The following is a 115,343-nucleotide window of genomic DNA, read 5'->3' on the forward strand; positions in this document are numbered from 1 at the left end:
TTTATCTTCAATACCGAATAAGTCGATGGCGGCTAAAGTGTCACCACCGCCGGCAATCGAGAACGCATCGCTGTCAGCGATCGCCTGAGCAATCACTTCGGTACCTTTACGGAAGTTAGGGAATTCAAACACGCCTACCGGACCGTTCCATAGAATGGTTTTCGCATTTCTTAAGATCGCCGCCAACTCTTCGGCAGAATCGTCGCCTAAGTCCAGAACCTGCTCACCGTCTTTGATATCAGCAACAGATTTCAGGGTTGCAGGCGCAGTTTCAGAAAACTCAGTGGCTACGCGAACATCGGTAGGAACCGGAATATGACAGGTTTCCATCAGTCTTTTTGCTTCAGGAATCAAATCGGCTTCGTACAGCGATTTACCAACGTTATGGCCCTGCGCCGCAATAAAGGTATTCGCAATACCGCCGCCAACTACCAGCTGGTCAGCAATTTTAGATAATGAAGCCAATACGGTTAGCTTAGTTGAAACTTTAGAACCACCAACGATAGCAACCATTGGGCGAGCCGGATTACCCAGCGCTTTGCCTAACGCTTCTAATTCAGCAGACAGCAACGGACCAGCACAGGCGATAGGGGCAAATTTACCTACGCCATGAGTTGAAGCCTGAGCGCGGTGGGCGGTACCGAATGCATCCATAACGAACACATCACATAAAGCGGCATATTTTTTAGATAACGTCTCTTCGTCTTTTTTCTCGCCTTTATTGAAGCGAACGTTTTCTAAAACAACTAACTCACCCTGCGCGATATCAACACCGTCTAAATAGTCTTTAGCTAAGCGCACGGGGGATTTGATAGCATCTTTCAGATAGTTAACAACTGGTAATAAAGAAAACTCTTCGTTGTACTCACCCTCAGTTGGACGACCTAAGTGTGAAGTTACCATCACGCGAGCGCCTTGCTTTAAGGCCAATTCGATGGTTGGAAGAGAGGCACGGATACGCGCATCAGAAGTTACTTTGCCATCTTTTACGGGCACATTGAGATCCGCACGGATCAATACACGTTTACCGGCTAAATCTAAATCGGACATCTTAATTACAGACATTGTGAATCCTCTTGTTAATTCTCTCAAAATTACCGGAACAGCCATGAGACACAAGGCGAGCGGCTTAGGTAGCGCAGCCCATGTGTTCCAACTAAATCCGGCTAAATCTTATAAAATGCGGCTACTGCTTAACAAAAATCACTTTCTGCGCACGGCGTAAGTCAAAGCTAAAACTCAACCTGACACCATCGTTTAAAATATTTAACAACCGGATAAAACTATGTGATGAATGATAACACGAAAAGTATAGTTGAGATTATCTGCCCTATGCTAAACGTTATCCATAAGCCGGTCTGTGATATCCCTATCGATTCATCAGGCTGCCCTCTTTCCGGTATTGGCCTGATAGTTTCACTCTGTGCGCAACAAACACTGAAACGCTTCAGCATGAGATTAAAGATTACGGAAATATTCAGAATATTACTACTGATAATATGCCGTTCAATTAAAAAAGCCCCGACGGTATGAACCGCCGGGGCTTTTCAGTCTTTCCGACTTACGGCTTACTTCAACAGCGCTCGTGCGTGCGTCAGTACGTTATCTACCGTAAAGCCAAACTCTTCAAACAGCTGTTCTGCCGGAGCCGATTCACCGAAACTGTGCATACCGACGATACGGCCGTTCAGACCAACGTACTTGAACCAGAAATCGGCAATACCGGCTTCAATCGCTACGCGGGCCTGAATGCCTGACGGCAGAACGGATTCGCGATAGCTCTGGTCCTGACGGTCAAAGGTTTCAGTCGATGGCATTGATACCACCCGAACCTTGCGGCCTTCAGCGGTCAGTTTGTCTGCGGCATCGACCGCTAAGCCCACTTCTGAACCGGTGGCAATCAGAATTAGCTCCGGTGTGCCTGCGCTGTCTTTCAACACATAACCACCGCGGGCGATGTTAGCCAGTTGCTCTGGCGTACGCGGCTGCTGGGTCAGGTTTTGACGGGAGAAGATTAACGCACAAGGACCGTCATTACGCTCAATGGCATGCTTCCACGCTACCGCAGATTCAACCTGATCGCACGGACGCCAGGTACTCATATTCGGGGTCAGGCGCAGACTGGCAATTTGCTCTACCGGCTGGTGCGTCGGGCCGTCTTCGCCCAAACCGATGGAGTCATGGGTATAAACAAACACGTTGCGGATTTTCATCAGCGCAGCCATGCGTACGGCGTTGCGGGCATACTCCATAAACATCAGGAAGGTGGCTCCGTACGGCAGGAACCCGCCGTGCAGCGCAATACCGTTCATAATCGCCGACATGCCGAACTCGCGCACGCCGTAGTGAATGTAGTTACCGGCTAAGTCATCCACAATCGATTTAGAGCCGGACCAGATAGTTAGGTTACTCGGCGCTAAGTCCGCTGAACCGCCAAGGAATTCAGGCAGGCATTTACCAAAGGCTTCCAACGCATTTTGTGATGCCTTACGGCTAGCGATATTCGCCGGATTGGCCTGCAGGTTCTCAATAAACTTCTGCGATTCAAAGCCCCAGTCAGCCGGTAATTCACCGTTGACCCGGCGCTTAAGCTCAGCGGCCAATTCAGGATAAGCGGCCTGATAGGCAGCGAACTGGGCATTCCACGCCTGTTCTTTCGCCTGACCGGCGACTTTGGCATCCCACGCGGCATAGATATCCTGCGGAATAACAAAAGGCTCATATTTCCAGCCCAGCGCTTCACGGGTGGCGGCAATTTCAGCATCGCCTAACGGCGCACCGTGGCTCTCATGGCTGCCGGCTTTGTTCGGCGAACCGAAGCCGATAACGGTTTTGCACATCAACAGAGAAGGTTTGCCGGTCTCTTTTTTAGCCTGTTCAACCGCCGCGCGGATAGCGTCAGAATTATGGCCGTCAATAGCAGGAATAACGTGCCAGCCGTAGGCTTCAAAGCGCTTAGCGGTGTCATCATTAAACCAGCCTTCAACGTGACCGTCGATGGAGATACCGTTGTCATCATAAAAAGCAATCAGTTTACCCAGCTTCAGAGTACCGGCCAGCGAGCAGGCTTCGTGAGAAACCCCTTCCATCATGCAGCCGTCGCCCATAAAGGTGTAGGTGAAGTGGTCAACAATGTCATGATCTTTGCGGTTGAACTGGGCAGCCAGCGTGCGCTCGGCAATCGCCATGCCCACGGCGTTACAGATGCCCTGCCCCAGCGGACCGGTAGTGGTTTCTACGCCCGGTGCATAGCCGTATTCCGGGTGGCCCGGTGTGCGAGAATGTAACTGGCGGAACTGTTTTAAGTCATCGATAGACAAGTCATAACCGGTAAGATGCAGCAAGCTATAAATCAGCATAGAACCATGGCCGTTCGAGAGAACAAAACGGTCACGGTTAGCCCAGTGCGGGTTAGTCGGGCTGTGGTTGAGGAAATCCCGCCACAGGACTTCAGCAATGTCAGCCATGCCCATCGGGGCTCCGGGATGGCCGGACTTGGCCTTTTGCACCGCATCCATACTTAGCGCACGGATAGCGTTCGCGAGTTCTTTATGAGAGGGCATTCTTAACTCCATTGTAGGGTAAAGTTGGGTTATCAACTTGAAACAAAACTACCGTATCTTCTCAAGCCAGCATCAAAACAGCAACCCTGATATAACATTATGATCTGAGCAACAAAATGTGATTACACGTACGTGAGCATAATCACATTTTATCAGGTACTCTCAGTGATTTGCCTATGACAAATTAAGTCTTTATTGGTATGATCCTAGCACTGGACAGGACCAGTCTCGACGATTTATATATCACAATCATAGGAAGATAGTTTTATGAAAATTCGCTCTACTTTAATTGCGTTAACCGTTGCATCTGCAGCAATGTTAGCAGGCTGTCAAAACGGAAGTATTGGTGATTCGCTGCTATCCGCTGTAACCGTTAGTGATGCAGACATGAAATCTCTGACAGATCAATCATGTAAAGAGATGGATGCGACTAATAAGATCGCAGGAAAAAACAGTAAATATACTAAACGCCTGAACAAAATCTCTAAAGCGTTAGGTAATAACATTAACGGAACTCCTCTTAACTATAAAGTCTACCTGACTGATGATATCAACGCATGGGCAATGGCTAACGGCTGTATCCGTGTGTATAGCGGTCTGATGGATCTGATGACTGATAACGAAGTTGAAGGCGTTCTGGGCCACGAAATTGGTCACGTAGAATTAGGCCACACTAAGAAAGCATTCCAAGTGGCTTATGCAGCAGAATTTGCAACTCAAGCAGCACTTCAATACGGCGGTAAAACTGCAGCCGTGCTGAACGATACTCAGGTTCTAGGTTTCGCAAATCAACTGGTTAACGCTCAATTCTCTCAATCTCAAGAATCTGAAGCGGATAACTATTCTTTCGATTACCTGACTAAGAAAAAAATCAACACGGCCGGTCTGGCAACTGCATTTGATAAATTTGCTAAGTTAGACGGCGGTGCAGGTAGTTCTCTGCTGGGTTCACACCCAGGCTCAAAAGAGCGTGCTGATGCAATCAGAACTCGTATCGCAACGGGTAAATAATTACCGCTGAAGATACGGTGAAATATGAATTAGTCATTCATATTTAATGCCAACAAATTAAAATCCGAGGCGATTAACTCCCTCGGATTTTTTTATTGCTGTAAAAACAGTAGCAAGATACCCGCCACAGAATACCCATTAGAATTAAGCTAGCCCGATCGGGCTAACTATTCTGCTTTATCAATTAATGCTGGCTCGCTTTGTCAACATGATGATTCTCAACTATCGTTTAGCTGTCTGCTTTAAAAAATTCACAGCAACGGTAAAACGCTTAGATTCCAATCAGGTCATTACTCTATTGAATAAACAATCAATTACGCTAAGGAGCTAATCTTATGAGTCAAGTAAAGCACGTGGCAGTATTAGTCGGAAGCCTACGCAAAGAGTCAATTAACCGTAAGATAGCGTTGGCGCTGGCCAATCTTGCCCCTCCTTCAATCAAACTAGAGATTGTAGAGATTGGTGATTTACCGCTTTACAGTGAAGATATTGACGTAACGCCTCCGGCCGCCTACCAAACGTTTCGTGAAAAAATTAAAGCCTCTGACGCCGTACTGTTTATTACGCCTGAATATAACCGCTCAGTGCCTGCAGCGCTGAAAAATGCCCTCGACGTTGGTTCTCGCCCTTATGGCCAAAGCGCGTGGTCAGGCAAACCCGGAGCCGTAGTCAGTGCATCGCCCGGCGCTATCGGAGGGTTCGGTGCTAACCACCATTTACGTCAATCGTTGGTATTTCTGAACGTTCCTTGCATGCAGCAGCCTGAAACCTATATTAGCAATGCAGGAACCATTTTTGATGACGGTGGAAAACTGACTGAGAAGACACAATCGTTTATGCAAACGGTGATTAATGCCTATGCCGACTGGGTTTTGCTTCAGTCCCGGACTCAAAAATAGCTTCATCCGTTAATTCAATTGAATAACAGATACAAAAATGCCGGTCAGGCAAACCTGACCGGCATTTTACATGGTTAACCATAGGCTCAAATTACTTCTTGGCAGCCTGCATATACAGCATATCCAGCGCAACGCTGGCCGCAGCAAGCGCGGTAATCTCTGCATGATCGTAAGACGGAGCCACTTCAACCACGTCCATACCAACAATATTCAACGGCTGCAAACCGCGCAGAATTTTCATCGCCCGATCGGAGGTTAAACCGCCGCATACCGGCGTTCCCGTTCCCGGCGCAAACGCAGGATCCAGACAGTCAATATCAAAGGTCAGGTATACCGGCATATCACCGACGATGTTCTTAATCTGGGCTAATACATCATCAACGCTGCGATCGTTAACCTGACCCGCATCTAACACGGTGAAACCGTTATCCGTATCGTGCTCAGTGCGAATACCAATTTGTACTGAACGCTCAGGGTCAATTAGACCTTCATTTGGCGCATGGAAGAACATAGTGCCATGGTCAAATTTGCTGCCATTACCGTAAGTATCCGTATGGGCATCAAAATGAACCAGCGCCATTTTGCCAAAATGTTTCGCGTGAGCCCGCAATAATGGCAGAGTAACAAAGTGGTCACCGCCAAAAGTTAGCATACGTTTACCGGCGGCCAGAACCCGTTCAGCGTGAGCCTGAAGCTGCTCACTCATATCCTGAGCGTCACCAAAGTTGAATACCACGTCGCCGCAGTCAACAACCTTCAGTTTATCGCGCAGCTTAAAATTCCACGGCCAACGGCTTGATTCCCAAGCCAGATTGGTAGAAACCTGACGAATAGCGGCTGGCCCATGGCGGGCGCCTGAACGACCGGAGGTTGCCATATCAAAAGGAACACCGGTAATTACCCACTCTGCGTCACCGTTATACGGTTGAAAATCAAGCGGGAAACGTAAGAAACCAAAAGCATTGGAGACCAGTGAATTATCAGGCTTATTGCCAAGCGAGCTAATCATAGCATTCCTCAAAATGTCGGCGTTAAACTCCTGCTTTTAGAATTAAGCCAAGAGCCGATGAAAAAAATCTCTCCACGTCAGCATCGTGCGCCCAACGAAAAAGAGATTAGAAACTATAGCATCATATTTATCTAAAAATTAATGGATGGATACGCAGCTCAATATCCATCCACTTCGGCCTTAGTTACTCATCTTCAAGATAAGTATAGCCATATAGCCCGGCTTCAAACTCTTGCAGGAACTGCACTTCCAGTTCATCACTCAGATTAGCCGCCTTGATTTGCTCCCGATAGCGAGCCATCAGCGTTTCCGGATTCAGCTGCACATACTCCAACATTTCTGCCACTGAATTGCCTTCTTCTGACTGCTCAACCTCAACGGTACCATCGGCAAACACAAACACGTCTACCGATGCCGTATCGCCGAACAGATTGTGCATATTACCCAGAATTTCCTGATAGGCACCTACCATAAAGAAGCCTAACAGCGGCGGATTTTCTGCATCATAAGGCGGCATTGGCATGGTTGTCGCCATACCGTCGCCGTCAATATAGTGGTCAATGGTTCCGTCAGAGTCACAGGTAATATCCAACAACACGGCGCGACGCTCTGGGTCTTTATCCAGGCCGCTCAATGGCAGTACGGGAAATAGCTGATCGATACCCCATGCGTCCGGCATCGACTGGAACAAAGAGAAGTTCACGTACAGCTTATCGGCCATACGCTCATGCAGTTCATCAATAATCGGCCGGTGGGCGCGATTACTCGGGTCAAGCTGCTGCTGGATTTGGTGACAAATCGTCAGGAATAGCTGCTCTGCCGCCGCACGATGCGGTAAATCTAACATGCCGTGAGCATATTGAGTATGCACGTCATTGAGATCTAACTGACTGTCATGCAACCATTCCCGTAATGAACGACGGTTCTCTGGTTCCTGCATTTCCAGCCAGGTATCCCACAGGCTGGTCAGCGCTCTGGGAGCATCTTCTTCTGGCTGCGCAGGCTCGCTAAATTCATTACGCTCAACGCCAATCACGTTAGAAACCAGCACGGTATGGTGCGCGGTAACCGCACGACCAGACTCGGTAATCACCGTTGGGTGAGGCAGCCCGTGTTCATTACAGGCATCACCAATTCCCCAAATAACGTTATTCGCGTACTCATTCAGACCATAGTTTACTGAACAATCTGACTGAGAGCGGGTTCCTTCATAATCAACGCCCAGTCCGCCGCCGACGTCAAAGCACTGAATATTCACGCCCAGCTTATGCAGCTCAACGTAGAAGCGGGCAGATTCACGCACGCCGGTGGCAATATCGCGAATATTGGACAACTGAGAGCCTAAATGGAAATGTAATAGCTGCAGGCTATCAAGGCACTGTTCTTTACGTAAAATCTCAACCAGCGTCAGTACCTGCGTAGCCGATAAACCAAACTTGGATTTTTCGCCGCCGCTGGCCTGCCACTTGCCTGACCCCTGAGAGGCCAAACGCGCACGCACGCCAAGCCGAGGGATCACGTCAAGACGCTTAGCCTCTTCCAACACCATCTTAATTTCTGACATCTTTTCGATGACCAGATAAACCTTATGGCCCAACTTTTCGCCAATCAAAGCCAGACGAATATATTCCCGATCTTTATAGCCATTACACACGATCACTGAACGGGTAAAACAGGCGTGCCCAAGAACTGCCATTAGCTCGGCTTTAGAGCCCGCTTCCAGACCAAGGGGTTCACCGGAATTAACCAATGCTTCAATTACCCGACGGTGTTGATTAACTTTAATCGGATAAACCAAGAAATAGTTGCCCTCGTAGCCAAACGACTCACGGGCACGCTTAAACGCTGCGTTAATAGAACGCAAACGGTGCTGCAGTATTTGTGGAAAACAAAACAGTGACGGCAAACGTTGCCCTTTGCTCTGCATTCCTTCAACCAAAGTAGCCAGATCCACCCGAGCATCGGGAATATCAGGATCTGGACAAACAGTAATATGGCCTAAATCATTTACACCATAATAGCCACTGCCCCAGTGAGCGACGTTATACGTACGCATCATTTTGCTTGCGGAACCGTTTGTCATACCAACAAAACCTCTTAAATCTTAAAGCGAGATAATTCGCCCCGGGGCGACAGAACAAGTAAAACTCCCGAATTACTTAACCTTTATCTGAATTATGTCCTTCTTGGACCATAACTCTTTAGCCGAATAAGGATAGACGATAATATTGCTATTTCATATTGTTAATAACCCTATCGGCCCATCGAAGCTGATATTTTTGTATAGAAATATGTCACTCTGATAGTTTGATTATCGGATTATAAAAAACATAATTAAATCAGTAAATAAAAATCAATAACACCATTTTAAAGCCGTCTGGAAGATGCCACGATTATAATTCGGGCCAAAGGAATCTTTATTTAAGACAAAAATGCGAGGAAATCAGAAAATAAATAGTAATTAGCTGATTAATAAACTAGTTAACCCCGGACTGAATGTAAACAGCCGTTCAGGTTCACTTTCTGTTTGCGCGCTATTTTTCTGCCCGAACGGCGGCGATTGAGCACGGTAAAACGGCAAATCACGCCATTACTACACAAATTTTCCTTAAAGTACATTCACTTAGACCAAACTTCATCATTGCAAATTAAAAAACCGCTGGTAATCATCTCGGTGACTCCTTAGAATAGCCATCTAGATGTTAATCCGTCTATATCGATTAACCCACATATTCTGTGAATGGCTTTAATCTGCATGCGCGTTCTCTTTTGGTTCTATCACCGATGCTAAAAACGGTGCCGCCAGAGTGACAACGCGGCACCGTTTTTCAAACTGTCTTTAGAGGTAAAAGAAGAAATGGCCCAACACCTGTTTACTTCCGAATCCGTATCCGAAGGGCATCCTGATAAAATCGCCGATCAAATATCTGATGCAGTCCTTGATGCGATTCTAGAGCAAGATCCTAAAGCCCGCGTGGCGTGTGAAACCTATATTAAAACCGGTATGGTTTTAGTCGGTGGCGAAATTACTACCTCAGCCTGGGTTGATATTGAAGAACTAACCCGCCGTACCGTGTGTGACATCGGCTATACCCATTCCGATATGGGTTTCGATGCCAACTCGTGTGCCGTACTGAGCGCCATCGGTAAACAGTCCCGCGATATCAATCAGGGCGTTGACCGTAGCGATCCGCTGGAGCAAGGCGCTGGCGATCAGGGCATCATGTTCGGCTATGCGACTAACGAAACCGACGTATTAATGCCCGCACCGATTACCTATGCACACCGTCTAATGGAGCGTCAGGCTCTGGTGCGTAAAAACGGCACGCTGCCATGGCTGCGTCCTGATGCGAAAAGTCAGGTAACCTTTAAGTACCAAGACGGCAAAATCATCGGTATCGATGCGGTTGTGTTATCAACCCAGCATGCAGAAAGCATCGGCCAGAAAGACCTTCAGGAAGCGGTAATGGAACACATCATTAAACCGGTATTACCGGCTGAATGGTTGTCATCCGGTACCAAATACTTTATTAACCCGACCGGCCGTTTTGTTATCGGTGGGCCAATGGGTGACTGTGGTTTAACCGGGCGTAAGATTATCGTTGATACCTACGGCGGCGCAGCGCGCCACGGTGGCGGCGCATTCTCTGGCAAAGACCCGTCAAAAGTCGATCGTTCAGCGGCCTATGCTGCCCGCTACGTTGCCAAAAACATTGTGGCGGCTGGTTTAGCAGACCGCTGTGAAATTCAGGTTTCTTACGCTATCGGCATCGCGGAACCAACCTCAATCATGCTGGAAACGTTCGGCACTGAGAAAATTTCACACGACCGTCTGACCAATTTAGTTCGCGAGTTCTTTGATTTACGCCCTTACGGCCTGATTCAAATGTTAGATCTGATTAAACCGATCTACCAAGAAACCGCGGCCTATGGCCACTTTGGCCGTGAGCACTTCCCGTGGGAAAAAACCGATAAAGCGGCCCAACTGCGTGAAGCTGCCGGTCTGAAATAAAACCCATATTAGCAACATTCAACAACGGCGGTGGCTACAAGGCCCCGCCGTTTTTTATTGTTCACTTTTTATTGCTTACTTTATATTGCTCAACGATAACCACCCCGCTATGCTAGCCGCCATGACTACACTTCGTATCCCCATTGCTACTCAACAAACCGTTATGCGCTGTTTGCGCCACTATCTGGCGTTGGCTAACGCCTACCTGAAAGTCGACTATCCCGAACCTAAAGTCAGCTATCAGCAACGTGGAACCACTGCCGGAACGGCCCATCTTTCAGCCTGGGAAATTAGACTGAATGCCGTGCTTCTCACGGAAAATGGCCAACGGTTTATTGACGAAGTAGTGCCCCACGAATTAGCCCACCTGCTGGTTTATAAACAGTTTGGCCGCGTATCCCCACACGGGCAGGAATGGCAATGGATGATGGAAACGGTGCTTGGCGTTTCCCCAAGCCGTACTCACGCCTTTAGCGTAGTCTCCGTTCAGGGCAAAACCTTTACCTATCGTTGTCATTGTCAGACTCACTTACTAACCGTTCGACGCCACAACAAAATCGCCCGCCAAGAGAGCGAATACCGCTGTCGTAAGTGTCGGCAATTGCTTCAGCCAGATCCCAATCAACTCGATTAACTCGCTGTTTCCAAATATTTCTTGCCGTCAAAAGTGCCTCAGGGTTGAAGAGAAGCGACGACACGATTAAGCTTGTGAAGCTCAATTATGGTTCCACTAATCATGGTTCTCTGGCTATTCCCCATTCACTGACGCTGCGGCTAACGCATCGAGCGCGAAGGACATAACCGGCCAGAGAAACGCTTTTTTGATATATCCTGTTGGCTCAGGAAGAGACTGGAAGACTGAATAAAACTATGCGAATTCCACGCATTTATCACCCTCAACCGCTCAGCGTTCCTGACAATATCGCCCTGAGTGACGATGCGGCCAATCACGTCGGCCGGGTTCTGCGTATGCAACCGGGGAATAAAGTTTTGCTATTTGACGGCAGTAATCAGGTATTTAGCGCTGAAATTACTCTGGTTGATAAAAAGCAGGTACGGGTTCAGATCGCTGACCAACAGGTTGATGACCGGGAATCTCCGCTTAACCTTCACCTCGGGCAGGTTATTTCCCGCGGAGAAAAGATGGAATTCACCATCCAAAAATCAATCGAGCTGGGAGTCAATATTATTACGCCGCTGGTTTCAGAGCGCTGCGGCGTTAAGCTCGATCGCGAAAGGCTTGAGAAAAAAGTTCAGCAATGGCAAAAAATAGCCATTGCCGCCTGTGAACAGTGCGGGCGCAACCAAATACCGCTAATTCGCCCGGCTATCCGGCTAGAAGAGTGGTGCGCTGAGCCTGACGAAGGTTTGAAATTGAATCTACATCCCCGGGCCAGCCAGAGCATTAACACACTGTCGATGCCGATTAAAGATATTCGCCTGCTGATTGGCCCCGAAGGCGGGCTTTCACAGGAAGAAATTGATATGACGGCCCGCCATGGCTTTACCGATATCCTACTTGGCCCTAGGGTTCTTCGTACCGAAACTGCAGCGCTTACCGCAATTGCTGCCCTACAGATTCGCTTCGGCGATCTGGGATAAAGGAGATAGACATGATCAAGCTCGGCATTGTGATGGACCCGATTTCATCCATCAACATTAAGAAAGACACCAGTTTTGCTATGCTGCAGGAAGCCCAAAAACGCGGCTATGAACTGCACTATATGGAAATGAACGATCTGTATCTCCACACCGGCGAAGCCCGCGCCCGTACCCGTACTTTATCGGTGCAGGCGGATAAACAGCATTGGTATGATTTCCACGGCGAACAGGACATTGCCCTGCAGGATCTGGACGTTATCCTGATGCGCAAAGACCCGCCGTTTGATACCGAGTATATCTATGCAACCTATATTCTGGAACGCGCGGAAGTCAAAGGGACACTCATCGTTAATAAACCGCAGAGCCTGCGTGACTGTAACGAAAAGCTGTTCACCGCCTGGTTCCCTGAGTTAACGCCGTCCACTCTGGTGTCACGCAGCGCGGAGCATATTCGTAAATTCTACGCCGAACACGGCGATATTATTCTTAAGCCGCTCGATGGCATGGGTGGTTCATCCATTTTCCGCGTCAAGCCAAACGACCCGAACCTGTCGGTCATTATTGAGACCCTGACGGAGCTGGGCACCCGCTATTGCATGGTGCAAAACTTTGTTCCGCAAATTGCCGAAGGCGATAAGCGCGTGTTAGTGGTCGACGGCGAGCCGGTACCTTATTGCTTAGCCCGGATCCCTAAACAGGGAGAGACCCGAGGCAATCTGGCAGCAGGCGGGCGTGGTGAAGCCCGTCCGCTAAGCGAAAGCGACTGGAAAATTGCCCGTAGCGTGGCTCCAACTCTAAAAGAAAAAGGTTTGATCTTCGTAGGCTTGGACATCATCGGTGACAAACTGACGGAAATCAACGTAACCAGCCCGACCTGCGTGAAAGAAATCGAAGCGGCATTCCCCGACGTTTCTATCACCGGCATGCTAATGGATTCGATTGAACGTCGTCTGGCAAAATAGCCAGCGACAGTCAGTCTGGCCGTCTTACCGGCGGCCGGACCGTTTAGCGGTAGCAACCGCTCATTCCCCCGTGGGCTAATAGCTGAGCGCTACCGCGCTTATCTTGATATAATCGTCAACCATAAATTCCCCATGCCCTTAAATTTATTCAGCCAGCTGGTTTAAAACATGATGAATCTACAAAACCATTTCCTTATTGCTATGCCGTCTCTGGAAGACCCGTATTTCAGCCGTTCGGTCGTATATATCTGCGAACACAATGAAAACGGCACGATGGGCGTGGTTATCAATAAACCGCTGGAACAGCTGACGGTAGAAGAAGTTCTCGCTAAGCTCCATATTGAACCGACGCCGAAAGTATCCAATGTGCATCTGGCTCGGCCGGTATTTGACGGTGGCCCACTGGCTGAAGATCGCGGGTTTATTTTGCATACCCCGCTACAAAAATTTTCGTCCAGCATACAAATTGCTGAAAGCGTCATGATTACCACCTCTAAAGATGTATTAGAAACGTTGGGCACGGCCTCTCAGCCACCGGAAGCGCTGGTTGCATTAGGCTATTCTGGCTGGGAAGCCGGGCAGCTCGAACACGAACTATTAGAAAACAGTTGGTTAACGGTTGAGGCCGACAGCGAAATACTATTCCACACGCCAATTGTCGATCGCTGGCAGGCCGCCGCCCAAAAGCTGGGTATTGATATCCATACCATTACCACTCAGGTAGGCCACGCCTAATGGCTAATCGTACCGTGTTAGGATTTGACTTTGGTACCAAAAGCATTGGTGTCGCTATCGGTCAGGAAGTTACCGGAACCGCCCGTCCGTTGACCTCGTTCAAAGCCAAAGAGGGTAATCCCGACTGGCAACAGGTAGAGAAGCTGCTTAAAGAGTGGCTACCAGATTTGGTGGTGGTTGGCTTACCGCTCAATATGGACGGCACTGAGCAGCCGGTTACCGCACAGGCGCGTAAATTTGCTAATCGTTTACACGGCCGTTTTGGCGTTCAGATTGCGCTCCACGATGAACGATTAAGTACGGTTGAAGCTAGAGCAGACCTGTTTGACCGAGGTGGCTTTCGCGCGCTGGACAAAGGTAGCGTAGACGCGGCTTCTGCGACGATCATTTTAGAAAGCTGGTTTGAGAAACAGTTAGGGTAATGAGGAATAGTGGCATTCAGCAACCCTTCCCTGACTTATCAACTGGCGAATACTCTGCTCCATGGTTTGCATCCCTACCGCTGAACCTGTCTGTAGTATGCTTTGCAGTTGATGAGTTTTGTTTTCACGGATCATATTGCTAACTGCGGGCGTATTGATCAGTACTTCATACGCAGCCACCCGCGAACCCTGTACGTCTGGCAACAATCGTTGGCAAACCACGGCCTGAAGGGAATTGGCTAACTGGGTGCTGACAAACCGTTTTTCTTCTGCCGGAAAAACGTCAATGATACGTTCCATTAGCTGAATAGCCGAACGGGTGTGCAACGTTGCAAAAACCAGATGCCCTGTCTCAGCGGCGGTTAAAGCCAGGCGGATAGTTTCGGCATCGCGTAATTCGCCTAATAAAATGATATCTGGATCCTGTCGCAGAGCGGCCCTAAGCCCTAAAGAAAAAGACTCTGCATGCACCCCAATTTCACGCTGCTGTATGAGGCTGGTATGGCTCTGATGAATAAACTCAATCGGATCTTCGAGCGTAATAATATGCCGACTCGCCCGTTGATTAATACCGGCAATCAGCGACGCCAGCGTGGTTGATTTTCCGCTTCCAGTCGCCCCCGCAATAATAACCAGCCCGTCATCGCGGTCGCTAATATCAATAAGCGCGGTGGGAATACCTAAGGTGCTGACGTCCGGAATAACCGTTTGAATAAAGCGCAAAGCGACCGATATTCCTGAACGTTGCTGAAAGAAATTGGCCCTAAGCCGCACGCCGCCGTTTAATGTAATTGCGCAATCCAGCTGCCCTCTGGCACTAAACTGTTGCTGCTGATCGGCACTGAGCCAAAGTAAAAGCCAATCGTTTAACCACTGGCTGTCCAATTTATGGTCGCCACAGGCCCGTAAATCACCGTTAACGCGCAACATGGGTAAATGACCGGCAGAAAGGTGCAGATCGGATGCATTTTGCTTTACACTAAGGGCCACTAATTCGCACATCTTCATAACCGACTCCCTGAATAGACTCATGACAACTATCCAACAAAATCTTGATACAGTAAGGCGTCAGATTGCATTAACCGCACAACAATGCGATCGCGATCCAAAAGAGATTCAACTACTTGCAGTGAGTAAAACCAAACCTGTGATAGCCATTCAGGAAGCTATTGACGCCGGTCAGCGCCTGTTTGGCGAAAACTATGTACAGGAAGGTATAGATAAAATTCAGCACTTTGCCGATACCCCCTTTGCAGATCGGCTAGAGTGGCATTTTATTGGGCCGCTCCAGTCCAATAAAAGCCGACCGGTTGCCGAGTATTTTCACTGGATGCATACGTTAGACCGGCAAAAAATTGCCCAACGACTGAGTGACCAGCGCCCTGTCGGTATGCCAGCGTTAAACGTGCTAATTCAAATTAATATCAGCGATGAACAAAGCAAGTCAGGCATTACGCTGGCCGAATTGCCGCTGCTGGCAGAGCAAATTCACTCGTTACCGAATTTAATGCTACGAGGCCTGATGACTATTCCGGCACCGGAGTCGGATTCAGAGCGTCAGGAAGCGGTATTCCATCAGATGACGCTGGCCTATGAGCAGCTTAAATCCATTTACCCTCAGGTCGATACGTTATCAATGGGCATGACCGATGATATGAGCACCGCTATCCGGGCTGGCAGCACCATGGTTCGCATTGGTAGCGCTATTTTTGGTGCCAGAGATTACGCTTAATCAGACTACATTTATAAGGTAAGGCCCCTATGCAACATCGTAAAATTGCGTTTATCGGTGCCGGTAATATGGCTAAAGCTATCATTGCCGGATTAGTGAACGGCGGATACCCTGCCGGGCTCATCACCGCCTGTTCCCCGTCGATAAGCAAAGAAAGTGAACTACACCGCCAATATGCGGTGAACTGCAGTAACGATAACGTTGAAAGCGCCCGACAGGCGGACGTCGTGGTATTCGCGGTTAAGCCCCAAATGATGGCCGAGGTTTGCACCCCGATTAGCCAGCAGGTCGCGCTGGGCGGGAAGCTTATTCTATCTATCGCCGCCGGAATAAACGTAGAGCGTTTTTATCAGATGCTGGGGAAAGTGGATATTATCCGCATTATGCCCAATACCCCATCGCTGATCGGCTTGGGTATGAGCGGGCTCTATGCACCAGCCAACGTCACGCCGGAAGACAAAACCTTTACCGCAACTTTGATGGAATCGGTGGGTAAAATATGCTGGGTGAATGACGAAAGTGGTATAAATAGCGTTATTGCGGCTGCAGGCAGCGCTCCGGCCTATTTCTTCCTGTTTATGGAAGCCATTCAACAGGAAGCTGAACGCCTTGGCTTTAGCCCTGAAACCGCACGGTTATTGGTACAACAGGCAGCGCTGGGCGCGGCTCATATGGTTGAAGCTAACCCACAAATTGAAATCGATACTTTGCGCCAGCAGGTTACCTCTAAAGGCGGAACAACGGCCGAAGCGCTACGCGTATTTAATGAAAATGGCCTGTCAGAAACGGTGGCGTCGGCCATGCAGGCAGCGATCAAACGCGCGATTGAAATGGAAAAATCGCTTTAAAATACAGATCTGGCAATGAGTTAACGGCTTCATTGCCATTTTTCCTTGATTTACTATATGCTAGCCCCCAGATTTAATGATGAATGCATTGATCTAATGCGATCATCAAACAGACAATAGCCAAGGATTGAACATGCAATTTTTATCTTTTGTAATTTTTACCGTGCTCGATCTTTACGTATCCGTATTGCTGCTGCGGGTGTGGATGCAGTGGGTCAGGGCTGATTTCTATAATCCGTTCTCACAGTTTGTTGTCAAAGTAACCCAACCGGTGATTGGCCCGCTGCGCAGAGTAATTCCTGCCATCGGCCCAGTCGACACGTCTCCATTACTATTGGCCTATGTATTAACTTTGCTGAAGTATGTACTAACTATCGTACTCACCAACGGCCAATTCGTTTTCTTGCCTATATTTATCCCTTTAGCGCTGATAGGGCTGCTGACTGCCGCAGGGAAACTGCTGTTCTGGGTAATTATTATCCGCGCCCTGATGAGCTGGATAAGCCAAGGCCGTAATCCGGTCGATCAGCTATTAATTCAGCTAACTGAGCCACTAATGGCCCCCATTCGCCGCATTTTACCCTCCATGGGCGGTATTGACCTGTCAGCCATGATAATCATTATGATGCTGTATGCGTTGGATTATCTGAAAGCCGACGTGATGGCTCTGCTTCTGGGATGAGTGCCGTAGAGCAGTTGCCCGACGCCATGGTTTTACGCCTGTATATTCAGCCAAAAGCCAGTCGGGATCAGATTGTCGGCCTGCACGGAGAAGAGTTAAAGGTGGCCATCACCGCTCCGCCGGTCGATGGTCAGGCTAACGCTCATCTGATCAAGTTTCTCGCGAAACGGTTCAAGGTAGCCAAGGGAATGGTGGAGATTGAAAAAGGTGAGCTAGGCCGACATAAGCAGGTAAAAATACATCATCCTCAGCAAGTTCCGCCGGAAGTGGCGGCCATCATTGAACAGCAAAGCTTATCGAGTTAGCCAATATGGCAAACTCGCGAAAACGTGAATCACAGCTTGTCCGCGGTCTTCAATAAATCACACTGATAGTCCTGAATATCGCCGGTATACCCAAAATCCAACGCCAGAAGATCGAACTTATTAGCCAATAGCAGATACATCGGAACACGATTTTTGCTGGTATAGGCGACTAACGCCAGACCGTACATTCCCATCTGCTTATCTGCCCCGGGTACCTCCTGCGCTAAACGCAGGAACGGGCTCATCTGCTGAAACTGCGAGTCGGTTAAAGTCCGGGCAATATATTCATGATTATTAATACCGTATTCCACCGGCGTCCAGCGCTCACTAAACCTACCTAACTGGGCTTCCAAGTGGGCTTTTACTTCCGGCTTAATACACGAAATATGAATATGAAGCTGATCCTGACTTCGACCGTAGGATGAGTTAACGGTTAAAGAAACAATGTCTCGTGGTACCGGCTGTTCTGATTTCTGAGCGATAAAGGTGCGCTCCTGCCAGGCTTTTTGAAAATAGTCAGTGGTCGTTGCATCCAGTAAGGTATCGCTTTCAATGCCCCCGATCGGTGTCGTTGGCATCAGTAAAAAATGCAGTGGCCCCCGACGATCTTTAAATACCAAATACCCTCGTTGAGCATCAGGTGTAAGAACGACCTTTAGGCAAGAAGGGTTGGCTGGAAGCGCCTGAGGTATACATTCCTGACTCACAATATTCCACAGCCGATCGGAATGGTTACGAAACCACCCCCACAAGATAGCTAAAATAACCAACAGGATGACAAAAATACTGGCTATCCACTTCAATACCTTTATGACGCTATGTTTATTTATCATCAAACACTTTTATATTAAGAAGCATATTAGAAATCATAGCAGACATGTAACAAAGCATATCAATTCAAAAGATAATGTTTCATTCACCTCAAACTAATTGGCCAAATGAGTTTTTACAGGCACTCCTGCCGCAATTTTGGCGACAAAAAATAGCGCAATAAGCCCTTCAATGCCAGATAAACTCATCAGCCGGAAAACTTTGAGTTATGCTATGTGCCATCAGCATTACATCATCTAATTTTAATCAACCGATGGACTTCCTAACTAATGCAAAAACTTGTTCTGGCAACCGGCAACCCCGGTAAAGTTCGTGAGTTGGCAAACCTATTGGCAGATTTCGGCTTTGACGTAGTGGCTCAAACCGATCTCGGCGTAGATTCAGCCGATGAAACCGGATTAACCTTTATTGAGAATGCCATTATCAAAGCGCGTCATGCCGCGCAGGTTACCGGTTTACCGGCCATCGCGGACGACTCAGGCATTGCCGTTGACTGCTTAGGCGGTGCTCCGGGTATCTATTCCGCCCGTTATGCCGGCCTTGATGCCAGTGATAAAGACAATCTTGAGAAACTACTCGACACGCTGAAAGAGGTTCCGGAAGGAAAACGTCAGGCTCAGTTCCACTGCGTATTAGTCTATATGCGCCACGCTGACGACCCTATTCCGTTAGTGTTTCACGGTAGCTGGCACGGTGAAGTGCTGTTTAGCCCGGTCGGCGAAGGTGGGTTTGGCTATGACCCCATATTTTACATTCCTGAATTAAACTGTACCGCCGCTGAACTCAGCCGCGAGCAAAAAAGCCAGATCTCTCATCGGGGACAGGCGCTAAATATGCTGCTGGACGCGTTACGCAATGCTTAATTTACCGCCGCTGAGCCTTTATATTCATATTCCGTGGTGCGTGCAGAAATGCCCGTACTGCGACTTCAATTCCCATGCGCTGAAAGGCGGAATTCCGGATATAGAGTATGTGGATCATCTGCTGTCCGATCTGGACGCTGATGTTACCCTCACCAGCGGCAGGCCGGTTAGCACCATTTTTATCGGCGGCGGAACGCCAAGCCTGTTAAGCGCACAAGCCATGCAGCGCTTACTCGACGGCGTTCGTAGCCGGTTAACCTTGGCTATTGATGCCGAGATTACGATGGAAGCGAACCCCGGTACGGTTGAAGCTGAGCGCTTTAGCGCCTACCAAAAGGCCGGAGTCAACCGGATATCTATCGGCGTTCAGAGCTTTAGCCCCACTAAGCTGGAGCGCTTAGGAAGAATACACGGGCCTCTTGAGGCCAAACGCGCCGCTGAACTTGCTCAAAACCTGAACCTACGCAGCTTTAACCTCGACCTGATGCACGGCCTGCCTGACCAGTCACCGGACGAAGCCCTTGACGATCTGCGTCAGGCTATTGCGCTTAGTCCACCGCACCTGTCGTGGTACCAGTTAACCATTGAGCCTAATACGCTATTCGGCTCCCGGCCTCCGGTGCTGCCTGACGACGATGCACTGTGGGATATCTATCTGCGCGGCCACGCCTTACTCAGTGAAGCTGGCTATCAGCAGTATGAGACCTCGGCCTATGCTAAACCCGGCTATCAGTGCCAGCACAACCTCAACTATTGGCGATTCGGTGACTATCTGGGCATCGGCTGCGGCGCTCACGGAAAGCTCAGCTTCACCAACGGCCGAATTCTGCGCACGGTTAAAACCCGGCATCCTCGCGGCTATATGACCGGTGATTATCTGGACAAACAGTACGACGTTGACGCTGATGAACGCCCGTTTGAATTTTTTATGAACCGTTTCCGCCTGCTAGAAGCCATGCCTCGGTCAGACTTCACCCGCCTGACCGGGCTAGATGAAAGCGTGATTCGGGATAAAATTATTAGCGCACAGGAAAATGGCTATCTGTTGGAAACCGCAGAACGGTGGCAACTGACTGAAAAAGGTAAATTATTCCTGAACTCCTTGCTGGAGCTGTTTCTATAATCATTTAAGCGCGGTGACCGGGCTTTCACCAATTAATTAAGCCCTCAATTTTGAGGGCTTAATTAAAATGTAAATAACGTTGATATATTACGGCAACGCCTTGAGTAAATCAGTGCGCTGTTGTTCCAGCAGGGTAACTTTTCCACAAGCTTCGTTACCGAACCGATCAAAATCCTTCTCTTGTTTCTTCCACTCATTCTGAATATCTTGCTGTAGGCCACCCAGATTACCTAACAGAGCCTGTAGTGGATTATCAGACTTAGCGACACCGGCAAGCTGCTTAGCGCCCAGCTCATTGATGCTGTCTTGAAGAACGCCACCAAGGGTGCTGTTCAGCAGAGTACGGCCATTAGCCTCAACCTGAGTAATAGCCTGATGGTGGAAAGCTAAACCTTCTGCTCGAGGCTCCAGCACTTTTTCCATCTCTTTGGTCAAATCGCTACTGAGCGTAGTCAGGCGCTTGCGTACGTTACTCTCTGTGCCTAACTGCTTAACGATAATGCCGTCCAGTGAACTCTGTGCAACGGTCAGACGGGAGCGAACGCCATCATTAACATAAGGCAGCGTAGTACGGATATTTTCCTGATAGCTTACCGCCTGTTGACGTGCAGTAGACGATAGCGTCAGAGCTTTACCATTGCGGGTTACATCACCATTTTTAGCAATAACCAATTCACCGCTGGCACCCGCTATTTTCACGGTCTGTGGACTAATAAAAATGTCATCTTTTGGCTCTACATTACAGTTGTAAGCCGCGTTAGCCTGCATCGCCATTAGCATAGCTAAGGCTGCACCGGTTTTTCGTAACATAACTCTTCCTCAATGATTAATGCGTCGGTCGTATTTCACCAGTTATAGACACCGGCTCACTTTGAGCGTTCATTTAAATGTGGGACCAACGGCTCAAGGTCTGACATGACAAAGTAGTTTGATTTGACTGGCGTGTAAATTTCATCTGAAAACAACGCTTCGGAACAGGATGATTATCTGGCATAGCTAATACTCAAATGAACTCAATACGAACGGAATTTACGTAAAAGCCGACTGAATAAAACTAATCGAAAACAAAAACGCCCATAAAAACGGGCGTTTCTCTTTTCAGACTGAACATCACAACCGCGATTAATCGAAGTAATTAATATCCATTAATTCGCTAGATTTAACATTGTTCATTCCGTTAGATTCTAACCACTTGCTGACAACGGCGCGATGTTCTTCAGTACATTTACCGATTTTCTGCAGGCAAACAAGGCCATCCCACTGCAAATAACCACCACCTTCAAAAGACAGGTCGTGGGCTTCAAAAACTTCACTGATAAAGCGATCAATGGCTGCATCAACTTTCTCAACGGTAGTTCCTTCAGGAAACTCCCAGCTCACCATAAAGCCGATTTCCTGAAATTCATCAAGACGCATCTTTTTACGTAAACGACGACTACGTTGTTGTGCCATTATTCAATCCTCTCAAACATCAAATCCCAAACGCCGTGCCCTAAACGCTGACCGCGCAGCTCAAATTTAGTGAGCGGACGAGAATCAGGGCGCGGCACATAAGTACCATCAGCAGACAAATTACGATACGCTGCAATCGCGTTCATAACCTCCAGCATATGTTCAGCATAGTTCTGCCAGTCGGTAGCCATATGAAAAACGCCACCCACTTTTAATTTCTGTAATACCAACCCGGCAAACCGCGTTTGAAGAATACGGCGTTTATGGTGCCGAGCTTTATGCCACGGGTCAGGGAAAAATAGCTGAACCATGTCCAGAGAAGCATCAGGAATCATTTTCTCCAGAACTTCGACCGCATCGTGACACATTAGCCGTAAATTGGCTACGTTAGCCTCATGGGCAGAAGACAAACAGGCACCCACGCCCGGGCTATGAACCTCAATACCAAGAAAATTCTGCCCCGGGTTAGTTTCTGCCATTTTAACCAGAGACATTCCCATACCAAAACCAATTTCCAGCGTTACCGGTGCCTCTCGGCTAAACAGTAGCGATAAGTTTAATGGCTCAGGCTGAAATTCTACGCCCATTACTGGCCAAAAGTTGTCCAGCGCAAACTGTTGCCCTTTGGTCAAACGCCCCTGACGGCGAACAAAGCTGCGTATACGGCGCAGCGCGCGGCCGTTTTCATCAAACTCTGGCGAAATTACGTCATTCATCATAAAGGTTCTGTTTTTCTATGTAGTCGGTGTATATGGTCTATAACGATATATCGGCGGCATAATACCTTATATTGCTCCCGTACTTAAACAATCATCCCGACAAACTCGCCCAAATTCTGCCAAAGTTAATGATTCTGTGCCTTAATGACAGAAAGATAGCCTGTCAGGGCAAGTTACAGTTTACTCTGCTGCCTGTCTGTGCTGGAATCACGCCATCTTTTTATCATGCTGGAAATATCACACTTTATGATGCAAGCGCAGTCATTTGCACAGGCAGTTCTGAATTGGTATCAACAATTCGGTCGAAAAACGCTTCCCTGGCAAATTGAAAAAACGCCTTATCATGTCTGGCTGTCTGAAGTTATGTTACAACAGACACAGGTGACAACCGTGATCCCCTATTTCCAACGCTTTATCGAAAAATTCCCAACTATCTCCGATCTCGCTGCCGCACCGACCGATGAAGTGCTGCATCTCTGGACAGGGTTAGGCTACTACGCCAGAGCCCGTAACCTGCATAAAACCGCAAAGAAAATAGCGGACGAACACCAAGGCATATTCCCGACTGATTTTGAAACCGTTAACGCGCTGCCCGGCATTGGCCGATCTACCGCCGGGGCGGTGTTATCTTTATCTCAAAACCAGCATTATCCTATTCTCGATGGCAACGTGAAGCGGGTTATTTCCCGCTGTTATGCCGTTGAAGGCTGGCCGGGTAAGAAAGATGTTGAAAAACGGCTGTGGACAATCAGCACCGACGTTACCCCGGCAAAAGGCGTAGCCCAGTTTAATCAGGCAATGATGGACTTAGGGGCAATGGTCTGTACCCGTTCGCGGCCCAAATGTGAGCTATGCCCGCTGAATATGGGCTGTATCGCCTATGCAAACCAGAGCTGGGCCAGTTATCCGGGCAAGAAGCCAAAACAGCAAATACCGGTAAGAAACGCATGGTTTCTGTTATGGAAGAACAATGATAGAGTCTGGCTAGAACAACGACCGGACGCCGGGCTATGGGGTGGGCTGTATTGCTTCCCACAGTTTAGCGACACTGAATCAATGGCGCTCTGGCTGAAAAACCACGGTATGTCCCTGCGCGATCTAAAGCAGCAAATCGCGTTCCGTCATACTTTTAGTCATTTTCATCTGGACATCGTTCCGATGCTACTCGATTCGCTGCCCGCCAGCACCCTGATGGACGAAGGCAAAGGGCTTTGGTACAACCTGAGCCAGCCGCCATCAGTCGGATTAGCTACGCCGGTCGAACGATTATTAAATCAGCTTAGATATCAAAACGAGGATTAAGCATGAGCAGAACCATTTTTTGTACTTACCTGCAAAAAGAGTCCGACGGGCAGGACTTCCAGCTTTATCCCGGCGAAATAGGTAAACGTATCTTCAATGAAATATCAAAAGAAGCCTGGGCGTTATGGATGACCAAGCAGACGATGCTCATCAACGAAAAGAAATTAAATATGATGGATCCTGAGCATCGTAAACTTCTTGAGCAAGAGATGGTCAATTTCCTGTTTGAAGGGAAAGAAGTCCATATCGAAGGATATACGCCGCTAAACAACTAACCCTTATACTCTAAATAATTGAAGCTACATCATGACAGTTAACATAAAAAAACTCTGTGCGATATTATTAATCACGCCGCTCCTGTTCTCATGCGGCGGCGGAAAAAAATCGTCCGATGACAGCGATCTTTACGCTAAAGACACTAATGCGTTTGACATTCTAATGGGCCAGTTTGCCCATAACGTCGAAAACATTTGGGGCATGCATGAGGTGTTAATCGCCGGGCCCAAAGACTACGTGAAATATACCGACCAATATCGCACCCGCAGTCACATTAACTTTGACGCCGGTACGATTACTGTCGAAACCCTTGCCGCAGAAAATCCCCAGGCCAGCCTGCGTCAGGCAATCATCAATACGTTACTGATGGGTGAAGACCCGCAAACCACTGACCTCTATTCTGATGCCAATGATATCCAAATCAGCAAAGAGCCCTTCCTGTACGGGCAGGTCATGGATCAGGATGGCAATACCATCCGTTGGGAATGGCGCGCCAGCCACTTTGCCGACTACCTGCTACAGGCTAAATTGAAAAAACGCACCGCTGGCCTCAAAGTTATCTGGTCGGTTGAAATTCCGTTAGTGCCAAATCACTTAGATCGACGCGCCCACAAATATTTGCCGCTGGTGCGTAAGGCCGCGCAAAAATATAAAGTGGAAGAGTCTCTGATTCTGGCAATTATGCAAACTGAATCCAGTTTCAACCCATATGCGGTCAGCCGTTCCGACGCCATGGGCCTGATGCAGGTTATGCAGCATACTGCGGGTAAAGACGTGTTCAAATCTCAGGGGAAATCTGGCGTACCAAGCCGTAGCTATCTATTTGATGCAGAGAGTAATATTGATACCGGCACCGCTTATCTGGCAATACTGCAGAATTCTTATTTAGGCGGAATATCGAACCCTACTTCGCGGCGGTATGCGGTAATTACGGCGTACAACGGCGGAGCCGGTAGCGTACTTAAAGTCTTCTCCAGCGACAGAAATAAAGCGCCGGGCGTCATTAACGGTATGTCACCGGGCGATGTTTATGAGACGCTGACCACCAAGCATCCGTCCGGCGAGTCACGTAACTATCTGAAGAAGGTCAATACCGCTCAGAAAAGCTATCGTCGGTAACAGACTGAAGTATTAAAATCTCATACATCGGGGGCTTCAGCCCCCGATGATAAGCATAAAGTTTGACTAACAAGGATATAACCCATGGCCGGTATCAGCATTCCTCAGATTGTTACTATTGTTGCAGTAGTTGCTATCGCATTCTATTTGCACAAAAGTAAGCAACGCAAACAGGCGGCCGAAACTGAAAATAAACAGCGGCAAATTAATGCTGAAAAGCAAAATCAAACGCCACCGCAATAACCGGTTGCTAAATAACGGCATTGATACGCTATCAATGCCGCCAATTTAATCAACAGCTACGACATCAGTAAAACTAGAATTATAAAACTAAGGCAGCAAACTAATTTACCGAGAGGTTATTCTTGGGCTTGGTGAATTATTAAATGCTGATGTGTTTAATTCTATTCAAGAATGGCTTACCATAAGTGGCTTACGGTAATTAAAGCATGGTGAAGACGACGGCCACATCTAGTTTATAAAAATTAATTTTATCAACCGATGAAATCAGATATTAATCACAAAAATAAAAAATTAAATTAATTTTTTATCTGTGAAATATATCAAAAAAACTCTATTGACTTTTAAAACATTAATAAATAATGCGAGAAATTTTGTGATATCAATTCACATTTTCTCATTATTTAAAAAATCCGAGATCTCGCTCATGAAATTGAGCTTATATCCTCCTATATTGCTAATAAATAATAACCCTCCTATTCTCCCTCTCAATTATGGCGGCTGATTCAATTTAATTAATCAGTGCCCCATGTAGAAATAAAGGTGGCCATTGTTCGGCCATTGCCATGAATAGAAAAGGATTAACCATGACGACGCTTATTAATTTTTTCACTCCGGATTCCTTTTCAATTCATCAGTCAGCGTCCGATTGGCAGCATGCTATTGACCTAACAACCGAGAGCATGATCAGAAACCAATACGTTGAACCTCGTTACTCTCAGGCCATTAAAGACTCAACCAGTAACTCCGGGCCTTATTACATTTTGGCTCCCGGTATTGCCATGCCCCATGCCCGTCCTGAAGAAGGCGTAAAACAAACGGCGCTCTCCATGACGCTAATCAAAGACGGCGTGGACTTCGGTCATGACAACGAACCGGTTTACCTACTTATTGGCCTTGCCGCAAAAGACGCAGACTCTCATATCTACGCCATTCAGGCTCTGAGCGAAATGCTGTGTGAAGAAGAGTGCATAGAACAATTAATCAACGCAACCTCCGTCAGTGAATTACAAGAGATAGTAAAACGTTATTAAAACTCAAAATTATGTCTCCCAACGTGATTGAACGCAGCGGATTCAGGCACTCAGGGAATAACTACTTAAAATAACAGGACAACCGTTATGGCATCGATATCAATAAGAGCTAAAGTCCAGTCATTCGGCGGCTTTCTTACCGCCATGGTCATTCCCAACATCGGCGCGTTTATCGCATGGGGATTGATTACCGCACTGTTTATCCCTACCGGGTGGATGCCCAGTACACACTTCGGCGCGCTAGTTGGCCCGATGATCACCTATCTACTCCCGCTCATGATTGGCTATACCGGCGGTAGCTTAATCGGAGGTAAACGCGGCGGCGTAATGGGCGGAATCGGCACCATCGGCGTTATCGTCGGCGCAGATATTCCGATGTTCATCGGCGCAATGGTTATGGGTCCGTTAGGCGGCTGGATAATTAAACACATCGACCGCATGCTGGAAAAGAAGATCCCTGCCGGCTTTGAAATGGTGATCAATAACTTCTCATTGGGTATCGCCGGTATGCTGCTGTGCCTGCTGGCCTACGAAATTATTGGCCCAATGGTGCTTGAAGCCAACAAAGTAGTGAAAGTAGGCATTGAAGCGTTGGTTTCCACCGGATTTCTACCGCTTTTATCGGTTATTAATGAACCGGCCAAAGTGCTATTCCTGAACAACGCTATCGATCAGGGTATCTATTACCCATTGGGCATGCAGGAAGCCGCTCAGACCGGCAAGTCTATCTATTTTATGGTGGCATCAAACCCTGGTCCCGGACTGGGCATGCTGCTTGCCTTCACCCTGTTCGGTAAAGGGATGAGTAAGCGTTCAGCGCCGGGGGCGATGATCATCCACTTCCTTGGTGGTATCCACGAACTGTATTTCCCTTACGTTCTGATGAAACCGTTAATGATTATCGCCATGATTGCCGGTGGTATGACGGGCACCTTCGTCTTCTCTCTGCTGGATGCCGGTTTAGTTGCTGGCCCAAGCCCGGGTTCGATCTTCTCTTATCTGGCCTTAACGCCAAAAGGTGGATACTTGGCAACCTGCGCCGGTGTCGCTGCGGGTACGTTAGTATCTTTCATCGTCGCCAGCATCATTTTGAAACTTGAACCATCGTCAGAAGAAGACCGCTTTGCGGACTCTCAGGACGACGTTAAGCAAATGAAGTCTGAAGGTAGCAACCGAGCCGACATTCGCTTTATCGCCTTCGCCTGTGACGCAGGAATGGGTTCCAGCGCCATGGGTGCAACCACCTTTCGTAAGCGCTTGGCACAGGCCGGACTCAATATAGAGGTGAAGCACTTCGCCCTCGAAAATATTCCCGCTCAGGCTGACATTATCGTAACGCATTTAAGCCTTGAAGACCGGGCGAGGGCAACAACCGATAAACCACTGGTATTAATCAAAAACTATCTTGGAGACCAAAAACTTGACCAGCTCCTTGAGGATCTTATCCGTAGCCAAAAACCGGTGAACGATTAATATTCAATTAATACAGAGAGCCATACGATGAAAACGAAAGTTGCGGCCATTTACGGCAAAAAGGATGTACGGATCCGCGAATTTGAACTGCCGCCAATTACCGATGATGAACTGTTGGTAAAAGTTATCTCCGATAGCGTCTGCTTATCAACCTACAAGGCCGCGCTGTTAGGCAGTGAACATAAACGAGTGCCCGATGACATCGCAGAGCATCCTGCGATTACCGGCCATGAATGTGCGGGTATCATCATTGAAGTTGGCAAAAACCTGCACGGCCGATTTAGTGCCGGAGAAAAGTTTGTATTACAGCCGGCAATGAATCTGCCTACCGGCTACTCGGCAGGCTATAGCTATGAGTTTTTCGGCGGAAACGCCACTTACATGATTATTCCTAAGCAGGCTGTCGATCTCGGCTGCGTATTGCCTTACAACAGCAACTATTTTGCTAACGCTTCGCTGGCAGAACCGATGTGCTGCATTATTGGCGCTTATCACGCCAGCTATCACACCACTGCCTATGTGTATGAACACCGGATGGGCATCAAGCCCGCTGGCAATTTGGCGCTGTTGGCCTGCGCAGGCCCAATGGGACTAGGCGCAATTGATTACGCCATTAACGGCGATATCAAACCCGCGCGCATTGTCGTCACCGACATTGATGAAGATCGCCTGAATCGCGCCCGCCAGCTACTGCCGGAGTCAATGGCTAAAGCCAAAGGCATTGAGCTGATATACGTCAACGTTAGCCAGCTTAGCGATCCGGTTGCTACGCTGAAAGGTTATACTAACGGGCACGGCTACGACGATGTCTTGGTTTTTGCCGCCGTTGATCAAGTCATAGAGATGGGTGACGAACTGCTGGCCGAAGACGGCTGCCTGAACTTCTTTGCTGGCCCGACCGATAAAAAATTCAAAGTACCGTTTAATTTTTACCACGTTCACTACTCCGCCACCCATATTGTTGGTACCTCTGGTGGCTCAACCGGCGATATGATTGAAGCCCTTAATATGTCTGAAAAAGGGCTGATTCAGCCATCGTTTATGGTAACGCACGTTGGCGGGCTGGATGCGGTTCCGGATACCGTGCTCAATCTTCCGCATATTCCCGGTGGTAAAAAGCTTATTTATAACCACATTACGATGCCATTAACCGCAATCAGCGACTTTGCCCGTTTGGGTGAAACCGATCCTTTCTATGCGGAACTGGCAAAAATATTGGCCGAAACCCACGATGTGTGGAGCGAGAAAGCCGAACGGTGGCTATTAAATTACTTTAACGTAAGTACTGAATATTAAGCGTTAACCCGCACAGTAATTAAATCGAAAACGCTGGGCCGGTGGCGATAGCCTCTGGTTCAGCACTTTTGATTACCCGGACTTGAGGAACTGTAATATAATTCGGCTATTCAACAGTTAATATCAACAATGAATAAGGTTTGATAGATAAGGATGGTAGCACTCACCGAAGATGAAATCATTGAACAGCTTGAGCAGATAACCGACCTGCAAGCGTTTATCCAGAAAGCGAATGACTTTCTCTTCATCGGGCTCAAAAACTTCCTACCTTATATATTTATTAATGACGATCCGGATATTCAGGAATACGCCGTTAAACCGTTATTAGCCAAGGCCGGTCCGCTGGACGATATCCATATTTCCCTGCGTTTAGTTTATGCGCTGGGAAAAGTGCGAAAAGAGCTGTATGCGGATATTTTTAGCCTGACGCAGTTTAATGATTATCTGGCCAATGAAGCTAACGTTCCCGATTTTAGCCATGATATTGTTTATACCTTGCTGAATAACCTCAATGCAGCAACCGGAAATACCCAGCTTATTGATGCTATCACTAAGATGAAATTTTCTGACTTTACGGTTTACAGTAAAGAACGCTACAGCAATCTGGTGAAAACAGCGCTAATACTTTCAGTGACCACAATCTTGAAGGAACTTGTCGATGAATGTGGAATTAAATGTTAACGGCTTCAGCTATATCGCCTCATTTCCCGATAGGGATATCAACAATATTCATCTTCCCCTGCTGCATCAGCTAACCCAGTTACTGAAACAAAAGCAGCGCCAGCATCAGCAGCGTTTAGTGGTTTTTTTAGCCGCCCCTCCCGGCATTGGTAAATCTACGCTGACCGAGTTCTGGCAAATATTATCGAAACAAGACACCGAACTACAGGATCTACAGGGTTTGCCGATGGACGGCTTCCACCACTACAACAGCTATTTGGATGAGCATCATCTGCGCAGTCGTAAAGGTGCTCCCGATACCTATAATCTCGACTTACTGAATCAGTATTTGGCAAAGCTGCAAAACGCACAGGCAACCTGGCCTGCCTATGACCGGAATTTACACGATCCGGTACAGGACGCGATTAAAGTCACGGCTCCGATTGTTGTTATTGAAGGTAACTGGTTGCTGTTGCAGGAAGCTGGCTGGCAGGATCTGATTAAGTACTGTGACTACAGCATTTTTGTCGCAGGTGACGTCAGTGACCTGAAACAGCGCTTGGTCAGCCGGAAAATGAAAGGCGGAAAGAGCCAGAAAGAGGCCGAGAGTTTCTTTGAAAAATCAGACGGCCCGAACGTGTTGCGCGTTCTGGAGCACAGTAAGCAAGCGGATCTAATGCTGATGATGTTGGAAGATGGCTCGTATCGCAATCAGAAGTCATTGGCGTAATAAATGCGGTAAGCTGGGCTAGTTTGAGCTTGATAAGCGAATGATTAGCCCGGGTCTCGCGTAAGCTTCACCCGCACCAAAACCGCCGGAATATGGCTCTTGTCCGGCGGCCCATTTTAGAACACATTCACCTGCCCCCCCCTGCGGTTCTGCATCATAAATTTCACTTTCAGCGTACCGACACGCACTATATCTTTACCGCCACAGGCCTGAAACGGGAACAATTCCATGTTTCTATTGCGTTATTGCCATCAATTACGGTCAAATTCTATCGTTTCTTTGACAGAGAGACTCAATCTTTGCTCAAATACCGCACCGATTTAAAAACCAAGTGCGTCCGTAGCCGGAGTAACACCCGATGTTCCGTCAGTTATTATTACTAAAACTACTATTCTTGTCGCTCGGCCTGTTTACGCCAACCCTCAGCTTCGCCGCGGATATTGACGGTAGCAGCCTGAATTTAGCCTGGGGTATTCCGTTTGTTGGCATCCTGCTTTCGATTGCACTGTGCCCGTTGCTTATTCCGACTATCTGGCATCACCATTTCGGCAAAATCACGGCCCTATGGTCGGTTCTATTTCTTATTCCGTTTACCGTCAGCTTCGGGATGGGCACCAGCATCAGCGTGATTACCCACGCTATGCTGGCAGAGTATTTACCTTTTATTATCCTGCTGCTATCGCTGTTTACCGTTTCCGGTGGCATTCTGGTCAAAGGGAACCTGCACGGTTCGCCTAAGCTAAATACCGCCCTGCTGGCTATCGGTACCATACTGGCTTCGCTGATGGGAACGACCGGCGCGGCTATGTTACTGATTCGCCCGCTCATCAGAGCAAACGATAACCGTAAACACCGGGTGCATGTTGTCGTCTTCTTTATTTTCTTAGTTGCCAACATTGGCGGCGGGCTGACTCCGTTAGGCGACCCACCGCTGTTTATTGGTTTCTTAAAAGGGGTCGATTTCTTCTGGACTGCACAACATATGCTGTTGCCGGTATTTATCTGTGCCGCCGTGCTGCTGACCATGTTCTATTTCATCGATAGCTATTACTACAAGCGTGAAGATGAAATAGAAGAGTTCGACCCAACGCCGGACTCAAAGCTGCGTCTGTACGGTAAGTTCAACTTTGTACTACTGCTCGGTATCATTTGCAGCGTATTGCTGTCGGGCTTTTGGAAGTCAGGTATCAACGTTAACCTACTGGGCGTGACGGTAACCCTACAAGATATGGCCCGGGACATACTGCTATTAGTCATTACCGCCCTTTCGATGATGTTCACCGCTAAGCAGGTTCGGTCAGTCAATCAGTTCAACTGGGAGCCAATTTTAGAAGTTGGCAAACTGTTTGCCGGTATCTTTATTACGATCGCACCGGTACTGGCAATTCTTCGCGCCGGTCAGGCCGGGCACCTTGCCGGTTTGGTCTCGCTGGTATCGGATACTCAGGGCGAGCCGATCAATGCCATGTATTTCTGGCTCTCCGGTACACTGTCGGGTTTCCTTGATAATGCTCCAACGTATCTGGTGTTCTTCAATTTGGCCGCCGGCGATGCAGCCACGCTGATGGGGCCGCTACAGCAAACCCTGCTGGCAATATCTATGGGTTCCGTATTTATGGGCGCTCTGACCTACATCGGTAACGCACCAAACTTTATGGTGAAAAGCATTGCCAGCCAAAGCGGCATCGCTATGCCGAGCTTCTTTGGCTATATGAAGTGGTCATTCGGAATTCTTATTCCTCTGTTTATGATCCTGACGGTTATTTTCTTTTTGTTCTGAGAGCTCAGCCTGATTGATTAAAGGGCCAACGTTGGCCCTTTAATCATTAACAAATACCGCTAAATTCTCGTCTAAAGCCCATAAAAAAGCCTGATATCATCAGGCTTCCTCTATTCAAAACGTCGGGTTAACCCGGCCTATCACATGCCAGTAGCTACTGATGCCGACAGCACCACAACAATAACTAACAATACGCCACAAACTAAGGCTCCGATTAGGTTAGTACCACCCTTGGCCTTCAGCACCGGTATCGTTTCGCTACCTTTCACCATCGAGAGGGTTTCGGCAATATTCTTATCAATGTGCGTTTTGTACAAACCGTTCGCCAGCATGGCCGCAGCCACGCCTAACGCCAAGCTCACTGCGTTGGTAAAACCTTCAGGTAGGCCTAGCAAACCCTGAACAGCGGTCAGTGCAAGACCAGCCCCTAAATATATCGCAGCATACAGATACATTTTGCGATAAATAAACCAGAACACGCCGAGAAAAAATGCGGCCCAGTTCCACTTTTTCGGGATCCCGGCCCCATGGGGGAAGAAGGAGTAATATTTCGGACCAACAAAGGCTTTCACATAATCGTCATGACTACTTTCTGCTGATAATACCGGAGACTCAGTATTAGACACTGCGTCGGAAACCGCATAAGGATTGATGGATGCATTTTCATCACACACAACGCAATCACCCTGCTCATTAACCGATATATTTCCACACTTTGAACACTGCTCCATCGTATTATCCCATTTCTATTTAAATATTGAGCTTTATACTCCGCTAATCCATCGCGGCGTTGCTAGAACCTTATAGTATCTTTCATCCCAAGGCCTTTCAATACGTACATGTCCCCTTGCTTATCAGCAAGGATAAGCAAACCATGCAGGCCCGACGGATAACCAGTAATAATGCTAAACAACAAAAAGACACTAATCAGACAACTCACTCATCAGTGAGGCAACAGAGTCGGATAGGTACGGATAATTTCCAGCACGCCGTTAATCACAAACTGCACCCCCATACACACCAGTAAAAAGCCCATCACTCTCGAAATTGCCTCAATACCGTGTTTTCCGACCGCCTTCATAATAACGTCGGAGCTTCTTAAGCTGATCCACAAAATTAGAGACACAATCAAACTGGTTAAAATAAGCACCGTGTAAATCACCCACGGGCCGGGAGTACCGCTCTGGTGCCAGCTGGATGCCGCAGAAATCACCATCGCAATAGTGCCCGGCCCTGCGGTGCTTGGCATAGCCAAAGGTACAAAAGCAATATTACGCGTTGAAGGCTTAACAACCTTTGGCCGTTCATCCGCGCTATCACGTTCGGCCGCAGGAGCAATCGGCGCCGGAAATAGCATTCTGAAACCGATGTAGGCAACGATCAAACCACCGGCAATACGCAGCCCCGGAATTGAAATACCAAAGGTGCTCATCACCACTTCGCCGCCAACAAACGACAGCACTAAAATCAGGAACACATAGAAAGAGGCCATCTTCGCCTGATGATGACGCTCCTCTTCGCTCATGTCGCCGCTCAGGCTAAGAAAAAGCGCCACAGAGGTTAACGGATTAGTTAACGGTATCAGTAACACCAGCCCCAAAAAGATCAGATTACCGATTTCCAGTATTGTCGCCATAATTCACACTTCCGCCATTGAGATAAAAACGCTAACGCCCCGAAATAAAAGTCGCCAGTACGCAAATGTACGGCGATATTCCCGCAGAACAATCGGTAATACACACGATTATCTGCTGAGTAACTCGTTCTTATGGTAGCGCAGTATAGATAACTCTGTGAAATAAGTATTAGCAACAGGAGCCGTCGACTTCCCCTTACCCGCGCTACCGAGTTAACGCTAATTTCTATCTGAATTGATTGAAAAGAGAGCAATTAAGCCAAGTTTTTACCCCCTTGCTGTTAAAGTATTTGACCTTCCAGACGTAATCCGGTTTAATTACGCACCGTTGCCCGGATAGCTCAGTCGGTAGAGCAGGGGATTGAAAATCCCCGTGTCCTTGGTTCGATTCCGAGTCCGGGCACCAAAATTTAGTCCATAGACGCCTATACAGGTCTGTGAGACAGCAAAAATCAGAAAATTGAAAAGCCACACCATACTGAAAAGTACGGTGTGGCTTTTTTGTATCTATAGGTTTTGGCGTTTATCCCCGTGACTCTCGCCAGCGCACGTAGACAACGTGACGATGCCCGTACTGAACTCAGCGAAGGGTAGATCCTGACCTGAAAAAACAGCGGGAGAAACACATCAAGTAAAGGTCATTTAGAAGTGGCTATGCGCCTGCAACAGCGTTTTACGAATATAGGGCTGTGGACAATTCCTGTCTCACGCAAACCCATAAAAGGGGTCCAATTCTCCACCCGTGGCACGAAAATGAAAACACCTCATCTGGTACCACTGTCAACGCAAGCGATCTTCATACTGAAACAAGTACACACTTCGTCTGGCGATCTAGATCTGATTTTTCCGGGTGTGTCACTCAAGATCTCCGTATAACTTCTTACGGAATGTGACTTGGTAGAACTCCTGTAAGATTGTTTTATGGAACCGTTCACAGATACCATTTGTCTGTGGTGACATGGCTTTTGTTTTAGTATGGTCGATATTATTTATCGCCAAATAAAGCTGATAATCGTGTTGCTCAACCTTCCCGCAGTACTCCGTTCCTCGATCCGTTAATATCCTCAGCATCGGTAAACCATGAGCTTCATAAAAGGGTAAGACGCGGTCATTGAGGATATCAGCTGCGGTGATCGGCGTTTTACTGGTATACAGCTTGCAGTGAGCGGCTTTAGAGTAAGTATCAATAAACGTTTGTTGGTAAATTCGACCGACACCTTTTAGATTACCCACATAAAACGTGTCTTGAGACCCTAAATAACCAGGATGAGCGGTTTCTATTTCGCCACAGGCCTCTTTTTCTTTTCCAGTGCAACGATTTACGCATCATTAAGAATGATCCCATCTCTGGCGACCCGTTTTTCAAGCGCTTTTAGACGCTTACTGAAGTTCTCTAAATTATGTCTGAGCCAAACGGAACGAACGCCACTGCCGGAAATAAAGACGCCTTTTTTACGAAGCTCATTGCTGGTTCTGTGTTGGCCATGAGCGGGAAACTTAACGACATACTCCGTAACAGCAAGCTCTGTAGCTTCGTCAGTTCTATTTTTTAGATTGGGAACACGTTTACTTTGATTGACAAGCGAATCAATACCACCATCTTCAACGAGTTCTTGATACCGATAAAACGTATCTCGTGAAACGCCCATAATTTTACAGGCTCGGGAAACATTCTTAAGTTCTTCAGCCAAATTTAATAAACCGGCTTTGTGTTTAATGATGGGATTGTTAGTATGCAACATGAGAGTTACCTTTTGTGTTTTGAATAAGGATTCGACACCCATATCAAAACCGGTAACTCTCACCTTTCCAAGGTGCTGTGTCAGATTAGATCGAGACTAATACACTTTAGTTGGAAATATATAACCTGTGTTCGTACATGTGGATGAGAGAGTGTTTACATATGGATCTTAATCAACTGAAGTCGTTTGTTACAGTGGCTGAACATGCGAGTCTCACTAAAGCCGCCAATCTTCTGTTTCTTAGTCAACCCGCTGTTAGTGCTCATATTAAATCTCTCGAAAATGAATATAACGTTAAACTTTTCAAGCGCACTCCGCGGGGAATGGAGCTCACTTCGTCTGGCTTGATTATGCGTGATGAAGCTCTACTAGCTCTTAAGGCCGCTAATAATTTCGTAAAAAAAGCCCATACTCTTAATGATACTGGCACTTGTGTACTTGGCACTATTTCCATGCCTATTATTCTTAATTTACCAGCTATTCTTTCGCAACTTCGCCTACGTCATCAGAATGTGAATCTGACCATACGACAGAATATTTCAGGACATATTATTGATGGGATTCTAAATGATGAACTCGATGCAGGATTTGTCATCGGAGAGATAAATGATCCGCGTTTAGGTGTCCTTTCTATCTCTTCCATTTCTCTTTGTATTGTCGGTCCATGGTCCTGGAAAGCTCAGTTGGAGAATGCAGAATGGCAGGCAATTCAGGATTTTCCATGGATAGCGACACCGAAAAAATGTTCTTTTAATAGCATTACACAAGATTTTTTTGGGCGACATAACGTCACTATGAAAACAGTAATGGTGGCAGACCAAGAAAAAACGCTGAAGGAAATGGTGTCCATGGGGATGGGGCTGACATTGATGAGGGAGGATATTGCCTTGCTTGCGCAGGATAATCAGGAGCTTTATATCTGGCCTGGTGAAAAGACCGTAAGCCAGCTTTGTTTTCTATGGGGTACTAATAAAGAACCCTCACCGGTCATATCTGCGTTGATCGATACAGTGAGGGAACTCTGGAGCGTCATCAACTAAGTTAATTCTAGCGGACTGCGTTATTCATTCTTACTGGGGTTGTTTTGACTTGTAACTGTTTACGCTGGTTCAGGTTATTCAGTACAAGAGCTGTTGCAGTGATTACGGCACCGGTAATTTGAATATGTGTTGGCACTACACCATTAAGAGCTGAGACGATGAACGCTGTGACCGGAACCACATCCATAAACAATACGCCATTAGTTGGTGTGATGATTTTGTTGCCCACATTCCAGCACAACACAGCCATCAAGCCGGCAATTAAAGCCATGTACATCAGATGGGGAACTACCACAATGATCGAAGTGAGTTGCGGAATAGCAATTGTACCGGTTCCCATCAGAACCACATCAGTTGTTGCGACACTTATCATACCCAGTAACGTGGTCATGGTCGTGTAGCGAACAGGACTCCATGAAGGGAAATAACTACCACCAATGGTGTATAGCACCCAGCACAGTGCGCCGGCAATGAGTAACAAATTCGCAGTAAGGCTGGCAGGGGAATTAAGTACCGCTGAAACATTACCGTTTGTGATCACTAGAATAACTCCGGTAAATGACAACAAAATAAAGCCAAAAGTACTGGTACTTGGGCGAACTTTTTTTAATGCCCAGATGGTCATTAAGCCCAGCATTGGCATGGTCGCCATCATGATCGATGCGGTCAAAGCTCCTCCGGGACCTGCAAGGTGCTGACCGAGGAAAACGAGGAAACCAAAACCAGCAAATCCCAGCGTACCAAATAACCAAGCTAGTCCCCAACGCTCACCTTTTAGATTAAAAGCACCGCTCCCCTCACGAAATATCAGGAGGAGAGCGAATGCAATACCTGCAATCCCGTACCGAAAAGTTGTAAAATTAAACGGATCGAGATGCGTAAGAGCATCTGTCATTACTGGGAACATTACTCCCCAAGAAACTGTAGCGAAAAGACAGCAAACTAAACCTTTAGAGTATGAATTATTCATAATATTACCTGTTAATCTCGATGTTGTAATTTGTACAAGACATCACTATTTTTCTATAAAATGCCTTTGGATGATATTCGTATTTTTATATTCAGTTATCACTTTTATTGATAACTGCTGAAGTTTTTAAGCTGCATCCAAAATCCTTATAATCTCACTAAAACGTACTTTCCCACTCGGACTGTATGGGACAACATCAACAGCACAGGCAGTAAAATTAATAATATTTTCCGGGATGATTTTTTCTTTTATCCTCTCTATGAGAATTTTCTGTTTTTCTTTATCTTTTTGTCTCATGCTGAAAACGCATTTAATATTATGCACACCATTTTCTAGTACTGAAATTAAAGCGACATCTTTGATACAGGGCATTTTTCTAATATTTTCTTCTATATGATATATAGCATTCCGGTTATGCGTTTCACCATCACGATTTATCAGAAACAGTCTATTCTGGTTGTCTAAATAACCATAGTCAGCCATGAGAAAATACCGGTTACCATCTATAATTATAAAAGGTTTCCTGCCATCACCGTATTCATCCATCAGCATGTAACTTGATATGGCCACTCTTCCTTTTTCACCGATGCTTACCAATTCATTTTTTTCATTCAGGATTTTTACGATATTACCTTCAAAGGCTTTTCCAACACTTTCAGGACAAGCCAACATATCCGCAGGCTCTGATAATACATTTACGCCAGACTCCGTACAGCCATAGTACTCATAGATAATTGCTCCCAGAGAGGAAATAGCTGCTCGCTTATTCTTTACTGGGAAATAACTACCGCCAACAAGAACCCAGCGAAGGTGATGATTTATCCTGTTCTGTTCGGCGAAAGTTGTTAGTCGTGAAACCAGATTTGGTGTCATTACAGTTGCTTTAACCTTACTGCTAGACAACGTCTGCATCATCATCTGGTCATCCTCTTGGTCAACAAGATAAAGGGGGGCTCCTAGCCCCATGAACATACGTGCCCAGCCATTTCCGGCAGCATGATAGAGTGGCAGGATAAGCATAAAGCCATCATCTTGGCTAAAATTGTATCGTTCACTAAACCAGGTAAAACGGCGTGCATCAAAAGAGCGATAACGTAATGCTATTTTTGGCACAGAACTGGTTCCTGATGTCAGTGAGACTGACCTGAAAGGCACTGGTTGGTGGTACGTTATTAATGTAGCTAACCGTGTGTGGTGCAGTTCTCCGATGCTTCCAATGATCGGATCAGTAGGAGCATCAATAGCCAGCATGGTCGCGCCCGAAACATTCAGTCGATTTAGTTCGTCAGCTTTATAGAGATCAAATGAAACTAGCAAAATACCTGGGTTAATGCGGGATATCAGTGTAGTCAGTGTTTCCACTGACAATGAATAATCCAGACCGTTAGTGGGAATGCCCAGCGTTGAGAATGCAGCCAACCAACAAATAAGGTCTACATTATTCTTTGATAAATAACTGACTGAACGTAGTTGATCATCGTTATATATACGGCGGAGGAAGATAATTCGTGACTCTGTACGGCGAATAATTTCATCCCAAGAATAACTTTCATTTTTATATACGATACAAGTTTCATGGAGACGAGTTAGGGCTATAGACCTTAATTTATCAAGTGTGATCATTTTATTTCCATTTATTAATATGTATATGTTCTAAGCTGCAATGATTAGCAAACCACTTCGTTTGAGTTCATCAATTTTTTTCTGTATTTCATAACTAATAATCTCGCCAGGAAATACAATAGGTACCCCTGGAGGATACGGAATTATAAATTTATCCGATGTTATTTGTTCGGAAATATCAGTAGTTGTTGCAGTCTCACAGAGTTGTTCCAGTGCCGAAATCAGTGAATTTACGGCCTCTCTATTTATTCCTATGTGAAAATTAAGAAGCAGATTATTATTTATGACTCTTTTAATATAAATTCTCTTTTGTATAAGCTGATTATTTATATCAAGAGCGCTCCCTAATTTTGAAACATTTATCATGATCTTTGTCGGGTCTGAATGTATATGCCAGTGTTCACTGGAAATATCTTGTATTACTGATTCCTTACCCAGCCATGGGTTTTGCGAAATTCTCTCGATAAATTCATTTACCAATTGTCTGGAATAGGATGCCAGCTCATTTCCGTGTCGGGTCATCTGCGCCTGTGATATATCTAGGGACGCAAGTATGGGGTAATTTGGTGATGTGGTATGTATCCGGTATTTCGCCGTCTCTATTTTCTTAGGCAACTCATCCTTCCCGCGGCAATGAATTAGTGATGCCTGACGCAGACAGAAAAGAGACTTATGTGCAGAATGTGTACATATCACTTCCAGATCAGGATAATTGCATAAAAGATTTTCGATGTTCATTGCCGTAAAAGGACGAGTATCATTGCTGAAGTAATTCAGACTGCCCCATGCCTCATCAATAAAAATTTTTCGTGTAGCCACACCAGCAGCCAGAAGGCGAGTTAAAATTTCTGGAATATCATAAATCAGTCCTTCATAGGACTGGGCTGTCAGGATAAGAATATCGTATCCTTTCCCATCCTCTTGCTTGGCTAACATTTTGTTCTTCAGATGATTAAATGACCAGGCACTAATCTGTCCATCTTCATTCTGAAGATCCGGACAAAGATATTCTACCTGCGCACCGATGGACTGGGAATGAAAGTGGACTGACTGATGGCAATTCTTGTCAATGAGTATGCAGTCGCCTTTTTTATAGAGTGCAGTGATGGCTATCTGGTTGGCAACGCTGGTCCCACCGGTAATATAAAAGGATGAATCTGAGTTATAAAGTTTTGAGGTTAATTTCTGTGATTCGGAAATAATCCCTTTAGGGAAAAAGAAATTATCAAACATCTCTCCAGTTGCTGAATTTTCCATGCAGGTATTAAATAGATCAGGAATGTCGTCAACAATATCACTCTTGCCATGGCTGGAAACAGGCAGGGCGTGGAATGAATACACATGTCTCTGACATAGTTTTTTTAATCCAGTTAAAATCGGTGTTTCGTCCTTAATTGTAATTATTTTAGCCTTCATTTTTAATCTTCCAGGATTGTCGTCGGTAAGTGATATTAAATATGAAGAGAATTTCTAATAATGAATATTTGTGTTTTTTGATGTTGGTATAAAAAATGATGATAATGGCAGCGAAAAGCATAGCTAAGGAAGGTAAACAGGCAGTAAATACGGTGTACGCATTTATGATTCCAGACAAGCCCCCCCGTGAGGAGCCAAAAATCCAGTGCATCGTCCTGCAGGACGCCTATGCCGTACTGGGTGGAGCGATACCCGTTTCACAGCAACACTACGTCACCTCCATTCAGCGTATCTTTGATCGGCTCATACACAACGGTATGGTTGTTCGCTCCAATCACACGCACTGGCGCGTTTGGTCGGTGGGAGCCTAGCCGAGGCTGCGTTTTGGATCGTTGGCCTGTGTTACTGGCTATTCTGCACGCCTTTCGGATACACAGTGCGAACCTCAGTGAAGGTAAAACACAATATTCCCGATCTGGTGGTTTCCAGCTACGCCAATACTGGGCAGAATCCGTGGCAAGATGTCACGCTACTCGGTGCTGCGCTGCCCGGCATTTCCGAAAGCGGGGGCAATATCTACCCGCGCGCGGGTGCCTTAACCCAGAGCCACGATTACAAAGGGAATAAAGTATATAATTCCCTTTAATAAACTGTGGAACGCTCAATGTCCCTTACCGATACCGCCATTCGTGATGCAAAGACTCTCGGCAAGCCATATATACTCAGCGACACCCTAGGTTTATACCCGCTCATTAAGCCTAACGCGTCAAAACTCTGGTACTTCAAATATCGCGTTGGCGGCAAAGAGAACAAACTCGCCTTTGGCGCTTATCCCACCGTGACTCTCGCCAGAACAACGTGACGATGCCCGTATGCGGACGCGCTTCACGCACAGAATGCTGCCATTACCCTCTTTTCAATATATTTGTTTGCCACCGTCCGTTATTACCCATTGACAGCCGACTTCTTTAATGGGAAAACCGCGGGTAAAATATTTTTCACCCGAAAATTTCACTTATAGAAAAGATAGTTAATTAACAACAAATCAATAGAATCCGGACCCAACAAATTACTTCTCTCGGAAGGCTTCCTGAACTCGCAATAAAGGCCGTAATAAATAAGAAAGAAAACTCTTCTGCCCGGTTCGAATATCCACCGTTGCGGTCATCCCCGGAAGCACCTTTAATTTTTGACTTCCTGCTTTAGTCAGCGTATTCCCTTCTGTTCGAACGATGACGCGATAATATGTAGGGTCTACGCCTGGCTTTCCTCTCGCTTCTTCATCTTTTAGAGCGCCTGGGCTAATAAATACAACGTTTCCTTTCAATCCTCCATATAAGGAGTAATCATAGGCAGAGAGTTTTACCATGGCTTCCTGTCCGGGTATCAGAAAGGCTACATCGGCTGGCTTAATTTTGGTCTCAACCAATAACGTATCTCCCAGAGGGGTCACTTCCATTATTTCTGCCCCTGGCTGTATAACCCCACCAATAGTATTTATACGGATATTATTAATGATCCCGTAAACGGGTGAGCGCAACTCGGTACGTACCAATGTATCGTGGCGACCAGCGGCGGTTTCTCCCAAGCTGGACAGCTCAGCCTCTACCTTAGTTAACTCTGCACTAGCTTCTGAATGATAGCGATTGCGACGCTCAGTAATTTGCAACTCGGCGTCATTAGCTTGCCGCCGAAGTTTCAATACTTCAGTATCAGATAGCAGCTCCTGAGCCGCTAATCGTTTGGCTATATCTAACTCCTGATTAATCAATTTTTTGGAAGCCACAAAGTTCTCAATAGACTCTTCCAGAGCCTGCTTTCTTGAACGATAGCTTTCTAATTCCCGCGTTGTTAATTCTGAGTTTTTCAAGACATCTTCAGGAAATAGAATTTCCGTTCCCAACGATTCAGCTCTTAGCCTTGCGGCTTGAGCGCGCAAAGCCAACATTCTATGCGCACTTTCCAGATAAGCCGCTTCAGCACGAGCCGGATCTATACGCACAAGTATCTGACCTTTTTCTACCGTGTCACCCTCTTGTACTAACATGTCTTTCAATATACCGCCTTCAAGACTTTGCAATACTTGTTCACGAGAACTCGGTATTACTCTGGCTGGTCCGGAGGTCACTTCTTCTATATCAAAATTAGCCGCCCAAACAATGAGCAAAATCAATAATGTTAGGCTACCCCACGTCAAGATCATCCATCCTTCCCAGCGATCGTGGCTAGCCGCTTGCATAATTTCATTTACTACTCTGGTATCGGCTTGCTCATTTTTAGACTTCTGAAGCTTTGAATTTGATACCTTTTGGCCAGTTTCCGGTTTATTACTATTAGATGTCATACCGCTACCTTAATAACTACTGATGAGGACTAGTAACATGTGCTTGAAGTGCCGAACGCAGCGATGCTCCCGAAGGAACTTTGCCATCGTTAAGCATCTGAATGACTTCATCTTTAGGGCCATCTGCTACTTTGATTCCTTCATCCATCACAATAACGCGATCGACAAACTGTAATAAGGCCGGTCTGTGCGTTACGATCACTACGGTACGACTTTCCATTGCGGGAGCTAATGCCTGTAACACAGTACGTTCAGAGGACATATCCATGCCGGAAGTCGGTTCATCTAACAAGAGAACTTCTGGATGAATCAACAGAGCACGAGCTAAAGCTATCACCTGCTTTTGTCCACCAGATAACGTATCACCTCGTTCACCTACAGGCATCCCATACCCCATAGGGTGACGGGATGCGATAGTATCTACTCCCGTCATCATTGCTACTTTCAGCATTTCTTCATCGCTTGCGTGCGGAGCGCCCATTAACAGATTGTCGCGCAACGTGCCAAACATCAGGCGCGTCTCTTGGGTCACCAATGAAACTCGCGAACGTAGTTCTGAAGGATCGACCTGTCGTAGATCAACACCATCAATAGAAATCTCACCCGCATTTGGTTGATACAATCCTACCAACAAGCGTAACAGCGTCGATTTTCCGCTACCCATCTTTCCTAAAATTGCAATTCGCTCCCCTGGCTTTAGAGATAGATCAAACCCATTAATCACCGGAGGTAAATCTTGTTTATAGCAAAAGCCAACGCCACGACAGCTTATGCCTTCCATGCTGCTCTGCGGCAATTGGACATAGACTTTTTCTGCATCGCGTTCTACCGGGGCACCCATCACACGATTTAGAATGGTGAGTGAAGTTCTCGCCTGTTGGAAACGCAATGCTAAAGCTGAGAGCGTACCTATAGGGGCAATTGCACGTCCCATTAGCGTCATGGTCGCGATGATTCCCCCCATCGAAATCGTCCCATCGCCAACCAAATAAGCACCCCACAGTAAAATAACGACCGTTCCCATTTGCTGTATAGACTGAATCAGTGTGGAACCTGTCGTAGATAAAAACCGTGATTTCATTGAGATAGCGGAAAGCTGTACGCTAGCTACATCATGTTTAGTAGCAATCCGCCGTTCGGCACGCAGCGCTTTTATCGTTTCTAGATTATCCAGACTTTCGATTACTAGCCCTTGCCGATTACTACCAATTTTCATTGATTCTTCCGAATGATGCTTAAGCGGAATCTGCATTAGCAAAGCGACTATTACAATCGTAAGCAATATAGCTATAACGCACCAAACTAGCGGTCCTGCAACCATATAAATCACGGCAAGAAAAAGGAATACAAAAGGCAGATCGGCAACCGCAGTTAAAGCAGCAGAAGTCACTAAATCACGGACAGTTTCAAAGCTTTGCATCACATTACTGAATGCACCACTTGATTGCGCACGGTTTTCCATTCGGCTAGACAGGACGTGCCGGAAAATACGAGCACCCAATAATAGATCGATCTTTTTACCCGCGCGATCTAGTACCCAAGCGCGCGCAACCCGAGCACCAAGCTCAAATAGCAAAGCTAATCCAACACCGAGAGACAATGTCCACAAAGTAACATAGGTTTGATTTGGTAATACCCGGTTATAAACAGTCATCGTAAAAATAGACATAGCCAGAGCTAATACGTTAATTATTGCCGACAGGGCCACCGCTTCAACAATGTAACGTTTAAAATGCCAAACCGTATGCCAGAACCAATGGCGGCCTTTAACTTTAATTAAATCTTCAGAACGGCGATCGAGCTTAGCTTCTGGTCTAAACAGTAAAGCCTCACCGTCGTACTCGCTCAATAAAACCTTCGTATCGAGATGTACCGGCTTCGCCCCTAGTTCAGGCATAATTACCTGACACTGTTGATCCGTGTAGCTACACAGCACAACAAAACTATCTTTGAGACGTAATATCACCGGTAATAGTGCGGGCTTTAATGCGGTTAGTGGAACGCTTTGCCATACGGCTAACATTCCTCTTCGCTGTAATGCCATCACTGCCCATTCGCGTTGGCTTTCCTGAGCATCTTCCCCACCAAAAATTTCAGGAACAGGAGGCATACCGTCCAATATTTCATAACGGGTTAAACGAACGCCAAACTCACGTAAACCGCTCTGCAAAGCTTCAACTAATACATTGTCAGACTTAACTGAGCTTGTTTGCTGCTCTGTTTCTAATATAGAGTCAACATCCAACGTACTATCTGCCTTTTTCATATCATATTTCTTATATTTTCTCGGGTATCAGACCCATTCTAATTACGTTGGTTACTACTATGGCCAAGTTCTTAATCCGCTAAGTAGCTGCTCGTGCTTGCTATCGCCCTCTTTAATTTCAGTAGGCGCTTCTTTGATGTGAGTAGGTGTTACTAAATGATTAAGAGTTTTGGATTTTGAATCATCAACCGTTACATTATTGGAATCTGGCGTATTGTCCGCTATCCAATCAACAACCTCAGGGCTTACCTGCTGGTTAGTAGAAATATTCACATTGCCCTGTTTTACATCCTTAGAATCCGCCTTTCTTATAGATTTACCCACTAGCTTCGGATGCTTTTTTACTACAGAGCTCAAATCACCTAACGCAGCAATGATTTGCCATTGAGTAGCCAAATACTGCACGCGCTGTTCTTCGTAGCTGGCTAAACTAGAGTAATAGTCACTTGAGAAAGAGATCAGGTCAGTCAGAGAACGACGTCCGGCAAAAAATTGCGTTTCGCCCGATTTCCACATTTGATCGGTTACCTGAACCTGATTGGCGATAGTATTTAGCTGTTGTTCACGTAGCGGTAATGAAACCCACAGGCGCTCTAGCTCTTGCCTTAAACTACGCTCTGTGGAGTCGACGTCTGATTCCGCCGCTTCCAAACGCAATTGAGCACTACGGGAAGTCGCGCTGCCTGAACCACCATCAAACAAATTCATATCGGTACTTAATTGCACCATGGCCGTTCGAAAAAACTCTATGTTGCCACTATCCCTGTTTTTTGGGCTGCTAACATTTACTTCAACGGTCCAGTTAGGGCGATTCCATTTGGAAGCAAGCCGCATAGCCGCCTCAGCTTCCTCCCGTTTAAATCGGGCCGCAACCAGGGACGGATTATTCTCCAGCATTATTTTCATCGCTGACAAATCATTTGGTAACACAAAGTTTTTTCGTAGATCGGGTAATTCTTGGGTTAAAGTAACATCCTGTTGTAATAGCTCAGTCACCTGCCGCCATGTTTGCTGTTCAGAAGTCTCCCGCGCTCCACGGCTTGCTATTGCTGATTGCAAACGAGAATCTATCTGATTTACTTCTGATGCTCGTCCGGGATCGATACCGGCTATCGCTTGAATCCGTTGGCGCAAATTTTTAAGCGCCTCAATCTGTTCATCCAATACCAGCCCAACCAAACGATCGCTCAATGCCGCTGAGTAAAGAGATAATAATTGTTTATTAAGCCCTTCTCTCGTCACTTTAGTCTGAGCCTGTTGGGCATGATAAATTGCTGTTGTTCCAGCGACGCTGAGATCGGTTCGGCCATGATCGTACAGCAGCTTACTGACACGAATATTAGGTGAGAAAGGCGTGTCTACCGCGCCAGGTTGCCCCGAATATCCTACGGCACTTATACCGGTACTTACCTTTAGCGAGTTTCCAGCCTCAGCCCTATCAATATCAGCCATTGCTGCACCACTAGATGACTCTGACGCCAATACTGCCGGATGATTAGCAATCATTTGAATGAGTTGAGCGAACTCTTCTGATTTTGCATTAAAGCTTAAAGACAATAAAAAACTGGCTAATGGTAAAAACCATAATTTAGACGCTATCTTCTGCCCTCCGGTTACTGGGTTAGTAAGATGCTTTTTACTCAAAATAGTACGAGTACCACGATCGAAAATCATCATGACGTAAAATTCCATATTCGCTTACTTGTATAGACCTCTTCTATATTACAGAGGCTATATGTTATAAAGCCGAGGATATCCAATATCCTCGGCTTTAGTTTTACTAGTCGTGAATTACACCACGTTCATTCCTTGCTGAATCCACAGCTGAATTGTTGTGTCTTCCTCATTGGTATAAACGTTGTACACCACACCACCTTTATCCTCTGGCGAGCTACTACTCCATAGAGACAGATCAATATTCACTGTATCTTTAGCGCCGTTGTTATTTGTTCCAGTATCACCAGTAATATGCAGGATAGGTTCCCCTGATTTTTTCATATCTAGAATATCTTCTGGTCTAATAACAAGCGTTTGGGCCATGTTATTAGCCATATTGATACCTTCAATATTGAAAATCTTGGCACTAACGCTTCCCAATTCAAAATTGCTATAAGAATCCCAGGTCAACCAATCGATACCATCACCACCATCTAACTTAGTAAAGTTAGTCGTATTGATAACTATCAGATCGTCTCCACCTTTGGCATCAACCGTACTTGCACCACGAGCATCCAATACATCATGATTTTCGGTGCCAGTAACATGGGTCGTCGCAGGTATATATTCAATGTGAGTTTCACCTTTGCCAGACACATTCGTCAGTCCTAGCGTTTGTTCAAGGTCAATCAAACGACCTTTAATCGCAGAGCCACTACCGTCAGCCACGCCAAAATCAGTCCAGCTAACAAACAGCTGACCACCTTCTAAGAAGGTCGCACTGATCTCTTCTTGATTACCAACGGTTAACTGATTAATCCTCAGTTCCTGCCCGATTTTATTGCCGTTCTTATCAAAGAACTGCGCATAAATACCGGCGGTATTCAACCCCGGAGCCGGGTCAGTTTCTGACGCATACACCGCAACAAAGCTACCGTCTGCCCGACTGACTACTTGTGCCAGATATTGATTGTTGGGCGTTGAGGTATTCACCAGGAACTCATTACCCTGAGCCACGCCCTGAGCGTTATAAATGCGTCCCCATATACCGGCCACTGACTGATCCGGCCCAGCCGTATTATTAGAATCCCAGGTGACGATATAGTTACCATTATCCAACGCAGCAATCTTCGCTGAGGCTTGGTTATTTGCCACCGTCTGATTCACCATAAGTTCACCCGACAGGTACTGGTGCGTCACCGGATCGTAAGTCCGCATAAACACATCATTACCGTTGCTAGTGCGCTTGGTATAGGTCACCACAACCTGCCCATTCGCCAACTGAGCCAGGCTAGGGAATGCATTACCCTCAGTATTCGGCAGCCCAGTTGCGCTGACTAACACTTCACCACCCACCGGCGATCCATCCGCATTATATTGATGGCTGTATATCTGGTACTTGCCACTATTAACAGTCTGCCAGACCACCATATAACCACCGTCTGACAGCGCCACGTTCACCGGCCGGTTAGAACCAGAACCCTCACCACCGCTATTAATCGTAAACTCAGTTCCTACTGCCTGTACGCCGGTTAATATATGGTTGCTATTATAGGAGTAGGTGAAATTCTGCCCCCTAATAAAGTCCACTGAAGAACTATTTGGGCTGTCAGCCCACACCACCTGAAACCCACCGTTAGCTAACTCAACCACCGAAGGCTGGCCTTGGTCGCCCTGTCCGGAAGTATTCACCAGAAATTCCTGACCAACCGGCATCCCTTTGGCATCAAATAGCTGCCCTTTTACACTGTAATCAGAAGCGCTGGATTCCCACACCACCACAAAACCGCCGGTGGACAGGTGTGTCGTTGAGGATTTGGCTTGCGTCGAATTTGTCACCGTATTCACAATAAACTCAGAGTAATAACTGGCATTAACGTCAACAACAATCCCTTCTATGCTGTGCTTCTTAGTCACGTCGCTATAGGCCTGCCAGCTAACAAAGACGTTGCCATTATCCATCAGGGTTGCGTCCAGAATATGAGCAACACTTCTGATATCGCTGGCCATTCCTTGACTATATTGAGTGTTACTATTGACCAGAAATTCATGGCCTATCTTCTCGTTGCTGGCACTATAGCGCTGAGCATAGATAGCTGAACCGCTACCGTCACCACCATCAGAACCCCAGACAACCAGATAACCACCGTCCTCCAGCGCAACCGCAACCGGTTTGTACTGCTTACCAGGAGTGTAACTGTTGACCAGAAAATCTCCGGAGCCCATCACTTGCACCGCACCGGTTGTCGGGTTCACGCTATAGCGCACCGCACGAATACCTGAGAAATCGGCAACCATGGCGTCACTCGAATCAAAGACAACCACAAAGCTGCCATCCTTCAGAGTGACCACATCAGGGAAATTCTGCCAGCTATTAGTGGTGGTATTAATCTGGAATGCATCTCCTAATGGCTTGCCATCCGCAGCAAATATCTGACCGATTATACCGCTAGCAGCGCTATCACCAGGGCCATTCAAGCCATTCCACACCGTAATATACATACCGGCATGGGCACTATCGGTAAAGGCCGCCATTTCTGAGCCACCAAAAGTACCGGCTGAAGTACCACCAGGTACATTAACCACACCCTGTGGAACGTTTTTACTGTCGTAACTACGCTGTATAACCCCATCGGAACTAACATCAGTCCAGCTAATCACGTAACCACCGTTCGATAGGGCGACTACACTCGGATCGCGCTGGGCACCGTTGGTTGCAGTGTTAACCAAAAACTCTTCGGTTAACGCCTGACCATCCGCACCGTAACGGCGAGCCACTATCCCATAGCCACTGTTATCTAAGCCACCGTCGTTGGATTCCCAAACAATCAGGAAGCTACCATCAGCTAAGGCAACTACCTGCGGACTATCCTGACTGCCATTAGTACGCTGGTTAACCTGTTGCTCAACTCCGATACGCTTAATACCGTCTGCCGTATACATTTGCATCTGGACGTTATTGTCACCGCCATCCTGCCAAATCACGACCAAATTGCCATTAGTCAGGCAGGTAACGCTTGGGTTTACATTATCGCTATTAGTCGAGGTATTGAGCACGATTGACTCTTTCAGCAGATTGTAATTATCGAGATCTGAACCACGAATAAGGATAGGTTCGCTCTGATTACCTGCTTTGTCGGCAACCACAATGGTTCCCTTCTCATTCACTGATAATGGATTTGGACTAATACTCCAGAACCCTTTTGCATCAGCAACGACTTGATGTAGCTGACCATCAGCATCCGTGACCCTAACAATTGCGCCAGGTTCAGTTTGCCCAGCTAATAGCTCCTTCGTATTAGCATGAATGCCTACATTTGGTGGCACTTCATCTAACACCGGAGATTTCGCCGGCTGGTAAGCGATCTGCGTTGGATTTGTTCCTGCTACAGGTGGAGCTATCAGGCCTAGCGTGTGTTCAAGGTCAATCAAACGACCTTTAATCGCAGAGCCACTACCGTCAGCCACGCCAAAATCAGTCCAGCTAACAAACAGCTGACCACCTTCTAAGAAGGTCGCACTGATCTCTTCCTGATTACCAACGGTTAACTGATTAATCCTCAGTTCCTGACCGATTTTATTGCCGTTCTTATCAAAGAGCTGCGCATAAATACCGGCGGTATTCAACCCCGGAGCCGGGTCAGTTTCTGACGCATACACCGCAACAAAGCTACCGTCTGCCCGACTGACTACTTGTGCCAGATATTGATTGTTGGGCGTTGAGGTATTCACCAAGAACTCATTACCCTGAGCCACGCCCTGAGCGTTATAAATGCGTCCCCATATACCGGCCACTGACTGATCCGGCCCAGCCGTATTATTAGAATCCCATGTGACGATATAGTTACCATTATCCAACGCAGCAATCTTCGCTGAGGCTTGGTTATTTGCCACCGTCTGATTCACCATAAGTTCACCCGACAGATACTGGTGCGTCACCGGATCGTAAGTCCGCATAAACACATCATTACCGTTGCTAGTGCGCTTGGTATAGGTCACCACAATCTGCCCATTCGCCAACTGAGCCAGACTAGGGAATGCATTACCCTCAGTATTCGGCAGCCCAGTTGCGCTGACTAACACTTCACCACCCACCGGCGATCCATTCGCATTATATTGATGGCTGTATATCTGGTACTTGCCACTATTAACAGTCTGCCAGACCACCATATAACCACCGTCTGACAGCGCCACGTTCACCGGCCGGTTAGAACCAGAACCCTCACCGCCGCTATTAATCGTGAACTCGGTTCCTACCGCTTGTACGCCGGTTAATATTTGGTTGCTATTATAGGAGTAGGTGAAATTCTGCCCCTTAATAAAATCCATTGAAGAACTATTTGGGCTGTCAGCCCACACCACCTGGAACCCACCGTTAGCTAACTCAACCACCGAAGGCTGGCCTTGGTCGCCCTGTCCGGAAGTATTCACCAGAAATTCCTGACCAACCGGCATCCCTTTGGCATCAAATAGCTGCCCTTTTACACTGTAATCAGAAGCGCTGGATTCCCACACCACCACAAAACCGCCGGTGGACAGGTGTGTCGTTGAGGATTTGGCTTGCGTCGAATTTGTCACCGTATTCACAATAAACTCAGAGTAATAACTGGCGTTAACGTCAACAACAATCCCTTCTATGCTGTGCTTCTTAGTCACATCGCTATAGGCCTGCCAGCTAACAAAGACGTTGCCATTATCCATCAGGGTTGCGTCCAGAATATGAGCAACACTTCTGATATCGCTGGCCATTCCTTGACTATATTGAGTGTTACTATTGACCAGAAATTCATGGCCTATCTTCTCGTTGCTGGCGCTATAGCGCTGAGCATAGATAGCTGAACCGCTACCGTCACCGCCATCAGAACCCCAGACAACCAGATAACCACCGTCCTCCAGCGCAACCGCAACCGGTTTGTACTGCTTACCAGGAGTGTAACTGTTGACCAGAAAATCTCCGGAGCCCATCACTTGCACCGCACCGGTTGTCGGGTTCACGCTATAGCGCACCGCACGAATACCTGAAAAATCGGCAACCATGGCGTCACTCGAATCAAAGACAACCACAAAGCTGCCATCCTTCAGAGTGACCACATCAGGGAAATTCTGCCAGCTATTAGTGGTGGTATTAATCTGGAATGCATCTCCTAATGGTCTGCCATCCGCAGTAAATATCTGACCGATTATACCGCTAGCAGCGCTATCACCAGGGCCATTCAAGCCGTTCCACACCGTAATATACATACCGGCATGGGCACTATCGGTAAAGGCCGCCATTTCTGAGCCACCAAAAGTACCAACTGAAGTACCACCGGGTACGTTAACCACACCCTGTGGAACGTTTTTACTGTCGTAACTACGCTGTATAACCCCATCGGAACTAACATCAGTCCAGCTAATCACGTAACCACCGTTCGATAGGGCGACTACACTTGGATCGCGCTGGGCACCGTTGGTTGCAGTGTTAACCAAAAACTCTTCGGTTAACGCCTGACCATCCGCACCGTAACGGCGAGCCACTATCCCATAGCCACTGTTATCTAAGCCACCGTCGTTGGATTCCCAAACAATCAGGAAGCTACCATCAGCTAAGGCAACTACCTGCGGACTATCCTGACTGCCATTAGTACGCTGGTTAACCTGTTGCTCAACTCCGATGCGCTTAATACCGTCTGCCGTATACATTTGCATCTGGACGTTATTGTCACCGCCATCCTGCCAAATCACGACCAAATTGCCATTAGTCAGGCAGGTAACGCTTGGGTTTACATTATCGCTATTAGTCGAGGTATTGAGCACGATTGACGCTTTCAGCAAATCGTAACTGCTTAATGCAGCCCCTTCAAACGCAGTTTCACCACTTTGATTACCTGCTGGATCAATAGTAGATATCGTGGCTTTCTCGCCCGAAGCAACAGGGTTAGGCACCATAATCCAACGCCCATCTTCACCAGCTACCGTTCTAGTAATAACACCGCTATTTGTTTTAACAAGCACCGTGACACCAGGTTCGGTCACTCCCCCCAGAATTTCTTCAGCGTTTTGTGAAATACCAACATTTGCTGGCGTAACATCCAACACAAAACTCCAAGGTGACGTGTGGGCACTTTCGTTACCCACGGCATCGGTGCCCGTCACGGTGATGCTGTGCGGTCCTTCTACCAGTGATGTAGTCGGTGTGTAACTCCAGTCACCCGTTTCGTTAACCGTCACGCGGCCCAGTACATGCTCACCGTCATAGATAGTGACGATGCTGCCCGCATCCCCCTTACCGGTAAAGGTCGGTGTCTGATCGTCTGTAACAGTTCCTAATGCTGTAACCGTACCCTGATAAATACCCACGTCATCAATAAATTGCTCGACGGTCGGCAGCGTTGGTGCGGTGGTATCCACCGTTAACGTGAACGATGCCGTCACCAGATTGCCGGCTGCATTCTGCGCTTCAGCGGTATAGCTGTGTGTACCTTCAGCCTGTACCGGCAGGACAAAACTCCAAACGCCGCTTGCATTTGCCGTCGAGCTACCCAGCGCAACCCCATCCGCATCCCGGACAGTGACCACCGCGTTCGGCTGGGTCCTACCCTGCAGTTCCGGCGTGGTGTCATCCGTCGTACCGCCAGCCAGCACCGGCGTCGTGATGTTACCCACGTTGTCATTGGCCAAATCGATACTGATAACGATGTCGCTGGTGTCTACCGTAAAGGCCACGGCGGCGCTCTTGGTTTCATTACCGGCGGTATCGGTGATTTTGGTCTGATAGCTGTGTTCACCGTCGGTCAAAGGACCCAGCGCCACGCTCCAGTTTCCACTCTCATTAACGGTCGTACTGCCCACCAGAGCATTATCAACATAGATGCTGACCATAGCACCGGCTTCGGTGCCCTGACCCGTAATGACGGGTGCGCTGTCATCGGTAATACCACCCGGCGCCACCACACCTTTTACATTACCTTTGTTGTCCATCAGCTGGCCAACGGCTCCGGCAGGTACCTGCGTATCCAGCAGCACTGGGAACACTCCGGTCTCCGGTGACACGACGCCTGCGCCGTTCACGGCGATGGCCGTCAGGTTATAAAGACCATCAGCCCCCAGTTCGCTGGTCGTAATGGTCCACTCACCGTTGGCATCAGCAGTGGTTTCACCCACTTTCACGCGGGTAGCTTCACTGTTTGTGGCGTACACATTAATGGTCAGACCCGCACCGGCGGTACCGGTGAGGATTAAGGTGCGGTCATTGGTCGCCTGTCCCTTCTGCAACAGTCCAATATCCGCATCATCACCGTGGGTGGCGTCATCACGCACGTTTTCAATGGCGGGTGCGGCCGGAGCACCAATCACCAGCGTAAAGTCCCAGGCCGCATCGGTCGTTCCGCTCACCTGCGGACCCACGTTACCGGCACGGTCTACGACCGCAACGGTAAAGCTATGCGTACCGCGCTCCAGCATCGCTGGCTCAAAACTCCACTCGCCGGAAGTCTGATTAACCGCAGCGCGACCAATCTCGACGCCGCGGTCATAGATAACAACCTCAGAGATACCGGTTGCCAGCGCCTCGGCGGTAATGGTACCGCTGTAAACCGGCTGCGTATCGTCAATCACGCTGCCGTCCACCACCAGTCCCTGTACTGGACCAGCAGCATCCATCAGGCGGATTGAGCCTGCAGTAAAGGCGTCATTCCCCCCCGGTGCAACGGTGTCTATCGTAAAGTTCCAGCCTGCATCGGTCGTACCGCTGACTGCCGGTCCTTCCAGCCCGCCGTTATCCACGGCCGACACGGTGTACGCGTGTGATGAGCCTTCAGCTAAGGCGTTTTCAGGCGTGAAGCTCCAGTTGCCGTTTTCATCGACAGAAACCGTCGCAACCAGTGTGCCGTTGTCATAAATCTTAACGCGATCGATATCTGCCGTCGCCTTACCGGCATAGGTTGGACGGGTATCATTGGTATAACCACCGTCAGCGATCCGTCCGGTTACCGGTGCCACATCGTCGGTTAAGGTGATGCTGCCACTGACAATACCAGAGGTATCATTATCCGGCGCGACCTTCGGCCCGTCGACGTTCGTGCTGTTGGTGTTACCGGCCGGATCAACCGCCGCAACAACCGCATCCTTATCGCCTTTTTCCAATGGGTTAGGCCGAAGGCTCCACTTACCGTCTTGATCCACAACCACTTCCGTGATGCTATTATCACTCGGGTCGGTGACCGTGACTTTCGCCCCCGGCTCTGCAGTACCGGACAGTTCTTCCAGCGTGTTCACCAGCACTACCGGTGCAGATGTACTCACATCAACATCAAAAGTACGCTGAGGGCTGTGGGCACTTTCATTACCCACGGCATCAGTGCCCGTCACGGTGATGCTGTGCGGTCCTTCTATCAGTGATTCTGTCGGCGTGTAGCTCCAGTCACCCGTTTCGTTAACCGTCACGCGACCCAGTACGTTCGCACCATCATAGATAGTGACGATGCTGCCCGCCTCACCCTTACCGGTAAAGGTCGGTGTCTGATCGTCAGTAACCCCACCCTGTACGATAGGCGACTGAATGCTACCAACGTCATCAAGAATATCTACGATAGTCGGCAGCGTTGGTGCGGTAATATCCACCGTTAACGTGAACGATGCCGTCACCAGATTGCCGGCTGCATTCTGCGCTTCAGCGGTATAGCTGTGTGTACCTTCAGCCTGTACCGGCAGGACAAAACGCCAAACGCCGCTTGCATTTGCCGTCGAGCTACCCAGCGCAACCCCATCCGCATCCCGAACAGTGACCACCGCGTTCGGCTGGGTCCTACCCTGCAGTTCCGGCGTGGTGTCATCCGTCGTACCGCCAGCCAGCACCGGCGTCGTGATGTTACCCACGTTGTCATTGGCTAAATCGATACTGATAACGATGTCGCTGGTGTCTACCGTAAAGGCCACGGCGGCGCTCTTGGTTTCATTACCGGCGGTATCGGTGATTTTGGTCTGATAGCTGTGTTCACCGTCGGTCAAAGGACCCAGCGCCACGCTCCAGTTTCCACTCTCATTAACGGTCGTACTGCCCACCAGAGCATTATCAACATAGATGCTGACCATAGCACCGGCTTCGGCGCCCTGACCCGTAATGACGGGTGCGCTGTCATCGGTAATACCACCCGGTGCCACCACACCTTTTACATCACCTTTGTTGTCCATCAGCTGGCCAACGGCTCCGGCAGGTGCCTGCGTATCCAGCAGCACTGGGAACACTCCGGTCTCCGGTGACACGACGCCTGCGCCGTTCACGGCGATGGCCGTCAGGTTATAAAGACCATCAGCCCCCAGTTCGCTGGTCGTAATGGTCCACTCACCGTTGGCATCAGCAGTGGTTTCACCCACTTTCACGCGGGTACCTTCACTGTTTGTGGCGTATACGTTAATGGTCAGACCCGCACCGGCGGTACCGGCGAGGATTAAGGTGCGGTCATTGGTCGCCTGTCCCTTCTGCAACAGTCCAGTATCCGCATCATCACCGTGGGTGGCGTCATCACGCACGTTTTCAATGGCGGGTGCGGCCGGAGCACCAATCACCAGCGTAAAGTCCCAGGCCGCATCGGTCGTTCCGCTCACCTGCGGACCCACGTTACCGGCACGGTCTACGACCGCAACGGTAAAGCTATGCGTACCGCGCTCCAGCATCGCTGGCTCAAAACTCCACTCACCGGAAGTCTGATTAACCGCAGCGCGACCAATCTCGACGCCGCGGTCATAGATAACAACCTCAGAGATACCGGTTGCCAGCGCCTCGGCAGTAATGGTACCGCTGTAAACCGGCTGCGTATCGTCAATCACGCTGCCGTCCACCACCAGTCCCTGTACTGGACCAACATCGTCCATCAGGCGGATTGAGCCTGCAGTAAAAGCGTCATTTCCCCCCGGTGCAACGGTGTCTACCGTAAAGTTCCAGCCTGCATCGGTCGTACCGCTGACTCTTGCGCCTTCATTACCGGCTTTATCTACTGCAGAAACGCTATACGCGTGTGACGAGCCTTCAGCTAAGGCGCTTTCAGGCGTGTAGCTCCAGTTGCCGTTTTTATCGACAGAAACCGTCGCAACCAGTGTGCCGTTGTCATAAATCTTAACGCGATCGATATCTGCCGTCGCCTTACCGGCATAGGTTGGACGGGTATCATTAGTATGACCACCGTCAGCGATCGGTCCCGTTACCGGTGCCACATCGTCGGTTAAGGTGATGCTGCCTTTAACAATACCTGAAGTCTTATTATCTGGTGATACGCTATCAATGGTGAAGTTCCAGCCGCTATCATTCGTGCCGCTGACTCTTGCCCCTTCATTACCGGCTTTATCTACTGCAGAAACGCTAAATTCATGGACAGATCCTTCCGCTAAAGAATTTTCAGGCGTGTAGCTCCATTTACCATCCGCCCCCACCTTCACAGTAGCAATCAGCGAACCGTTATCATAAATCTTAACGTAATCCACATCTTTCGTGGCCTTACCGGCATAGGTTGGACGGGTATCATTGGTGCTACCGCCATCGGCGATCAACCCAGTCACCGGTGCCACATCATCGATTAACATGATGCTACCTTTAACAATACCGGAAGTACTATTATCAGGTGTACTGCCATCAATGGTGAAGTTCCAGCCGCTATCATTCGTGCCGCTAACTCTTACGCTTTCATTACCGTATTTATCTACTGCAGAAACACTAAACTCATGGCTAGAGCCTTCTGCTAAGGCGTTTTCAGGCGTGTAGCTCCATTTACCATCCGCACCCACCGTCACTGTAGCAACGACTTGGCCATTATCATAAATTCTTACGTAAACAGCATCTGATGTAGCCGTACCTGAATAGGTTGGGCGAGTATCATTAGTTACTCCACCATCTTTAATTAAACCAGTTACAGGATTTACGTCATCAGTTAATGTAATGCTATCACTAATAATATTAGTCACCGATGTCGGAACAGGTGCTGGTGAACGTGAATCATCCTTGTCATTGTCATCGTCATTATTACTTGCATAAGCGGCAGCTGCCGCACCAAGGCCAATAACTCCCATAGCCAACGCCCACCACAAGAAACCGCCGTTATCGCCGCCACCCGCTTCGGGATCCGCTTTTATAAAACCATTGCCACCCAGAGCTGCCTGAGTAACTGCACCGTCGGCCATTTCCGGAGCATAATCCTGTAGTTCGCCGGAAGTAGGGATAAACTCATAATACTGCCCAGATTCAGATAAACCGATGATATGAACATCAGCCAGATTCAGTTCATAATAATTTTCAAATACAATATCCGGATAGGTGATATCACTACCATCACCAAAGCTCATGACTAAATTATTACCAATACGTTTGTATGTAACAATATGTGGAGCTTTACCTGTCACTTGATCCAATAACTCAATATTCACTTTCCCATTTTTAGGAATAGCAATATTTGTAGCAGAACCATTACCAGGCATAACCTGATATTCTTTAATTACACCATCAACACCACGCAATTTAACCTGAATTAAATTACTCATAAAAATATCCTTTAATTAATCGAACAAAAAATAATCCATTATTGATTTTTCATCATGGACATAATGCATAACAGAGGAAATAATCGAGCACCCGCTCTCTTAATTATTTATTTTTGGGATACCGTAAACTTCCACTTCCACCCTCCGATTAGGTTCATTACAAAGAATGATTTCATTTCTATTCTGATAACGGTCTGAGCAATCAGTGACAATCAAATTATTTTGTCCTAATCCTTGAACTTGAATCAGCCCACTAGATAATCCTAATGCCTTCAATCTCATTGCAACACCTTCAGCTCTTTTCAATGAAAGGTTAGTATTATAATCAGGTGAACCAATTAGATCGGCGTATCCGTTGACTACTACTTTGTCTATTGTTTGATAATTATTCTTTATAGCTGCCGCTATATTAGCCAGCTCGTCCTTTCCTTTTTCCGTTAATCCATTAATATCATATCGGCCAAATTTAAATAAAGTAGAGGCAGCAATATTGAATACTTCATCTGGACAGCTACGATTAAGATCGAGGCGTGAAATAGTATGTATTTGTAATGGCAATGTCTTAATAGCCCCTATTGAATCTTGATCGTCAATCCAACGTCCAATAACGCTCCCATCGTCATTTATTGCCACTTGATAAAAACTAAGCGTACCAGGCTTCAGTCTCAGACTAATCTCACTATGATTAAGCGTTTCCTGACTAATGTTTTCTTTTTTAGATCCTAATGAAAATGTAATATTTTCAACATTGCTACATAACGATATAACGCTTGCTTTGGCTTCTGATACCAAAGACGCATGGTATTGCCCGTCAATAAAAATATTCAACGGCTTTTTTATATAAGAGTCATTCGGTTTACTCATTCGAAAAACGATAAGTTTCGCAATACCCGGTTCCGCAAGAATATTTTCACCAGAGTCTTGAACTTCTATGGCCCACTTAGGCTTTACATCGGCATCATTATTTCCTGATGCCATAGATATGCTTGACAAAGCTAATAATGATAAACACATCAACAATAAAAATTGCGTTTTCTTTGCTATAAAATCCAGCATAATAATTCCTTTTAAAAAAATTTTACATTCTAATGAGTTATCACTCACTATTATTTAATCCACTGAGAATAGATTACTTAATCAATATTTCTGACTAATCATTAAGTTGCTGACAATGCAGGCTAACTCTTGTATCTGATCTTTTATATGTGTATTTAGTTTGGAACGTTTTATTACAATGGCTACATTTATAGCGTTGTAATTTTGAAGCCGTAGTTTTGCCATGCTTGCAAACCCCTGAGCTATTTCCACAGTAAATACATGGAATTGGAATCCTAAATTTTATTTGAGCCATCATAATAGATAAATTTCTATTTCCTTTAGACAGGTCACTTCTAAATTGATACCGGACCTGGTTGGTATCTAAAAACACCCAATTAACTTATCAGATAAAGAAATGCCACTCACAAATCCTACCAAATGCTAGTGCCATTACTTACCCTGACTAATTCGATACAGAAGATACCTTTAAACCAATACACATCATAAGTTTAATTGAAAAAATCAATTATATAGTTTTTTATTATCAATAAATCATTAATTATAGATTTAAATTTCAATTAATATAAATTTCATAAAAATTTTCGCGCAACTCACGAAAAAATAGCATAGATAAAGATGCATCAGGCTGAATACTCTGGGAGGTTTAATATGAACTTTTGCCTGTTTTATTATGCCGGAAGATCTCTAAAAGCATCTGGTACTGCTATAAGGGATATTGACATTAAGTCTGTATATGGAGGTTTATTAGGGGATCTTAAGGCAGAGGGACTAGCTTGCAGAATAACATTCTCAACTAATAGCTAAGAGTGGAACAATAGTTTTATATAGCGAACTTTTTGAATAGCCTTAATATTCAAGGCTAAACATTATGCTGACTTCAAATTTCTCCCTTATCTATATCTATACATATAGATATCTCATATAAAATATTAATTTTTAATGAGTTACCTTTTAAAACAGTCCTATCATCAATAACATTACCTTTTTCTGATATGTTTAAAGAAGGTGAGTTATCCATAGTCATAGGAGAAACTGTACCGCTAAATTCAAATCCCACCTTAGGTATTGTAATAATCAACGATTTTTCCAAGCCTAACTTCAGCATCTCCTTTCTTAAGAAGCTTACATAAAAATTAAGATTGTTATTTGAAGATACCAAGCCATATTTATCCCATATTTCCTCCAACAGCGTATCACGAGAGATAACACTACCTGGATTCATTAAAAAATAACACAATAACCTTGCAGGGATATTCGAAAGAGTAATCAACGATAGTTCATCACCGAGCCTTTTCAGAGTTCGATCCTCTGAATTATAGCTAACTTGATTTTGTATTAAGTATATCATGATAATTGAATCTCTAATGGATACCTTATATTAATATTAATACGGGCAAAAGAGTAGTGTAAAAGAAAAAAGTTGTCAATAATAGTTTGACCGCTCTTTTAATTTAATACTAAATTTATTTTCTATTTTATTAACTGAAAAATGTAAAAATCAGACTAGAATAAAACATAAATTTCTTACTGTAATATTACATAACCCTCTGATAAAGAGATTTTAATTTTCCACCTTAGTGCCAAAATGGCTGAACCTAAAAAATAGAGTCATACTAAAAAATTGTATATAGATTAAAAATAACACTCAAATTTAATATTACCAATCAAAAAAAACATAGCCATTAAGTTGTAAATATGTTAAACATCATAAGCACTTATTAAATGAGTAATCATAATTAGTTATTTTAGCAATTCAGATAATTATAATGTCCAATACTGGAATTGGCTCAGAATTAAAGAATAGCCAGCCTCTATCATTGATAGTTAGCGGACTCTTATGATTTAATTCCAAATGATTTGTTAACTAGTATTTATAATATACTTTTGTGGTGCTAATTGGCTTTGTTGAATAAATCAGCTTTAAACAAAATAGTCTTTTGGATGGGCAATATATCGGGCAACTCGCATACCAATCTGTCCTTGATTTAATACCCACCTTGTTTTCAAATCAATTAACAAAAGCGAGGTAATTATGACAAGACGGCTTTATGCCCCTGAATTTAAGCGTAGAGCCATTGCATTACTGCTTGAAAGCGATAAGTCCGTTGCTCATAACTCGATATCAAAGAAAATACTCTCTATAACTAGAAAAAACTGCATCAGGGTAATCCGGATACTGCATTTCCCAATTCACCTCAATTTTCTGAACAAGAATTGGAAATTAGCCGTCTTAAGGCCAAAATCACCGAACTAGAAGAGGATAAAACTATCCTAAAAAAAGCGGCTTTTTAAAGATATAGAAGCAGAACAATTGTTAGACGAACTAAACTTATCCTCGTCGGCCAACAATATTCATCTTCTGACGCAATACAGGCAATTGCTGAATGGGCAAGCGGTGTTACTAACACTCAGGCCCGTCAGCCACGGTTGTAACGCACACCTCCGGCTGTACGCGTCGATAGCCATACAACGCCACAATCAATACCACTACACCGGCGGCTAGGGCGACGACAAAGCCCGCCCGTGCACCGTGCGCATCCACGACCTGACCGGCCGCCACTGCGCCCAACGCAACACCGATGCTCAGACCGGTAATCAGCCAGGTCATGCCTTCGGTAAGTTTGTTGGTCGGTACGATTTGTTCAACCAACGTCATCGCTACGATCATCGTTGGCGAGAAAAACAGGCCCGCAATCAGCACTGCCAGAGCTAGACTGAGAATGTCGCTCGCTAGCAGCAAAGGCAACGTGGTAAACGCTGTTGCCAAACCACCCAGCAAGAGCAAGCGTGGTAACGACACTGGCAGCTTCAGCACGCCGAACAGCAGCCCCGCAGCACAGGAGCCGATGGCATAAACAGACAATACGATACTGGCAGCCGCGGGTTGTTCCTGTTGCTTGGCAAAAGCCACGCTGACCACATCTACCGTACCAACAATGGCCCCCATGGCCACCAACAGCAGTACTAGAATGCGTATACCAGACTGTCGGATAACTGATCCACCCTGCATGTCGGACAATTTATGCACCGGTGGCTCAGTACTGCACTGTGCGACAAAAGCGAAGACGCCAACAGCCAACAGCAGCGCTGCTGCCAGCGGGCCTGCCTGTGGAAATACGGCTACGCTCAAACCTACCGACAACGGCGGCCCGGCGATGAAGCATGCGTCATCCAGCACTGATTCTAACGCATAGGCGGTTTGCAATCGCGATGTCCCCCGATAAATTTCCGTCCAGCGAGCACGAACCATTGCGGGCATACTGGGCATAAAGCCCGCCAGCACGGCGCTGGCGAACAGAGTCCAGTCAGGTGCCTGCCAATGTGCGCTAGCCAGTAAGGCTAACAATCCCGCCAAGCTGATGCCCGCCGCCCATGGCAGTATTCGACCTTGCCCCCAGCGATCCACCAAAAGAGAAATCTGCGGAGCCAGCAAAGCCGTAGTCAAGGCGAAGGTTGCGGCCACCGCGCTGGCCAAGCCGTAGCTGCCGCGCAGTTGTGCCAGCATGGTAATAATACCAATGCCCGTCATGGCAAGCGGCAGTCGTGCCAGAAATCCTGCCAGAACAAAGCTCCGGGTGCCGGGGATATTGAACAACTCGCGATAGGGATTGATCATTCTGGTTCTCTCTTTATATAGACTGGCTTGCCAATAATCCATTCATAGTAGAAAATACATACGAAGCGTATGTATAAAAGCATAGAAACATACGCTCCGTATGTCAAATGGCATACATAATAGGTGTCGAATGAAAATGGAGAGAAAGATGGTCCGACGTACTCGCGCTAATATGATCGAAGAAACCCGTGCAAGGCTGCTGGCGACAGCCCGTCAGGCGTTCGGCACTCTGGGCTATGCGAATACATCAATGGACGATTTCACGGCGGAAGCTGGGCTGACCCGTGGTGCACTTTATCACCACTTTGGTGACAAAAAAGGCTTACTGGCAGCCGTGGTAGAACAGATCGATGCTGAGACAGATGCGCGCCTACAGGCCATTTCGGACGCCGCTCCGGATTCATGGGAGGGCTTCAGGAACCGCTGCCGGGCCTATCTGGAAATGGCCCAAGAGCCAGAAATCCAGCGCATCGTGCTACAGGACGCCCGCGCAGTACTTGGTGGATCGACACCCGCTTCACAGCAACACTGCGTCAATTCCATGCAACGTATTCTGGATCGGCTCATGCAAAACGGCGTTGTTGTTCGCGCCAATTCGCAAGCGCTGGCGCGCTTGATCGGAGGTAGTCTGGCCGAGGCCGCGTTCTGGATCGCGGAAAATAACGACAGTGATATACGCCTGATACAGGCACTGAACGCGCTGGAGATTTTGTTACAAGGGATGCTAATTACGCATGTCACCGATCCAGCACAGTAGAAATCCGCCTGATCGATTCATATTCTGACGACGCATAATGTTTATGTTCGAAGGCGAAAAGCACAGAGTAATCTAGATGCCGATCCCGGAGCATCTGGTGTTCTTCGGTAATCAGTCCAGAAACGTTTCCTCCGTTAGCAAGATTGTTCAAAAACGGCAACGCCAGCAATCATGTCGCTCATCATCATTGTCCCATCAAGCAGGACCATAATAGTCGCCGTTTATGTCAGGGAGCAGACACCAAGTACAGGCGAAGTCCGCAGATGAAAGCTGGCATTGCGTGTCGCCCACGAAAGCCGCTCTATGATCATTTGCAGGCCCTCTATCCCATACGTGATTTGCTCCTTATTGCGAGCTAGGCACGCTGGCAGCAGCAATAAACCGGCGTATTTCAGCAATATGCTGCGGACCATAAGCACACTGTCCGACCTCGATTTTTGGCTTGTTACGCCCGTGGAAATCACTACCACAGGTTACGAATGCCGATCGGCCAACGGTAAATTCATACAGTTGGCTAACCAATTCCGGTGAATGATAGCTGGAAAACACCTCAACGCCCATTACGCCCGCTTTAAACATCTCATCAATAACCCGAGTGTGATCCTGCGCCACGTTGGCGCCAATGTGTGCCACAATCGGTATCCCGCCATTTTGCCGGATCACGTCTACCATCTGACTCATTGCAGGATAGGTAACCGGCAGGTGGCAAATTTTACCGGGGCCAAAGAAATCCCAATAAAAGTTGATCAATGGCATATCCGACCGATCGCCACCTGAACGATATGGTAATAGCAGCGGATGGCCAATGTTACGCTCATCTTCGAGGATAACTTCCCCCATTTGCTCTTCCTGCGGTATGGTGCCGCCACACACTTGCTCCAACCGCTGTTCGTCAAGATAAAAATTCAGTCCACGCAGCTTCTCGAATTTTTGGGGCGTCAAATTCCGCTGGATAGCACTAAAGTTTTTGTGGACCTCAACAAAATCATCACTCGGCGTGAAGCCATAGCCAAGCAAGTGAAAATTCCGCCCGGCAAAGGTACAGTCAATTTCAATACCAGACAGTACGTTCAAGCTGGATGAAGCCAGCGTTTTGGCTTTCGGTACTGAATAAGCACTGTTATGATCGGTGACTGCCAGCGTGTTAATACCGTGCTTATTGCAACGCGCGATCAATACCTCAACCGGAAAATCGGCATCGTCGCTGTAGCTAGAATGCATGTGCAGGTCAATCTTTTCCATTACGTTCTCCATATTACAAATATGGCTTCTAACAATGCACAATGATAAAACAATGCTAAACCAGAGAATAAATACCCGCAGGAAATTACATATCATTTGCCAGCGATAACAATAAAATACAAGTTATCAATAGGTAAATTTAATAACTAAAGATAATAAAACAATGACACAGCTAACTATAAAAAATATCAATATAATCATTGATAATATTTACCACCCAATGAAATTGTTAAATCACTCTGCAAAAAGAATAATAATCAATATAATAAAAACAGTATGAGAAATATAATTAAGTTACTGATAATTATTACTATAATACAGTTTCAGAGCCATTGATGAATCCGGTGACTCCGTGTTAAAGTCTGACAAAGAAAACCCCTGAGACATTAAGCTATTAATTATTCCTCCACAATGCTCATCTTCCAGAGACTGAGGTACAATGATGCCATTCCTAATTAAAAATATATAGTTGACACTATTCATATATTCTCCTTATTACGCTATAAATAGATATATTATCAATATGCTGTAACTGAATTACAGCAAAGTAGTATCGTTATTTATAATGAATAATTATATTTAGGTGATAACCAATTGGAATCGAACCATGGAACTACGCCAACTGCAAGCCTTTGTTACGCTAGCCGAGTCGCTGAGTTATAGAGAGGCTTCGGTCAAATTATTTATTACGCAGCCAGCGTTGACCAAGCAAATTAAAGCGCTAGAGCAAAGCTTAGGCGCTCCGCTATTCAACCGTGGTCGTCAGGGTGCCCAATTAACCCCGTTCGGACAAGAACTTTATGAGAAGGCCTACGCTTTAGTATTGCAAGCCAAAGAGTTTAAGCAGTACGCAGGAAACCTTGTCCGGCAAGTCTCTGGCCATATTGGCATCGGGTACGGATTATCCAGCATTAAAATGGCATCGATGCTGACGGCCCAGTTCAAGAAACAGTACCCCAACGTAACCATTACGCTGGACGATATGACATCCGCTAAGCATACTGAAGGATTACTGACAAACCGTCTACAGCTTGCATTCCTCCGTTATCCTATTCATGCGGATCTAAAATCGATAACCCTGCTAAAAGATAATTTGGTTCTGGTGGTAAACTCGCATTTGTATACCGACTCAGGAATCAGCAAAGGTGGCTATTCCAGGCATTTAGATAAACTTTCGTATATCCAGATTACACCCGAGAGCTGCCCGGGATTTTCTCGCCAGATAGAGAAGTATCTTACTGCCCAGCACGTAGTGCCAAACGTTATTCAATACGTCAGTGATACTCAAACCTTACTAGCGCTGGTTGCCAGTGGAATGGGTGCCGCCATAGTGCAACGCAGCGCGATTCATATTGCACCAGAAACTATCGATATTATCGACCTGACCGGCGAACACGCGAGCTGGAGTATAGGCCTATGCTGGAACCCTAGATTCAGCCATCCGGTCAGAGATGTTTTTCTTAATATGGTAGAGATTCAAGGTGATATTCACGAGCTTAGTTAGCCCCTGACATAAGGCCTCTCAAGGCTATATTCAACTTAGGCGCATCGCTTATTTATATTTCCCACATCGCTTCTGAATACCTGTATTTTGATGTAAAATTAACCTGCTTTTATCCCTAAAAATGGACTCGGGATAATAAAGCCTGATTACCCCGCCAGCGCACGATAAGCATTCGCCAGAATTTGAAGGATTATTAATATGGATTTACTACGGTTTATACTTCGCCTGCCCTTAACGCTTCTGCGCGCTGCTTATTGGTTTATCTGCTTTATTTTCGGTCTGCTTGCGGCTCTTCTTCGGCCATTAATCGGTCGGGCTAACTGGCAGGCTCCGGGCTGGTCAGTGAAAGTTCGTCATATCATTGGCAACGGCATTCAGGCCACCGAGCGTTGGATAAATAAGCACCCGGTTGGCATACTCATTGGCCTGATCTTATCAATCGCTGCTGCCGGTGCTTCGTTCTACGGGTATCATTGGTACCTTAACCGCCCTAAACCAATCGAAGCTGCACCGATGGTTTATCAGCAAACCAACGTGCAAATTCAAGGCCCTGCGGCGCTAGACTACGGCACCGAGCAGCCGCAGCGCGTAGCGCTTTATTTCTCTAACTCTTCAGCGCCGATTGCGCTGGTCGGTAAAACAATCGATCGGGGTATTACCATGACGCCGGCCATTGACGGTGAATGGAAATGGGAAAGCGCCAGTCTGCTGGTCTTTACGGCGAAAAAAGCCTTCCCAATGGGTGAAAAATATCAGGTAAATCTCGATGCGGCTACGCTGGTAGCACCGCAAATCAAACTGAATAGTATCGAGCTAGCTTTTACTACCGCGCCGTTTGATATCAACCTGAGCAAAACAGAGTTCTATCAGGACCCGAGAAACCCACAGCAAAAAAGCGCTATCTTCTCGGTCAAGTTCAACGCACCGGTCGACGTGCTGAGCTTTGAAAAGCAAATCACTATGTCGCTGCTGCCAAGCCAGCCGCTTAAATATTCTATTATTTATAATGATAAAAAAACTGAAGCTTGGGTTCATTCCCAACCGTTAGCGCTACCCGATAATCCCGGCCAGATTAGGCTGTCTATCGGCAAAGGGGTGAAAGCCGTTGTGGCGGCTAATCAAACCCAGTCCATTCGCGATAATATCGTTAATATTCCCGGTTTATATAGCCTAGAGCTAAACGATATCGAAAGCGTACTGGCTGAGTCAGAAACCAATAAAGGCCAGAAAGCGCTACTAATATCCACCAGCGATGCGGTTAACCAAAAAGAGATTCAAAAGGCGGTTAAAGCCTGGCTGTTACCTCAGCATAACCCGAATGCCGATGCGCAAGCCTCACCTCAGACAGAAAATGACTTCTATCGTTGGTCGATGAGCAACATTGATGAAAAAGTGAGGTCGCAGTCAACGCCGCTGGCGTTAACCATCAACGATGCAGAACAGGATAATCAGCCGCTGTTTAGCTTTAGCTTTAACGCACCGGCTTATCGCTATCTATTGGTCGAAGTGGCAGATACCCTAACCTCCGCCGGTGGCTATAAGCTAAAGAACAAAGAGTACCGGGTTGTCACCGTGCCCGATTATCCGAAGGTGCTGCGCTTCATGTCTGAAGGTTCATTGCTTTCGATGAAGGGTGAAAAACAGATCACCGTGGTGAACCGCAATCAGCCGGGGCTATTACTGGATATCAAACGGGTGATTCCAAGCCAGCTACAGCACGTGGTCAGCTTTAAGAATAATACCTTTACCGCCGTTGACTTCAATCGGTTAGACGACAGCTATTTTACCGAACGCTTCCAGTATAAGACCAAGCTAGACAACGATAAGCCGGAAGACTTGGCCTATCAGGGTATCGATCTCTCCCGCTATTTGAGCAAAGATCCCAACGCTCGCCGGGGAATTTTCTTGCTGACCCTGTCCGGCTGGGATCCGGCCAACGGCGAAAAAGCCAATAATAATGACGATAGCTACGACGGCAACGATCCTGACGCCGTGGCCGAGTCCGAATCCGATAGTGAAAACGTCACCGATTCCCGCTTTGTTGTGATTACTGACTTGGGGATTATGGCAAAGCGCTCGCTGGACGGCTCTAGGGATATCTTCGTACAGTCGATCCATAGCGGCACGCCGGTTCAGAGCGCTAAGGTTTCGGTTATTGCCAAAAATGGCTCGGTGCTGTTTATCCGCACTACCGGCGCAGACGGTCATGCCAGCTTCCCGTCGCTGGCGGCGTTTATCAATGAACGTTCACCGGTCATGTTCCTGATTGAAAAAGAGGGTGACGTTTCCTTCCTGCCAACCAATAACGACTATGACCGTACTCTAGACTTTTCACGCTTTGATATTTACGGCGAAGTGAACCCAACCGATCCACGCACGTTGAGCAGCTATCTGTTCTCAGATCGGGGGATATATCGCCCGGGCGATACCTTCAACGTTGGCCTGATTACCCGCCCGGCGGACTGGAAAACCTCGTTAACCGGCATTCCGCTAAAGGCAGAGATTCAGGATCCGCGCGGCACCGTGATGAGCACCGTGGCGCTAACGCTGGATAATTCTGGCTTTAACGAACTGAGCTACACCACCGGTGAAAACGCACCTACCGGTGACTGGTCGGTTTATCTGTATCTACAAAATAGCAACGAATCCAACGGCGCGCCGTTGCTGCTTGGCAGCACCACGGTTAAGGTAAAAGAGTTTGAGCCCGACAAACTGAAAGTGTCGCTAACGCTGACGCCCGATCGCCAACAGGGTTGGGTTAAGCCTCAGGAACTGAAAGCCAATATCGACGTACAAAACCTGTTTGGTACCCCGGCGCAGGATCGCCGCGTGGCATCTAAACTAACCTTACGCCCGATATATCCGAGCTTTACTCAATACCCTGACTATCAGTTCTATGAGAACCGCAATAATCAAGACGGGTTTGAAACCGATCTGGAAGACCAAACCACTGACCAAAACGGACTGGCTGAAATTAAGCTGGATATCGGTGCCTATGCCGATGCCACTTACCAGCTACAGCTTATCTCGGAAGCCTTTGAAACCGGCAGCGGCCGCTCGGTTACTGCGGCAGCCAGAGTTATCGTTTCACCTTATGACTATCTGGTTGGGGTCAAGGCGGATGGCGATATCGACTACATCAATCACCATGCGGAAAGGCACTTAAGCATAATTGCCGTCGATCCTTCGCTGGCCAAGCTTGAGCTACCGGACCTGACGCTGTCGCTGCTTGAGCAAACCTACCTGTCAGTGCTGACTAAACAGCCTTCCGGCAGCTATAAATATCAGTCAAAGCTGAAAGAAAGCCTTATATCAGAACGACCGCTGACTATTCTGCCGACAGGTTCCGATCTGAAACTGGCGACCGACAGGCCGGGCAACTTTATTCTGCAAATCAAAAACGCTAAAGGGCAGGTTCTCAATCGAATAAACTATAGCGTTGCCGGTAACGCAAACGTATCGCGGTCCTTAGATCGCAACGCCGAGCTAAAGCTGAAGCTCAATAAACCAGAGTATCAGGCGAACGACGAGATTGAAGTGGCCATCAATGCCCCTTATGCCGGCAGCGGTATCATTACCATCGAACGGGATAAAGTCTACAGCTGGCAGTGGTTCCATTCAAATACCACCAGCTCAGTTCAGAAGATCAAAATACCGGCAGGAATGGAAGGTAACGGCTACGTTAACGTGCAGTTTATCCGCGACCTGAACTCCGACGAAATCTTTATGAGCCCGCTGAGCTATGGCGTTATGCCGTTTAAAATCAGTAACGATGCACGTCAGGCTAAGATAAGCCTCAGTTCGCCAGCGCTGATTAAACCGGGGCAAACCCTGCCAATCAAGGTTACGACTCACGGCCCGCAGCGGGTTGCGGTGTTTGCCGTAGACGAAGGTATCCTTCAGGTTGCCCGTTATCACCTTAACGACCCGCTGGACTACTTCTTCCGCAAGCGTGAGCTGAGCGTTCAAAGCGCCCAGATCCTTGACCTGATCCTGCCTGAATTCAGCAAGATTATGTCTTTAACATCGGCTCCGGGCGGCGATGCGGGAGAAAGCCTGAGCCTGCATTTGAATCCATTTAAACGCAAAACCGATAAACCGGTCGCCTACTGGTCTGGCATTACCGACGTTAACGGTGAGGCTACCTTTGACTATCCGGTACCTGACTATTTCAACGGTAAAATCCGGGTTATGGCTATCTCCGTTACGCCGGATCGCATTGGCCATTACCAAACGTCGACCACGGTGCGGGATGACTTTATTCTCACGCCTAACCTGCCGACTAGCGTATCGCCGGGTGATGAATTCGACGTGTCGGTTAGCGTCGCCAACAGCCTGACAACGCTTAACGGTGAAAAAGCCGAGCTGCTCGTCACGCTGACACCACCGGCGCAGTTGCAGGTGATGGGTGAACCAGAACGCCTGATTTCGCTGGCGGAGAAGCAAGAAGGCATGGTGACATTTCGCCTGAAAGCGCTCAACGCTCTCGGAAATGCTCCCGTAACGGTGAAAACCAGCTACCGAGATAAATCGGCGCAGCGTACCGTCAGCCTGTCAGTGCGCCCTGCTATGCCGTTCCGCACCCAATCAGTTATGGGCCGCATGGACGGTAAGCAGCAGAATATCGACAATATTCGCCAAATGTTCCCTGACTACGCTCGGCGCAACGCGGTGTTATCTCACTCACCGATGATTCTGAGTAACGGTTTGGCCAAATACTTATCCGATTACCCCTACTCCTGTTCGGAGCAAATCGTCAGCCGGAGCATTCCTCTGTTGTTTCAACAGCATCAGGAAATAGCCAGCGAACTGAACGACGCACAGGCCAGAGAGCAGGTTAAGAACATTGTAACCACCCTGCTGTCGCGCCAGAATAGCGAAGGTGCCATTGGCATGTGGCAGTCTACTCAGGCCCCCGATCCGTTTATTACACCGTACGTGGTCCAGTTCTTGCTGGAAGCCAAAGAGCAGAACTATCCGGTATCTGAACCTCTGTTAAAGTCAGCCAACGACTACCTGCGTAAGCTGGCCACGTCAGATAGCCGACGCAGTCTGTACGACCTGCGTTTACGGGCCTTTTCCGTCTATTTACTGACCCGTCAGGGCGAAATCACCACCAATATGTTGGCCTCGGTACAGAGCCGCCTGCAGGCTAACTACCCCAATGTCTGGCAACAGGATCTCAGCGCGCTGTATCTGGCTTCATCATACAAAATGCTGAAGATGGATAAACAAGCCGACGAGATGCTGAAACCGACCTGGGCCGAGCTTAGCAAGGCTTACGATAAAGCATGGTGGAGCCATGAGTATCTGGATCCGCTGGTTCTGGACAGTACCCGGATATATCTGATCGTTCGCCACTTCCCGCAGAAAGCGCAGGATATTCCACCGCAGGCGCTGGAAAACATGGTGCTTAGCCTGAAGGCTCAGCGCTATACCACCCTATCTTCTGCCATGAGTATTCTGGCGCTGAACGGCTACTCCAGTATGGTTGCGGAGCAGCATAAAGATCAAAACGGCCTGACGATAACCGAAACCGGTTCAGCAAAAGGCGCTCAGCCACGGCTGATTTCATCCCTGTCCGGGCTAGTGGCTAACGCTAATTTCACGAAGGATACCAAAGAAATCACCTTCAATAACGCGATGCCGACACCGGCGTGGTACGTGATGACTCAATCGGGCTACGACGCTAATCCGCCGAAACAGGCTATTTCTAAAGGTTTGGAGATCGCCCGCGAATACACCGATGAATCCGGTGCGGTCGTGTCACAAATTGCCTTAGGCCAGAAGATTAACGTTCATCTAAAAATTCGCTCCAACTCGAAAGAAGGTCAGGACAATCTGGCCATCGTTGACCTGCTGCCCGGCGGTTTTGAAGTGGTACAGCAAACGCAGCCGCAGGCTCGAAATGAAGGTGAAGAGAGCCAACAAGACGACAGCGGAGACGATCTTGAAAGTCACTGGAATCCGCTGATGGTTGACGGCTCCAGCCTCAATCCTGAATATACCGATATCCGTGAAGATCGGGTGGTTATCTATGGGCGGGCAACCGACAGCGTGCAGGAGTTTATCTACCAGATAAAACCAACCAATGCCGGTACCTTTACCATTCCGCCGGCCTACGCCGAAGCAATGTATGACCGTGAGATTCAGGCTATGTCAGCGGGCGGCGGTAGCATAATGGTCGAAGCGCCCACGGCTAAAGAGAGCGAAACGTATTCGCCTCCCTGCCACTAAGTAGCAAGGTAACCAACCTACTTTGGACCACTTAGCGAAGCAAAATGAGGGTCGGCTCGCCAGCGCTATCTACAGGCTGACTAAGCCGACAGCTTTAAAGCGGCATATCCAAAACCTACTGATGGCGCTATTTCTGCTGGCGCTGTTATGCATTGGCTTTCGATTATGGCCTCATCCGCCATTATCTCAGGGCCTCCCTCTTTCGACTACTTACTACGATCGCCACGGTAGCCTGTTGCGTTTTTCACTGGCTAATGACGATCGCTATCGTACATGGACCCGCCTAGACGATATTCCCTCCACCGTAATTAACGGGATCCAACTGCATGAAGATCGTTGGTTTTATTACCATCCCGGATTCAATCTTTACAGCTTAGTGCGTGGCTTTTGGGTAAGCTATGTGGGCGGTGACCGCCAACAGGGTGGTTCCACGCTGACCATGCAGTTGGCGCGGATGCACTGGCGGCTCAATACCAAAACCCTTAGCGGTAAATCGGTTCAAATTTTGCGCGCCGTGCAGCTGGAACTGAGCTACTCCAAACGCGACATTCTGGAAGCCTATCTCAACTACGCGCCCTATGGCCGTAATATCGAGAGTATCGGCGCTGCCAGCCTGATCTACTTTAATAAAAAACCGCAAGACCTCACGCTGCCGGAAGCCTTAACGCTGGCAGTACTACCACAGTCGCCTAGCTATCGGATCGATGCTAAAACCGGCGTGGTAAGCCCTGCGCTATCCAAAGCCCGCAATCAGCTGTATGCGCGCTGGCTGGAGCGTTACCCACAAGACGGCAATATGGCGGCGCTGTTTCAGCTTCCGCTGACCTTACGCCAGCCGGAAAAAATGCCGTTTATCGCCCCTCACTTTATTGAGCAAATTCAGCAAGACAAACAGCAACAGGCCATTGGTCAGCCGGTAGTCACCACCACGCTGGATAAAAACCTGCAGCAGCAGGTCGAAACTCAGGTAAACGCGTTTATCCAACGAAACGGCTATAAGGGAATTAACAACGCCGCCGTACTGCTGGTTGATACCCGCGATATGGGCATACGAGCGATGGTGGGTTCGGCTGATTATTATAATCATCAAATACAGGGGCAGGTTAACGGCACCGACGCCAAGCGCTCTCCCGGCTCAACTCTCAAACCGTTTATTTTTGCCTTAGGGCTGGAACAGGGTTTGCTACATCCGATGACGGTACTAAAAGACGTGCCTTCATCGTTTGGTGCTTACGCGCCAGAGAATTTCGACCGCCGCTTTTTGGGGCCGGTTTCAGCCACCGATGCGCTGAACTACAGCCGCAATATTCCAGCCGTGTATATCTCTTCCCGCCTTAAGCAGCCAAATCTGTATCAGTTTCTACAGCTTGCCGGTATTGCCAATATGGCCAGCGAAAAACACTATGGCCTGTCGCTGATCTTGGGCGGCGGCGAGGTTACCGCTCAAGAACTGGCACGCCTGTATGCCATGCTGGCAAACCGCGGCGAACTCAGGCCGCTGAAGATGGAACGCTCGGGCTCCGACCCCGCGCCGATCCGCTTGCTCAGCAACGAGGCCAGTTTTATTACGCTGGATATGCTGAGCCAGCATCGCCGCCCCGGAGATACGCTGGCACAGCGTTCCAGCCAGCTTCCGGTTTACTGGAAAACCGGCACCTCATGGGGGTTTCGTGACGCATGGAGCGCTGGCATTTTCGGCCCGTACGTATTGATCGTCTGGCAGGGTAATTTTGACGGCAAAGGCAACAATGCCTTTGTCGGTGCCGATGCCGCCGCACCGCTGTTCTTCAACATTATTGATAGCATTCAAGCCAACGACCAGGGGCTGCAGGAGCCTAAACGTAGCCGTCCGGAGAATATAAAGCGGGTTGACATTTGCCTAGCCAGCGGCGATTTACCAACGCCTTGGTGCCAGCGGATTGGTAAGACGTGGTTTATACCGGGTAAGTCACCGATCAAAGTTGATACGGTCTATCGCCCGATCGTGGTTGATAAACAGACCGGTCAGGTTGCCTGCCCGCCTTATCAAGCGGATCGGGTCAAAACCGAAGTTTTTGAGTTTTGGCCGTCAGATTTAGCCGAGGTATTTGCTCTAGCCGGATTGCCAAAACGCACGCCGCCAAACGCCGCACACTGCAAAGATAGCGCAATGCTCACTACCGGCACGCCACCGCGCATCACTTCACCATTGCGCAACACCACCTATACCTTGCGCAATCCAAAACTGCGGGATGACCCGGTTATTTTCAGCGCCACCACTGACGCCGATGCCAAAACTGTCTATTGGTTTGTTGATGATATCTATCTGGGAAATTCAGCCAGTAAAACCTCAATCGAGTGGCGGCCAACGACCAGCGGCAGCTACCGCATCAGAGCCGTAGATGACCACGGCCGGGCGGATAGCCGACAGCTGAAGGTGGAGATCGTCTATTAAAGGGCCAAAACTAAGTTCAAGGACTAGACCCCGTTTTTCAACGAAATGGCGGATGTTCTTATGTTTTTGCGAATTGAGATTCACCAGTATTTGCCTTTTGACCTTCGCCCTATGTTTTGACCTTCGCCGTTGCCCCCCCACGAGCATGACAAACGTTGCCAAAAGAAGCTAAAAGGCAGCACGGCCCGCAGGATGCGGGACGAGGCGCAGCGGAGTCGAGAACGACTCTGCGCCGGTGCGTTAAGCCTTTTCGCTGACTGAGGCTGCCGCAGCAACGCTGCGGTCAACGTTTGTAGCGAGGCCGCGGAGATACAAGAGGGGGTTGGCCCATCCCCTCTTGTTCGGCCGGTGCGCCAAGGCTTAGTCAGGCGCAGCGCTCCTGACGGACGAAACTTGTGCGATGGCTTATCAATGCTGAATATCGAGAATGCGGAGATTACATTCCATATTCTACGCAAATATTGCGACGAATATGAACGATAGAAAATGGTGGAATACGGAATAATAAGATTAGGAGCGGCCGGTGGGCGAAGTACCCACTATGAGCTTGAGGAATGAGAGAAAACTCGTCTATCGTGACGTCGTGTTTTACGTCAGCAACTGCTATTTCGCGCTTCGTTTAGTGTAATTAACACCGCCGCCCGATAGGCGGGCATTAAAATCGTTTGGTTGAAAATCACCGACGCTGGCGCTAAGTGCCTGAAAAGAACCTGATGGTTGTGGCTTATTGCCTTTAGCCGAGCCCTTTTTACCGTTAGACGCAGTGGCTAATTCAGCCTTTTTCTGTCTAGCCGCCGTATTTACCGTAACTTTATATTTACCGTTAGTTTTGGTGGTTGTTTTAGCGCTAGTACTAACCGTTTTTTGGTTACCCTTCACTTTCAGCTTAGGCTTAGACTTCTTGCCCTCGGTTGCCTTAGGCGATTCATCCAGATCCATATAATCGGTGCTTTCTGAGGTGTAGTTAGTCACGCGGTAATTAGGAATCGCACCTTTACCAAACGCCCCGGACGCCTGACTAAACGGGCTTGCGGACTGGCTGGCCAACATAACGTTCGAATCAAAGTTTTCGGCCATCGACATACCGGCCGCCAGTGGATTAACCGGCTTATTATTCACTAACAGTTCATAGTGCAAATGCGGGCCCGTTGAACGGCCGGAATTACCCGACAGCGCAATTTGCTGACCTTGTTTAATATTCTGCCCTTCCTTCACCAGCAGCTTACTCAGATGCATATACTGAGTCTGATAGTTATCAGCGTGTTTGATAACTATATAGTTACCGGCTGAACGACTGAATTTAGCAATAACCACTTCGCCTGCGCCGGTTGAAACAACGGCAGAGCCAATGGGTATTGAGAAATCTATTCCTTCATGAGGGGAGGATCTACGGGTTACTGGATTAACGCGGTGTGGATTAAATTCTGAGGTTATTTTAAACGGTTGGGCAGTCGGATAGCGTAACAAAGCGAAACCAGACATTGAATCCGATAACGACTTTTTGGCTTTATTATCTGATTGTTGCGACGCAAAAGCGTTCCCGCAGGTGAATAATAATGAACAGATGGCAATATGACATAACCGTTTGTTTAATAAAGGACCAAATAGATTAAACTGACTCGACATTATGTCCTACCCTGATAAAAATTCTTCATGCTTACCCTCTGCCCCATTAGCCGTATTAACGTTATTGGATGGTATTTTGCCCTATTCGTTCCTCTGCGTGAGTATAGATTTGTAAAGAAAGGCCGCCCACAGCCGATTCGCGGCGTAGGGCTGGCCGCAATAATAAAATAATGAGCGTTAGAACAACGGGTTAGACCGCGCTGTTCTCAACTCACTTTATTGCTATTTTTTTGACCACCCACACATATTAACCACCCATTCAGCGCCGTTAATTGAGCCTCAAGGATGAGCGCAGCCAACGTATATACCGCTATGACAGTGCTGAACGAATAAAGCCTTTATTCTTGCCCAGTAAGCTGCGGGCCTCATCGGCGGATAAATCCGCTAAAACCATCACAATCGCGGTTTTACAGTGGCCACCGCACTGCTGCAATGCCTGCGTTGCCCGCGGGCTATCGCAGCCGCTGGCCTGCATCACAATATTGATCTGGCGCTGAATCAGCTTGGCGTTAGTCGCTTCAACGTCAACCATCAGGTTGCCGTACACCTTACCAATGCGAATCATCGCGCCGGTAGTCAGCATATTCAGCACCAGCTTCTGAGCCGTTCCGGCTTTCATTCGCGATGAGCCTGTTACCACTTCCGGCCCGACCACCGGCTCAATAGCAATATCGGCCAAACGGCTTATTGGGCTATCCGGATTGCAGCTCAGGCCAATAACGGTAGCTCCGGTGCTTTTCGCATAGCTCATCGCACCAATAACATAGGGTGTACGCCCGCTGGCGGCGATCCCAACCAACACGTCGCGTTGGTTAAAATGTAAATCCCGGAGGTCTCTCTCCCCTTGCGCGGGGTTATCTTCAGCGTTTTCCACCGCTTTGAGGATCGCCTGATGCCCGCCAGCAATCAGCCCAATCACCATTTCTGACGGCGTACCGTAGGTTGGCGGGCACTCACTGGCATCCAAAATGCCCAAACGGCCAGAAGTCCCGGCTCCGCAATAAACCAAACGACCACCGTGCGTGAAGGCCGAAGCAATTTTATCAATGGCGGCGGCAATCTGCGGTAACACCCGTTCAACCGCCAGAGGGACTTTCTTATCTTCCTCGTTGATCACTTTCAACATATCAATGGTTGATAAGGTGTCAATCGCCTCACTGGCCTGATTACGGCTTTCAGTCACCATCGCGTTTAAATCAATTTTCATATCAATCCCGGTAAGTTAGATCAACAGAAACGCAGAGCCCTTGGCTCTACGCTTCAACAAATAAGAAATTATTTCAGCTAAAAACAATATTATGGCTCATTGATAGAATATTGAATATTCACCCGCTGTCCACCTACCTCAAGGTCGCTGAACGTTCTGGCTTTGGCTTTAAACTCTCCGTTACGCAGGGCCTGTTCAAAGCCTTTAACGTCTGATGATACGCTGTAGATACTGCCCGCCTCAATCCATTTCCCGACGCTGTTGACAAATACAACGCAGCTTGGTGAATCCGCCCGATAGAAATTGCACACAAGATAATCAGCCTTGCCATCAGAATTTACATCGACCGAGGCCGCCACGCAGAATTGCGCATCCATCACGCACTCTCTGACCTGATAGATGTCGTTTTCACCATTATCATTAATAAACAGGCTCAACAGCTCAGCCGGTAGTGCCGGCGTTCCGGTAGCCAGCACCATATTTTTCTGCATGTTTTCTACTACTAACTTAACGCTTTGGCTGCGATCTTTATCTTTACCATCATTCTTCTGACCAGGGGAATCACCATTCGGATTAAGCGAGGAGTATAGCTTAGACTCCTTAGCCAGAATCACCTCTAGCTCGACCTTACGCCGGGAATCGCTGACATAGTCCGGATTATTCTTCAGTGCCAACAGCGCTTCATGACCTACGCGGCCATATTCAGAACCCCATGCGTCCAGATTGAGATCTTTCGAGGTACTGACCCCTTTTTCAAGGCGGGTCATTTGGTTATTAACGCTAATTCTATACGGGTCCAGCACCGGCGAGTTTACCAGCACCAACAGCGCAATCATCACCAGTGACATAATGCGGTTGATACTGCCCAACGGCCGTAACCAGTCATGGCGGCTACGCAGTACGGCAACGGCATAGCCGCAGGCAAAGCACAGTGCCACGCAGATAATGATTACACCGTCAATCCGATCCGGCGTCCAGCCGTATTGGGCCACGCGAACCCACATCGAATACAGCGCAAAGAGTGAATATACCGGTAGTACCAGAATCGCGGCGTTAACTAACCAGCGCATGGCTTTCGGGTACGGAGGATGGGCCAATCCGGTTTGATAAACGGCATTAACGAAAACGATTAACAGCGCAACCATGGTGGTCAGTAGGCCAGCGGATGACCATTTGGCCGTTAATGCATTCAGGCCAACAAAAGGTAAGGTGATAATAAAAATCAGCGCAATAAACGCCAGCAAAGGCAGCAGGCCTTTAATGATGACGGACAGAACGTTGCGACCAACCTGAATAAAGTGGGTCTGAGTACGTCCGGTTAAAATACCAATGCTGACGATAAAACCGTTAGCAAGGTAGATAAACAGGTCGCTATGAAAGAACAGGCGCTCAAAAAACTCAATGCCCAGCATGCTAAAAAGGCTGGCACATAGCTTCAAAATGCCCCAGAGCAGCCCCATAAAGATAAGCGTAAGCACCACGGTAAGGCTGTTCAGCCACAGATTGTCATGCAGAGCTTCATAGCTCGGAAACCAGGTTTTTTGGGTAATATGAGCCTGTAACCAAGCCACGGTCAGAAATACGAAGGCCGTCAGGCAAACATAATAGTGGGCCGTTATGCTGCTCCTACGGTAGCTGGTATAAACACCGTCCAAACTCCAGTTGGCCCAGCTTGCCATAATCAGCAAAATAACCAGAACAATCGCCAAACCGCGCCATACGCGGAAATCCTTTAGCGATATCACCGACAGCGACAGCATAACCGGCAGGGTCAAAAACAGCGTATTACACAACAGTATCAACGATGGATTAGTCATCATTCCGCCATCGTTGTAATTATCGCGAGTGAGATATAAAAAGCCGCCCTGCAGCAGCCCCAGTAAAATAATGGCAATCAGGCTTGATTTGGGTAAAGGGGTATTGGTGGTCATTAAATTATCCCCTCCGGCATAGGTAGCTAATGAAAGGCATTACACCCACGGTAGAACGGTACAACACGGATTGGGACATCCCTGACTCCTATTACCAATTGGTTAGCTATTCAAATCTGAATATTGTCTGATTCTAGCCTTTTCGACAGGGGAATAAAGCGGAAATAGTCATGGTGGACTATAAAATAGCCAAATGCGGGAAAAGCCTCAACAATGCCGAAATTTGGCCCCCGACGTTCACCGGGCTGGCAACGCGAGGGCCGGACATATTATGCTCCGTTACTGCCTCATACCCACGGCCAGCCGATTAAAGGCATTCATCAGGCTCACCGCAAAGGTTAAATCCGAAATTTCAACGTCGCTGAATAGCGCCTTCATCGGTAAATAGACCTCATCAGGTGCACCGGAGGTATCAATATGAGTCAAAGACTCAGCCCATGCCAGCGCTGCTCGCTCTCTTGAGCCAAAGGCATCGCTGACCCGCCATCCGGCTAAGGTATCCAGCTTACGCTGATCGACACCACCGGCTCGTAACGCTTTACTGTGCATATCCAGACAAAACGCACAGCCGTTAATTTGTGAAACCCGCAGGTAAATGAGCTCAATAAATTCTTTTCCCAAAACGCTCTGATCCAACGCGGCCTTACAGGCACCTAAGCCCGCATAAGCCTGTGCAGATAACTTACCGTAGGCCAATCTTAATTCGCTCATACTGCCTCTGTTTAACTATTAATGAATTCCAATGACCCTCAGACGCATTCAGCGCTGAACAATCGCTCTTGCATGGCCGTCATTTTACTGATTATATGGACTACTCAATAGAGCCATAATATAAAAATATTGGTAGGCCATAATGGGTAACCTGAATAACTTCGCTTCCTGCATCAGCATTAATACCGCCCATCCGTTACCGGTTTACCGCCAGATTTATTTACGCCTCAAAGAGGCAATTATTGCCGGAAACTTAAAGCCGGGCGAGCGGTTGCCTTCGATGCGCGTATTGGCCAGCGACTTAGGGCTGGCCAGAGGAACGGTAGAAAACGCCTATGCCATGCTGATCGGTGAAGGATACCTTGAAAGCCACGGCCAGTCAGGAACCCGAGTATCAAGCCATCTTAGCTCCTCTCATACCCTACCGGTTATTGCCAATAGCCTGCCCGTGACGGAAAAAGAGCCATCGATGCCCCACGTCAGCGATTTTTCCCACCAGCCTTTGCAGCTGGGATTACCCGCTCTGGATGAATTTCCGCTGACGCTGTGGAACCGCCTGGCAGGTAAACACATTCGGCAATTCCCCCGAACCAATCTGGCTCAGCCTCCCGCTGCCGGTTACCGGCCGCTTCGCGAAGCAATAGCCCGTTACCTTCAGATATCCAGAGGTATCACTTGCCAGCCGCGCCAAATTTTTATCTGCGGTGGTTACGGTTCAGTACTGCGGCTCATTCTGGATACGCTTTACCGCCACGGCGACAAGGTCTGGCTGGAAGATCCCTGCTACCTCACCGCTCGCAAGATATTTACCCATGTCGGAGCACAGATCGTACCGATCGATATTGATAATGAGGGCATGCAGGTCGAGCAGGCAATTCAACGGCAAAGCGATGCCCGGTTTGCACTGGTTACCCCCGCCCACCACAGCCCGACCGGCGTAACCCTGAGTTTGCCAAGGCGGCTTGCCCTACTGAAATGGGCAACCGATAATCAGTCGTGGATTATTGAAGATGATTACGACGGCGAGTTCCGCTATCAGGGCCGCCCACAGCCCGCGCTAAAAAGCCTCGACGCCACAGGCAGAGTGCTCTACGCGGGCACATTCAGTAAAGTCCTGTTCCCTGCACTGCGCACCGCCTACTTAGCGGTGCCGGAGTCACAAATAGAGCAGTTTGAGCAAAGGGTTTGCATTTCCCCCTGTGCCAGTCAGGTTCAGATACAGGCAACCATTGCTGACTTTATCGACCAAAGCCACTTCTATCGCCATTTAAAAAATATGCGAACTCTTTATGCCCGGCGCAGAGGCTTTCTGATTCAGGCCATTAGCGAAAATCTTAGCCATCTGAAGCACCTGAAGATAGAAACTCACTTTGGCGGCATGCACCTGATTCTGCATCTGGAAAGCCATGTGGACGACAGGCAAATTACCGCGCTAGCCCGGTCGCACGGTCTGGCCGTAGAAGCCTTAAGCGAATGGTGTATCGATAACCATCGGCTCACCGGCCTGCTGCTGGGGTTCACCAATATTTCATCGCTAGCCCATGCTAAACAACAAATCAATAAGCTATCGAAGCTTATTCAGGCTTAATAATTTGGTCTGACTGTGCACAATTCAGATAAAATCTGTTAAATAACAGTCATATTACTAAAAAGTGAGAGCCAAGCTTATCAAAAAATCGAACCCGCCAAAGATCACCGTCTAAAAACCCCACCAGACTATTTATTAAGGCAATAACGTGACGCTCAGCATTATAAACGCTTAACTAAAACCATAACGGCCTCGTAGAGACAATCCACTGTTTAATAGGCTGAAAATAGATAGAGCTAAATAAATTTTTGAAGTTTTAGCAGCTTCAACTGAAAATCAGGCCAGTTGACAATAATGGCCCTAGACTCTGTATGGAAAGCCCTTACAGTTAGTGATAAATTGGCCGTAATCGCATCAAATCAAAGTCATTTTTTATTCCATATTACTTTCAAGCTATTTTTTAACTAAAAAAGCCAACTAGTCCAAACGCTTCAATCTGCCCCGGTTTGTGTTAGTGGAGGTTAATGTTCTCAATGATGCGTTATACATCTGGTCATTACTTTGCCGGAATTGACGTAGGTTCGACAACCGTCAAGCTGGTGTTGCTGGATCGGCAGCAAAACATTGTGCACCATGACTATCAGCGCCATTTTTCTGATATACGGCAAACGCTCCTGAGCCTACTGGAGCAAGCCCAGCAAAGCTGCCCGACCTTAAACATCACCCCGGTGATTACAGGGTCAGGCGGATTAGCCCTTTCAGGCTTACTCCATATTCCCTTTGAACAAGAAGTGATCGCCAGTTCAAAAACCATTACCACCTTAGTTCCCCATACCGACGTTGCCATAGAGCTTGGCGGGGAAGACGCCAAAATCACCTACTTTGATCGCCACAACGTTGACCAACGAATGAACAACAGCTGTGCCGGTGGAACCGGGGCCTTTATCGATCAGATGGCATCGTTATTGGAAACCGACGCCGCCGGTCTGAATCAACTGGCCGATAGCTACCAAACGCTTTACCCGATTGCCTCACGCTGCGGCGTTTTCGCTAAAACCGACGTTCAGCCGCTGATTAATCAGGGCGCAGCCAAAGCCGATATTGCCGCGTCAATCCTACAGGCTATCGTCAACCAAACCATCAGCGGGCTCGCCTGCGGTAAACCGATCCGGGGTAACGTCGCCTTCTTAGGCGGCCCGCTCTACTTCCTGTCTAACCTGCGCAAACTGTTTATCAAAACGCTACGGCTGAAAAGAGAGGAAATTATATTTCCTGAAAACCCTCAGCTGTTTGTCGCCATGGGCGCAGCGCTGCTGGCCCAACAGCAGGGTGAAAGCCTGCCGCTGGCTCAGCTCATTGAACGGCTGCGCGGAGCGCAGGAAAACACGGTGAAAGAGGTTAACCTTCTGCCGCCGTTATTCACCAGCCAACAAGAGGTCGACTCATTTCGCCAGCGCCATGCGCAGGCCAACGTAAAACGCCTGGCGCTGGAAGCCTATCGCGGTAATGCATTTCTGGGCATAGACTCCGGTTCGACCACTACCAAAGTGGCTCTGATAGGCGAACAGGGTGAATTGCTCTATGACTTCTACGGCAATAACAAAGGTAATCCGTTAAATATTGTCCGGGAAGTGCTACAGGACATTTATCAACGCCTGCCACCGCGGGTGACCATCGCCAAAGTGGCGACCACCGGATACGGCGAGCAGCTGATTAAGGCCGCCTTCTGCGCCGACGCCGGTGAAGTGGAAACCGTCGCACACTATAAAGCCGCCGAGCGGTTACTCCCCGGCGTCGAGTTTATTCTCGACATCGGCGGGCAGGACATGAAGTGCCTGTACGTACGCGATGGTGCGATCAACAGCATTCTGCTCAACGAAGCCTGCTCTGCCGGCTGCGGCTCGTTTATTGAAATGTTTGCCCGCTCGCTAAATATCCCGGTCAGGGAGTTCTCTCAGCAGGCGCTGCTGGCCCGCCACCCTGTCGATCTGGGCACCCGCTGTACGGTATTTATGAATTCCAAAGTCAAACAGGCGCAAAAAGAAGGGGCAACCGTCGCCGACATTTCTGCCGGTCTCTCTTATTCCGTCATCAAAAACGCGCTCTATAAAGTGATTAAGCTCAAGCAGTTGGATATGCTACCGCACAAAATCATGGTACAGGGCGGTACTTTCTACAACGAAGCCGTCCTGCGGGCGTTTGAAAACCTGACCGAAAGGCAGGTTACCCGGGTTGATATTGCTGGCCTGATGGGCGCTTACGGTGCAGCGCTGGTAGCCCGCGAGCTAGACGACGGCAAACCGTCTACCCTGCTCCCGTCCTGCAACTTAGTTAGCTTTAACGTTGAGCAAAGCAGCGATCGCTGTAAGCAGTGTAATAACCACTGCATGCTGACCATCAACGCCTTTGACGACGGCCGAGAGTTCATCTCCGGTAACCGCTGTGAAAAAGGCACCCGCCTTGAGATCCAGCCAAGCCCGTTGCCAAACCTGTATGAGTATAAAGAGCACAAAATATTCAACTATAAGTCATTGCCAAAAGAGCAGGCACCGCGCGGCACGGTCGGCATTCCCAGAGTGCTGAATCAGTTTGAAAACTACCCGTTCTGGCACACCTTCTTCTCGCAGTTAGGCTTTAGAGTCGTGCTATCACCGCCGTCCAGCGAGCGCCTGTATCTTAAAGGCATAGAGACCATTGCGTCTGAATCAGCCTGCTATCCGGCTAAGCTGGTTCACGGCCATATCGAACACCTGATTGAGCGAAAAGTTGACCGCATCTTCTTCCCGTCGGTCACCTACGAATGGCAGGAAATCAAAGGCAGTGACCATCACTTTAACTGCCCTGTGGTTAGTACTTACTCCGAAGTGGTGCGCACCAATATCGACCCGATCGCCCATCAAGAAATCCCATACCACAATCCGTTTATCAACTTTAACCATCTTGAATCGGTTGAAAAGGTGCTGTTTGATGAGCTCAAATCCCTTGGTCTGCGCAAAGGAGAAGTGAAAAAAGCGGTGCAGGCAGCATGGCAAGAGCTTCAGTCGGTGCGGGAAGATATCCGCAACCGGGGAAAAGAGGTGGTCAAATGGCTGGTAGAAAACAACCGCTCGGGTATTGTACTCGCTGGCCGCCCTTACCACGTGGATCCGGGCATTCATCACGGCATTGACCGCATTATCGTTGAAGAAGGAATGGCGGTTCTCACCGAAGATAGCGTGGCCCATTTGGGCGAGTCTCTGCTCCAACGCCCGCTGCGGGTAGTAGACCAGTGGGCTTATCACACCCGCCTGTACGCAGCCGGTGCCTATGTTGCTACCAGCCCACAGCTTGAGCTTGTTCAACTCACCTCCTTCGGCTGCGGGCTAGATGCATTAACCGCCGATCAGGTCGAAGAGGTGCTTCTGGCCGCTAACAAAGTCTATACGCTGATTAAGATCGATGAAGGTGCCAATTTGGGCGCAGTACGGATCCGAATTCGCTCGCTCAAAGCCGCCATGAACGCCCGCAGGCAGCGAGTGCTACCGCCATCCGGCACGGCATACCGCGCCAAACGAACGCCGTTTACCGAAGAGATGCGCGAAACCCATACCATTCTGGCTCCCCAAATGGCGCCGTTCCACTTTGACTTAATTCAGTCAGTATTCCGCTCTGAAGGCTATCGGCTTCAGGTGCTGCCAACGGTGAGTAAATCGGCCATTGAAACCGGGCTGAAATACGTCAATAACGATGCCTGTTACCCGTGCGTATTGGTTACCGGCCAGATTGTCGAAGCGTTGGAAAACGGCCAGTACGACCCGAAAACCAGCGCCGCGATTATCACCCAAACCGGCGGAGCCTGTCGGGCAACTAACTACATTGCGTTTATCCGCAAAGCGCTGGAAGACGCGGGGTTCCCGCAGGTACCGGTTATCTCTCTCAGCGCCGCCGGTCTGGAAGAAAATCCGGGGTTTCGCTACGGCTTTAGCATGGTTAAAAAGGCCATCATGGCGATTATTTACGGCGACCTGCTGATGCGCACTCTGTTTCGCACGCGCCCTTATGAGAACGAGCCGGGTTCGGCCCAACGCCTGTTCGACCAATGGCACCGGCGCGTTAAGCAGAACCTAGAAGGTGAAGCCAGCATGCGCCAGTTCAAAAAGGACGTGAGCCAAATGGTGGCTGAGTTTGATCGCCTGCCTTTACTGGCCGTGCGTAAGCCAAAAGTCGGCATCGTCGGCGAAATTCTGGTGAAATATCACCCCGGAGCGAATAACGATCTGGTTGGCCAAATTGAATCCGAAGGCGGAGAAGCGGTAGTGCCTGACATGCTGGACTTCTTCCTCTCGTGCACCTACGGCACCCGCTACGATCGCCATCAGTACGGCCTTAACTTTCTGAGCATGGCCCTGAATCAGGCCGCCACCAGCGCGATTGAATGGATGCGCAAGTCGGTCAATAAAGCGCTCAAGCGCAGCCAACGCTTTACAGCGCCACCGGCCATTGCTGAACTTGCCTCAATGGCTGAACGGGTCGTCTCACTGGGTAATCAGGCCGGTGAAGGCTGGCTGCTCACCGCAGAAATGCTGGAGCTACTGGAAGCGGGGGTAAATAATATCGTCTGCGTTCAGCCGTTTGGCTGCTTGCCGAACCATATTACCGGCCGCGGCGTGATTAAGAGCCTAAAGCAGAAATACCCAACGGCCAATATCTTCGCCATTGATTACGATCCGGGAGCCAGTGAAGTCAACCAGCTTAACCGGCTGAAGTTAATGATGTCGGTTGCCCAAAACGCCATTGACGTTCGAGTCACCACGGATGAAGAGCAACAGGTTATCGGATTTGGCAAAAGGTACACGCCAAAGCCTTCTGCGGGTAACGTATAGCTACCCGTTGGGGAAAATCGCATTGAGCGGTATGAAATCAAGCAACGCACGCTTTACGCTATTTTTTTACTACCTGAGTCGACACGGCAATATTTTCCAGAATACCCTGATTACTTTTCCATTCGCTGGGTGAAATAACCTGAATAAAGATAACGAAAGCGTCTTTACTATCATCAGACTCGATCAGGGTAAAATAATAATAGAACCTAGAGTTACCGTATTCTTATCTAACTCCGTCTTAAGCGATTAAAACGCCACCGAAGCCTGCACAAAGTACGTCCTTGGCTCGCCCACATACTTACCGAAGTTATTGTCATTCGAGCGGGTGAAGTAGCGCCTATCGAACAGATTTTTCACGCCGGCACCCAGCTTAAGGTTAGAAACCGTTGGGCCGAAGCTATATTCGCTGCGGAAATTCCATACCATATATCCCGGAATATCGCCGAACTGACCGTCGGCACTCTCGTCGGTAATGTAATCGGGCCCGGAGCCCGGCGAACGCTGCTTCGACTGAGAATAGCTGTCGGCATTCCATATCCAATTACCGGTTTCATAACGGGCACCCAGAGTAAATACGGAACGGGAATAGAACGGCAAATCTTTACCTGAAAAATTGCCCTTATCGCTGGTCGCTTTGGTAAAGGCATAGCTGGTATAAACGCTGGCACCGTTCAATTTGCTATTCAGTTCGCTCAAATCGTAAGTAAACGCTAACTCCGCACCGCGATGCTTAGTCGCCCCAAGGCTGGTCCAGCCCACGTAATTATTGATGTACTGCAGCTGGTTATCAAAGTCGATATAGAACAGCGTGAACTCACCGGTCCAGACCGTATTATCAAAGCGAGTACCCGCTTCATAAGTATGGGCCTTTTCAGCACTCAGGCCCGGAGCCGGAGCGTTACCGTTTCCGCCTTTAGACAGCTGGAAATACTGCATACTGCCAAAAGAGGTTCCGGCGTTAGCGAACAGTTTCCACTCATCGGACAGGTGATACATGGCGTTGAGCGACGGAAGCGGTTCGCTGTAATTTTCTTCACGTCGGGTACCGGTAAAAGCGTTACTCAAGTCGGTACGAATATTTTCATAACGAATACCCGGAATAATGGTCCAGTTACCGATATTAATCGTGTCATCGACGTACACCGCATGCGCCTCAGTACCGCCATAGGTATGCTGATAGTAGCTGGAAGCATCGGGCATTGACGTCACGTTTGCCGGATTATACCAGCCGGAACGGTTGGCTTTTTCGTCCATATCCTCTTTCAAATAGCGATAGCCCATCGTCACTTCATTTGACATAGAATCGCTGCGAAATATCTGAGAATAGGTTGGCTCAATGGCGTAAGTATCATAGTGACGCGGGGAAGTCATCATCCGGCGTTTACCGGCATTTGCGCCAGTGCCTTCGGACTCAATCGCGCTGCCCCGGTAGCTGTCAGTGTAATAGGTTAGCAGCTCAAACTGGCGGTCGTCTTGCTGATGTTTATATTTCAGGGATACGTCTTTTCGACGCCCGGCAAATTCATCGTAAGGGCGAGTCGTCTGGAACGGGTCTTTCGCATACTGGGCCGCGGTTAAACCGCCCGGCATGCCGGACTGGGCATCGTAATAATGGAAATTCACCGCTAGCTCATCTCTATCAGTCAGGGCATAGCGGGTTTTCAGCATCACGTCATCAATGTCGGTATTATCATTACCGGCTCGGGAGCCCTGACCGTGCAGGCCAGAATAAAGCAGTACAGCACCCAAACCGCTTTTGGCCGTGCCGCCAACCGAGGTGCTGGTCAGGGTTTTTAATCCGCCTTTACCGGCCCCCTGAGTTTGCACGCTGGCCGCCCCGCCGAACGTATCAGGAATGGCTTTAGTCACGAAGTTAATCACCCCGCCCACGTTCTGCGGCCCATAGCGCACCGCGCCACCGCAGCGGATCACATCAACCGACTGTAGGTTACCGATCGATAACGGAGCCATCGACAGCTGAGGCTGGCCGTAAGGCGCAACGGCCAACGGGACACCGTCCATTAAAATGGTCGAACGCGGCGACAAACGGGCGGTTAAGCCACGCACGCCAACGTTAAGTGAAACATCGCTACCGCCGGTGCCGTTGTTTTCCCGCACCTGTACGCCGGGCACGCCGCGCAACGCATCAGCGATGGTTTCGCTCCCCCGCTCTTTGATTTGCCGTTCAGTAACAATCGTCCGGGCTCCGGGATGGTTGAGGATCACCGAACCGTTGTCCTGAGTATCTAACCAGTTACCCACCACCGTCATAGTCTCGTTGAAACCATCAGATGATTTTGGTTCAGTAGCGGCTGATTGTGTCGCAGCGTAAGCGGTGTGGGTTAGCAATAGAGAGCTTGCCAGTAGAGAAAGGCGGAATATTGACGGCATATCAATCCTTGAACGATATAGAGGACCTTATTAGATGCTTATGATAATCATTCTCAATTGTAAGTAAATACAAATTTTAACAAAAATGTCATACCAATGAAGCAGTAAGGCAGAGCAACCAACGCTCTGCCCTATCAGACCAGATTTACTCTGGACTAACCCAAAATACGCCCTGATAGTCAATAGAGGAGAAATCCTCATGCAGCATCTTAAGATCGGCCAAAGGGTCGAGATCGCCAAACAGATCGGGATGCAGAAGCTTCGCTATTTGTTCCACGGCCGCAATGTTAAACGGACTGTCATAAAACTGATGATAAAAAGCCATCACTTTCTTCTGTTTAACGGCCCGGAGCACCTTCTGGCTACGCCTGTCCATTAGCCCCTGAAGTTTGTGCTGCGCAGTCGGTAAATCGCTACTATAGCCAAGCGGGATAGAGATCGAGCCTTTATGAGCACCGCTCCAGTTGGCGGCGGTCATTAGGTAGAAATCAGGATTACTGGTAATCAGCTGTTCTTCATTAATTTCGCCGCCCATGGCGTCAAACCAGTTGCTGCCCAGATTTTTCCCACCGGCATGCTGAATAAACTCGCCAAAGTTACCTTTACCAAAGGTATTGCAACAGCTGTCGCTGCCCTTCATACCCGCATGGCGTTCAATAAATACCGTCGGGCGCTGTTTCTCGCTCAGCCCGGACACCCGCTGGTGAATCATATCCAACCGCCGTTGATAGAAATCGATAAATTTCTCACCGTTACTCTGCTCACCAAATACCTTTGCCAGCAAGCGAATGCTGGGTACCGTATTGGTCAGCGGCCGTTGGCGAAAATCGATAAAGATCGTCGGAATACCGGCTTTCTCCAGATTGCTCAACGTTCCACTGCCGGTCAGTTTATCAAGCAAACCGATATCAAAAACGATCAGATCCGGCTTCATCACCACGGCCTGCTCAATGCTGAAGTCTGACATATAGGGGTTCGCAAATACCGGGATCTGGTCCATCTCTGGGAACTTCGCACGATAGGCCTTGGCCAGATCCGGCACTTTAATCTGCATTGCGTTGTCCCAGGCAATAATCCCTTTCAAAGGAGCCTGTGGATTAAGAATATTCAACGCCACCAGCGCCCGGCTGTCGGCCAGCATCACCCGGGAAACCGGCGCGTTTACCGTTACCGTTCTGCCGGCAATATCGGTAACGGTAGTTGGCTCGGCGGCAAGCGCCAGTGAAGAAAAAATCAGCGCAGCTAACGGCCATAGAAGGCCTGCTACAGAGGTAAGAAAACGGGACATCGGGGTATCCTTCGGCAATCGACAGTAATGCGAATGATAATCCATATCATTAAAGAAGAATACCGAAGTTAACGATCCGACAATCGACGACCGCCGGATAAGTGCAGGCACACTGGGAGTAAGGATAAACCACTGCGCCATCACCCCGGTGAAAACCGAGATGATGTGCGAGGGGTTGTTAGCGGTTAGATATTAATGGCAGCCTTTTCCACCCATTGCCATACGATCGCCACCCATACCGCGATGCTCCATCATTGGCACACCGGCTTTAGCCAGTTGAATATCTAACTGAGTGCGTTGCTCAGCAATTCGATCGTGCAGCGCAGCGATCTCTTTGCTAACGGCCCCGATCTTGGCGTCATCAACGGTGCTCGCCGTTAACAGCGCTTTGTACTCATAATTCTTCGACATCATTTGCTTGCGTAAATCGGCAGTGTTAGTAACAAACTCATCGTGCGCTTTCTTGCTGGCAGCCTGTTGCTCTGGCGTCATATTCGCCATTTTGCCGCCGTGGTGTTTGCCGCCATTCTGATGGTTCATTTCACCGTTACCGTGGTCCATCCCCTGCGTTACCGGCATGGTTTGTTGTGCATCGGTCGCGGTATGCTGAGCGCTGGTCGCGACGCTGCTAAAGCCAGTCAGGGCAGCAAAAGAGATAACAGCGGCAATAGCCGTTTTATTCAGATTCATAATTAATTTCCTTTTGTTTAGCATAAATAAATGAAACTTCACTTAGTGGCATAACTATCTAAAAGGCTTATCTGCCTACTCATCATTATGTGCTGCACAAGTTTATCCGGTCTACTCCCTTTACCGATTCTTTACGCAAAGGAAGCGAGCGCTATTTCAGCCCATACTGTGTGGCAAAATACCCAGTCTCCTGACCCGGCCAATCGTTGATAAAAATTTCATTGAGAAAGCGAGCATTAGTGCCTACTATGCACCACGCAAAACCGGAAATGAAAACGGGTTATTCACCCTACCGGTACGAATATTTTTGACACTTTGAATCGCAGCACTGATATCCATCATTGAGGTTGATTTAGAATTGAAAAAACAATGGATGATCAATAACTATGCTAAATAATCACGTCTTGCGCAGCGTTCGTTACATGCTGGATCTGAGCGATGCTCAGGTGGTTCAGATAATCAAACTGGCCGACTTAACCGTAACTCAGGCCGAAATGGTCGGCTGGTTAAAGAAAGACGACGAGCCCGAATTCCGTGAGTGTGACGATAAAGTGATGGGCCACTTTCTCAACGGCCTGATCTTTTTTCGCCGCGGTAAAGATGAAAACTTCCCGGCTCCGGAAATCGAAGCCAAAATTACCAATAACATTGTGCTAAAGAAACTGCGTATCGCGTTTGAACTCAAAGATACGGATATGTTGGATATTTACAAACTGGTTGATTTTCGCGTGTCTAAGCCAGAGCTCAGCGCCGTGTTTCGCAAGCCGGGCCACAAGAACTACCGTGAGTGCGGTGACCAACTGTTGAGATACTTCCTGAAAGGGCTCAACGTTAGGCTGCGCGGCGTATCGCCTGAATCGAAGAAAAAAGGCGCTTAAGGTAACAGCAGCGAGTTTAAAAAGGGCGCGAAAGCGCCCTTAGTAATCCTAGGCCCGGAGTCCGATACGCTCAAAAATATCGCCCCTCGACCGCCAGAAAAAGCCAATATTTCAGCGTTGATGATGCGGACGAAACTTACGCTAAAATCAAATGAAACGACGTTGCCGTTAATTGAAGTTATAGGTAAACGTTGCGTTAAACCGCCACCCACGCTTATCGCTATCACTCGGCACATCGGCGATTGGCCTAGCGCCTTCCAACGAAACGGAATAATGCTTACTGTCACCGAAGGTCAAGCCCGTCGCGTAAGACGCGAGCTTACGATTAGACGAAACCGAGTTGAAGTAGGTGCGAGCGGTGTCCACCACCACATAAGGCTGAATGCTGTTGAGCCACGCGCTATCGCGAGTGTGCAAATATCGCATTTCAACCTGACCACCATAGCCATAATCGCCCGAGGCTTCACCGTCCGGGTAACCCCGACCGTATCGGAGCCCGCCAAAGCTGACCCGTTCCGGTTCGGGTAAATCGTTGTCAGACCAATCCCCTTCAATACCGCTGCTTAAGCGCCATTTTTGGGCAAAAATATAGGCGGCTTCCCCGTTACCGCGCCAGCGGGTAAACGAAAGATCGCTATTGGGAAGATCGCTATGCGCCACGTCGCCCTCAATGCCCTGACGTAGGCTAAATCGGGTTGACCAGTAAGCCTGAGCGTACTCCCGATAGCCGTTTAATGAAAACTCGGCCGCCGGATAACGTAGTTTCTGATTAAGGCTGGGAATATCAATGGGCAGCGTCTGACCACCTCGAGTTGCCCGGAAGGTGTAGTCATAGCTTTTATCTAAATAGTCTAAAGCGCCGCTGATAGACCATTGCTTCTGGCGGGTCAACAGCAGCGGATAGTTAAACTGAATGCCTACGGTCGACTGAGTCTCTTTCGATTTATTATCAACATTTGCATCGTAAGCTGGCAGCGTTAACAGGTTAGTGTAATCCTTAGGCTTTGTCTGGTAGTAGCTACCGCGAAGCTGCATCTGTAAACCGCTATTGCCCAAATACTGCTGATAGTTAAGGCCAACATATTTGTCCCGGCTATCGTTGTGACCCAGCGGAACTAACGTTGCGATGCCCAGCTGTTCGCCGTAAGGGGTCAGCCCGCTCAGGGTGCCGTTCACCACCGCTTGACGTTGGTTTTTACGGATATCAACGGTCGAGCTCAGGTTCCAGTGGTGAGGGTGCTCCGCCTTAACGTCCATCACCGTAGCGCCATAAATATTGTCAGGATTGTTAGCCGACGCAGTCACTTTGGCGTCCGGCGTGCGGGCCATCAAAATGCTGTAGCGCTCAAAAAGATCTTTGGTCAGCGGTTTATCCGCCATGATCCTATGCGATAGCTTCTCAAGCCAGCGGGCAACGTTGGTATTGTCGCTTTGGATTCGGGTACTGGCGATATAACCCTCAACTAAAGCAACGTTCAGCGTTCCCTGTTGAAAATTCTTCGACGGCAAATAGGCGTAAGAGAGAATAAATCCATCATTATGGTACCGGTCAGTAATTGACTGAGTGGCGGCCAGCAGCTGCTTCAGCGGCACTTTTTTACCAATAAAGCGGGCAAAAGGCTTGGCCAGAACGCTGTTTTTATAGCGGGTTCCGCCAATAAACTGAATGTGCTTTACCTCAATCAGCGTGTCCATCGTCAGGCTGGATGACGCCGTCGCAACGCCGGGAGAAGGAACCGACGTTTCGTGCGTTTGCTTTTGCGCAGGAGCCGGCTGGGGAACTTCACTGGCTAGCTTTGCGGGGTTATTCGGGTCAATTAACGTAGGCAGAACGTCGGCCCAAGCGCTGCCGGAGGCCGATATAAGCAGAGACAGCAGGCAAACCTGTTTTATTTTCATCGCGTGTTTCCCTGTATAAGCACTTAAAAAACGCCTCCCAAATAGAGAGGCGCTAAGTTTAAAAATTATCTCTATTTCTTAATTTGTGGTCGGCTTTTTACCAAGCAATCCACTGAGGCCAACACCGGCGTTAGCGCCAGCGCCAATGACTAGTTGGCCACCAGTGAGGCTTGCTACAGCACCGGTAACGCCATTCACAACGCCGCCGACAACGCCACCAACCGCACCGCCTGAAGCTCCACCGGTCGATCCAGTTGCACCACCAACGGCCCCGTTAAGGCTTGTGGTTAATCCACCAACAACGCCGCCAAGACCGCCACCACCGCCGGTAGCAGTACCGTTATTGACTAAACCACCCGCGTCACTGACCGCCTTACCGGTGTTATTCACCACGCTGCCCACGCCGCCTAGCGCGCTATTACTGGCACTAATCTGAGAGCCAACGCCGCTGACCGCGCCGCCAACCTGCCCAAGCAGAGAGTTAACCGGTGCACCAAGCCCCGTTGCTGCCCCGACCTGCTGGGTAACGCCTTCCACTTTACCCACGACCGGAGTAACAATGCCGGTCGCTGCGGTTGTCAGCTGTGACGTTTTACCGGAGGTCAGGTCGGTAGCCAGACCATTTCCCACCGTAGTCACCGCACCGCCAACCTGATTGACTAAACCGCCGGCTGTGTCTAATACGCCTGTCTGACCTACCGCACCAAGCAATTTGGTATCACCTAAGGCAGAAACCGTATTACCTACACCGGAAACGCCGGTCCCGACATCGGCAACCCCTTTGGCAGCACCGGCAGCCGTAACGCCAATGGCATTAGGATTAGAACCTAGCTGGCCTACGCCATTTTGAATACCAGTGCCGACATCGTTAATCGCATTGCCTGCGCTGTCTAACAGCGTGACGCCACCCTGAACAACGGTGCCACCGGCATCGGGTAAGTTAACGTTACTTACCGCGGCGCTCACATCTTTCACCGTATCACCAACGCCGTTAACCCCAGCGCCGACGTCACTGAGAATATTGCCGGTTGCTGCGGTTGTCGGCGTTTCCGTACCGCCGCCGTTATCACCACCACCACCGTTGTCGCCACCGCCATTATCACCGCCACCGGAGCCGGAACCATCGCCACCGGAGCCATTTCCTAAACCACCACCGTTATCACCTGAGCCAGAGCCGTCACCACTACCACCTCCAGTGCCCTGACTGCCATTATTCTTTGCAGAGTGAATTCCACCGCCGCCGCCTCCACTACATGCCGCGAGGGAACAGGCAAGCAATATTGCCAGCGCTATTTTGCTCAAGCGGCTAATTTGTGTCCGTCGCATAATATGAACCTCAATATATAAACGTCACCTGACGTATATGAATTGTAGAATCACTTTTCATTTATTCCAATTTTATAAAAAATAAACAAAACCGATTTCAATATAATAAAAAATAGATTTATTTATTAATAAACTATAGAAAAGACCACAATCTTTATGCGTTAATTAATTTATTATTAATTAACAATAAAAATGACGGGTTATTTAATTACCTTTTGAAATATTTATTAGAAATAAGATATAATTAGAAATATAATAATAATTAAACCCATAAATATCAATTGATTAAATAACACCAAAAATCATAAGGAATAAGAAAAAGAAGAAAAAGAAGAAAAAGAAGAAAAAGAAGAAAATAATAATTTAACTTTCATCATCAAAACCGAACGCACAATGGATGATAAGCATCACTGAAAGATTAAAAGTATCGATAACGCGCATTTTCATTACCAACTTCATTGGTTGAGTCAGCCAATAATTCTACTTTTAATACCATAAATATTTTAACAAGAACCCATGCTAATCGCAGGGAAATTAAATACCAGAATAAATATTTAACCCAATTTATTTTAATTTCGGCGTCGCTGGCATTGCGTTAATCAATAAAAAGAACGGATGGTTAATAAATTGTTCCATTTGTCAGAACCTTTAATGAGGCTGACGATAGTACGCAACGGCGTAGCTTATCAGCCAATAAAACACCACCTGCGTTAACCATATCCACCAGCCAGACCACAGATTATGAGAAAGAAAATGAGCCCCGCGCATAATCTGGCCGAATCCCATCGTCATACCGAGAGAAACGCCTAATAGCCAATAAAGCCATGCGGCCTTGGGTCGCAGAGGATAAAACAAAAAGAACAGCGCCATAACGCTAAAACCGGATGAAGCATGGCCGCCGGGAAAGCAACGCCCCGGGCCGGTATTGACCCCCTCGGGCGCGGATTCAAACAGATGAAGATAGGCCGCCTGCCCGCCAAATTCCGTCAGGCTCCATGGGCATGAGTGGATACTGTAGGCCTTTAATAGACCAACCACGGCGGTGCCCAGCCCCAGCAGTATCATGACCACCGTTAGCTGACCGTTTTTGCGATAAACGCCCCACAACAACGCGCATACCGCACAGCCGATAATAGTGAACTTTAAAAGCTTATGGTTTATCAGCTCCAGCCAGTAGTTATCTTTTAACGCAAAGCTATGGGTATCGGCCTGATACCAAAAGCGGGTTATCCAAAAATCCAGAGCGTCGTGCTGAGAAATACACCAAAAGAGAATGCCAACAATCGTGAGAGCCGCGAGCTGGCGTTGATAAAACGCTGATGGCAGAACCCTGACCGGACTAAAGCGGTTCAGTATCCTCTTTGCTTTTATCACTTCATCACCTTCTAGCCGTTACCTTCGGGGCATTTCCCGTATTGATGGCACCAGCATAGGCGGCAATTATTAGTGAAATATTAAGGTGAAATATATACCCGGTATAGCGGCGTGATTAAGATACCGATTCAGTCTGCATAACGGGTATTTTTTGCAACCGGATGGCGGTATTCTTAAACGTAGAACCTAGTAATTTATTCTCTATCAGACAAGAGGCTTAATATGCGTATTCTTACCGTAGGTGCAGGTGCCGTAGGCGGATATTTTGGCGGCAGGCTACTGCAGGCCGGGTTAGATGTCACTTTTCTGGTTCGTCCTGAGCGGGCAAAAAAATTAGCCCACGGCGGGCTGGTCATTAAGGAGCCGGACGGCAGTTTAATCACGCTTGCTTCACCGCCAACCGTTCTGGCGCAGGAAATTGAACGGCCATACGATCTGATTCTATTAAGCTGTAAAGCCTATGACTTAGAGAATGCGATTCAATCGTTTGCTCCGGCGGTGAGCAGTAATACCATGATACTTCCGCTGCTGAACGGCATGCGCCATCTCAATACGCTGGAAAGTACCTTTGGCGCAGAGAAAGTGCTTGGCGGGCTGTGCAATATTACCGCCACCGTTGAGCCCGACGGCACCATTCATCGCATGACACAGATTCATAACATCACCGTAGGCGAGCGCGATGGCAGCAATAGCCCGAGAGTTTGTGCTCTGGCTGCCATATTGAAGCAGGCGGCCTTTGACTCAATGCTGAGCGAAAACATTATGCTGGCAATGTGGGAAAAATGGCTGTTTTTAGCATCACTAGCGGCCTCAACCTGCCTGATGCGTGCCCCCATTGGCGATATTTTGGCATCACCAGACGGTAAAGAGTTTATTCTGTCGATAATTGAAGAGATACGCAGCATCACCGTGGCATCAGGCTATTGTGCTTCAGCTGACCGCGCCCACTCCATGCTACTGGTGCCGGGTTCCATGCTGACGGCATCAATGTATCGGGATCTGCTTAACGGCAGCCGTATTGAGTCCGATCAAATCGTGGGCGATTTGCTCGCCAGAGCGCAATTGCTCAATATGGATAAAACGGCGCTTCCTCTGCTGCATACCGCCTATACGCATCTAAAAGCTTATGAGCACCAGCGTCAGCGGACTTTAGACTCGGCTCCCCGCGCCGGTTAGTTTAGCCAAACCCTGTCAAACCGGGATGGCGACGGAGAAATTAAATCAAAAACAGCGTCGCTAAACCGAGAAAAATAAAGAATCCGCCGGTATCGGTGATAGCCGTAATCATTACGCTTGAGCCTATTGCCGGGTCCCTTCCCAGCTTATTCATCGTCATAGGAACGATCACCCCCATCAACGCCGCCAGCAGCAAGTTTAGTAGCATCGCCAGCGTCATCACTCCGCCCATCAATAAGTTACCATATAGCAGATAAGTCACACCGCCCATGATTCCACCCCAAACCATGCCGTTAATCACCGCAACGCCCAGTTCACGCAGCATCATAAAAGGCGTATCCGTAGAGCGAATGTGATGCAGAGCTAACGCCCGGACGATCATCGTGATGGTCTGGTTACCGGTATTACCGCCAATACCGGCCACGATTGGCATCAACGTTGCCAGCGCCACCAGCTCTGAAATGGTATGTTCAAATAGCCCGATCACGCGTGATGCAATAAATGCGGTACACAAATTAATCGCTAACCACGCTGACCGGCGGCGTACCGAACTCAGTACCGGAGAGAAGATATCCTCTCTTTCCGATAGCCCGCCCATCCGGCGTAAATCGCTATCGCTCTCATCAAAGACCACGTTAACCACGTCTTCAACGGTTAAGCGGCCAATCAGCTTATTTTGATGATTCACCACCGCAGCGCTGATCAGGTTATAGCGTTCAAACGCGCCGGCAGCCTCTTCGGCATCGTCTTCCAACAGGAAGGTCAGTGGCTCTTTGACCATCAGCGCTGAAACCTTAGTCTGCGGCGAATTCAGCAGCATATCGGTGATTAGCAGTTCACCCAACAGGTGATTTTCACGGTCGATAACAAACAGCTTATCGGTTGAATCAGCAATAGATTTGCGCTGACGTAAAAATCGTAATGCCGCTCCTAGCGTAATGTCGTCGCGAATGGCAATCAGTTCGAAGTCCATCAGACCGCCGACCCGGTCGCGCCCCAGATGGATAATTTCACTGACTCTGGCCCGCTGGTGAGCGTCCAGCGAGGCCAGCAGCTGTTCGACTAAATCACGGGGAAGATAGGCGGCCAGATAGGCCTGTTCGTTAAGGTGCAAATGCTGAAGCGCCGCCAGTAGCTGGCGATCGCTCATACCGTTAGTCAGGCTTTCCCAGACCGCGTCAGACGCTTCAATCAGCGTTTTACCGCGCTTCTTGTCGCCCATCAGGGACCATACGGCCTGGCGTTTATTGTTCGGCAGCGATTCAAGCAGGTCGGCAAGGTCAGCGGCGTGCAGTGAATTCACCAAGCGGCGGGCTTCTTGCCTTTCTTTATCTAGCGAAGGATCGGAAAGGCCGGTGGTCTGCGTTCCATAGTCAATCGCGGCGACCAGCAGGCTATTTGATAATAATTCTAAAATCCGTGTCCTGCTTATCTCCAGCTTCAGACCTGTCAGTTTTTCATTCTGCATAAAGAGGTTACTCGTTAATAGTGACGTATTCCCGAAGCCGTTTTTTATTAAGCTATCGTGACCGATACTTTACGCCCACGGCGTATTCAACCCTCTAACCAATAGTAGCGGATGATGAGGATTTAGATTAGCGAATCGGATAACGCAGGCTAGATAGGCTGGCACGCCCTTATGGCTGACGACTGGGTAGCCAATAGAAGAATAAAGTCTTATCACTAGACAGCCCATATTTAATGCACAATAGTTATGCGCATAGACTATGTTACCTTTGAGGTGTGATATGAGAGAACAAACGACAAAATCGCCCAAAACGCCCAAAACGCCTACCAATATTTATTTGGAAACTCACGTTGTCGAAGAGGCTAAGAGCTTAAATATTAACCTATCAGCGGCATGTAACGATTTCCTAAAACAAGAAGTTCGGGCGAGAAAGCGTCAACGATTTATTGAAGAGAGTAAAGGCGCGATTGCATCCTGTAATGAATTTACTCAACGGGCCGGGCTGGTTTCCGATGAATTTGGAGTTTTATCAATATCACAGTTCTAAGAAATGATATTGTCTCCGCACTAGACTTATTGGTAACAGGAATCTAACAGCCTTCTGCCCTCGACCAACAATTGATTACCCGGCTAACTGAAGAGATACAACGCCAATTGATCGCGAAAAAAATACTATTCTGATGCCGGTTTAGCGGACGAAACCTGCGCTGAATTAAACTATTTTGACCATAAAAAATCCCGGCTTTCACCGGGATTCAATCAATAGTGAAACGCAATACTATTTCAGCAGCTGCGCCACAGAAATCTCACTCAGCTTCTCGCCGTTGATATACAGCTCACGGCGTTCACCCTTCGGTAGTACTGCCGCCAGCGTATGCCACTGCGGAATATAGTTCCCTTTGGTGCTGATATTAAGATCAATACGCTGGCTGTCAGAGGTTAAAGTCCAGTCCAGCCATAGCGCATTCTGATTAAGGTAATCGAAGCTTTCACCGTCATCCTCAAAGATATCCCCTGAAGATGAACCGCTTCCCTGCTGAGGGTATACGTGCAGCTCACGAACCTGTTCCTTAGCCAGCTGGGTTGAAGTCAGGCATCTTGAAACCGGCAGAACGCTGCCGCCTTTCACCAGCAGAGGTAAACGTTCCAGCGGTGCCGGTAGAACAATCGACTGCCCACCGTTAAACCATTGACCGGTATAGAAGCAATACCAGCCGGTCTGGTTAGCCGGAAGATAGACCGGACGCTCACGCTGCCCCTGTTCCACCACGCTGGCCACCAATAAATCGCGGCCAATTAAGAAGTCATCCGTTTCGCTGAAGGTATTCACGTCGTGTTCATGATCTAAGAACGTCGGGCGAATCATCGGCTCATCGTCGCGGTGCGCCTGCCACAGCAGATTGTAGAAGTAAGGCATTAAGCGATAGCGCAGATTAATGGCATCGCGGATCGCCGGAGTCACCGCCGGATGCATCCAAGGTTCGTTCGCCGTGTGATCGTCATTCCATGAGTGAATGGTAAAGCGCGGGTGCATGACCCCGTTTTGTACCCAACGGACAAACAGCTCCGCGTCTGGCTTATCACCGGAGAAACCGCCAACGTCATGGCCTAAGTTATACAGGCCGGATAGGCTCATCCCTACGCCCATACGGGTGTTGTAACGCAACGTTTGCCAGTTGGTGCGGTTGTCGCCGCTCCATGTCTGAACATAGCGTTGGATACCGGCACAGCCGGAGCGGGAGATCAGATACGGGCGTTTTTCCGGAGCAAAACGCTGCTGCGCTTCCATGGAGGCACGAATCATCAGCAATGGCATAACCGGGCGAATATGCTTAATGGCTATTGGTTTACCAAAACCATGGCATACCGCTTCTTTGTCCCAAACTTCAAACTCGTTATTGTCATTCCACGTGGAGTCAATGCCCATTTCCAGCAGTTGGCTGGTCACATTGCCCTGCCACCAGCGGATAGTCTGCGGGTTGGTGAAGTCCAGATGTGAACCTTCGTCGTCCCAGAATACGGAACGTTCTGGCTCACCGGTTTCAGAGTCACGAATGAATAGCCCGGCCTGCGCCACTTCCTGATATCTCGGGTGGTCCTGCAATAAGCAAGGTTTGATATTGGCCGCGAGCTTAAAGCCAGCATCGTGGAATGCCTGACTAAGCACCTTCGGCTGGGGGACTTTGTCGTAGTTCCAGTTAAATACGTAGCGCTTGTTATTAATCGAGGTGTAGCCCGACGACAGCTGGAATGAATCGCAGGGAATATCGTGCTGTTTACACAGTGAAATAAACTGCTGAAGCTGCTGCTGAGCGTCCGGGGCATCGGTATATGACATGGTCGACCCACTATAGCCAAGGCTCCATTTCGGCCCGAACAGCGTCTTACCGGTTAAGCGGACAAACTTTTTCGTCACGTCTAACACTTTTGGCCCAAGGAACAGGTAATAGTCCATATCACCGGCTTCAGCCTGATAGCGGCGGTAAGGCAGGTGATAGTTATCTAGCTCCTGACCCAAGTCTAACCACGTGCTGCTCAAGTTATCATAGAACAGGCCAAAGCTGGCGCCGTCCCGGCGGGTAATGGTAAACGGAATATGTTTGTATAACGGATCCGTTGATGCCGCGTTGTACCCCATGGCGTCCAGATTACGCATTTCAAAACGACGCCCGCTGCGGTTCAGATCGCCAGACTTCTCTCCCAGTCCGTAAACCCGATCGTTGTTGAAGCGGCGCTGATAGTGAGCCACACCGTCACCGTGTGAATTCAACATATAAGCACCGGTTGAGCGGTCCGACGTCAGCGCCTGCCACTCACCCTGTGAATTGAGGTATTCCCACTCCAGCCATAGCGGTTGATGAACCGTTACCCGTAGCTTATCGGTGCTAATTCTCAACCCGTTTTCCAACTGCTCCAGCTGATATTCCGGCAGAGAAAAACCGTCAACGCTCTGGCGTGGTCGACCTTCCCATGGCACATCATCTTTTGGCGCGATACACCAAGTGCGATCTAACGCTAATGCGTCGTTTTGCTTAACCAGCACGCGAAACAGATCCTGCTCCAGTACGTAGAGACAAAAACTGTGGCGGTTATCGACCCAAAGTTCAACGTGGTCTGGGTATTGCTGTTTTAACGTCCAATTCTTTAGTGTTTTCATATCAAAATATCTTCATGTTATAAAAATAGTCGTTATCGACATAATCGATTCAGATTGATGACAAACCCCATACATCAAAATTTTGGTCTTAAAGAACTCAAACGTAGAGAGAGAATTCCGTTGGGGTCGTAGCAACTTTAGTTGCCGGAGCGCCCCTAGGAATTCTAGGCCCGGAGCCCCCTGCAACTCAAAAACGTCGCCTCTCGGCCGCTAGAAGAAGATAATATTTCGATATTCTTTTCACGGACGAAACTTACGCAGAAATAAAATTGGACTACTTTGTCAGCAACCTTTATCGACATAGTCAATTCAAATCGCTTTGGCGTTCTTCTTACGACGTTCAACAAACAGGGTGACTAAGAAAACGGCACCAATCAGGTCAAAGAAGCCCATCGCCACAAACAGAGGCCCAAAGCCGATCGTGTCAGAAACTGCGCCAATCAGTAGCGTAAATAGGAAGCTGGCAACCCAGGCCGATGAACCGCGCAGGCCGTTGACCGTTGCAACCTGACTCCTATCAAAGTTATTCACCACCAGTGCGCTTAGCATGCAAGAGATCACCTGATGGCCAAAACCACCGATAGAGATCAGGGCAATCGCCAGATAAGGATTTTGAGTGATAGCGACAAAAGCCAGAGAAATCATCATGAAAGCGCCGGTAACCGAGCTGGCTATCACCGAGTTAATCTCACCGAGGCCGAATAGCCTGTGATAAAGCTTAGTCAAATAACCACTGGCCACGCTGCCGATATCGGCGGCTAAGAACGGTAGCCATGCAAACATAGCGATCTGTTTCAGGTCCATTCCCCGCTCATTGGCCAGATATAACGGAACCCAAAAGCTGAACACGGCCCATGCCGGCTCGGCCAAAAATGCCGGAATGGCGATACCCCAGAATTTTTTATTTTTACTTAATATTGCCAGAGATTTGAAGAAAGGCAGCTTCTCGGCGCTCGGTTCATTATCCTGACGGATAAAGGCCAATTCTTCTTTCGACAGATTAGGATGCTGCTCTGGCGAATGATAAAACAGCCACCAGAGTACCACCCAAAGCATGGCTAAACCGCCGGAGAATAGAAAAGCACCCTGCCAGCCAAATGAAATATGGGCAACCACGATAATCGGTGGCGCCAGCATGGCACCAATAGAAAACCCTACGCCAGCCCAGCCAGCGGCAACTGGCCGCTCTTTTCTCGGGAACCAGTCGGAAATAGCCTTCGCATTTGCCGGCGTGGCCGCTGCTTCAGCGCCACCCATAAAGAAGCGTAATATGGCTAACTGGAACCAACTGCCGGCACCGGCGTGCATCATACAGACAATCGCCCAGATGCTGGCGCAGATAAGAAAGCCCAGCTTTAAGCCAATCACGTCAATCAACCAGCCGCAGATGGGCTGGAAAACCGTATAAGCCAGTTGGAAGGAGGCAACCACCCAAGAGTACTGCTCGGTGGTCATATTCAGGCTGGTTTTTAGCTCAGGGGCCAAAATACCTAATGAGTTACGGGTAATATAGTTGACGGTTACGCCCAACAAAAACAGCGCTAACATCCACCATCTTAATGATTTTAATTTTCTGCGGATCGGAAGGGCTTCCGCACCGGATTCTCTAACGTCAATACTCATAACACTCTCCGTCATCTTTTCTGCGGGATAGTCCCGACACCGTTCAAGTTGGCTAGAGTCAGTAGTTCATAGTCGCTTTAACAAAAACGTCATGAGTCTAAAATACCAATATAATCACTATGTTATTATTATAGCTACATCAAAAATCTGTCTGACCAGTAACCTAAATTGGTTTACCAAATCAACATAACGAGAAAAGAATCTTTGCCACAATCGCTTTATTTGCAATAATTCTCACTGAGTGATGAAGAATCATTCAAATACGCCATAAAAGCCTTAGATACAAACAATAAAATTCTGTGAGAATTTTTTCATTTGCTAATTTGAAGGAGATCACAAAATGAACGGAAAGTTAAAAATCAGGCAAATTTCAGAGGCGACCGGCTTATCAATCAGTACAGTGTCAAGGGTTCTGGCCGGTAAATCTAACACCAGCGAAAAAGCCAAAAGCCTGATCATGAGTTATGCAAAATCCCAGGGGATCCTGAGTAATATATACGGCGGCAGGCTGTTGCTTAATAATTTAACCGTTTTTGCGCCCCCGAGAGCGTTTGATATCCGTACCGACGTTTTTTACCATAAGGTTATTCAGGGCGTGGTTCAGGCATTACAGCACCGGGAAGTCCGCGTGCGCTACTGTGGGCTAGAAGAAAATAACAGCGATGCGTCACTGTTTCTTGAGAAAATGACCGACCCATTAACCGAAGCGGCGATTATCATCGGCATTGATGACCCTCATATTCACACGCTGGCCGCCGATCTGAAAAAGCCCTGCGTATTAATCAATTGCTACGATAAAAGCATGCAGTTAGACAGCGTATCGCCTGACCATCAGGCTATCGGTGAATTCTCGGCTAACTATCTCATTAAGCAAGGCCATCGCAAAATTCTAACGCTGATTAGCCTGAGAAGAACCACCATGGAGCTGCGGCTCAACGGTATCAAAACGGCCTATGCCAGCAATAATATAGAGTTTCTGGAGCCGCTCAATTTGGTCACAACCTCTGGCTTTAGCACCTCAGAATCTGAACAGGCCATTGGCCAGTACTTTAGTCAGACGGCACCGGAAGACTACCCGACGGCGATTCTGGCGGGAGGCGAGTTTATGTCAACGGGTGCTATTAATGCGCTGAAAGCTATCGGCATGTCGGTACCGGCGGACATTTCAGTGATGAGTATGGATGGGTTTAGCATTAACGCTATTCATGGCATTGAACTGACGTCTGTGCAGGTTCCCTGCAGCGAGCTGGGGGAAGAAGCGATTAACCGGCTACAGCAGAGGATCCTGCGGCCTGAGTCCCTATACAGCACCCAATTGCTGCAAGGAACGCTGGCTATCAAAGAGTCTGTCAAACCGGCAAGTGCATATAAAACAACGCCGTCGGTGGCAACGGCAAGCCATAGGCTATATGACTAACCGCGAGCCCTTGCGCCTGAGTAGCGAAACGCCCGTGGTCAGCTATTCTTAAACCATCGGCATTCATCCGGCCCGATACTCAACAGATTCGAACGGAGGGCAGCATGAACCTATTCTTTTTCCGCGCTAACGTATTGGGGCTTGCCGTGACGTCAATCCCCGTAGTTAGCCAGATAACCATCGAAGCAAATATCGAAACAACCATCGAGACAACGGCGGCCATGGCCGCAGCTAAAATAAAACCAAAAGGTCACACAGACAGAACCAGACGCCACGCTCAGGATCCAAGCGTCAAAGGAAAATAGGCCCGATTCACCTGACGGCACAGCCCTAACTTCTCGGCGTTACCGCCAGTACATAGGTTCCGCTATAAGTACCCAGCGGATAAGTTTCAGTACGCTGGGCCGATATAAAGTAAATATAAACACCCCGATCGGTCGACGGAATATCGCCTACTGTCGCATACACGTTAACTTCTGCACGAGATGCGGCATCGCCCATCGGCGTTGTCGGGCTGCGGTACCACATGGTACCAATCGGCATAATGAAATTATTAGGGTCGCCGTTTTTCTTCAGTCCGGTAGGTCCTTCCAGCCTTAGTTCCACCTTATTGGCGTTACCGACAAAATGGAAGGACTTGGTCATTCCTCTGAGAAAGCCGTTTCTATCTTCCAGCCTTACCTGAACGTTACCCTCGGTGACGTCAGCATTCAGATCGTAAATAACCCGTATGCTGGAAGCAATTTCTGCCGTAACGTCAATGGACGTTCTGACCGTAACTGCAGCACTGAGCGGTTGAGAAATCAACGCTGTTAGCATCAGCCCAAGCGCTACCATTTTTTTATGCATTTGTTTATTCCTTTTCATGTGTAAGGTGCTGACTATCGGCTTACAGCCCCGGCGTAACTACCGCAGTGAAGGTATCTGAAAAACGAGTTCCTCCCTTAAGCCCCACCAGATCTTTGCCCCAGATAGTAAAAGTGATGTCTAACATCTGCGCCGATCCGGAACTACTGCCCAAGGTGTAGGTCAGCACATCACCGTAGCCAACGGTGCGGCGATCGACGCTGACTCCGTAAGGAATGAACCTGTCAGGCTGCTCAAGGGAATACATGCGGAAATCTCCGTTTGGCGCGCCTTTCATAGATTCGAAGGTCAGGCTAAACGGCAGCACCGTAGCCGGTGAATCAGAAATACGGCGCACGTTGAGTACCGCGGTTTTCACCGTGTCCTGATTGATTGCTACGGTGCTAAACCGGGCCGCATCGGCGTTGACAAACGACGCATCGATCAACGCCGGATCGCTTCTTAACGTACGGGCAAAAGAGAGATAAACGTTACTGGCTTCTACTACGCCATCGTTCCCGGTCAGGCGAACGTTACCCAGTAAAATACGCTGCCCGGCATACTGGCTCAGGTCGGCGTTTTTTTGTAACACGATCTCAGTGCCGTCACCGGACTGACTATCGCCAACGGCAAAACCCATGACGCTATCGCCCGAAGAAGCGGCATAGTTAATGGTGCTACCGCACTGATAGTTTTTCTCATAGCGGTAGGGCCGCTGGCTGAACATAGCGATAGGAATACGTACCCCTTGCAAAGCGCCCGATCCGATAAGATAACGACCAGAGCACACCCCCTGCCCGGCACTTTGCACAACGCCGCTAAGCCTATCGCCGTTGGCCAGGGTCGTGACAAAGTAAGAGGCGCCGAGCGATCCGGCACCGCCGTCTCGGGTAACGGTGGTGCTGTAACGACCGGGCGCCTTCTTCTCCATATTAATGATCAGATCGCCAGCCCCCTGAGTAACCGCGGCCTGTAATGGCTGACACGCCAGCCCCAGCGTTACCAATAGCAAGCCGAGGCCAACCCGATGCAGTGAAAAAGAATCGATAACCTTAAGTCTCATCGCGTTACTCCTTGAGCGCGCAGGCGACGTAGCGATACTTCTTGCCGTCGAGCTCAAAAGAGAGCTCATTTTTGACTTTTACGTTTCGCATATGGACCGGATAAACGTTAATATCGTCCGATTTAACCCCGTCGATCGTTACGTTGCGCATTTCACTGCGGCTATTACCCATGGATTCCAGCTGATAGTTTCCGCCGCTACAGTGGACTTTGAGGTCCTGAGTCAGTGAACCCGTTGGCATATAGCGCAATAACACATCGTAACCAATGGCAAAGCGAACCTTACCCGGCTCGACCGCATCTTCAGGATAGGTAGGACGAACCCGCAGCCGGTAAACCTGCTCTCGCTCTACCGGCTTCATGGTCATAATGCGGATCTTCTTTTGGGAACCATAAGGGATCATCACTTTGGTTGGTGAAAACAGTAAGGTTGGTTCTGCCTTCCCAAGCTCTTTCTCCAGCTCCTCTTTTGACTCACCCGGATTTTTAATCATGAACAGATCCAAGGAGACGAACTCATACTGCTCTTTGTCATCCGAGGGCGGAAATGAGGACTTAATGGTGATGTAATTATCCCGTGGAGTATCGATTTTCACCTGCTTAATAATAGGAATAACTTCAACCGCCGGAGCGGTAAATGAAACGGCAGCTATTGAAAATAACCCCATAAGAATAAAAAATTTCTTACTATTAAATATGCTCACACTCGACTCCATTAAGTTGAATAACGCCCTGCAGACTCTTGGTCTTGCTTTGATCTATCTTGCAAACGAACTCTTGTTCACTTGCACGGACTTTTAACTGCTCTAGCTTTTCATCTGAATTCATCAGGAAGTCTCCGACAAAAAATCCGGACTCATCTGAAATGCCGTTGCTGCCAACAATCCGGGCATTGGCCAGCGGTTTACGGGCGTAATAAATTCGCCCGGTCACCGTTTGGTTTTTCACCGCATTGAGGATCACCTTGTACGTCTGGCCCGGAAGTACGTGGGTAGATTCATTCTTAGCCGTCACGTTATAAAAGTTGTTCTCACTGCCGGTATAAACCTGCTCAGCGCTGGTATCAATTTGGGTATAAGGGCGAACGCTGGTGCTCGTTACTTTACCGCCCGGTACAATCACCGAGCTGCTGTTGTAGTTACGGACCTCAAAGTACTCATCCGTCGGTAATTTGGTGGCATCAATCACCAATGCGCTTTGTTCGGTAATGGCACCGTAGGCAATAGTGCCGTCACCAATGGAAAAACCACTACGCTGAGTAACAAACGATTGACGGTACTTACTGTCATTAAAGGTTTGGCTGTTACCAAATGAGGTGTAACCAAAGCGGTTATTCACCGTCAGGCTACCGCTGGCATTTTTATTAACACCGACTTCATCAGAGGCCGAAAAATTGAAATTATAGCGACCACCCCGGTCAAACTCGGGGTTATTCACCGTCATGGCATAGTCGGCGCTGTAGATGCCATCATCACCGTCTTTATCTGAGTTGCGCGCCTTGAGATACAGCGACTGGTAGTGGTTGTAGCGGCTGTCGGTAAAGCCAAGCGTAAACTGGGTATACAGCTGATGGTCCCGGCTCTCTTCCGCATTGTCGTAAACGTCTTTGCCAGTGTGATAACCGGCATCAACCCGCAGGTTTATATCGCTAGAGAGCTGGAAATCGCGGTTAAGCAAAATATCTAAGGTATTCTGCTGCCCCTTGTTCTTACGCCCGCCGCTGCTAAATGAGGTGCTATAGCTATAGTCAATGCCGAAACCTAGCTGGAATGGCAGATAGGTTCGCATACTTAGCTGCAAATATTCGTTGTCATAGGCAGGAATAATACCGTTCCGGCCATACTCAGAAATGTCGCCGTTAAATACCGAATTACGATAGGTCACGTTCAGGCTGGTACTGTCATAACTTTTAATGCCCGCGATGCTGTAGCCGTAAGAGCCAGATTTACCGTAGATACCATCGGTATAAATGCGTTCCAAAAATAGAGAGTTAATCGGCATATCAATGCTGGCATTGGCTACCGTCAGACCATTATCGCTTATCACACCTGAGCCCAGAGATAGGGCATTTTCGGTGGTATAGGAGATCGCTGCGCTGGCGAAACCGTTGTCATTTACACCGTTTGCTTTACCGTCTTGCTGACAGTTGCCGTTGCCGCACTGGTTAATATCTCCCTTAATCGACCCATCGTACTTACCCATTTGCATCAGATATTCAATTTTTCCGGGGCTAAAATCGCCATAACGTTTGAAAAATGGCTGGGTTTTACGCTCTTCGCTACCGTTATTCAGTTTGGAAACTATGGTGATGTCATATCCTCCGGCGGGCCAGCGTTCGGTGTTAACCGGTTGCAAACCGCCCGACAGCTGCTGCATATCAAGCAACCTGCCCGCCCGATAGATTTCAACGGTTCCGGCAGAGGGCATATAGATATTGATCGGCGACGAAGCGCCATTTGCGCGGCTACGGTAGTAGTCTGACAGGTAGCCTAATGACACGCCGTCGAAGTTAACCGAATTCATAAAGCTGTAAAACATTGAGGGCGTGCTGGTGGTCATATTGCTGGTGATATTCTGTCGCCCGATTTTGTAACGCGTACGTTCATCTTCCAGATAAAAAGCGGCTTCATCAAAAATCATGCTGGCGTCTTTAGACACGCTCATTGCTGAGTTGAAATAGCTATTACCGGTTAAACTCAGCGTGTCGTTAGACATCAGGTTAAAGTTAGAACCGTAGCTATCATTGAAATAGTTCAGGTTCTGACTATGCACGAAACCAGGCCGGTGCTGGTAATCGATAAAATCACTACCCTGAGCGCCTTCGGACTTCATCGCCAGATAAGATTTAGGAAAGATCAGGATAGCTTTCGCTTCATTTTCATTAATATACGCAGTGATACCTTCCTGAGGGAAACCCAGCTTATTGACTCTCGGAATAGGCTTCGCGAGCGCAGAATGCAGTTGGCTGGCCGTTACCGTCAGATTTGGCACTATGCCGGATGAAATACGGTCAGCAACGACTGAAGGCTCCTTCAGGGTTACATTCCCCATGTCATAGGTAATGGCATAGGTGCCGAGATGAACATCGGCCACCACCAGATCGAGAATGCCGGTTAGCTCAGAATTAAAGACTTCATCAAATCCCGGCGGTAGAGAAACCGGGGCAGACGAAACGACAGGAATAACCGTTACCGGAGATAGCATCAGACCCAAACTCACTAATCGGGTTAAAATATATTTGATATCCATATTATTTCCATATCGTTATTATTCTGCATTCCGGAAATAACCGGTTTTATAATATAGGTGTGACAACCATAGTGAACCTACCGGTGTAATATCCAACGGCGTAATTATCGGCCCGTTTTTTTGATTCAAAGGTTACTTTCAATCCATTATTGCTATTACCATCGGTCAAACGCCTTAATACCGGAACGCTCAAATCTTTGTCGGCCTCGGTCTGCTGCACATTAAGCGTAAAATAGCCATTCAGCGGAATAGAACCGCCCCCCACGTCGACCGACGTTAATTCAAACGGTGCGGTTTCCATGACAACTTTTGCTCTGGCAACGTTTCCTACCAGATAAAAATAGTCCGATGTGTTAGCGAACTTTTGGCTTACCGAATTAACCGATAGCGGAAAGTTTAATTCACCGGAAGTAATATCAACCCCCTTATAATAAATAGCGATTTTAGCCAGCATCTCAGCCCCGACCTCAACCTCAATACTGGTCCCCCGACCGGCAGAAATAGCACTAAAGTGAATGCCGAATAATATAAATAGAGAGGTTTTAATTATGTTCATGCGGTTATATAACAGGCTGGCTTTCGCCAGCCTGTACTCTAATTATTATAAAATAAAACTCGATATACTCAGCGTAATTGAAGACGCCGCTTCAAATACTAAGAACATATTATGGAACCAGAGCCAGAGTAGCGTACACAACGCCACCGTAAGCGCCGCCGGCATAGGTGTTATGTGCTGCCGTAGACTCAAATACGAAAGCCACGTCTTTCTCTGCGTGAGTACCAGTCGTTGTCAACGTATACTCTTTTTGCTCACCTGAATTAGTAAAATTAACTTTTGGTGCGCCAGCTCCAATCGTTGAAACTTTATAGCTCATTTTGTTGAGCTGACCGCCGCTGGTACTGTTCAATGCAAATGCAGTACCGGTAGAGACGTTGCCGTCGTCTAGAGTTAGCTTAACTTTAGTCGTAGTCGCACCCACGGTATTGCTCCATAAACGCAGAGCCTGTAGGTTTTGAGTATCGGCAGACATGGTAGTCCGCAGATCGGCATGCCCACTACCGTTTGGCGTTAAACGCACGTCCAGATCGGCAACCGGGTTACCCTCTGGGTCGGTGATAGATACGGCGTCTGGTACCCGAGCAGACAGGTTAAAACGGGTGTCATAGTTCGCTGGAGTCGTGGCCAGAACTGCGGTAGAAAAAGTCATTCCTGCGACTACAAGTGCTAAATGTTTAATTTTCATGTTAATTTATGCCTATAATTGATAAGAAACCAAGTGTTTAACATCTAATATGTAAAGCGTTTAGCTTTACTTTAATGACTCACTCCGAAATAGCAGAAGCAAATCATTAAAGCGCAGCACTTCTATTTCTATATCTATCGGTAACCACAAAAACCGACAATACAGAAAAGCTACAATGCAAAATTTAATGTCAATGGAGAGGAAATAAATAAAGGAAGCTCAATTAACCGAAGAGAAAATCCTTTTTAACACCATCCTTCCGACACGTATAATAATTAGTCAAACCTTTTCTAGGTAATTATTAGTTCTCAATTCATCTCATTAATAGAAAATATGCTATCGACAGTAAGCATCCACTATCTTTAGTTATATCAGCTACTGGCTATAACCCTGAGCCTAAACTTAGTTTATTGCCATGGATAACCTGTAGCTCTTATTAGTTCTTACTAATTAATATAATGAGTACTTTTATTCATTGACTGAAATATTTGGCGCAATAGTCAATAAACAAATTAACCATGTTTATTTGAAAATAATCAGGGTTGATTCTTTATCAGCTCTTCCCGGTCGTAATTATCACAATTATTGACTTGATAAACTAACTGATTATCAAAAACGCTTAAGCGTATTATGTCCTACCTCTTCAAATACGGCCTGGCGAAGGTCATTTTCTAATTCTCTTACATTGGTTGAAATATAGAAATTATTCTCACCAACGCATAGCTTCCAGTCAACGGTTGGGGTATAGCCAATACCAACAAAGGCTATTTTACCGACGGAATAACGGGTACTCATAACCTGTTTGATTTTCTCGCACATGCCTTTAGCTATCAGAGTCGGCGTTATTTTTGCATTCACCGAGTCCTGCCCATCAGAAACAATCACCATCACCCGCTTGGCGGCGGTGCTTTTACCCAATAGCTGCGCTGCACGTAATATGCCGGAGCTAACAAAAGTATTGCCTCCGGCTGGCATATTACGTATAGGAAGCAGTTTGGTATAATCGGAGGTAAGATCCGTTTCCAGAGACATCGGGCTGGCCTTCAGACATGCCCATGTCGACCCAAAAGAGCGCCCATTGTACACCCTCGATAAAGGTACATTAATTTCAGTGCTCGATTCGTTAGGAATTGAACTTATGGTTTTTTCATAATCAACGATCCTATCTAATCCTGCGACTATGACATCGTCGATGTCCGTGACTTTAACTTTGGTCGACAGAGGAATTCGACAGTTGCCATCGCGATGCATACCCCAGTCGAACGGAACAAAGCCCACTTTGTTATCCGGATGATAGGAATAAAGCTCCCGCGACAGCTGAAGTACAATACGCTTGAGCTCCTTAATCCGGCTGCTGCCGCCGGGCAATATATAATTCATTGAGTTAGAGAAATCGGTAGCAAATACCACATCAATATTTGAACGATATTTACGCGCGGCCCCGTTATCCCCAACGCTAACCGTTGGCTGAAAGCTGGGAAAGAAAGAAGACGAGAACCACGAGGTATGTAGCGTCTGAGCGCTAACCCGATACTCAACGTACTGAACGTTCTCATTTACTGAGACCATGTTACTGACGTCAACCACGGGTACAGAAACGCTTTTTTCATTACGCATATAGCGACGAAAATATTCACTGGCCAAGAATCTATTACGGCTCACGGCGGCGGCAGTCAGCTTACCGTTATCTTCCGCCGCCAGCGCCAGAGCGGCCTGTTCCATGGCGTCAGAAAGTCGAGCCTTTTCCATCAAATAGCGTGAACCTTCAAAACCAAATGCCACCATGCCAAGCAAAACGCCGCTCAGCATGACAAACATAATGGCAATTCCCCCTTTCTGATCCTGAGAAAAGCGCCGTATCTTCTCCATCAGGGTACTTCGTGAACGCCCGCGGATGAAATCCTGATTGTCTATCCCTGTTTTGTGCATTCTCTTATCTCACTTGCTTGATACAACCCTTGTTTGTGGATAATTTTATCCCCCAGAAGGCAGACTAAATAAGGCAATCCACCCGGTAGGTACTTACCTACCCACTCTCCCGTTTTATCGAGGCGATAATCTATTGTGCCGTTGAATACCCGCCCGACAGGGTTAACGTCGATAACGCTAACCTCAAGCTGTGCACTTAGCGTTGTGCTGTAATAGAGCGCCTGATTAATCTCAACAATCAGCGACTGTTGGTTTACCTTATCGGAATCAATAAACACAACCGCACTAAAACGTTCCGGAGGCTTAACCGCACAGGCCTGAAAGCAAAATAGGCACAGGCCTACGGCCATAACGATATTGCCCCGAGTCAGTCTGCTGCTCACGTTATCTCACCACCACGATAGAAAAAGACTTATGCTGAGTCTTGCCGTCTCCTCCACCGGTGAACCGGGTAAACCAACTGACTGAGGGTAAACACAGCGTAACTTGATACATAGGCACCCAACGCCCGTAGCTTCCTTTAGGTGAAAGATCCTGCATATTGTTAAGCTTGGTATAAGGTGTACAGGTCTCTGGCCCAGACCTGAAGCTGTTATAGCGCGACACAACCCGGCTATGGAGATTGCTGGTTAGCTTAGGTTCAACAAAATGCAGCTCTTCTACGGTTATCGATAAATTGCTTAAGTCAGCCCCGCTTTCCATATCCAGCAGTACCTTTTTAGCCAGCTGCG

The 115,343-nt window shown here is 48.0% G+C and carries 81 protein-coding genes, 1 tRNA gene and 4 pseudogenes (2 of these 86 cut by a window edge); 41 read left to right on the forward strand and 45 right to left on the reverse strand.

What is annotated here, in order from left to right; all coding sequences use genetic code 11:
* Both pgk and tkt read right to left on the reverse strand, forming a co-directional pair.
* A protein-coding gene (pgk, locus tag GVI43_RS05835; RefSeq protein WP_159565926.1) for a phosphoglycerate kinase crosses the window boundary here: on the reverse strand, positions 1 to 1,065 show its 5' portion. The gene continues 99 nt to the left of window position 1, outside the view; 1,065 of the gene's 1,164 nt are visible here — the first part of the coding sequence; its start codon is at positions 1,063 to 1,065; the stop codon falls past the left edge of the window.
* Between the two features lie 503 nt (positions 1,066 to 1,568).
* A complete protein-coding gene (gene tkt / locus GVI43_RS05840) occupies positions 1,569 to 3,563 on the reverse strand; it encodes a transketolase (protein ID WP_159565927.1) in 1,995 nt (664 codons plus the stop codon).
* Between the two features lie 267 nt (positions 3,564 to 3,830).
* Here tkt and GVI43_RS05845 point away from each other — a divergent pair, with 267 nt between their 5' ends.
* Both GVI43_RS05845 and GVI43_RS05850 read left to right on the forward strand, forming a co-directional pair.
* Positions 3,831 to 4,574, forward strand: coding sequence for a M48 family metallopeptidase (locus GVI43_RS05845; RefSeq protein ID WP_159565928.1), 744 nt, complete (start codon positions 3,831 to 3,833; stop codon positions 4,572 to 4,574).
* A 335-nt stretch (positions 4,575 to 4,909) separates the two neighbouring features.
* On the forward strand, positions 4,910 to 5,473 hold the full coding sequence (locus GVI43_RS05850) for an NADPH-dependent FMN reductase (protein ID WP_159565929.1): 564 nt from the start codon (positions 4,910 to 4,912) through the stop codon (positions 5,471 to 5,473).
* 91 nt (positions 5,474 to 5,564) lie between these two features.
* Here the strand turns inward: GVI43_RS05850 and speB are convergent, their stop codons facing one another.
* Positions 5,565 to 6,479: an agmatinase gene (gene speB / locus GVI43_RS05855; RefSeq protein ID WP_159566063.1), complete on the reverse strand. Its 915-nt coding sequence runs from the start codon at positions 6,477 to 6,479 to the stop codon at positions 5,565 to 5,567.
* Positions 6,480 to 6,666: 187 nt separating this feature from the next.
* Positions 6,667 to 8,565, reverse strand: a complete 1,899-nt coding sequence (speA, locus tag GVI43_RS05860; protein ID WP_159565930.1) for a biosynthetic arginine decarboxylase — start codon at positions 8,563 to 8,565, stop codon at positions 6,667 to 6,669.
* 774 nt (positions 8,566 to 9,339) lie between these two features.
* Here speA and metK point away from each other — a divergent pair.
* From metK to ruvX, 6 genes are all read left to right on the forward strand, one after another.
* Entirely contained in the window at positions 9,340 to 10,494 is a 1,155-nt protein-coding gene (gene metK / locus GVI43_RS05865; RefSeq protein ID WP_159565931.1) for a methionine adenosyltransferase, read from the forward strand.
* Between the two features lie 121 nt (positions 10,495 to 10,615).
* Positions 10,616 to 11,128, forward strand: a complete 513-nt coding sequence (locus tag GVI43_RS05870; RefSeq protein WP_159565932.1) for a SprT family zinc-dependent metalloprotease — start codon at positions 10,616 to 10,618, stop codon at positions 11,126 to 11,128.
* Between the two features lie 236 nt (positions 11,129 to 11,364).
* Positions 11,365 to 12,096, forward strand: coding sequence for a 16S rRNA (uracil(1498)-N(3))-methyltransferase (rsmE, locus tag GVI43_RS05875; protein ID WP_159565933.1), 732 nt, complete (start codon positions 11,365 to 11,367; stop codon positions 12,094 to 12,096).
* A gap of 11 nt (positions 12,097 to 12,107) precedes the next feature.
* Entirely contained in the window at positions 12,108 to 13,058 is a 951-nt protein-coding gene (gshB, locus tag GVI43_RS05880) for a glutathione synthase (RefSeq protein WP_159565934.1), read from the forward strand.
* Between the two features lie 171 nt (positions 13,059 to 13,229).
* Positions 13,230 to 13,793, forward strand: coding sequence for a YqgE/AlgH family protein (locus GVI43_RS05885; RefSeq protein WP_159566064.1), 564 nt, complete (start codon positions 13,230 to 13,232; stop codon positions 13,791 to 13,793).
* Complete coding sequence (gene ruvX / locus GVI43_RS05890; RefSeq protein WP_159565935.1) at positions 13,793 to 14,215, forward strand: Holliday junction resolvase RuvX; 423 nt, start codon at positions 13,793 to 13,795, stop codon at positions 14,213 to 14,215. The genes GVI43_RS05885 and ruvX overlap by 1 nt, the downstream gene beginning before the upstream one ends.
* Here ruvX and GVI43_RS05895 read toward each other — a convergent pair.
* Positions 14,207 to 15,223, reverse strand: coding sequence for a type IV pilus twitching motility protein PilT (locus GVI43_RS05895; protein WP_159565936.1), 1,017 nt, complete (start codon positions 15,221 to 15,223; stop codon positions 14,207 to 14,209). The two genes, ruvX and GVI43_RS05895, sit on opposite strands and share 9 nt — an antisense overlap.
* Before the next feature lie 22 nt (positions 15,224 to 15,245).
* Between GVI43_RS05895 and GVI43_RS05900 the strand changes: the two genes are divergently transcribed.
* The 4 genes from GVI43_RS05900 (at position 15,246) to yggU (ending at position 17,782) form a co-directional block, all read left to right on the forward strand.
* Positions 15,246 to 15,947 (forward strand): YggS family pyridoxal phosphate-dependent enzyme, encoded by a 702-nt coding sequence (locus GVI43_RS05900; RefSeq protein WP_159565937.1) that lies wholly within the window; start codon positions 15,246 to 15,248, stop codon positions 15,945 to 15,947.
* A 29-nt stretch (positions 15,948 to 15,976) separates the two neighbouring features.
* Complete coding sequence (proC, locus tag GVI43_RS05905) at positions 15,977 to 16,795, forward strand: pyrroline-5-carboxylate reductase (RefSeq protein ID WP_159565938.1); 819 nt, start codon at positions 15,977 to 15,979, stop codon at positions 16,793 to 16,795.
* Between the two features lie 133 nt (positions 16,796 to 16,928).
* A complete protein-coding gene (locus GVI43_RS05910) occupies positions 16,929 to 17,477 on the forward strand; it encodes a YggT family protein (protein WP_159565939.1) in 549 nt (182 codons plus the stop codon).
* Positions 17,474 to 17,782 (forward strand): DUF167 family protein YggU, encoded by a 309-nt coding sequence (yggU, locus tag GVI43_RS05915; protein ID WP_159565940.1) that lies wholly within the window; start codon positions 17,474 to 17,476, stop codon positions 17,780 to 17,782. Before GVI43_RS05910 ends, yggU begins: the two co-directional genes overlap by 4 nt.
* A gap of 29 nt (positions 17,783 to 17,811) precedes the next feature.
* On the opposite strand, the gene GVI43_RS05920 is transcribed toward yggU, so the two are convergent.
* A complete protein-coding gene (locus tag GVI43_RS05920) occupies positions 17,812 to 18,615 on the reverse strand; it encodes a CDP-diacylglycerol diphosphatase (protein ID WP_159565941.1) in 804 nt (267 codons plus the stop codon).
* A 267-nt stretch (positions 18,616 to 18,882) separates the two neighbouring features.
* Between GVI43_RS05920 and rdgB the strand changes: the two genes are divergently transcribed.
* Both rdgB and hemW read left to right on the forward strand, forming a co-directional pair.
* Positions 18,883 to 19,476 (forward strand): RdgB/HAM1 family non-canonical purine NTP pyrophosphatase, encoded by a 594-nt coding sequence (gene rdgB, locus GVI43_RS05925; protein ID WP_159565942.1) that lies wholly within the window; start codon positions 18,883 to 18,885, stop codon positions 19,474 to 19,476.
* Entirely contained in the window at positions 19,469 to 20,599 is a 1,131-nt protein-coding gene (gene hemW / locus GVI43_RS05930; RefSeq protein ID WP_159565943.1) for a radical SAM family heme chaperone HemW, read from the forward strand. Before rdgB ends, hemW begins: the two co-directional genes overlap by 8 nt.
* An 87-nt stretch (positions 20,600 to 20,686) precedes the next feature.
* Here the strand turns inward: hemW and GVI43_RS05935 are convergent, their stop codons facing one another.
* From GVI43_RS05935 to trmB, 3 genes are all read right to left on the reverse strand, one after another.
* Entirely contained in the window at positions 20,687 to 21,409 is a 723-nt protein-coding gene (locus GVI43_RS05935) for a DUF2884 family protein (protein ID WP_159565944.1), read from the reverse strand.
* A gap of 312 nt (positions 21,410 to 21,721) precedes the next feature.
* Entirely contained in the window at positions 21,722 to 22,051 is a 330-nt protein-coding gene (locus GVI43_RS05940; protein ID WP_159565945.1) for a YggL 50S ribosome-binding family protein, read from the reverse strand.
* Positions 22,051 to 22,770, reverse strand: a complete 720-nt coding sequence (trmB, locus tag GVI43_RS05945) for a tRNA (guanosine(46)-N7)-methyltransferase TrmB (RefSeq protein WP_159565946.1) — start codon at positions 22,768 to 22,770, stop codon at positions 22,051 to 22,053. The genes GVI43_RS05940 and trmB overlap by 1 nt, the downstream gene beginning before the upstream one ends.
* 246 nt (positions 22,771 to 23,016) lie before the next feature.
* Here trmB and mutY point away from each other — a divergent pair, with 246 nt between their 5' ends.
* The 10 genes from mutY to GVI43_RS05995 all read left to right on the forward strand — a co-directional run bounded on the left by mutY (position 23,017) and on the right by GVI43_RS05995 (position 32,680).
* Positions 23,017 to 24,072, forward strand: a complete 1,056-nt coding sequence (gene mutY, locus GVI43_RS05950; RefSeq protein WP_159565947.1) for an A/G-specific adenine glycosylase — start codon at positions 23,017 to 23,019, stop codon at positions 24,070 to 24,072.
* A gap of 2 nt (positions 24,073 to 24,074) precedes the next feature.
* Complete coding sequence (locus tag GVI43_RS05955) at positions 24,075 to 24,347, forward strand: oxidative damage protection protein (protein ID WP_159565948.1); 273 nt, start codon at positions 24,075 to 24,077, stop codon at positions 24,345 to 24,347.
* A gap of 43 nt (positions 24,348 to 24,390) precedes the next feature.
* A complete protein-coding gene (gene mltC / locus GVI43_RS05960) occupies positions 24,391 to 25,467 on the forward strand; it encodes a membrane-bound lytic murein transglycosylase MltC (protein ID WP_159566065.1) in 1,077 nt (358 codons plus the stop codon).
* A gap of 84 nt (positions 25,468 to 25,551) precedes the next feature.
* Positions 25,552 to 25,710, forward strand: a complete 159-nt coding sequence (locus GVI43_RS05965; protein ID WP_159565949.1) for a hypothetical protein — start codon at positions 25,552 to 25,554, stop codon at positions 25,708 to 25,710.
* Positions 25,711 to 26,294: 584 nt separating this feature from the next.
* Positions 26,295 to 26,741: a PTS sugar transporter subunit IIA gene (locus GVI43_RS05970; protein WP_159565950.1), complete on the forward strand. Its 447-nt coding sequence runs from the start codon at positions 26,295 to 26,297 to the stop codon at positions 26,739 to 26,741.
* 87 nt (positions 26,742 to 26,828) lie between these two features.
* A complete protein-coding gene (locus GVI43_RS05975; RefSeq protein ID WP_159565951.1) occupies positions 26,829 to 28,214 on the forward strand; it encodes a PTS mannitol transporter subunit IIBC in 1,386 nt (461 codons plus the stop codon).
* A 27-nt stretch (positions 28,215 to 28,241) separates the two neighbouring features.
* On the forward strand, positions 28,242 to 29,510 hold the full coding sequence (locus GVI43_RS05980; protein WP_159565952.1) for a zinc-binding dehydrogenase: 1,269 nt from the start codon (positions 28,242 to 28,244) through the stop codon (positions 29,508 to 29,510).
* 153 nt (positions 29,511 to 29,663) lie between these two features.
* Complete coding sequence (locus GVI43_RS05985; protein ID WP_159565953.1) at positions 29,664 to 30,191, forward strand: MltR family transcriptional regulator; 528 nt, start codon at positions 29,664 to 29,666, stop codon at positions 30,189 to 30,191.
* Positions 30,169 to 30,900, forward strand: a complete 732-nt coding sequence (locus GVI43_RS05990; protein WP_159565954.1) for a nucleoside/nucleotide kinase family protein — start codon at positions 30,169 to 30,171, stop codon at positions 30,898 to 30,900. The genes GVI43_RS05985 and GVI43_RS05990 overlap by 23 nt, the downstream gene beginning before the upstream one ends.
* Before the next feature lie 358 nt (positions 30,901 to 31,258).
* Entirely contained in the window at positions 31,259 to 32,680 is a 1,422-nt protein-coding gene (locus tag GVI43_RS05995) for a sodium:proton antiporter (protein WP_159565955.1), read from the forward strand.
* 140 nt (positions 32,681 to 32,820) lie between these two features.
* On the opposite strand, the gene GVI43_RS06000 is transcribed toward GVI43_RS05995, so the two are convergent.
* On the reverse strand, positions 32,821 to 33,411 hold the full coding sequence (locus GVI43_RS06000) for a DUF2628 domain-containing protein (RefSeq protein ID WP_159565956.1): 591 nt from the start codon (positions 33,409 to 33,411) through the stop codon (positions 32,821 to 32,823).
* A 212-nt stretch (positions 33,412 to 33,623) separates the two neighbouring features.
* A complete protein-coding gene (locus GVI43_RS06005) occupies positions 33,624 to 34,316 on the reverse strand; it encodes a MarC family NAAT transporter (protein ID WP_170324312.1) in 693 nt (230 codons plus the stop codon).
* A 330-nt stretch (positions 34,317 to 34,646) separates the two neighbouring features.
* Between GVI43_RS06005 and GVI43_RS06010 the strand changes: the two genes are divergently transcribed.
* Both GVI43_RS06010 and GVI43_RS15865 read left to right on the forward strand, forming a co-directional pair.
* A tRNA-Phe gene (locus tag GVI43_RS06010) sits at positions 34,647 to 34,722 on the forward strand.
* A 281-nt stretch (positions 34,723 to 35,003) separates the two neighbouring features.
* Positions 35,004 to 35,168, forward strand: a pseudogene (locus tag GVI43_RS15865) (tyrosine-type recombinase/integrase); the annotation flags it as partial.
* A gap of 6 nt (positions 35,169 to 35,174) precedes the next feature.
* Here GVI43_RS15865 and GVI43_RS06015 read toward each other — a convergent pair.
* Positions 35,175 to 36,058, reverse strand: a pseudogene (locus GVI43_RS06015) (IS481 family transposase); the annotation flags it as partial.
* Positions 36,059 to 36,219: 161 nt separating this feature from the next.
* Between GVI43_RS06015 and GVI43_RS06020 the strand changes: the two are divergent.
* Entirely contained in the window at positions 36,220 to 37,098 is an 879-nt protein-coding gene (locus GVI43_RS06020; protein WP_159565957.1) for a LysR family transcriptional regulator, read from the forward strand.
* Between the two features lie 7 nt (positions 37,099 to 37,105).
* Here the strand turns inward: GVI43_RS06020 and GVI43_RS06025 are convergent, their stop codons facing one another.
* The 3 genes from GVI43_RS06025 to GVI43_RS06035 form a co-directional block, all read right to left on the reverse strand.
* Positions 37,106 to 38,068: a DMT family transporter gene (locus GVI43_RS06025; RefSeq protein ID WP_159565958.1), complete on the reverse strand. Its 963-nt coding sequence runs from the start codon at positions 38,066 to 38,068 to the stop codon at positions 37,106 to 37,108.
* Between the two features lie 126 nt (positions 38,069 to 38,194).
* Positions 38,195 to 39,691 (reverse strand): AMP-binding protein, encoded by a 1,497-nt coding sequence (locus GVI43_RS06030; protein ID WP_159565959.1) that lies wholly within the window; start codon positions 39,689 to 39,691, stop codon positions 38,195 to 38,197.
* A 30-nt stretch (positions 39,692 to 39,721) separates the two neighbouring features.
* Entirely contained in the window at positions 39,722 to 41,107 is a 1,386-nt protein-coding gene (locus tag GVI43_RS06035; RefSeq protein WP_159565960.1) for an Orn/Lys/Arg family decarboxylase, read from the reverse strand.
* A gap of 164 nt (positions 41,108 to 41,271) precedes the next feature.
* Between GVI43_RS06035 and GVI43_RS15985 the strand changes: the two genes are divergently transcribed.
* From GVI43_RS15985 to GVI43_RS06045, 3 genes and pseudogenes are all read left to right on the forward strand, one after another.
* Complete coding sequence (locus tag GVI43_RS15985) at positions 41,272 to 41,478, forward strand: hypothetical protein (RefSeq protein ID WP_343032122.1); 207 nt, start codon at positions 41,272 to 41,274, stop codon at positions 41,476 to 41,478.
* 14 nt (positions 41,479 to 41,492) lie between these two features.
* A pseudogene (locus GVI43_RS06040) lies at positions 41,493 to 41,696 on the forward strand (TraU family protein); the annotation flags it as partial.
* A gap of 75 nt (positions 41,697 to 41,771) precedes the next feature.
* A pseudogene (locus GVI43_RS06045) lies at positions 41,772 to 41,957 on the forward strand (Arm DNA-binding domain-containing protein); the annotation flags it as partial.
* 219 nt (positions 41,958 to 42,176) lie between these two features.
* On the opposite strand, the gene GVI43_RS06050 reads toward GVI43_RS06045, so the two are convergent.
* The 7 genes from GVI43_RS06050 to GVI43_RS06080 all read right to left on the reverse strand — a co-directional run bounded on the left by GVI43_RS06050 (position 42,177) and on the right by GVI43_RS06080 (position 63,556).
* The gene (locus GVI43_RS06050; RefSeq protein WP_159565962.1) at positions 42,177 to 43,451 is read right to left on the reverse strand and encodes an HlyD family type I secretion periplasmic adaptor subunit; all 1,275 of its coding nucleotides are present in this window, start codon (positions 43,449 to 43,451) and stop codon (positions 42,177 to 42,179) included.
* A 16-nt stretch (positions 43,452 to 43,467) separates the two neighbouring features.
* Entirely contained in the window at positions 43,468 to 45,717 is a 2,250-nt protein-coding gene (locus tag GVI43_RS06055; protein ID WP_159565963.1) for a type I secretion system permease/ATPase, read from the reverse strand.
* A 57-nt stretch (positions 45,718 to 45,774) separates the two neighbouring features.
* Complete coding sequence (locus tag GVI43_RS06060; RefSeq protein WP_159565964.1) at positions 45,775 to 47,394, reverse strand: TolC family protein; 1,620 nt, start codon at positions 47,392 to 47,394, stop codon at positions 45,775 to 45,777.
* Between the two features lie 114 nt (positions 47,395 to 47,508).
* Positions 47,509 to 58,881: an Ig-like domain-containing protein gene (locus GVI43_RS06065; protein ID WP_159565965.1), complete on the reverse strand. Its 11,373-nt coding sequence runs from the start codon at positions 58,879 to 58,881 to the stop codon at positions 47,509 to 47,511.
* Positions 58,882 to 58,980: 99 nt separating this feature from the next.
* Positions 58,981 to 59,985, reverse strand: a complete 1,005-nt coding sequence (locus tag GVI43_RS06070; RefSeq protein ID WP_159565966.1) for an OmpA family protein — start codon at positions 59,983 to 59,985, stop codon at positions 58,981 to 58,983.
* A gap of 832 nt (positions 59,986 to 60,817) precedes the next feature.
* Positions 60,818 to 61,288, reverse strand: a complete 471-nt coding sequence (locus GVI43_RS06075) for a winged helix-turn-helix domain-containing protein (protein WP_159565967.1) — start codon at positions 61,286 to 61,288, stop codon at positions 60,818 to 60,820.
* Between the two features lie 1,053 nt (positions 61,289 to 62,341).
* Positions 62,342 to 63,556, reverse strand: a complete 1,215-nt coding sequence (locus GVI43_RS06080) for an MFS transporter (protein ID WP_159565968.1) — start codon at positions 63,554 to 63,556, stop codon at positions 62,342 to 62,344.
* Between the two features lie 148 nt (positions 63,557 to 63,704).
* Here GVI43_RS06080 and GVI43_RS06085 point away from each other — a divergent pair, with 148 nt between their 5' ends.
* Positions 63,705 to 64,313 (forward strand): TetR/AcrR family transcriptional regulator, encoded by a 609-nt coding sequence (locus GVI43_RS06085; protein ID WP_159565969.1) that lies wholly within the window; start codon positions 63,705 to 63,707, stop codon positions 64,311 to 64,313.
* 345 nt (positions 64,314 to 64,658) lie between these two features.
* On the opposite strand, the gene GVI43_RS06090 is transcribed toward GVI43_RS06085, so the two are convergent.
* Positions 64,659 to 65,555: a PHP domain-containing protein gene (locus GVI43_RS06090; protein ID WP_159565970.1), complete on the reverse strand. Its 897-nt coding sequence runs from the start codon at positions 65,553 to 65,555 to the stop codon at positions 64,659 to 64,661.
* 607 nt (positions 65,556 to 66,162) lie between these two features.
* Between GVI43_RS06090 and GVI43_RS06095 the strand changes: the two genes are divergently transcribed.
* The 3 genes from GVI43_RS06095 to pbpC all read left to right on the forward strand — a co-directional run bounded on the left by GVI43_RS06095 (position 66,163) and on the right by pbpC (position 75,730).
* Entirely contained in the window at positions 66,163 to 67,059 is an 897-nt protein-coding gene (locus GVI43_RS06095; RefSeq protein WP_159565971.1) for a LysR family transcriptional regulator, read from the forward strand.
* 198 nt (positions 67,060 to 67,257) lie between these two features.
* Entirely contained in the window at positions 67,258 to 73,296 is a 6,039-nt protein-coding gene (locus GVI43_RS06100; protein ID WP_159565972.1) for an alpha-2-macroglobulin family protein, read from the forward strand.
* A gap of 121 nt (positions 73,297 to 73,417) precedes the next feature.
* Positions 73,418 to 75,730 carry a penicillin-binding protein 1C gene (gene pbpC / locus GVI43_RS06105; protein ID WP_159566068.1) on the forward strand — a complete coding sequence of 771 codons (2,313 nt, stop codon included), beginning with the start codon at positions 73,418 to 73,420 and terminating at the stop codon, positions 75,728 to 75,730.
* 603 nt (positions 75,731 to 76,333) lie between these two features.
* On the opposite strand, the gene GVI43_RS06110 is transcribed toward pbpC, so the two are convergent.
* The 4 genes from GVI43_RS06110 to GVI43_RS06125 all read right to left on the reverse strand — a co-directional run bounded on the left by GVI43_RS06110 (position 76,334) and on the right by GVI43_RS06125 (position 81,205).
* Complete coding sequence (locus tag GVI43_RS06110) at positions 76,334 to 77,212, reverse strand: peptidoglycan DD-metalloendopeptidase family protein (protein WP_246201537.1); 879 nt, start codon at positions 77,210 to 77,212, stop codon at positions 76,334 to 76,336.
* Positions 77,213 to 77,666: 454 nt separating this feature from the next.
* The gene (gene murQ / locus GVI43_RS06115; protein ID WP_159565974.1) at positions 77,667 to 78,563 is read right to left on the reverse strand and encodes an N-acetylmuramic acid 6-phosphate etherase; all 897 of its coding nucleotides are present in this window, start codon (positions 78,561 to 78,563) and stop codon (positions 77,667 to 77,669) included.
* Positions 78,564 to 78,652: 89 nt separating this feature from the next.
* Positions 78,653 to 80,494, reverse strand: a complete 1,842-nt coding sequence (locus GVI43_RS06120) for a DUF4153 domain-containing protein (RefSeq protein ID WP_159565975.1) — start codon at positions 80,492 to 80,494, stop codon at positions 78,653 to 78,655.
* Between the two features lie 279 nt (positions 80,495 to 80,773).
* A complete protein-coding gene (locus GVI43_RS06125) occupies positions 80,774 to 81,205 on the reverse strand; it encodes a carboxymuconolactone decarboxylase family protein (protein WP_159565976.1) in 432 nt (143 codons plus the stop codon).
* A gap of 142 nt (positions 81,206 to 81,347) precedes the next feature.
* Between GVI43_RS06125 and pdxR the strand changes: the two genes are divergently transcribed.
* Entirely contained in the window at positions 81,348 to 82,793 is a 1,446-nt protein-coding gene (pdxR, locus tag GVI43_RS06130; protein WP_159565977.1) for a MocR-like pyridoxine biosynthesis transcription factor PdxR, read from the forward strand.
* Positions 82,794 to 83,266: 473 nt separating this feature from the next.
* On the forward strand, positions 83,267 to 87,595 hold the full coding sequence (locus GVI43_RS06135; RefSeq protein WP_159565978.1) for a 2-hydroxyacyl-CoA dehydratase: 4,329 nt from the start codon (positions 83,267 to 83,269) through the stop codon (positions 87,593 to 87,595).
* Positions 87,596 to 87,841: 246 nt separating this feature from the next.
* Here GVI43_RS06135 and GVI43_RS06140 read toward each other — a convergent pair whose 3' ends face one another.
* The 3 genes from GVI43_RS06140 to GVI43_RS06150 all read right to left on the reverse strand — a co-directional run bounded on the left by GVI43_RS06140 (position 87,842) and on the right by GVI43_RS06150 (position 91,964).
* Positions 87,842 to 89,866 (reverse strand): TonB-dependent receptor family protein, encoded by a 2,025-nt coding sequence (locus tag GVI43_RS06140; RefSeq protein WP_159566069.1) that lies wholly within the window; start codon positions 89,864 to 89,866, stop codon positions 87,842 to 87,844.
* 265 nt (positions 89,867 to 90,131) lie between these two features.
* A complete protein-coding gene (locus tag GVI43_RS06145) occupies positions 90,132 to 91,274 on the reverse strand; it encodes an ABC transporter substrate-binding protein (protein ID WP_159565979.1) in 1,143 nt (380 codons plus the stop codon).
* A gap of 192 nt (positions 91,275 to 91,466) precedes the next feature.
* A complete protein-coding gene (locus GVI43_RS06150) occupies positions 91,467 to 91,964 on the reverse strand; it encodes a periplasmic heavy metal sensor (RefSeq protein ID WP_159565980.1) in 498 nt (165 codons plus the stop codon).
* A gap of 386 nt (positions 91,965 to 92,350) precedes the next feature.
* Between GVI43_RS06150 and GVI43_RS06155 the strand changes: the two genes are divergently transcribed.
* Positions 92,351 to 92,842: a YehS family protein gene (locus GVI43_RS06155; protein WP_159565981.1), complete on the forward strand. Its 492-nt coding sequence runs from the start codon at positions 92,351 to 92,353 to the stop codon at positions 92,840 to 92,842.
* Between the two features lie 168 nt (positions 92,843 to 93,010).
* Here GVI43_RS06155 and GVI43_RS06160 read toward each other — a convergent pair whose 3' ends face one another.
* The 3 genes from GVI43_RS06160 to GVI43_RS06170 form a co-directional block, all read right to left on the reverse strand.
* A complete protein-coding gene (locus GVI43_RS06160) occupies positions 93,011 to 94,741 on the reverse strand; it encodes a ShlB/FhaC/HecB family hemolysin secretion/activation protein (RefSeq protein WP_159565982.1) in 1,731 nt (576 codons plus the stop codon).
* Between the two features lie 78 nt (positions 94,742 to 94,819).
* A complete protein-coding gene (locus GVI43_RS06165) occupies positions 94,820 to 96,067 on the reverse strand; it encodes a collagen-like triple helix repeat-containing protein (RefSeq protein WP_159565983.1) in 1,248 nt (415 codons plus the stop codon).
* Positions 96,068 to 96,715: 648 nt separating this feature from the next.
* Complete coding sequence (locus GVI43_RS06170; protein ID WP_246201545.1) at positions 96,716 to 97,441, reverse strand: phosphatase PAP2 family protein; 726 nt, start codon at positions 97,439 to 97,441, stop codon at positions 96,716 to 96,718.
* 222 nt (positions 97,442 to 97,663) lie between these two features.
* Between GVI43_RS06170 and panE the strand changes: the two genes are divergently transcribed.
* A complete protein-coding gene (panE, locus tag GVI43_RS06175) occupies positions 97,664 to 98,617 on the forward strand; it encodes a 2-dehydropantoate 2-reductase (protein ID WP_159565984.1) in 954 nt (317 codons plus the stop codon).
* 40 nt (positions 98,618 to 98,657) lie between these two features.
* On the opposite strand, the gene mgtE is transcribed toward panE, so the two are convergent.
* A complete protein-coding gene (gene mgtE, locus GVI43_RS06180) occupies positions 98,658 to 100,085 on the reverse strand; it encodes a magnesium transporter (protein ID WP_159565985.1) in 1,428 nt (475 codons plus the stop codon).
* A 280-nt stretch (positions 100,086 to 100,365) separates the two neighbouring features.
* Here mgtE and GVI43_RS06185 point away from each other — a divergent pair, with 280 nt between their 5' ends.
* Positions 100,366 to 100,632 (forward strand): type II toxin-antitoxin system CcdA family antitoxin, encoded by a 267-nt coding sequence (locus tag GVI43_RS06185; RefSeq protein ID WP_159565986.1) that lies wholly within the window; start codon positions 100,366 to 100,368, stop codon positions 100,630 to 100,632.
* Between the two features lie 231 nt (positions 100,633 to 100,863).
* Here the strand turns inward: GVI43_RS06185 and GVI43_RS06190 are convergent, their stop codons facing one another.
* On the reverse strand, positions 100,864 to 103,242 hold the full coding sequence (locus GVI43_RS06190; protein WP_159565987.1) for a glycoside hydrolase family 31 protein: 2,379 nt from the start codon (positions 103,240 to 103,242) through the stop codon (positions 100,864 to 100,866).
* A 309-nt stretch (positions 103,243 to 103,551) separates the two neighbouring features.
* The gene (locus GVI43_RS06195; protein WP_159565988.1) at positions 103,552 to 104,865 is read right to left on the reverse strand and encodes an MFS transporter; all 1,314 of its coding nucleotides are present in this window, start codon (positions 104,863 to 104,865) and stop codon (positions 103,552 to 103,554) included.
* A 340-nt stretch (positions 104,866 to 105,205) separates the two neighbouring features.
* Between GVI43_RS06195 and GVI43_RS06200 the strand changes: the two genes are divergently transcribed.
* Both GVI43_RS06200 and GVI43_RS06205 read left to right on the forward strand, forming a co-directional pair.
* On the forward strand, positions 105,206 to 106,282 hold the full coding sequence (locus GVI43_RS06200; RefSeq protein ID WP_159565989.1) for a LacI family DNA-binding transcriptional regulator: 1,077 nt from the start codon (positions 105,206 to 105,208) through the stop codon (positions 106,280 to 106,282).
* A 104-nt stretch (positions 106,283 to 106,386) separates the two neighbouring features.
* Complete coding sequence (locus GVI43_RS06205; RefSeq protein ID WP_159565990.1) at positions 106,387 to 106,587, forward strand: hypothetical protein; 201 nt, start codon at positions 106,387 to 106,389, stop codon at positions 106,585 to 106,587.
* Between the two features lie 25 nt (positions 106,588 to 106,612).
* Here the strand turns inward: GVI43_RS06205 and GVI43_RS06210 are convergent, their stop codons facing one another.
* From GVI43_RS06210 to tadF, 9 genes are all read right to left on the reverse strand, one after another.
* Positions 106,613 to 107,131, reverse strand: a complete 519-nt coding sequence (locus GVI43_RS06210) for a hypothetical protein (RefSeq protein ID WP_159565991.1) — start codon at positions 107,129 to 107,131, stop codon at positions 106,613 to 106,615.
* A gap of 40 nt (positions 107,132 to 107,171) precedes the next feature.
* Positions 107,172 to 108,191, reverse strand: coding sequence for a hypothetical protein (locus GVI43_RS06215; RefSeq protein WP_159565992.1), 1,020 nt, complete (start codon positions 108,189 to 108,191; stop codon positions 107,172 to 107,174).
* Between the two features lie 4 nt (positions 108,192 to 108,195).
* Positions 108,196 to 108,894 (reverse strand): fimbrial biogenesis chaperone, encoded by a 699-nt coding sequence (locus GVI43_RS06220; RefSeq protein WP_246201547.1) that lies wholly within the window; start codon positions 108,892 to 108,894, stop codon positions 108,196 to 108,198.
* Entirely contained in the window at positions 108,881 to 111,439 is a 2,559-nt protein-coding gene (locus tag GVI43_RS06225; protein WP_159565993.1) for a TcfC E-set like domain-containing protein, read from the reverse strand. Before GVI43_RS06225 ends, GVI43_RS06220 begins: the two co-directional genes overlap by 14 nt.
* Before the next feature lie 46 nt (positions 111,440 to 111,485).
* Positions 111,486 to 111,995 carry a hypothetical protein gene (locus tag GVI43_RS06230; RefSeq protein ID WP_159565994.1) on the reverse strand — a complete coding sequence of 170 codons (510 nt, stop codon included), beginning with the start codon at positions 111,993 to 111,995 and terminating at the stop codon, positions 111,486 to 111,488.
* 109 nt (positions 111,996 to 112,104) lie between these two features.
* Positions 112,105 to 112,683: a hypothetical protein gene (locus GVI43_RS06235; RefSeq protein WP_159565995.1), complete on the reverse strand. Its 579-nt coding sequence runs from the start codon at positions 112,681 to 112,683 to the stop codon at positions 112,105 to 112,107.
* A 609-nt stretch (positions 112,684 to 113,292) separates the two neighbouring features.
* A complete protein-coding gene (locus tag GVI43_RS06240) occupies positions 113,293 to 114,552 on the reverse strand; it encodes a TadE/TadG family type IV pilus assembly protein (protein ID WP_246201549.1) in 1,260 nt (419 codons plus the stop codon).
* A gap of 41 nt (positions 114,553 to 114,593) precedes the next feature.
* Positions 114,594 to 114,995, reverse strand: coding sequence for a hypothetical protein (locus GVI43_RS06245; RefSeq protein ID WP_159565997.1), 402 nt, complete (start codon positions 114,993 to 114,995; stop codon positions 114,594 to 114,596).
* Position 114,996: 1 nt separating this feature from the next.
* Positions 114,997 to 115,343 carry the 3' portion of a tight adherence pilus pseudopilin TadF gene (gene tadF / locus GVI43_RS06250; protein ID WP_246201551.1) on the reverse strand. Its footprint extends 244 nt past the window's final position, so the window shows 347 of its 591 coding nt (coding positions 245–591); the start codon falls outside the window, past its right edge; it ends in the stop codon at positions 114,997 to 114,999.

Source organism: Budvicia diplopodorum (assembly GCF_009800925.1).
In the GTDB taxonomy this organism is placed as follows: domain Bacteria; phylum Pseudomonadota; class Gammaproteobacteria; order Enterobacterales; family Enterobacteriaceae; genus Budvicia; species Budvicia diplopodorum.

Excerpts from the sequence above, each read along its gene's own strand:
- GVI43_RS06120 (WP_159565975.1), bottom strand. The coding sequence starts at position 80,494 with ATGACCACCAATACCCCTTTACCCAAATCAAGCCTGATTGCCATTATT.
- trmB (WP_159565946.1), bottom strand. The coding sequence starts at position 22,770 with ATGATGAATGACGTAATTTCGCCAGAGTTTGATGAAAACGGCCGCGCG.
- GVI43_RS06090 (WP_159565970.1), bottom strand. The coding sequence starts at position 65,555 with ATGGAAAAGATTGACCTGCACATGCATTCTAGCTACAGCGACGATGCC.
- GVI43_RS06135 (WP_159565978.1), top strand. The coding sequence starts at position 83,267 with ATGATGCGTTATACATCTGGTCATTACTTTGCCGGAATTGACGTAGGT.
- GVI43_RS06030 (WP_159565959.1), bottom strand. The coding sequence starts at position 39,691 with ATGATCACACTTGATAAATTAAGGTCTATAGCCCTAACTCGTCTCCAT.
- mgtE (WP_159565985.1), bottom strand. The coding sequence starts at position 100,085 with ATGCAGAATGAAAAACTGACAGGTCTGAAGCTGGAGATAAGCAGGACA.
- GVI43_RS06080 (WP_159565968.1), bottom strand. The coding sequence starts at position 63,556 with ATGATCAATCCCTATCGCGAGTTGTTCAATATCCCCGGCACCCGGAGC.
- gshB (WP_159565934.1), top strand. The coding sequence starts at position 12,108 with ATGATCAAGCTCGGCATTGTGATGGACCCGATTTCATCCATCAACATT.
- ruvX (WP_159565935.1), top strand. The coding sequence starts at position 13,793 with ATGGCTAATCGTACCGTGTTAGGATTTGACTTTGGTACCAAAAGCATT.
- mutY (WP_159565947.1), top strand. The coding sequence starts at position 23,017 with ATGATGCAAGCGCAGTCATTTGCACAGGCAGTTCTGAATTGGTATCAA.
- GVI43_RS06035 (WP_159565960.1), bottom strand. The coding sequence starts at position 41,107 with ATGAAGGCTAAAATAATTACAATTAAGGACGAAACACCGATTTTAACT.
- GVI43_RS06100 (WP_159565972.1), top strand. The coding sequence starts at position 67,258 with ATGGATTTACTACGGTTTATACTTCGCCTGCCCTTAACGCTTCTGCGC.
- GVI43_RS05850 (WP_159565929.1), top strand. The coding sequence starts at position 4,910 with ATGAGTCAAGTAAAGCACGTGGCAGTATTAGTCGGAAGCCTACGCAAA.
- hemW (WP_159565943.1), top strand. The coding sequence starts at position 19,469 with ATGCTTAATTTACCGCCGCTGAGCCTTTATATTCATATTCCGTGGTGC.
- GVI43_RS06060 (WP_159565964.1), bottom strand. The coding sequence starts at position 47,394 with ATGATGATTTTCGATCGTGGTACTCGTACTATTTTGAGTAAAAAGCAT.
- GVI43_RS05895 (WP_159565936.1), bottom strand. The coding sequence starts at position 15,223 with ATGAAGATGTGCGAATTAGTGGCCCTTAGTGTAAAGCAAAATGCATCC.
- metK (WP_159565931.1), top strand. The coding sequence starts at position 9,340 with ATGGCCCAACACCTGTTTACTTCCGAATCCGTATCCGAAGGGCATCCT.
- GVI43_RS06225 (WP_159565993.1), bottom strand. The coding sequence starts at position 111,439 with ATGGATATCAAATATATTTTAACCCGATTAGTGAGTTTGGGTCTGATG.
- GVI43_RS06155 (WP_159565981.1), top strand. The coding sequence starts at position 92,351 with ATGCTAAATAATCACGTCTTGCGCAGCGTTCGTTACATGCTGGATCTG.
- GVI43_RS05935 (WP_159565944.1), bottom strand. The coding sequence starts at position 21,409 with ATGTTACGAAAAACCGGTGCAGCCTTAGCTATGCTAATGGCGATGCAG.
- GVI43_RS05900 (WP_159565937.1), top strand. The coding sequence starts at position 15,246 with ATGACAACTATCCAACAAAATCTTGATACAGTAAGGCGTCAGATTGCA.
- GVI43_RS06165 (WP_159565983.1), bottom strand. The coding sequence starts at position 96,067 with ATGCGACGGACACAAATTAGCCGCTTGAGCAAAATAGCGCTGGCAATA.
- GVI43_RS06140 (WP_159566069.1), bottom strand. The coding sequence starts at position 89,866 with ATGACGGTGGTGGGTAACTGGTTAGATACTCAGGACAACGGTTCGGTG.
- proC (WP_159565938.1), top strand. The coding sequence starts at position 15,977 with ATGCAACATCGTAAAATTGCGTTTATCGGTGCCGGTAATATGGCTAAA.
- GVI43_RS05970 (WP_159565950.1), top strand. The coding sequence starts at position 26,295 with ATGACGACGCTTATTAATTTTTTCACTCCGGATTCCTTTTCAATTCAT.
- GVI43_RS05955 (WP_159565948.1), top strand. The coding sequence starts at position 24,075 with ATGAGCAGAACCATTTTTTGTACTTACCTGCAAAAAGAGTCCGACGGG.
- GVI43_RS06240 (WP_246201549.1), bottom strand. The coding sequence starts at position 114,552 with ATGGAGAAGATACGGCGCTTTTCTCAGGATCAGAAAGGGGGAATTGCC.
- GVI43_RS05940 (WP_159565945.1), bottom strand. The coding sequence starts at position 22,051 with ATGGCACAACAACGTAGTCGTCGTTTACGTAAAAAGATGCGTCTTGAT.
- speA (WP_159565930.1), bottom strand. The coding sequence starts at position 8,565 with ATGACAAACGGTTCCGCAAGCAAAATGATGCGTACGTATAACGTCGCT.
- GVI43_RS06150 (WP_159565980.1), bottom strand. The coding sequence starts at position 91,964 with ATGAATCTGAATAAAACGGCTATTGCCGCTGTTATCTCTTTTGCTGCC.
- GVI43_RS05985 (WP_159565953.1), top strand. The coding sequence starts at position 29,664 with ATGGTAGCACTCACCGAAGATGAAATCATTGAACAGCTTGAGCAGATA.
- GVI43_RS06145 (WP_159565979.1), bottom strand. The coding sequence starts at position 91,274 with ATGTCCCGTTTTCTTACCTCTGTAGCAGGCCTTCTATGGCCGTTAGCT.
- GVI43_RS06075 (WP_159565967.1), bottom strand. The coding sequence starts at position 61,288 with ATGATATACTTAATACAAAATCAAGTTAGCTATAATTCAGAGGATCGA.
- GVI43_RS06200 (WP_159565989.1), top strand. The coding sequence starts at position 105,206 with ATGAACGGAAAGTTAAAAATCAGGCAAATTTCAGAGGCGACCGGCTTA.
- rsmE (WP_159565933.1), top strand. The coding sequence starts at position 11,365 with ATGCGAATTCCACGCATTTATCACCCTCAACCGCTCAGCGTTCCTGAC.
- GVI43_RS05910 (WP_159565939.1), top strand. The coding sequence starts at position 16,929 with ATGCAATTTTTATCTTTTGTAATTTTTACCGTGCTCGATCTTTACGTA.
- GVI43_RS06065 (WP_159565965.1), bottom strand. The coding sequence starts at position 58,881 with ATGAGTAATTTAATTCAGGTTAAATTGCGTGGTGTTGATGGTGTAATT.
- GVI43_RS05845 (WP_159565928.1), top strand. The coding sequence starts at position 3,831 with ATGAAAATTCGCTCTACTTTAATTGCGTTAACCGTTGCATCTGCAGCA.
- panE (WP_159565984.1), top strand. The coding sequence starts at position 97,664 with ATGCGTATTCTTACCGTAGGTGCAGGTGCCGTAGGCGGATATTTTGGC.
- murQ (WP_159565974.1), bottom strand. The coding sequence starts at position 78,563 with ATGAAAATTGATTTAAACGCGATGGTGACTGAAAGCCGTAATCAGGCC.
- GVI43_RS05980 (WP_159565952.1), top strand. The coding sequence starts at position 28,242 with ATGAAAACGAAAGTTGCGGCCATTTACGGCAAAAAGGATGTACGGATC.
- GVI43_RS05920 (WP_159565941.1), bottom strand. The coding sequence starts at position 18,615 with ATGATAAATAAACATAGCGTCATAAAGGTATTGAAGTGGATAGCCAGT.
- GVI43_RS05885 (WP_159566064.1), top strand. The coding sequence starts at position 13,230 with ATGAATCTACAAAACCATTTCCTTATTGCTATGCCGTCTCTGGAAGAC.
- tkt (WP_159565927.1), bottom strand. The coding sequence starts at position 3,563 with ATGCCCTCTCATAAAGAACTCGCGAACGCTATCCGTGCGCTAAGTATG.
- GVI43_RS06235 (WP_159565995.1), bottom strand. The coding sequence starts at position 112,683 with ATGAAAATTAAACATTTAGCACTTGTAGTCGCAGGAATGACTTTTTCT.
- GVI43_RS06185 (WP_159565986.1), top strand. The coding sequence starts at position 100,366 with ATGAGAGAACAAACGACAAAATCGCCCAAAACGCCCAAAACGCCTACC.
- GVI43_RS06110 (WP_246201537.1), bottom strand. The coding sequence starts at position 77,212 with ATGTCTGGTTTCGCTTTGTTACGCTATCCGACTGCCCAACCGTTTAAA.
- rdgB (WP_159565942.1), top strand. The coding sequence starts at position 18,883 with ATGCAAAAACTTGTTCTGGCAACCGGCAACCCCGGTAAAGTTCGTGAG.
- GVI43_RS05990 (WP_159565954.1), top strand. The coding sequence starts at position 30,169 with ATGAATGTGGAATTAAATGTTAACGGCTTCAGCTATATCGCCTCATTT.
- GVI43_RS15985 (WP_343032122.1), top strand. The coding sequence starts at position 41,272 with ATGATTCCAGACAAGCCCCCCCGTGAGGAGCCAAAAATCCAGTGCATC.
- GVI43_RS06050 (WP_159565962.1), bottom strand. The coding sequence starts at position 43,451 with ATGACATCTAATAGTAATAAACCGGAAACTGGCCAAAAGGTATCAAAT.
- GVI43_RS06095 (WP_159565971.1), top strand. The coding sequence starts at position 66,163 with ATGGAACTACGCCAACTGCAAGCCTTTGTTACGCTAGCCGAGTCGCTG.
- GVI43_RS06210 (WP_159565991.1), bottom strand. The coding sequence starts at position 107,131 with ATGCATAAAAAAATGGTAGCGCTTGGGCTGATGCTAACAGCGTTGATT.
- pbpC (WP_159566068.1), top strand. The coding sequence starts at position 73,418 with ATGGCGCTATTTCTGCTGGCGCTGTTATGCATTGGCTTTCGATTATGG.
- GVI43_RS06215 (WP_159565992.1), bottom strand. The coding sequence starts at position 108,191 with ATGAGACTTAAGGTTATCGATTCTTTTTCACTGCATCGGGTTGGCCTC.
- GVI43_RS05975 (WP_159565951.1), top strand. The coding sequence starts at position 26,829 with ATGGCATCGATATCAATAAGAGCTAAAGTCCAGTCATTCGGCGGCTTT.
- pdxR (WP_159565977.1), top strand. The coding sequence starts at position 81,348 with ATGGGTAACCTGAATAACTTCGCTTCCTGCATCAGCATTAATACCGCC.
- GVI43_RS05870 (WP_159565932.1), top strand. The coding sequence starts at position 10,616 with ATGACTACACTTCGTATCCCCATTGCTACTCAACAAACCGTTATGCGC.
- GVI43_RS06195 (WP_159565988.1), bottom strand. The coding sequence starts at position 104,865 with ATGAGTATTGACGTTAGAGAATCCGGTGCGGAAGCCCTTCCGATCCGC.
- GVI43_RS06000 (WP_159565956.1), bottom strand. The coding sequence starts at position 33,411 with ATGGAGCAGTGTTCAAAGTGTGGAAATATATCGGTTAATGAGCAGGGT.
- GVI43_RS06160 (WP_159565982.1), bottom strand. The coding sequence starts at position 94,741 with ATGAAAATAAAACAGGTTTGCCTGCTGTCTCTGCTTATATCGGCCTCC.
- GVI43_RS05965 (WP_159565949.1), top strand. The coding sequence starts at position 25,552 with ATGGCCGGTATCAGCATTCCTCAGATTGTTACTATTGTTGCAGTAGTT.
- GVI43_RS06230 (WP_159565994.1), bottom strand. The coding sequence starts at position 111,995 with ATGAACATAATTAAAACCTCTCTATTTATATTATTCGGCATTCACTTT.
- GVI43_RS06190 (WP_159565987.1), bottom strand. The coding sequence starts at position 103,242 with ATGAAAACACTAAAGAATTGGACGTTAAAACAGCAATACCCAGACCAC.
- GVI43_RS06025 (WP_159565958.1), bottom strand. The coding sequence starts at position 38,068 with ATGAATAATTCATACTCTAAAGGTTTAGTTTGCTGTCTTTTCGCTACA.
- GVI43_RS05995 (WP_159565955.1), top strand. The coding sequence starts at position 31,259 with ATGTTCCGTCAGTTATTATTACTAAAACTACTATTCTTGTCGCTCGGC.
- yggU (WP_159565940.1), top strand. The coding sequence starts at position 17,474 with ATGAGTGCCGTAGAGCAGTTGCCCGACGCCATGGTTTTACGCCTGTAT.
- GVI43_RS06205 (WP_159565990.1), top strand. The coding sequence starts at position 106,387 with ATGAACCTATTCTTTTTCCGCGCTAACGTATTGGGGCTTGCCGTGACG.
- GVI43_RS06085 (WP_159565969.1), top strand. The coding sequence starts at position 63,705 with ATGGTCCGACGTACTCGCGCTAATATGATCGAAGAAACCCGTGCAAGG.
- GVI43_RS06125 (WP_159565976.1), bottom strand. The coding sequence starts at position 81,205 with ATGAGCGAATTAAGATTGGCCTACGGTAAGTTATCTGCACAGGCTTAT.
- GVI43_RS06020 (WP_159565957.1), top strand. The coding sequence starts at position 36,220 with ATGGATCTTAATCAACTGAAGTCGTTTGTTACAGTGGCTGAACATGCG.
- GVI43_RS06055 (WP_159565963.1), bottom strand. The coding sequence starts at position 45,717 with ATGAAAAAGGCAGATAGTACGTTGGATGTTGACTCTATATTAGAAACA.
- GVI43_RS06005 (WP_170324312.1), bottom strand. The coding sequence starts at position 34,316 with ATGGCGACAATACTGGAAATCGGTAATCTGATCTTTTTGGGGCTGGTG.